At 64.9% G+C, this 113,322-nt stretch carries 105 protein-coding genes, 1 tRNA gene and 1 pseudogene (1 of these 107 cut by a window edge); 54 read left to right on the forward strand and 53 right to left on the reverse strand.

The features are described from left to right. Positions 1–222, forward strand: the end of a protein-coding gene (locus D8670_RS18340) for an ABC transporter ATP-binding protein (protein ID WP_121819558.1). 927 nt of this gene lie to the left of the window's left edge; 222 of the gene's 1,149 nt are visible here — the last part of the coding sequence; its start codon lies beyond the left edge, outside the window; the stop codon is at positions 220–222. 22 nt (positions 223–244) lie between these two features. Here D8670_RS18340 and D8670_RS18345 read toward each other — a convergent pair whose 3' ends face one another. Both D8670_RS18345 and D8670_RS18350 read right to left on the reverse strand, forming a co-directional pair. Beyond that, positions 245–1,300: an Ldh family oxidoreductase gene (locus tag D8670_RS18345; protein ID WP_121819559.1), complete on the reverse strand. Its 1,056-nt coding sequence runs from the start codon at positions 1,298–1,300 to the stop codon at positions 245–247. Between the two features lie 83 nt (positions 1,301–1,383). Next, positions 1,384–2,403 (reverse strand): 2-hydroxyacid dehydrogenase, encoded by a 1,020-nt coding sequence (locus D8670_RS18350; RefSeq protein WP_121819560.1) that lies wholly within the window; start codon positions 2,401–2,403, stop codon positions 1,384–1,386. Between the two features lie 104 nt (positions 2,404–2,507). Between D8670_RS18350 and D8670_RS18355 the strand changes: the two genes are divergently transcribed. Both D8670_RS18355 and D8670_RS18360 read left to right on the forward strand, forming a co-directional pair. After that, positions 2,508–3,221, forward strand: coding sequence for a metal-dependent hydrolase (locus D8670_RS18355; protein WP_121819561.1), 714 nt, complete (start codon positions 2,508–2,510; stop codon positions 3,219–3,221). A gap of 59 nt (positions 3,222–3,280) precedes the next feature. Then, positions 3,281–4,378 carry a zinc-binding dehydrogenase gene (locus tag D8670_RS18360; RefSeq protein ID WP_121819562.1) on the forward strand — a complete coding sequence of 366 codons (1,098 nt, stop codon included), beginning with the start codon at positions 3,281–3,283 and terminating at the stop codon, positions 4,376–4,378. An 11-nt stretch (positions 4,379–4,389) separates the two neighbouring features. On the opposite strand, the gene D8670_RS18365 is transcribed toward D8670_RS18360, so the two are convergent. Both D8670_RS18365 and D8670_RS18370 read right to left on the reverse strand, forming a co-directional pair. Next, entirely contained in the window at positions 4,390–5,388 is a 999-nt protein-coding gene (locus D8670_RS18365) for an LLM class flavin-dependent oxidoreductase (RefSeq protein ID WP_162994362.1), read from the reverse strand. A 103-nt stretch (positions 5,389–5,491) separates the two neighbouring features. Beyond that, positions 5,492–6,229, reverse strand: coding sequence for a 4-carboxy-4-hydroxy-2-oxoadipate aldolase/oxaloacetate decarboxylase (locus tag D8670_RS18370; protein ID WP_205254115.1), 738 nt, complete (start codon positions 6,227–6,229; stop codon positions 5,492–5,494). A 182-nt stretch (positions 6,230–6,411) separates the two neighbouring features. Between D8670_RS18370 and D8670_RS18375 the strand changes: the two genes are divergently transcribed. From D8670_RS18375 to D8670_RS18385, 4 genes are all read left to right on the forward strand, one after another. Then, complete coding sequence (locus D8670_RS18375) at positions 6,412–7,113, forward strand: IclR family transcriptional regulator (protein WP_121819565.1); 702 nt, start codon at positions 6,412–6,414, stop codon at positions 7,111–7,113. 786 nt (positions 7,114–7,899) lie between these two features. Beyond that, the gene (locus tag D8670_RS21175; RefSeq protein WP_162994363.1) at positions 7,900–8,475 is read left to right on the forward strand and encodes a hypothetical protein; all 576 of its coding nucleotides are present in this window, start codon (positions 7,900–7,902) and stop codon (positions 8,473–8,475) included. A gap of 493 nt (positions 8,476–8,968) precedes the next feature. Next, positions 8,969–10,405, forward strand: a complete 1,437-nt coding sequence (locus tag D8670_RS18380; protein ID WP_121819566.1) for a dihydrolipoyl dehydrogenase — start codon at positions 8,969–8,971, stop codon at positions 10,403–10,405. A 124-nt stretch (positions 10,406–10,529) separates the two neighbouring features. Then, a complete protein-coding gene (locus D8670_RS18385) occupies positions 10,530–10,886 on the forward strand; it encodes a DsrE family protein (RefSeq protein ID WP_121819567.1) in 357 nt (118 codons plus the stop codon). Between the two features lie 321 nt (positions 10,887–11,207). Here the strand turns inward: D8670_RS18385 and D8670_RS21585 are convergent, their stop codons facing one another. The 3 genes from D8670_RS21585 to D8670_RS18400 form a co-directional block, all read right to left on the reverse strand. Then, positions 11,208–12,623, reverse strand: a complete 1,416-nt coding sequence (locus D8670_RS21585) for a cupredoxin domain-containing protein (protein ID WP_121819568.1) — start codon at positions 12,621–12,623, stop codon at positions 11,208–11,210. A 335-nt stretch (positions 12,624–12,958) separates the two neighbouring features. Next, positions 12,959–13,147, reverse strand: a complete 189-nt coding sequence (locus D8670_RS18395) for a hypothetical protein (protein ID WP_121819569.1) — start codon at positions 13,145–13,147, stop codon at positions 12,959–12,961. Between the two features lie 63 nt (positions 13,148–13,210). After that, on the reverse strand, positions 13,211–13,945 hold the full coding sequence (locus D8670_RS18400) for a helix-turn-helix domain-containing protein (protein WP_121819570.1): 735 nt from the start codon (positions 13,943–13,945) through the stop codon (positions 13,211–13,213). An 89-nt stretch (positions 13,946–14,034) separates the two neighbouring features. On the opposite strand from D8670_RS18400, the gene D8670_RS18405 reads away from it, so the two are divergent. The 4 genes and pseudogenes from D8670_RS18405 (at position 14,035) to D8670_RS21590 (ending at position 18,130) form a co-directional block, all read left to right on the forward strand. Next, positions 14,035–15,147, forward strand: a complete 1,113-nt coding sequence (locus D8670_RS18405; RefSeq protein ID WP_121819571.1) for an MBL fold metallo-hydrolase — start codon at positions 14,035–14,037, stop codon at positions 15,145–15,147. A gap of 4 nt (positions 15,148–15,151) precedes the next feature. Continuing rightward, positions 15,152–16,441 carry an MFS transporter gene (locus tag D8670_RS18410; protein WP_121819572.1) on the forward strand — a complete coding sequence of 430 codons (1,290 nt, stop codon included), beginning with the start codon at positions 15,152–15,154 and terminating at the stop codon, positions 16,439–16,441. A gap of 246 nt (positions 16,442–16,687) precedes the next feature. After that, a pseudogene (gene nirK / locus D8670_RS18415) lies at positions 16,688–17,752 on the forward strand (copper-containing nitrite reductase); the annotation flags it as partial. Further along, positions 17,741–18,130: a halocyanin domain-containing protein gene (locus tag D8670_RS21590; RefSeq protein ID WP_233752281.1), complete on the forward strand. Its 390-nt coding sequence runs from the start codon at positions 17,741–17,743 to the stop codon at positions 18,128–18,130. The pseudogene nirK and the gene D8670_RS21590, both read left to right, overlap by 12 nt. Before the next feature lie 144 nt (positions 18,131–18,274). Here D8670_RS21590 and D8670_RS21180 read toward each other — a convergent pair whose 3' ends face one another. From D8670_RS21180 to D8670_RS18430, 4 genes are all read right to left on the reverse strand, one after another. Further along, positions 18,275–18,412 (reverse strand): hypothetical protein, encoded by a 138-nt coding sequence (locus D8670_RS21180; RefSeq protein ID WP_162994365.1) that lies wholly within the window; start codon positions 18,410–18,412, stop codon positions 18,275–18,277. Between the two features lie 131 nt (positions 18,413–18,543). Next, complete coding sequence (locus D8670_RS18420) at positions 18,544–19,404, reverse strand: hypothetical protein (protein WP_121819573.1); 861 nt, start codon at positions 19,402–19,404, stop codon at positions 18,544–18,546. Then, positions 19,401–19,988, reverse strand: coding sequence for a flavodoxin domain-containing protein (locus tag D8670_RS18425; RefSeq protein WP_121819574.1), 588 nt, complete (start codon positions 19,986–19,988; stop codon positions 19,401–19,403). Before D8670_RS18425 ends, D8670_RS18420 begins: the two co-directional genes overlap by 4 nt. 58 nt (positions 19,989–20,046) lie before the next feature. Further along, on the reverse strand, positions 20,047–20,427 hold the full coding sequence (locus D8670_RS18430) for a DUF8147 domain-containing protein (RefSeq protein WP_162994366.1): 381 nt from the start codon (positions 20,425–20,427) through the stop codon (positions 20,047–20,049). A gap of 400 nt (positions 20,428–20,827) precedes the next feature. On the opposite strand from D8670_RS18430, the gene D8670_RS18435 reads away from it, so the two are divergent. Both D8670_RS18435 and D8670_RS18440 read left to right on the forward strand, forming a co-directional pair. Beyond that, on the forward strand, positions 20,828–21,118 hold the full coding sequence (locus D8670_RS18435; protein WP_121819576.1) for a DUF211 domain-containing protein: 291 nt from the start codon (positions 20,828–20,830) through the stop codon (positions 21,116–21,118). Between the two features lie 6 nt (positions 21,119–21,124). Continuing rightward, on the forward strand, positions 21,125–21,706 hold the full coding sequence (locus tag D8670_RS18440; RefSeq protein WP_121819577.1) for a VIT1/CCC1 transporter family protein: 582 nt from the start codon (positions 21,125–21,127) through the stop codon (positions 21,704–21,706). A 33-nt stretch (positions 21,707–21,739) separates the two neighbouring features. On the opposite strand, the gene D8670_RS18445 is transcribed toward D8670_RS18440, so the two are convergent. The 3 genes from D8670_RS18445 to D8670_RS18455 all read right to left on the reverse strand — a co-directional run bounded on the left by D8670_RS18445 (position 21,740) and on the right by D8670_RS18455 (position 26,993). Next, a complete protein-coding gene (locus D8670_RS18445; protein WP_121819578.1) occupies positions 21,740–24,430 on the reverse strand; it encodes a cation-translocating P-type ATPase in 2,691 nt (896 codons plus the stop codon). Between the two features lie 980 nt (positions 24,431–25,410). Beyond that, positions 25,411–26,241 (reverse strand): ABC transporter permease, encoded by an 831-nt coding sequence (locus tag D8670_RS18450; RefSeq protein ID WP_121819579.1) that lies wholly within the window; start codon positions 26,239–26,241, stop codon positions 25,411–25,413. Positions 26,242–26,243: 2 nt separating this feature from the next. Beyond that, a complete protein-coding gene (locus tag D8670_RS18455) occupies positions 26,244–26,993 on the reverse strand; it encodes an ABC transporter ATP-binding protein (protein WP_121819580.1) in 750 nt (249 codons plus the stop codon). Positions 26,994–27,098: 105 nt separating this feature from the next. Here D8670_RS18455 and D8670_RS18460 point away from each other — a divergent pair, with 105 nt between their 5' ends. From D8670_RS18460 to D8670_RS18475, 4 genes are all read left to right on the forward strand, one after another. Beyond that, entirely contained in the window at positions 27,099–29,045 is a 1,947-nt protein-coding gene (locus tag D8670_RS18460; RefSeq protein WP_121819581.1) for a nitrous oxide reductase accessory protein NosL, read from the forward strand. Between the two features lie 164 nt (positions 29,046–29,209). Further along, positions 29,210–30,460, forward strand: coding sequence for an RNA-guided endonuclease InsQ/TnpB family protein (locus tag D8670_RS18465; protein WP_121819582.1), 1,251 nt, complete (start codon positions 29,210–29,212; stop codon positions 30,458–30,460). 176 nt (positions 30,461–30,636) lie between these two features. Further along, positions 30,637–30,933: a hypothetical protein gene (locus tag D8670_RS18470; protein WP_121819583.1), complete on the forward strand. Its 297-nt coding sequence runs from the start codon at positions 30,637–30,639 to the stop codon at positions 30,931–30,933. Positions 30,934–31,163: 230 nt separating this feature from the next. Then, entirely contained in the window at positions 31,164–32,216 is a 1,053-nt protein-coding gene (locus D8670_RS18475) for a zinc-binding dehydrogenase (RefSeq protein WP_121819584.1), read from the forward strand. A 324-nt stretch (positions 32,217–32,540) separates the two neighbouring features. Here D8670_RS18475 and D8670_RS18480 read toward each other — a convergent pair whose 3' ends face one another. Next, complete coding sequence (locus tag D8670_RS18480) at positions 32,541–33,029, reverse strand: pyridoxamine 5'-phosphate oxidase family protein (RefSeq protein WP_121819585.1); 489 nt, start codon at positions 33,027–33,029, stop codon at positions 32,541–32,543. 292 nt (positions 33,030–33,321) lie between these two features. Between D8670_RS18480 and D8670_RS18485 the strand changes: the two genes are divergently transcribed. After that, on the forward strand, positions 33,322–33,813 hold the full coding sequence (locus D8670_RS18485) for a universal stress protein (protein ID WP_121819586.1): 492 nt from the start codon (positions 33,322–33,324) through the stop codon (positions 33,811–33,813). A gap of 138 nt (positions 33,814–33,951) precedes the next feature. On the opposite strand, the gene D8670_RS18490 is transcribed toward D8670_RS18485, so the two are convergent. The 3 genes from D8670_RS18490 to D8670_RS18500 all read right to left on the reverse strand — a co-directional run bounded on the left by D8670_RS18490 (position 33,952) and on the right by D8670_RS18500 (position 36,330). Continuing rightward, positions 33,952–34,131, reverse strand: coding sequence for a hypothetical protein (locus D8670_RS18490; protein WP_121819587.1), 180 nt, complete (start codon positions 34,129–34,131; stop codon positions 33,952–33,954). Beyond that, on the reverse strand, positions 34,131–34,595 hold the full coding sequence (locus D8670_RS18495) for a DUF2243 domain-containing protein (protein WP_375137286.1): 465 nt from the start codon (positions 34,593–34,595) through the stop codon (positions 34,131–34,133). The genes D8670_RS18490 and D8670_RS18495 overlap by 1 nt, the downstream gene beginning before the upstream one ends. Before the next feature lie 325 nt (positions 34,596–34,920). Continuing rightward, positions 34,921–36,330, reverse strand: a complete 1,410-nt coding sequence (locus tag D8670_RS18500; protein WP_121819589.1) for an FAD-dependent oxidoreductase — start codon at positions 36,328–36,330, stop codon at positions 34,921–34,923. Positions 36,331–36,895: 565 nt separating this feature from the next. Here D8670_RS18500 and D8670_RS18505 point away from each other — a divergent pair. The 3 genes from D8670_RS18505 to D8670_RS18515 all read left to right on the forward strand — a co-directional run bounded on the left by D8670_RS18505 (position 36,896) and on the right by D8670_RS18515 (position 39,182). Continuing rightward, on the forward strand, positions 36,896–37,489 hold the full coding sequence (locus D8670_RS18505) for a class I SAM-dependent methyltransferase (protein ID WP_121819590.1): 594 nt from the start codon (positions 36,896–36,898) through the stop codon (positions 37,487–37,489). A gap of 225 nt (positions 37,490–37,714) precedes the next feature. Further along, entirely contained in the window at positions 37,715–38,119 is a 405-nt protein-coding gene (locus D8670_RS18510) for a helix-turn-helix domain-containing protein (RefSeq protein ID WP_121819591.1), read from the forward strand. Positions 38,120–38,411: 292 nt separating this feature from the next. Continuing rightward, positions 38,412–39,182 (forward strand): pirin family protein, encoded by a 771-nt coding sequence (locus tag D8670_RS18515; protein WP_121819592.1) that lies wholly within the window; start codon positions 38,412–38,414, stop codon positions 39,180–39,182. Between the two features lie 207 nt (positions 39,183–39,389). Here the strand turns inward: D8670_RS18515 and D8670_RS18520 are convergent, their stop codons facing one another. Next, positions 39,390–40,445, reverse strand: a complete 1,056-nt coding sequence (locus D8670_RS18520; RefSeq protein ID WP_121819719.1) for a CNNM domain-containing protein — start codon at positions 40,443–40,445, stop codon at positions 39,390–39,392. A gap of 267 nt (positions 40,446–40,712) precedes the next feature. Between D8670_RS18520 and D8670_RS18525 the strand changes: the two genes are divergently transcribed. Beyond that, complete coding sequence (locus D8670_RS18525; protein ID WP_121819593.1) at positions 40,713–41,297, forward strand: thymidine kinase; 585 nt, start codon at positions 40,713–40,715, stop codon at positions 41,295–41,297. Positions 41,298–41,510: 213 nt separating this feature from the next. Here the strand turns inward: D8670_RS18525 and D8670_RS18530 are convergent, their stop codons facing one another. Further along, positions 41,511–42,035, reverse strand: coding sequence for a macro domain-containing protein (locus D8670_RS18530; RefSeq protein ID WP_121819594.1), 525 nt, complete (start codon positions 42,033–42,035; stop codon positions 41,511–41,513). A 119-nt stretch (positions 42,036–42,154) separates the two neighbouring features. Here D8670_RS18530 and D8670_RS18535 point away from each other — a divergent pair. Beyond that, positions 42,155–42,229 (forward strand) — tRNA-Met (locus tag D8670_RS18535). Positions 42,230–42,290: 61 nt separating this feature from the next. Here the strand turns inward: D8670_RS18535 and D8670_RS18540 are convergent. Then, positions 42,291–43,631, reverse strand: coding sequence for an RNase J family beta-CASP ribonuclease (locus D8670_RS18540; RefSeq protein ID WP_121819595.1), 1,341 nt, complete (start codon positions 43,629–43,631; stop codon positions 42,291–42,293). 247 nt (positions 43,632–43,878) lie between these two features. On the opposite strand from D8670_RS18540, the gene D8670_RS18545 reads away from it, so the two are divergent. Beyond that, positions 43,879–44,388 carry a macro domain-containing protein gene (locus tag D8670_RS18545; protein WP_121819596.1) on the forward strand — a complete coding sequence of 170 codons (510 nt, stop codon included), beginning with the start codon at positions 43,879–43,881 and terminating at the stop codon, positions 44,386–44,388. Between the two features lie 38 nt (positions 44,389–44,426). Here the strand turns inward: D8670_RS18545 and D8670_RS18550 are convergent, their stop codons facing one another. Both D8670_RS18550 and D8670_RS18555 read right to left on the reverse strand, forming a co-directional pair. Then, positions 44,427–45,095, reverse strand: a complete 669-nt coding sequence (locus D8670_RS18550) for a DUF7504 family protein (protein ID WP_121819597.1) — start codon at positions 45,093–45,095, stop codon at positions 44,427–44,429. 470 nt (positions 45,096–45,565) lie between these two features. Continuing rightward, positions 45,566–46,540, reverse strand: a complete 975-nt coding sequence (locus tag D8670_RS18555) for a DMT family transporter (RefSeq protein WP_121819598.1) — start codon at positions 46,538–46,540, stop codon at positions 45,566–45,568. Between the two features lie 157 nt (positions 46,541–46,697). Here D8670_RS18555 and D8670_RS18560 point away from each other — a divergent pair, with 157 nt between their 5' ends. Then, entirely contained in the window at positions 46,698–47,183 is a 486-nt protein-coding gene (locus D8670_RS18560; protein WP_121819599.1) for an Lrp/AsnC family transcriptional regulator, read from the forward strand. Between the two features lie 3 nt (positions 47,184–47,186). Here D8670_RS18560 and D8670_RS18565 read toward each other — a convergent pair whose 3' ends face one another. Further along, positions 47,187–48,299 carry a M24 family metallopeptidase gene (locus D8670_RS18565; RefSeq protein ID WP_121819600.1) on the reverse strand — a complete coding sequence of 371 codons (1,113 nt, stop codon included), beginning with the start codon at positions 48,297–48,299 and terminating at the stop codon, positions 47,187–47,189. A 156-nt stretch (positions 48,300–48,455) separates the two neighbouring features. Here D8670_RS18565 and D8670_RS18570 point away from each other — a divergent pair, with 156 nt between their 5' ends. Beyond that, entirely contained in the window at positions 48,456–48,899 is a 444-nt protein-coding gene (locus tag D8670_RS18570; RefSeq protein ID WP_121819601.1) for a DUF7992 family protein, read from the forward strand. On the opposite strand, the gene D8670_RS18575 is transcribed toward D8670_RS18570, so the two are convergent. Beyond that, positions 48,884–50,293, reverse strand: a complete 1,410-nt coding sequence (locus tag D8670_RS18575) for an alkaline phosphatase family protein (protein WP_121819602.1) — start codon at positions 50,291–50,293, stop codon at positions 48,884–48,886. The genes D8670_RS18570 and D8670_RS18575 overlap by 16 nt on opposite strands. A gap of 148 nt (positions 50,294–50,441) precedes the next feature. Here D8670_RS18575 and D8670_RS18580 point away from each other — a divergent pair, with 148 nt between their 5' ends. From D8670_RS18580 to D8670_RS18590, 3 genes are read left to right on the forward strand one after another with little or no spacing between them, the layout of a single operon-like run. Continuing rightward, positions 50,442–51,242, forward strand: a complete 801-nt coding sequence (locus tag D8670_RS18580) for a TatD family hydrolase (protein WP_121819603.1) — start codon at positions 50,442–50,444, stop codon at positions 51,240–51,242. After that, positions 51,239–52,069, forward strand: a complete 831-nt coding sequence (locus tag D8670_RS18585; RefSeq protein WP_121819604.1) for a sugar phosphate isomerase/epimerase family protein — start codon at positions 51,239–51,241, stop codon at positions 52,067–52,069. The genes D8670_RS18580 and D8670_RS18585 overlap by 4 nt, the downstream gene beginning before the upstream one ends. Continuing rightward, on the forward strand, positions 52,070–52,987 hold the full coding sequence (locus D8670_RS18590; RefSeq protein ID WP_121819605.1) for a UbiA family prenyltransferase: 918 nt from the start codon (positions 52,070–52,072) through the stop codon (positions 52,985–52,987). A 255-nt stretch (positions 52,988–53,242) separates the two neighbouring features. On the opposite strand, the gene D8670_RS18595 is transcribed toward D8670_RS18590, so the two are convergent. Beyond that, positions 53,243–54,490: a magnesium transporter gene (locus D8670_RS18595; protein WP_121819606.1), complete on the reverse strand. Its 1,248-nt coding sequence runs from the start codon at positions 54,488–54,490 to the stop codon at positions 53,243–53,245. Positions 54,491–54,710: 220 nt separating this feature from the next. Between D8670_RS18595 and D8670_RS18600 the strand changes: the two genes are divergently transcribed. Next, the gene (locus tag D8670_RS18600; RefSeq protein ID WP_121819607.1) at positions 54,711–55,568 is read left to right on the forward strand and encodes a sugar phosphate isomerase/epimerase family protein; all 858 of its coding nucleotides are present in this window, start codon (positions 54,711–54,713) and stop codon (positions 55,566–55,568) included. Continuing rightward, a complete protein-coding gene (locus tag D8670_RS18605) occupies positions 55,565–55,702 on the forward strand; it encodes a TRASH domain-containing protein (RefSeq protein ID WP_121819608.1) in 138 nt (45 codons plus the stop codon). The genes D8670_RS18600 and D8670_RS18605 overlap by 4 nt, the downstream gene beginning before the upstream one ends. Positions 55,703–56,247: 545 nt before the next feature. On the opposite strand, the gene D8670_RS18610 is transcribed toward D8670_RS18605, so the two are convergent. Next, entirely contained in the window at positions 56,248–57,345 is a 1,098-nt protein-coding gene (locus tag D8670_RS18610; RefSeq protein ID WP_121819609.1) for a Gfo/Idh/MocA family protein, read from the reverse strand. Positions 57,346–57,586: 241 nt separating this feature from the next. Between D8670_RS18610 and D8670_RS18615 the strand changes: the two genes are divergently transcribed. From D8670_RS18615 to D8670_RS18625, 3 genes are all read left to right on the forward strand, one after another. Continuing rightward, entirely contained in the window at positions 57,587–58,318 is a 732-nt protein-coding gene (locus tag D8670_RS18615; protein WP_121819610.1) for a fumarylacetoacetate hydrolase family protein, read from the forward strand. 101 nt (positions 58,319–58,419) lie between these two features. Continuing rightward, on the forward strand, positions 58,420–59,103 hold the full coding sequence (locus D8670_RS18620; protein WP_121819611.1) for an AzlC family ABC transporter permease: 684 nt from the start codon (positions 58,420–58,422) through the stop codon (positions 59,101–59,103). Next, positions 59,100–59,432 (forward strand): AzlD domain-containing protein, encoded by a 333-nt coding sequence (locus D8670_RS18625; protein WP_121819612.1) that lies wholly within the window; start codon positions 59,100–59,102, stop codon positions 59,430–59,432. The genes D8670_RS18620 and D8670_RS18625 overlap by 4 nt, the downstream gene beginning before the upstream one ends. Before the next feature lie 403 nt (positions 59,433–59,835). On the opposite strand, the gene D8670_RS18630 is transcribed toward D8670_RS18625, so the two are convergent. The 12 genes from D8670_RS18630 to D8670_RS18685 form a co-directional block, all read right to left on the reverse strand. After that, on the reverse strand, positions 59,836–60,936 hold the full coding sequence (locus D8670_RS18630) for a mandelate racemase/muconate lactonizing enzyme family protein (protein ID WP_121819613.1): 1,101 nt from the start codon (positions 60,934–60,936) through the stop codon (positions 59,836–59,838). A 72-nt stretch (positions 60,937–61,008) separates the two neighbouring features. Next, positions 61,009–63,222 carry an LUD domain-containing protein gene (locus tag D8670_RS18635; protein WP_121819614.1) on the reverse strand — a complete coding sequence of 738 codons (2,214 nt, stop codon included), beginning with the start codon at positions 63,220–63,222 and terminating at the stop codon, positions 61,009–61,011. Then, positions 63,215–63,727 (reverse strand): LUD domain-containing protein, encoded by a 513-nt coding sequence (locus D8670_RS18640; protein ID WP_121819615.1) that lies wholly within the window; start codon positions 63,725–63,727, stop codon positions 63,215–63,217. The genes D8670_RS18635 and D8670_RS18640 overlap by 8 nt, the downstream gene beginning before the upstream one ends. A gap of 95 nt (positions 63,728–63,822) precedes the next feature. Beyond that, a complete protein-coding gene (locus D8670_RS18645; protein ID WP_121819616.1) occupies positions 63,823–64,251 on the reverse strand; it encodes a universal stress protein in 429 nt (142 codons plus the stop codon). Positions 64,252–64,326: 75 nt separating this feature from the next. Then, positions 64,327–65,352: an NAD(P)-dependent alcohol dehydrogenase gene (locus D8670_RS18650; protein ID WP_121819617.1), complete on the reverse strand. Its 1,026-nt coding sequence runs from the start codon at positions 65,350–65,352 to the stop codon at positions 64,327–64,329. A 169-nt stretch (positions 65,353–65,521) separates the two neighbouring features. After that, on the reverse strand, positions 65,522–66,661 hold the full coding sequence (locus D8670_RS18655) for a UxaA family hydrolase (RefSeq protein ID WP_121819618.1): 1,140 nt from the start codon (positions 66,659–66,661) through the stop codon (positions 65,522–65,524). Continuing rightward, the gene (locus tag D8670_RS18660; protein WP_121819619.1) at positions 66,661–66,975 is read right to left on the reverse strand and encodes a UxaA family hydrolase; all 315 of its coding nucleotides are present in this window, start codon (positions 66,973–66,975) and stop codon (positions 66,661–66,663) included. Before D8670_RS18660 ends, D8670_RS18655 begins: the two co-directional genes overlap by 1 nt. Next, positions 66,972–68,159, reverse strand: a complete 1,188-nt coding sequence (locus D8670_RS18665; protein ID WP_121819620.1) for a UxaA family hydrolase — start codon at positions 68,157–68,159, stop codon at positions 66,972–66,974. Before D8670_RS18665 ends, D8670_RS18660 begins: the two co-directional genes overlap by 4 nt. Before the next feature lie 198 nt (positions 68,160–68,357). Further along, positions 68,358–69,662: a TRAP transporter large permease gene (locus D8670_RS18670; protein ID WP_121819621.1), complete on the reverse strand. Its 1,305-nt coding sequence runs from the start codon at positions 69,660–69,662 to the stop codon at positions 68,358–68,360. Next, positions 69,655–70,221, reverse strand: a complete 567-nt coding sequence (locus D8670_RS18675) for a TRAP transporter small permease (protein WP_121819622.1) — start codon at positions 70,219–70,221, stop codon at positions 69,655–69,657. Before D8670_RS18675 ends, D8670_RS18670 begins: the two co-directional genes overlap by 8 nt. Before the next feature lie 52 nt (positions 70,222–70,273). Further along, a complete protein-coding gene (locus D8670_RS18680) occupies positions 70,274–71,170 on the reverse strand; it encodes a TRAP transporter substrate-binding protein (protein WP_121819720.1) in 897 nt (298 codons plus the stop codon). A gap of 232 nt (positions 71,171–71,402) precedes the next feature. Further along, positions 71,403–72,191, reverse strand: coding sequence for an SDR family NAD(P)-dependent oxidoreductase (locus D8670_RS18685; protein WP_121819623.1), 789 nt, complete (start codon positions 72,189–72,191; stop codon positions 71,403–71,405). 232 nt (positions 72,192–72,423) lie between these two features. On the opposite strand from D8670_RS18685, the gene D8670_RS18690 reads away from it, so the two are divergent. Both D8670_RS18690 and D8670_RS18695 read left to right on the forward strand, forming a co-directional pair. Continuing rightward, positions 72,424–73,323, forward strand: a complete 900-nt coding sequence (locus D8670_RS18690; RefSeq protein WP_375137287.1) for a mannonate dehydratase — start codon at positions 72,424–72,426, stop codon at positions 73,321–73,323. A 179-nt stretch (positions 73,324–73,502) separates the two neighbouring features. Continuing rightward, positions 73,503–74,276: an IclR family transcriptional regulator gene (locus D8670_RS18695; protein WP_121819625.1), complete on the forward strand. Its 774-nt coding sequence runs from the start codon at positions 73,503–73,505 to the stop codon at positions 74,274–74,276. Positions 74,277–74,310: 34 nt separating this feature from the next. Here D8670_RS18695 and D8670_RS18700 read toward each other — a convergent pair whose 3' ends face one another. Beyond that, a complete protein-coding gene (locus D8670_RS18700) occupies positions 74,311–75,054 on the reverse strand; it encodes an SDR family NAD(P)-dependent oxidoreductase (protein WP_121819626.1) in 744 nt (247 codons plus the stop codon). A gap of 275 nt (positions 75,055–75,329) precedes the next feature. On the opposite strand from D8670_RS18700, the gene D8670_RS18705 reads away from it, so the two are divergent. Beyond that, positions 75,330–76,301, forward strand: a complete 972-nt coding sequence (locus D8670_RS18705) for a D-2-hydroxyacid dehydrogenase (protein ID WP_121819627.1) — start codon at positions 75,330–75,332, stop codon at positions 76,299–76,301. Positions 76,302–76,393: 92 nt separating this feature from the next. Here the strand turns inward: D8670_RS18705 and D8670_RS18710 are convergent, their stop codons facing one another. Further along, positions 76,394–77,626: a mandelate racemase/muconate lactonizing enzyme family protein gene (locus D8670_RS18710; protein WP_121819628.1), complete on the reverse strand. Its 1,233-nt coding sequence runs from the start codon at positions 77,624–77,626 to the stop codon at positions 76,394–76,396. A gap of 75 nt (positions 77,627–77,701) precedes the next feature. Then, positions 77,702–78,745, reverse strand: coding sequence for a zinc-dependent alcohol dehydrogenase (locus D8670_RS18715; protein ID WP_121819629.1), 1,044 nt, complete (start codon positions 78,743–78,745; stop codon positions 77,702–77,704). 141 nt (positions 78,746–78,886) lie between these two features. Between D8670_RS18715 and D8670_RS18720 the strand changes: the two genes are divergently transcribed. Next, on the forward strand, positions 78,887–79,660 hold the full coding sequence (locus tag D8670_RS18720) for an SDR family NAD(P)-dependent oxidoreductase (RefSeq protein WP_121819630.1): 774 nt from the start codon (positions 78,887–78,889) through the stop codon (positions 79,658–79,660). Between the two features lie 66 nt (positions 79,661–79,726). On the opposite strand, the gene D8670_RS18725 is transcribed toward D8670_RS18720, so the two are convergent. Together D8670_RS18725 and D8670_RS18730 are read right to left on the reverse strand one after the other, a co-directional pair. Continuing rightward, positions 79,727–80,491 carry an IclR family transcriptional regulator gene (locus tag D8670_RS18725; protein WP_121819631.1) on the reverse strand — a complete coding sequence of 255 codons (765 nt, stop codon included), beginning with the start codon at positions 80,489–80,491 and terminating at the stop codon, positions 79,727–79,729. A 284-nt stretch (positions 80,492–80,775) separates the two neighbouring features. Beyond that, positions 80,776–82,095 carry a beta-propeller fold lactonase family protein gene (locus D8670_RS18730; protein ID WP_121819632.1) on the reverse strand — a complete coding sequence of 440 codons (1,320 nt, stop codon included), beginning with the start codon at positions 82,093–82,095 and terminating at the stop codon, positions 80,776–80,778. Between the two features lie 110 nt (positions 82,096–82,205). Between D8670_RS18730 and D8670_RS18735 the strand changes: the two genes are divergently transcribed. Beyond that, a complete protein-coding gene (locus D8670_RS18735; RefSeq protein WP_121819633.1) occupies positions 82,206–83,114 on the forward strand; it encodes an AEC family transporter in 909 nt (302 codons plus the stop codon). A gap of 336 nt (positions 83,115–83,450) precedes the next feature. Continuing rightward, positions 83,451–83,615 (forward strand): hypothetical protein, encoded by a 165-nt coding sequence (locus tag D8670_RS21185; RefSeq protein WP_162994367.1) that lies wholly within the window; start codon positions 83,451–83,453, stop codon positions 83,613–83,615. Positions 83,616–83,918: 303 nt separating this feature from the next. On the opposite strand, the gene D8670_RS18740 is transcribed toward D8670_RS21185, so the two are convergent. Then, a complete protein-coding gene (locus tag D8670_RS18740) occupies positions 83,919–85,253 on the reverse strand; it encodes a nickel pincer cofactor-dependent isomerase, group 22 (RefSeq protein WP_121819634.1) in 1,335 nt (444 codons plus the stop codon). A gap of 126 nt (positions 85,254–85,379) precedes the next feature. Here D8670_RS18740 and D8670_RS18745 point away from each other — a divergent pair, with 126 nt between their 5' ends. The 3 genes from D8670_RS18745 to D8670_RS18755 all read left to right on the forward strand — a co-directional run bounded on the left by D8670_RS18745 (position 85,380) and on the right by D8670_RS18755 (position 89,211). Further along, positions 85,380–86,708: a glycerate kinase type-2 family protein gene (locus D8670_RS18745; RefSeq protein ID WP_121819635.1), complete on the forward strand. Its 1,329-nt coding sequence runs from the start codon at positions 85,380–85,382 to the stop codon at positions 86,706–86,708. A gap of 139 nt (positions 86,709–86,847) precedes the next feature. After that, positions 86,848–87,879: a zinc-dependent alcohol dehydrogenase gene (locus D8670_RS18750; protein ID WP_121819636.1), complete on the forward strand. Its 1,032-nt coding sequence runs from the start codon at positions 86,848–86,850 to the stop codon at positions 87,877–87,879. Positions 87,880–88,170: 291 nt separating this feature from the next. Further along, entirely contained in the window at positions 88,171–89,211 is a 1,041-nt protein-coding gene (locus tag D8670_RS18755; RefSeq protein WP_162994368.1) for a lactonase family protein, read from the forward strand. 8 nt (positions 89,212–89,219) lie between these two features. Here the strand turns inward: D8670_RS18755 and D8670_RS18760 are convergent, their stop codons facing one another. Continuing rightward, positions 89,220–90,101 (reverse strand): NAD-dependent epimerase/dehydratase family protein, encoded by an 882-nt coding sequence (locus tag D8670_RS18760; RefSeq protein WP_121819638.1) that lies wholly within the window; start codon positions 90,099–90,101, stop codon positions 89,220–89,222. Between the two features lie 795 nt (positions 90,102–90,896). Between D8670_RS18760 and D8670_RS18765 the strand changes: the two genes are divergently transcribed. From D8670_RS18765 to D8670_RS18775, 3 genes are all read left to right on the forward strand, one after another. Then, positions 90,897–92,210, forward strand: coding sequence for a site-specific integrase (locus D8670_RS18765; protein WP_121819639.1), 1,314 nt, complete (start codon positions 90,897–90,899; stop codon positions 92,208–92,210). A gap of 156 nt (positions 92,211–92,366) precedes the next feature. After that, positions 92,367–92,552: a hypothetical protein gene (locus D8670_RS18770; RefSeq protein ID WP_121819640.1), complete on the forward strand. Its 186-nt coding sequence runs from the start codon at positions 92,367–92,369 to the stop codon at positions 92,550–92,552. A gap of 202 nt (positions 92,553–92,754) precedes the next feature. Continuing rightward, a complete protein-coding gene (locus D8670_RS18775; protein ID WP_193569439.1) occupies positions 92,755–93,357 on the forward strand; it encodes a hypothetical protein in 603 nt (200 codons plus the stop codon). Between the two features lie 116 nt (positions 93,358–93,473). On the opposite strand, the gene D8670_RS18780 is transcribed toward D8670_RS18775, so the two are convergent. Continuing rightward, positions 93,474–93,686: a hypothetical protein gene (locus D8670_RS18780; protein ID WP_121819641.1), complete on the reverse strand. Its 213-nt coding sequence runs from the start codon at positions 93,684–93,686 to the stop codon at positions 93,474–93,476. A 250-nt stretch (positions 93,687–93,936) separates the two neighbouring features. Between D8670_RS18780 and D8670_RS18785 the strand changes: the two genes are divergently transcribed. Further along, complete coding sequence (locus D8670_RS18785) at positions 93,937–94,698, forward strand: IclR family transcriptional regulator (protein WP_121819642.1); 762 nt, start codon at positions 93,937–93,939, stop codon at positions 94,696–94,698. On the opposite strand, the gene D8670_RS18790 is transcribed toward D8670_RS18785, so the two are convergent. Both D8670_RS18790 and D8670_RS18795 read right to left on the reverse strand, forming a co-directional pair. Next, a complete protein-coding gene (locus tag D8670_RS18790; protein ID WP_121819643.1) occupies positions 94,699–95,937 on the reverse strand; it encodes a CaiB/BaiF CoA transferase family protein in 1,239 nt (412 codons plus the stop codon). A gap of 217 nt (positions 95,938–96,154) precedes the next feature. Then, positions 96,155–97,792 carry a thiamine pyrophosphate-binding protein gene (locus tag D8670_RS18795; protein WP_121819644.1) on the reverse strand — a complete coding sequence of 546 codons (1,638 nt, stop codon included), beginning with the start codon at positions 97,790–97,792 and terminating at the stop codon, positions 96,155–96,157. Between the two features lie 606 nt (positions 97,793–98,398). Between D8670_RS18795 and D8670_RS18800 the strand changes: the two genes are divergently transcribed. After that, positions 98,399–99,622, forward strand: coding sequence for an iron-containing alcohol dehydrogenase family protein (locus tag D8670_RS18800; RefSeq protein ID WP_121819645.1), 1,224 nt, complete (start codon positions 98,399–98,401; stop codon positions 99,620–99,622). A gap of 1 nt (position 99,623) precedes the next feature. Here D8670_RS18800 and D8670_RS18805 read toward each other — a convergent pair whose 3' ends face one another. Beyond that, positions 99,624–100,754 carry an ABC transporter substrate-binding protein gene (locus tag D8670_RS18805; RefSeq protein WP_121819646.1) on the reverse strand — a complete coding sequence of 377 codons (1,131 nt, stop codon included), beginning with the start codon at positions 100,752–100,754 and terminating at the stop codon, positions 99,624–99,626. A 155-nt stretch (positions 100,755–100,909) separates the two neighbouring features. Next, a complete protein-coding gene (gene arcD / locus D8670_RS18810; protein ID WP_121819647.1) occupies positions 100,910–102,355 on the reverse strand; it encodes an arginine/ornithine antiporter ArcD in 1,446 nt (481 codons plus the stop codon). Positions 102,356–102,566: 211 nt separating this feature from the next. On the opposite strand from arcD, the gene D8670_RS18815 reads away from it, so the two are divergent. Next, on the forward strand, positions 102,567–103,337 hold the full coding sequence (locus D8670_RS18815) for a creatininase family protein (RefSeq protein WP_121819648.1): 771 nt from the start codon (positions 102,567–102,569) through the stop codon (positions 103,335–103,337). Positions 103,338–103,741: 404 nt separating this feature from the next. Here D8670_RS18815 and D8670_RS18820 read toward each other — a convergent pair whose 3' ends face one another. Further along, a complete protein-coding gene (locus D8670_RS18820) occupies positions 103,742–105,685 on the reverse strand; it encodes an archaea-specific SMC-related protein (protein ID WP_121819649.1) in 1,944 nt (647 codons plus the stop codon). A 557-nt stretch (positions 105,686–106,242) separates the two neighbouring features. Then, positions 106,243–107,106: a fumarylacetoacetate hydrolase family protein gene (locus D8670_RS18825; protein WP_121819650.1), complete on the reverse strand. Its 864-nt coding sequence runs from the start codon at positions 107,104–107,106 to the stop codon at positions 106,243–106,245. A gap of 129 nt (positions 107,107–107,235) precedes the next feature. Here D8670_RS18825 and xacF point away from each other — a divergent pair, with 129 nt between their 5' ends. From xacF to gfo6 (D8670_RS18850), 5 genes are all read left to right on the forward strand, one after another. Then, positions 107,236–108,675 (forward strand): 2,5-dioxovalerate dehydrogenase, encoded by a 1,440-nt coding sequence (xacF, locus tag D8670_RS18830; RefSeq protein WP_121819651.1) that lies wholly within the window; start codon positions 107,236–107,238, stop codon positions 108,673–108,675. A 65-nt stretch (positions 108,676–108,740) separates the two neighbouring features. Next, positions 108,741–109,823 (forward strand): D-xylose 1-dehydrogenase Gfo6, encoded by a 1,083-nt coding sequence (gfo6, locus tag D8670_RS18835; protein ID WP_121819652.1) that lies wholly within the window; start codon positions 108,741–108,743, stop codon positions 109,821–109,823. 140 nt (positions 109,824–109,963) lie between these two features. Continuing rightward, entirely contained in the window at positions 109,964–110,830 is an 867-nt protein-coding gene (locus tag D8670_RS18840; RefSeq protein ID WP_121819653.1) for an MBL fold metallo-hydrolase, read from the forward strand. Between the two features lie 109 nt (positions 110,831–110,939). Continuing rightward, complete coding sequence (locus D8670_RS18845; protein WP_121819654.1) at positions 110,940–112,115, forward strand: mandelate racemase family protein; 1,176 nt, start codon at positions 110,940–110,942, stop codon at positions 112,113–112,115. Positions 112,116–112,202: 87 nt separating this feature from the next. Next, positions 112,203–113,273: a D-xylose 1-dehydrogenase Gfo6 gene (gene gfo6, locus D8670_RS18850; protein WP_121819655.1), complete on the forward strand. Its 1,071-nt coding sequence runs from the start codon at positions 112,203–112,205 to the stop codon at positions 113,271–113,273. Positions 113,274–113,322: the final 49 nt, after the last annotated feature.

Here is a 113,322-nt window from a genome sequence, read left to right on the forward strand (position 1 = left end):
GCCAAGACAGTCCTCAACGAGCCTATCGGAGACGAAGTCATCCAGTATCTCGAGGGCCCCCAAGGCGAACTCCGGGCAGTAATTCCACGTAACGAGATAATCGACGAAGACGAGGAGACTCTCGTCCAAGTACAGACATCGGGCACGTTCCTCTTCGACCGCGAATCCGGTGAGCGAGTCATTCGAGGTCGCGAGGAGACGCAGCCGGTTCTTATATCGTAGCCGTTTCTGGATATTTTCTGTACTACTTCGGGAACATAACGTCGTATTGGCGTCCTAAGTCTTCTAACGTCCCCACCACGCCAGGGCCGAGCGGAATCCCGCTTCGTTCTCGTTCTTTACGGGTTTCTGCCTCAATCTCCCCAGGTAGCTTGACCTCTTTGATGCCCTCTTGTGTTCGGGTCGCCTTCAGTTCCTCTACTAAACGGTCGATATCAGCCTTGAATGCGTCAATATCTCGGAAAGCACTAGGATCGATCGCACCGACGAAGTGTCCGACCCTCTGGGGCCGTGAGTAATCGTCGTAGAGTGAATCAACCTCGGGGCTTGTCCCCATCGACGAGAGAACGCCTGAACAGACATCAACGAGGAGTCCGAGTCCGTAGCCCTTTGGACCACCCGCTGGGCGGAGTGCGTGGACTTCTTCAGGAGCAGTTGTGGGTTGGCCTTCTTCATCGATCGCCCAGTCATCCGGTATCATTTCTCCTTCTTCTTCGGCAACATGTATTTTGCCTTTTGCGACGACGCTGGTAGCCATATCCAGGGTAATTGGGAATGAGAGATTCGTTGGAATAGAGTAGCCTAGCGGATTCGTCCCGAAGAACGGATCTATTCCGCCGAAGGGTGCGACGTTCGGCCCGACGTTAGTCATCGCGAGACCAATACAATCCACGGAAGCAGCCTGCTGAGTGTAATAGGCTGCTGTGCCGAAATGGTTGCTGTTCTGGACGATTGCGAACGCGGTGCCGGTTTCCGCTGCAGCTTCTACGACGGTATCCATCGCTTTCGCAGTAGCAACCTGACCGAGGCCGTCGTCGGCATCCACAATGACGGCCGAGGGAGAAGGACGTTTCACTGTCATCTCGGGATCGGCATTGAAGCCGCCTCCTTCGATGTTTTTCACATACGGCTCTAGTCTCACGACTCCGTGTGAGTCGACTCCGCGAAGGTTCGCGGTGACGAGTGCGTCGCTGACGATTCGTGCGTGCTCGCTATTGAGTCCTGCTTCTTCGAAGACCTCTCGGGCGAATTGCTCGAGAGACTCTGCAGAGAGGCGGACGTGTTCCTCTGGCTCAGACATGATTGTGACTCAGTGCTGGCGCACTGTAGCAATCGGACTCAGCATTACCGAACTAATAAAGTCCGGGGTTACGGCAGAGATAACTACGTTCGGATGTCGTACCCGGCGTCAGCGAGCGCCGAGTTAGGAAGTTCTTCCCCGTGAAGCCCTGCTACGATGTTCTCTGCAGCCATACGAGCCATCTTATCTCGGGTTCCGACACTCGCGCTGCCAAGATGCGGTAAAACGACAACTCGTTCCGGCGCGAGGTTGAGTAGAGGATGGTCCCCTGGCAGGGGTTCGGGATCAGTGACATCCAGACCTGCCCGTTTGATTTCGCCGGAATCGAGTGCTTGGATCAGAGCATCTGTATCGACGACCTCTCCCCGGCTCGTATTGATGAGAACGGCGTCTTCCTTCATCCGTTCGAACTCCACAGTACTGACGAGCCCCTCGGTTTCCTTCGTTAGCGGGACGTGAAGCGAGATGAAGTCAGAGCACTCGAACACGACATCGCGATCAACATATTCAATGTCAACCCCGTGGTTTTCCAATTCAGCCTCCGTCTCCGGTTTGCGCGATCGGCTGGAGTAGATTACGTCCATACCGAAGCCCGCACCCCGCCGAGCGACAGCTGTGCCGATGTTGCCTAGACCGACGATACCGAGCGTCGTATCGTGAACGTCCTGACCGGTAAGCAATGTTGGCTGCCATGTTTCCCACCGCCCCTCCCGGACGTAGTGGTGACCTTCGATGGTCCGACGAGCACATGTCATCATGAGCGACCAAGCGAGGTCTGCCGTCGTTTCAGTAAGTACGCCAGGTGTGTGACCGACATCGATCCCCCGCTCTGCCGCAGCATCTAGATCGATGTGGTCGTAGCCGACAGAACATGTGCTGACGACTTCCAGGGAATCAGATGCGTCGAGGACCTCTGCATCGATGTTATCGGTGAGCAGACAGAGGAGCGCATCTGCTTCGAGTTCCTGTAGGCTGGTGATAATACGTTCCTTCGATGGAGGGAGTTTTTTCTCCCACGTATGTACCTCGTAATCTGCTTCGAGCATATCGAGGCCTGCTTCAGGGATCTCACGAGTTACGTAGACGGCTGGGCGTGAAACCATACACCTCGGACTGGATCTGACTTGGAGAATAATCTGGAGAAAGAGGACTTTCTTGCCAATAAAGGAGGTACATTTACATCTTCAGGGTCGGTGGTTCGTTACGTATGTCGGAAGAGTTGACCATCGAGTACGAGGGCCTCTCAGCATTCAGCATTGAAAGCAGCAATACAAGCTTGATCGTAGATCCGTGGCTCGAACCAGCTTGGATAGACGCTACCGTCGATGACTTCGAACACGTCGATTACGTCTTCGTCACTCATGGAGCACATGACCACCTCGGATCTACATACGAGATTGCAGATCGTTCAGGTGCCACCGTCATTACGGAGCCGGCTGTCGCAGACCATCTTACCAGCCTTGGTTTATCCGACGATCAGGTGCAGTCCATGGTGTGGGGTAACCGTCTTGAACTATCAGAGTTGGGTGTCCGTGCACTGGAAACGAGTCACATCTCCTACTTCGAGTCGCAGGGTGAACACGTGACAGGAACAGCACTTGGATTCCTCTTTGAATTCGAGTCCCGGACCATTTACTACCTTGGTGACACTGCCTTGTTCTCAGACTTGGAAATGTTCGGAGAGCGATATGATCCGGATGTAGCGCTTCTTCCGGTCGGTGCAGCACCAGGCGCTCTTGCCCCTCTCCCTCCAGACGAAGCAGCGACAGCTGCCGATTGGCTGGATATCACGACAGCGATCCCTGTTCATTATGTTCCAGATGATGGTACACCCGAAGTATTCGAAGCTGAACTTGGCGACCTTGACTCTGACGTTAACTCGTTCATTCTCGAACCGGGTGAATCACTGACACTCTCATAACGGAGTTCTCTGCCAAAACCCAAGCACTTTTCCGGTTCACAAACTACTTCAGAATCGTTATGGCAAACCAAGCCAAGGCTGCAGTCCTGCGAGAGATACGCAAACCGTCAACCGAACCTCTCTCCGTGGAGGAGTTCGATATTCCAGATGTAGGTGATGAGGATATCCTACTGAAGATGGATATGGCAGGAGTTTGTGGAACTGATGTCCATATCCTCCACGACAAAGTTCCGGGCGTGGTAACACCATCTATACTTGGCCATGAGAACGTTGGCACGATAGAAGAACTGGGAGAGAATGTAGAGACAGACGCACGTGGCGAACCACTCTCCGTCGATGACCGTATCGTAGTACTGCCTGCATCCTGCCGAGAGTGCTACAACTGTGTTATCCTCAATGACGAGTCGAAATGCGAGAACCGAACAAGTGTCGGAGGATGGCTGGATGCCGATGAACACCCACATTTTGTCGGAGGGTTCGGTGAGTACATCTTCCTCACGGACAACTACGAGGTCGTAAAGATCCCGGATGATATCTCCGATGAAGCTGTTGTGATGGGTGATGCCATCCGAATTGCTGTTCACGGGTTCGATATTATCGATGGGATCGATTATGGCGCCGACGTGTTGGTCCAAGGTCCCGGTCCAGTCGGACTAGCAGCAATCGCGATGGCTGAGGATAGCGGCGCAGGCCAGATTATCGTCACTGGAGCACCGGATGAACGCTTGGAACTTGCAAAGAAATTCGGTGCCGACCATACTATCAGCATCGACAACGTCGAGGAGGAGGACCGAATCGACCAGGTGTTGGACCTAACTGATGGCCGGGGTGTCGATACGACGCTTGAGGCAACTGGCTTCCCACCGGCGGTCCGAGAGGGATTAGAAATGACCGGCATTAACGGCCAGTACCTCATTATGGGTCACTACGGCGACGCAGGAACCGTCGAACTCAACCCACACGAGATCAATCGGAAGCAGATCTCAGTTGATGGTGCGTGGTCTGCAGCGACGAAGCACTTCGTCCAAGCACTACCACTGCTCCGTCGCTTCCCGTGGGAGGAGGCAGTGACTGATTATTACTCACTGGATGAGGTGAACGAAGCCATCCAAGCTATGGAAGGGATGGAGACCGTCAAAGCTGTTATCGAGCCGTAACGTTTCGTTGGCTACTCCTTTACTTCTGGAAGAACCTCATCACCTAACCGTTCGATAGCTGTGAGCGGTTCGGGGCTTTTATTCGAATAAACGAGTGAATCGAACTCGTCGGCATAGTCGAGTGACGTTTCGATGATCGGTTCCGTTTCCGTTGTGATAAAGAAAGTATCCTCAAGGACTTCCTCGCGGAGCATACGACCATGTTTCTCGATGACGCGAGGATCAGCAATACCCTGATCGAAGAAGATATCCATTGCGTTTCCGCCCCATCGACGGCATTCTTCGATCAGTGCATCATGGTCATCACCGAGCGCGAAGGGAAGTTCAAGTACGAGTTCAATATCATCTGGGTCACGATTGGCGCGTTCGGCACCCTTCCGCAGGCCGCGTTTTAGAGCATCAATGCGGTCCTGATCAGGTTGTCCGATAGTCCACAACGCATCAGCGTATTGACCAGCGACAGCAGCTGATTGTGGACCGAATGCAGACATATAAATCGGAGGTGATGGGTCAGGGTTCGTGTAGAGTTTCGCCTCCTCAAGCGACCAGAATTCGCCGTCATAGGTATTGAACCCATCTTCATCCCAGAGCATTCGAAGGACCTTCAGGCCTTCCCGCGTGCGTTCACGGCGCTCTGGGTACTCTGGCCAGTCGTAGCCAAGGGGGATCGTGTTCATTGCCTCTCCAGTACCAACACCTAGTCGAGAACGACCCGGATACATCGCCTGTAGTGTAGCGAACGCTTGTGCAACTATACCGGGGTGATACCGTTTCAGAATGGGTGTCACAGCTGTTCCAAGAGTAACTTCGTCGGTTACTTGACCAGCTGCTGCAAGCCACATCCATGCAAATCCACAGTGGGCATCCGTATCGAACCAAGGATGGAAGTGGTCGCTGGTCCAAATGGAATCAAAACCTACATCTTCTATCAACTGGGCCTGTGTGATCAACTCGTTCGGATGATACGACTCCTGCAGGGTCTGGAATCCGATCTCTTGGAAGCCAGGCATCATCCTTACGGAGGATGACTACCCCTGTAAAACTACGTTTCCGAGCAGGCATTTCGTTTGCCGGCGACAGCGCACCCATTCAATCAGACGAAGAACTACTCGATTAGATTTCCTTGATATCGTGTTTGTTATACCGCTCTTGGAAGTTATTTATATCATATATATACTCTCCCTCTTTTATTCGTTCTAGCATTTCTTCTTCAGCATCTAATTTCTCCTGAGCGGCGGCAAGTACTTGCTCCGCATTTTCTGGTTTGACAATGGCGACGCCTTCATCATCTCCAACGACGATATCACCAGGCTCCACGGTCAGGCCACCACAGGAGACAGCCACATTGATTGAACCAGGATGTGACTTGTAGGACCCTTTTGGACTCACAGCACGCGCGTAGACGGGATAATCGAGCTCTTCGATCTCTTCGATATCCCGTACAGCGCCATCCAGAACGGTCCCTTTGAGTCCATGTGTTTTACAGGAGGTAGATGCGAGTTCGCCCCACAGACCGGCCTCAGTGTACTCATTTGCGTCGATAACTAAGATATCGCCAGGTTCTGCCATTGTGATGGCCTTATGTGCCATCAAATTATCTCCTGGGTATGTTTTCACGGTGAGAGCAGTGCCGGCCATTCTGGCATCATCATACACGGGCTTGATGGAGTGTGACATTGTATTCTCGTATTTCGATGTCACATCTGAAAGCACTGCTGTGGGAATCTCTTTGAACTTCTCAACAAGATCTTTCGGTGGTCGGTCTATATCTGAGATTACCTTGTGCATCGGTACACGGAATCCTGTGCGGACAGCGACTTTAATCCCTGGCTTTTCTGTGCTAATTGCCACCATGAGTCTTCCCACGATACGGGATAAAGTCTAGAAATATCATTTTCTATGAAGGCAGTAGAACCCTTCTATCGTGCATTTCTTTATTTCTTACTTAATACTCCTAAATATATCCTGAAAGCCTAAAACTCATTCCGTATTATGGGACAAGGTTTTTGTTACCGTCTGTTCACACTTCTTGTATGGTAAACGCGATACGGAAGTCAGTGCGGATAATTGAGGCACTTGCTGAACATCAAATGACAACAATCTCTACATTAGAGAAAGAGCTTGAGATTCCCAAGAGTACTCTCCACCGTCACCTACAAACAATGGAACAGGAGGGACTTGTCGTCAATGAAGCCGGTCAGTATCGGCTAGCACTTCGATTTCTCAATTTTGGCGAGCAAGCTCGCCGACAAAATAGTCTCTTGACCATTGCAGAAGTCGAATTAGACGATATTACGGAAGAGACTGGCCATGAATCCTATCTTGTGGTTGCAGAACACGGCCACGCAGTGTACATCTATGGATCAAACCAATCCCAGTCCGTTAAGGGAGAGATCTTCCCCGGGAAGTATACTCCCTTACCAGCTACTGCTGCCGGACGCGTACTTTTGGCTGGGATGTCCTTATCTACCAATGACGAACTGTTGGAGAGTGATTCGTCTGAACTTCCCCTTCAATCAATTCGAAACCAGAACTATGCTCTAAAAACCGGAGATGAAGAGACAAGCCGTTGGGAGATTGCTGTACCAATTTGTAATCAAGATGGTCACATCCAAGCAGCAGTAAGTGTCTCTGGTGATATGGCCGACCTGGGTCGTGAAACCATCAGTGATAGACTCATCGAGCGTGCTCAACAGGCGGCACACCGAATTGAAATAAAGTCTGGATATACGTAATTCCTTTACTATACTATTTATGTAATCCCGAATTCTGTCTATTGGTCAAAATGCATCTTACGATCATATAGCTGTAAAGGAATGGTTCAAGATGTATCCCTGGAGACATCGACATCACCGGCAATTTCGAACTCGGATGTAACGCAACGGATTTTCGCTACTCTTTTCTCTGCTGTATAGTTCAGAATATATGACGTACTGAGTGCATCTCATCCTGCGAGCAGGATTTAACATCAGCCGAAGATCTGGCTCGCATGCAGATTGAAAAAGGACAGTAACTGACACGGCAGTTATAAACCTCTGTATAGTTTCCTTCTTTATAGACTGCTACCGTGCTTTTAGACCATATTATATAGAATGGGATTTCACATATTTCTTTAATCCTTCTATAAAATTATATATTAAAATATATTTCTAATATTTTCTATTGCAAGATAGGTTCTTTGCTGATCAATTTTAAAGTAGATCCCCTCGATAATAGGAATTTTTATATATAGTTATAAACTCTATTGGTGTTTCTACTATGCTGAATATGAGTTGTGATTGATGATTTAGGCCTCACACACATTTTGTCCAGAAAACACTAGTACATTCTAGTGGGCCGACGCTGTCGGGTAACCGGAGAAGTTAGAACTTAGCCAGAACGACGCTATTCCCGGGGTCAGCGGCCAGAAAACCCTTCTTGCCGCGCCCTTCGATGACTTCCTCGACGACAAGGCGACCGCGCTTCACGAAGATGGATCACGCTCCGGTTCCTATGCTGCCCAGCTCGAACGTATCCTCCCGATGTGGATCGAATGGATGGAGGATCGGGGCGTCGCCTATCTGGAGGAGGTCGACGAACGAAGCCTCGCTCGCTGGACGAAGTACCTCTCCCGGTGCGTCAAGGCCGACGAGGGCGACTCCGACGGCGGTATCACCCGGGCGACCGCGTGGACGTACTACAACGCCGTCCGCGCGTACCTCGGCTGGTGCGTGACGTGGCGAGATCTCGACGCCAACCCGGCCGACGACCCGAAGCCACTCGACGCGATGCCCAACCGGCCGTCGCGGTCATCGGGGGACCAGCAGTTCTGGAGTCCGGAGCAGCGCCAGACGCACCTTCGCCACCTCGACGAACGTGCTCACGAGGTGATCGACGAGGACGGGTTCGCGCCCGTCTGTGACCGGGCACGGACGACCTTGACCTGGAGGCCGGCACGATCGACGTGCTCGGCAAGAGCCAGAACGAGGAACAGGCGCCGCTCACCGACCAGCCCGTCCCGGCGCTGTCGACCGTTGGCACGATGTCCTCGACCCAGCGGACGACTGGCCGTTGTTCCCAACGTTCCATCAACCGTCGCTGTGGGGTGCCGTTCGTGACGAGCTCCGCGATCGTGGCCACAATGAGGACGCCGTCGACGGGATGTTGGAGGCGTATGACGACCCGCTTGACGCGATCCGCGAGAACGATTCGACGCCCCCAGCACTGTCAACGTCGGGCGGCAGGCGGCTGTTCAGGCGACTGAGCGATGCCGCAGATGTGGACACCAGCGACGACTCGAAAGACTACCTCACGCTGCACGGCGGTCGCCGCGGCGCTGGCGAGATGTACTACCGCGAAGCCGGCCACCCCGCTGCGCAGCGGGCGCTCCGCCACGCTGACCCCTCGACGACGTCTTCTCAGTGCCGTCGCGGGTGTCCTCGTTGGCGGCCGTCAGCGCTACCCCGCCGAAAGCATCGCTGGTCCCGGCCAGGTGATCATCTCGTCGTCGAGCGTGGCGATCACCACCGATGGGAACTCCGCAGAGTATTCATTGCCCGCTTCGTCGAAACTGAGACGAGCGTTCACTGTGGCGTGTGCCGAATGAGTACTATGGAAGAGTACGACTTCCTCGCCATCGGAACCGGATCAGGACTTGATGTCGCGAACGCGGCGGCGAATCAGGGGCAGTCAGTAGCGGTCGTGGAGAAGGGTCGTCTGGGTGGCACCTGTCTCAACCGCGGCTGCATCCCGTCGAAGATGCTGCTGTACCACGCCGAAGTGATGGAGACTATCGAGCGCGCGGACGAGTTCAAGATTGACGCCAGCGTAAACGACGTGGAGTTCGGTGAGATCGTCCGCGAAGTCAACGAGGACGTTCACGGCGACTCGGACTCGATACGGGAGGGCCTCCGGTCGTCGAACCGCATCGACCTCTACGAGGGCGAAGGTCGGTTCGTCGGCGATCGCACCGTCGAGGTGAACGGCGGCACGGACGACGGCGCCGAACTGTACGCGGACACCGTCCTCGTCGCTGCGGGGACGCGCCCGTCGATCCCACCGATCGACGGCATCGACGACGTCGACTACCTCACCAGCAAGCAGGCGCTTCAGTTGGAAACGCCGCCGGACCACCTGGTGATCGTCGGCGGCGGCTACATCGCCGCCGAGCTGGGGCAGTTCTTCGGGACGTTCGGCAGCGATATCTCCATCATCGGGCGTCGGCCGACCCTGCTTCCGGACGCCGACGAGGAGGTCGCCGCCGAGTTCACCGAGCGGTACGCCGACCGCTTCGACCTCTACACCGGCTACGAAGCGACCGCCGTTTCCCAGACCGACGGAGGGATCACCGTCGAAGCGGAACCGTTCGCCGCGGCCGACGGCGGCGCGGCGACCAGTGACGCTGTGTCGGTCAGCGGCGACGAACTGCTGGTCGCGGCCGGGCGGGTTCCTAACACTGACACGCTCGACCCCGAGGCGGCGGGCATCGGAACGGACGAGTTCGGCTTCGTCGAGACCGACGAGTACCTCCGGACGATCGCGGAGGGAGTGTGGGCGCTGGGCGACATCGTCGGCGAGTACCTGCTGAAGCACAACGCCAATCACGAGGCACGGGCAGTCGTCAGCAACCTGTTTAGCGACGAACTGACGCCCGTCGACTACTCGGCGATGCCGTTCGCCGTCTTCGCCTCGCCGGAGGTCGCAGGCGTCGGCTTGACCGAGCAGGAACTCCGTGCCGAGGGTCGCGACTACGCGAAGCGCACCTACCGCTACGAGGAGACGGCACGCGGAAGCGCGATGAAGGCCGAGGGGCTCGTGAAGCCGCTCATCGACCTCGACGGCGAGATCCTCGGCTGTCACATCGTCGGCCCGGAGGCGTCGAACCTGATCGAGGAGGTCGTCGTCGCGATGACGGCGGGGTCAGGGTCCGTGCAGGACATCCGCCAATCGGTCCACATCCACCCCGCGCTCTCCGAGGTCGTCCAGCGCGCGTTCTCCGGGCAGTTCCGGCAAGGCGGCCAGAGCCACGAACACGACCACGATCACTGAATCTCCCTCTCGACAGGGGCTCCGTTCGATATATTCCCGACCGTGCTATCGTGCGACCGCCTTGACGAACGCTGTACACGCCCGCCGTCCCCTTTTGTAACTACCGGGCCACCACGCTACTGTAATGGCGAAAGCAGCTATCGTGATTCTGGCAGGCACTGAGTCGCATACCGACACCGGCCGTCTCGTGAACGGGCTCGAAGCGGCGCGGGAGTTCGCCGAGAACCCGGACGACGAACTGGAGCTCATCTTCGACGGCGCCGGGACGCAGTGGATCCCGGAACTGGAAGACGAGGACCACGAGTACCACGACCTCTACCAGCCGCTGAGCGACGAGGCGGCTGCCTGTGACTACTGCGCCGGCGCGTTCGGCGTCGACGACGCCATCGCGGACGCCGGCGTCGTCACCGTCGACGATAACGAGGGCCACCCCAGCATCCGCTCGCTCGTCGACGACGACTACGAGATCATCACGTTCTGAACGACAGGCCCGTTCGGGATCGCGCGGACCGGGACTTTGACCGTCGGGACCGACGACCTCGTTTTCGCGGCTATCACGACGATTCACCCCTCCCCGGACACTCCGAAGGAGGTTTCCCCTGCGTCCAGTCTCGCGACGCCGTCGCGGCAATCCTGACCACTCACACCGTGTCCGACCGGTCGAACGGATCCACGTCGGTTTCCCGGCGAGCTCGCGACGTCGCACTGGCACCGGACGGGACGCTAGCGACGTTGCCGGTACCGAACGCGAAGGCCGATCTCGGATCGGGATCCGGACGCGGACGCGCTCAGACCCCGACCATCACGCGAGCTCGATCGTTCCGCGCATCGAGTTCGGATGGACCTGACAGTAGTACTCGGCCATCTCTTCGCTGGCGGTGAACGTGACTGTCTGGGTCGCCCCTTCCTGCTGAACGAACTCGGACGACAGCAGGTCCTCGCCGTTCGCGTCTTCGATCGCGAAGTTATGTTGGATCCCGTCGGCGTTCTCCCAGACGAGCGTGTACTCACTGCCGGCCTCCAGTTCGAGCGTCGGGTTAGTCGATCCCTCGATGGATCCGGGCGCCTGACCGATCCAGCCACCGGCCTCGCCGGCGAGTCGGAAGTCCGCTCCTTCGTCCGCGGCACCGTCGCCCGAGTCGTCAGCCGCCTCGTCGGTCTGTGGCTCCCAATCGGCGAAGGGCGCCTCCACGAGCGTCTCTTGCTCCCACATCGCGTGGATGAACGGCTGCGTCTCCCCGTTGGGGAGTTCGAACGCCGTCTGGACGGGTTCGAAAACGGGGCCGTCGGGCCCCGCGGTGATCGGCAGGACCACGCCGTGAGTGTGATGTACCTGTCCGGCGATCGTGTTCTCGGGCGCGAGCGGCATCTCCTCGTCGAGCGCGATCCGGTACTGCTGATCGCGGACGGTCTGGGTCGTCATGATGTGCATCACCTTGTTCTCGTCGACGACCTCGCCGTCGACGAGGACGTTCCCCACGCCCCAGCAGGCACCGTAGGTGTACACCTGCGGCATCAGCGGTGACCCGGTCCCGGTCTTCCCGTGGTGCCAGGCGTTGGTTATCACGCCGCCGCCGGTTTCGTACCCCGGGATCGGCGGCTGGACGACGTGGTCGAAGTCGAGTTCGTACTCGTTGCCCGCGGGATCGGTGAAGCGAGTGTCGAGGTCGACGGTGTCCGCCGTCTCGCCGGGCGGCCCGCGGCGGTCGTACGGCTGGTTGTCGTGATACGTGACCGAGAACTCCCCGTCCGTTACCTCCGCGCGGTCGCTGTACAACGTGGGTTCGACGAACTTCTCCCGAGCGATCTCGTCGTCGATCGGTTCACGAGCCTGTTCGGGCGCGGCGACCAGAACCGGCAGGTCCTGAAGCAGCTGCGGGACCGCGTTCCCGAGCGGTTCGGGGAGCCCCTTGGCCTGCTCGATCCGCGATTCCAGGAGGTCGTTCCCGTGGCGCGGGGCGTCGGGCGTTCCGAACACGTGTGGACTCAACCGCCGTTCTCCCGGGAGCACCCAGTAGAACGTCTCGCCCGCTTCCTGTTCGACGGTGACGCGAAGTCCGCTTTCCTGCTCGTTGTCCTCTCCGTCCTCATCGACTTGAGTCGTCGTTTCGGTTTCGTTCTGCGCCGGTGCTGCCGTGTTGGCCTGGCTGCACCCCGCGAGCGCTCCGACCGTCCCGATAGCGCCCAATTTCAGAACTCTCCGTCTCGTGTGCTCCATGGGGATACCCAATTATCGATAGTGATAAACTCCTGCTGGTGTCGTGTGACTGGCAGGCCAGAGCCCGGTAACTATAAGTTCGGGCTAACGAACGGTACTAGGCTAGGGTTCGGAGACCGCGACAGAAGACCATCGGCGCGCCGTCCGCGTTCTTCCAGACGACCTCGTGCATCTGCCCTACCGTCAGCGTCAACGTCGGGTTGGACTCTCCCTCGATATCGGCGGGCCGTCTGCCGACCCAGCCGGTCGCCTCCCCGTCGAGTTCGATCCTCTCCGCTTCAGCGCCGTCGGTGGAACCGGGGACGCCGACGAGGAACCGCTGTATCGAGCTGTCCTTACTCGTCTGCAGAGAATCTCCTTTCGAGGGTTCCGGATCCGTCTAGTTCCCAAAGAGCTCGATCGAGTAACTCCCAGAGGATGTATTGCTCGTAGTGTTGGGTCGCACAGTACTCACAGGGCTGTATCTCCTGCGCTACCGCTTCGATCTCGTCTCCGTATTCCTCCCACAACGATTCGATCAGCATAGATAGACCGTCCGTAGTGCTTTACCAAGGCTTTCGCTTTCTCCGACCGCGTACGCTGGCAGCTTAGTCGGCAGTCTGTTCGTCCTGCGGCGTCTTTTCTACTTGCAGCGGATCGGTCGTCGAGGTCGCTGTGACCAGCCGCAAGTACTGTCCTGCATTTGTGAGGAGTTTGTTCTCCGCCTTCCGGAGGTGCTCTTCGTACGTCGAGCGAGCGACGGCGGTCTGATCGGCCAGTTCCCGCAGCGAGGTCTTCCGTGGTTGCTCGTAGTACCCTCTTTCCAGCGCTAACTGGAGCGCTGCCAACTGCCGGTCAGTGATGTCCTCGAACAACTGGTCGACCGGGGCCAGCATACTATGGGGGATCTGCTTCTCCGAAATCGAGGTTTTCGAGAGCAGTTCGATCTCTCGGTCAGATCGCAGATCACCGAGCAGTTCCTGAATGTTCTCACCGTCGAATGCGATTACCGTGTAGTGCTCCCAGCCATGACGGTAGATCGTCGGCGACTGATACAGACAGTCGTGTTCCTCGAAGCGATCGATGATGGACTCCTCGAGTGAACAGAGACAAGACTGTGTGACGACGTGATACCCATCGTCGTCCTCCGATTCGTGAAGAATAGTTCCAATCTGACTGATATGGTCGAGCAATTCGTCAGTCGGTGTCGTCTCTGAGGTGATTTCGAGCACTTGGCAGTCGCTCAGCGGCCATTCGCGTATGGTCAAATCCGGATACTGCTCCGAGATCTCCCGATACGGACACTCGTGCTTGACGCGAATCGAGGCCTCGTACAGACTCATACGAACGACTTCGGTCTGAAGAGAATTAACAGTGCCGGTCATGTCCGGCAGCACCCATATGCAAATATACCCCCTATTCTGGGATACTCATGCAGACGATAACGCCGGAGGAACTCAGCGAACGGTTACGAAACGACGACGATGAGCCGCTCGTCCTCGATATTCGCCACCAAGAGGACTTCGAGGAGTGGCATATCCCGGGCAGTCTCAACGTCGATGTCTACGACGCCCTGATCGAAGATCCTGAACGGGCCAAGGAGGACCTATCCGATCTCCCCGATAAAGAACGAGTCGTCACTGTCTGTGCAGCGGGTGTCGTCTCACAGACTGCGACGGAAGTGCTTCGGGAGATGAACTACGACGCAGTGACGCTCACGGACGGGATGAACGGCTGGAGCCGTGTCCACCGGCACGCGAGAGTTCCGGCCGACCTCGATGGCACGCTCGTTCAGGTCGCTCGTCCTGGGAAGGGCTGCCTCTCGCACGTCCTCGTCTCCGAGGATGAAGCCGTCGTGTTCGACCCGTCGCAGCACCTTGACGAGTACGAGGAGGTTCTGGATGCGTACGATGCCGACCTCGTCGGCGTCTTCGACACGCACGCCCACGCCGACCACGTCTCGGGTGCTGCGGAACTCTCCGACCGGCACGGCGTCCCCTACTACCTCCATCCGAACGATGCGCTCGCCATCGACGCGACGCCCCTCGAAGATGGGCAGACAGTGACTGTCGGCCATCTCGACGTCGAGGTTATCCATACGCCCGGGCACAGCGAAGGGAGCGTGTCGTTCGTCGTGGGTGATGCAGCGCTGATAACGGGCGATACGCTCTTCCACGAGAGCGTGGGGCGCGTCGAACTCGGCGTCGAAGCCGGCATCGAGGACTCTGACGTCGAACGGAACGCCGCGACGCTCTACGAGAGCCTCCAGCGTTTGCTCGACCGGCCGGACGATGCTGTGGTTCTACCAGCACACGATCCTGGCTCGCCCGAACCGCCCGTGGCCGTGACCCTTGGCGAGGTCAGAGAACAGAACGAGGACCTCGGACGCGACCGGGAGGAGTTCGTCGAGGAACTGGCTTCGGATATCCCGGACCATCCGCCGAATTTCGAGCGCGTCAAGCGAACGAACGTGGGAAAGGAATCAGTCCCCGACGACGAACTTGCCGAACTGGAACTGGGGCCGAACAACTGCGCCGCCGAGTAAATCCATGAGTACGGGAACTGAACTCAAACAGGGAATCCGCGAACACCTCGGGCAGTTCTCACTGCACGTTCTGTTAGTGTTCGCCACCGGGTTGACCATCGGGTCGGAACGTACCGTCGTCCCCGTTCTGGGAAAGGACATTCTCGGCGTCGAGTCGTTCCTCGTTATCGGCTCGTTCGTCGTTTCGTTCGGGTTCGTCAAGGCACTACTTAACCTGTACGCTGGCAAGTGGGGCGAAGAGTACGGACGCAAGCCAGTCCTCATCCTCGGATGGGCAACGGCTCTTCCCCTCCCGATCATCCTTATTTTCGCCCCCAGCTGGGGCTGGATCACCGTCGGGAACATTCTGCTGGGTATCAATCAGGCGTTGACCTGGAGCATGGCGATCAACGCCAAGATCGACCTCGCAGGCCCCGAACAGCGCGGGCTGGCGGTCGGTATCGATGAGGCGTTCGGTTACACGGGCGTCGCCGTCGGTGCTTGGATAACGGGCGTTATCGCTGGGCAGTGGAACCTCCGGCCTGAACCGTTTTTCTTCCTCGCCGCCGTCGTGGGGTTGGCGTTCCTCATCTCGATTTTCCTGATCAAGGAGACTGTCCAGTACGCGCAGGCAGAGGCTGACGACGATCATCACGATGCAAATCTTCCGTTCAACGATGTCCTGAAGCGAGCGACCTACGGTGACAAGACGCTGTTCGCTGCCGCACAGGCTGGCCACATCGAGAACTTCGTCGATACGTTGTTCTGGATCGCCGTCCCGCTCTACCTTACGACTCAGGGACTGGGCATCGCCGCAGTCGGCGTCGTCGTCGGCGTCCACAGTGCGATGTACTTCCTTCAGATTGCGACCGGTGGACTTGCAGACCGTATCGGTCGCCGGCCGCCTGTCATCTGGGGGATGTTCCTCGCAGGTGCCGGCGTCCTCGGAATGGTACTCGTCGAGGGCTACCTTCCCTGGGCCGTCTTAGCTGCCATCTCCGGACTGGGCATGGCGTTACTGTATCCCAACCTGATGACCGTACCCGGCGATGCAGCCCACCCGACGTGGCGGTCGGCAGGCATGGGCGTCTACCGGATGTGGCGTGACTCCGGATACGGCGTCGGCGCGATCCTGATCGGGCTCTCGATGGAATTCGTGAACGCGGAAGCCGCGTTCTACATGACTGCGGTTCTGATGTTCATTTCGGGCGCAGTCGTGTACGTATGGATGGAGGAAACACATCCCGACTTCGGTACGCACGAACCACCGGCTCCGGCCCCGGAGTCACCGACGGACGCGGTATACGAGGACTGAAATACGAACACTCACCGATGGTGACGGTTGGAAACACGCTCAGGATGCCCCAGAAAGAAACCGGGCGCGGATAGCAGACCGGCCAGTCCGGTTGAACACAATGTACAGAGCACGGTAGTGACAGTACCAAAAATAGTGCCCGGTGAATCAAGGGTGGAGAGGCTATAAATCGAGCCTTCTCGCTTCCTGAGAAACTGTATACCCCGTTATGTCCTCTCCATTCTTTTATAACATTGTGAACCACCCATGAGTTCCGTTCCAACTACCACCCGACGACGCGTCCTGCAGAGTCTCGGCATAGCCGGCGCGGCAGCCGTCGCAGGCTGCGTTTCAGCACCGAGCGCCGACCTCGAAACCGCTCCACAGTCACCGAACATGAATTCCACACGATCACTCGAAACCGACCGCGTTGCAGCGAACCCGACCGCGATCCCGCCGCCGATCGACCGCAACAGCCCCGAGACCGTCAGCGTCGAGCTGACGACGCTGGAGCAGGTGGCCGAGATCGAACCCGGTGTCACCTACACGTACATGAGCTTCGACGGCCGGATCCCCGGTCCGATGATCCGGGCTCGCGTCGGCGACCACGTCGAAATGACCGTCACGAACGACGAGGCCAACTCGATGCCCCACAACGTCGACCTGCACGCCGTCCGCGGCCCGGGCGGCGGCGCGGAGGCGTCGATGGTGGCTCCCGGCGAGACGAAGACGTTCACGTTCAAGGCAACCTATCCCGGGTTGTTCGTCTACCACTGCGCCGTCCCGAACATGGACTACCACATCTCCAGCGGGATGTTCGGCGCGATCCTCGTCGAGCCCGAAGAGGGACTGCCGGCGGTCGACCACGAGTTCTACCTCGGGCAGCACGAACTCTACACGACGGGCGACGCCGGCGAGGAGGGACACCACGACTTCGACTTCGAGGCCATGGCGGCCGAGGACCCCACCTACGTGCTGGTAAACGGGGAGAAGTACGCCATCGGCCCCGACGGCTACAACGAGATGCGGATGCGGACGGGCGAAACTGCCCGCGTCTACTTCGTCAGTGGCGGTCCGAACCTCCTCAGTTCGCTCCACCCGATCGGTTCGGTTTGGGACGAGGTCTACCCGCAGGGCGGCATCGGTGGCGACGTCCACCGGAACGTCCAGACGACGCCGGTCCTGCCGGGATCGACCACCATCGCGACGCTGCAGGCACCCGTCCCCGGTCCGATCAAGCTCGTCGACCACGCCCTCTCGCGGGTGGCCCGAAAGGGGGCTCTCGCTGTCATCGACGTCCAGGGGTCGCCGAACAGAGACGTGTTCGACCCCGGAACGGAGGCCAGCGTTACCTCGCGCGGGTCCGACGGCCTCGATGGCTGGTTCGACGACGTAGACAACTACGACGGCATCGTCGACCGGACCGGTGAGGACGAGGTCTCCGTACAGGTCGGGTCGCAAGCCAACGGCGGTGGGTTCGGATTCGGTCCCGCCGCCGTCAGCGTGTCACCCGGGACGACCGTGGTCTGGGAGTGGACCGGCGAGGGCGGGAGCCACGACGTTCAGGCCGACAACGGCTCCTTCGCCAGCCAGATGACCGACGAGGCCGGCCACTCGTTCGCCCACACCTTCGACGGAACCGGGACGACGAAGTACTACTGCATGCCCCACAAAGCGATGGGTATGAAAGGCGCCGTCGTCGTGGAGTGAGTGTTCGCTCACTGCCCGGCGATTCCGACGCCCAGCGTGACTTTTCCTTCGACCTGTCCGGTCAGTCCCCTGTGAATCGCCGGTAAAGCGTCGCGACCGACAGTCGCGGCGCGCCAGAGCCTGCGTAGAAAGAAATGTACCGTTTCAGCGGATCAGTTCGTCGATGAATAGCTCGACGTACTCGGTGAATGCGACGGTCGGCGTCCCGGGCAGATACACCGGAACGTCGGACTCCTGGATCGGTACGTTAGTGATCGAATCTCTGGGTTCGGTTGCGTCCATGAGTCACTTTATCGCCAGAGTGCTTTATGCATTCCTAAACAATGTTGTGGTATTTGAAACCAATAATCATAGAAGACCAATTCCATGTGGCCTGGCGGGGGCTTCTACAACCGAGTACCGTTTCTGAACTCCTAACCGTCGCTTGCCGTCTCCGCCGTCGTCGACGTGCTAGTCGTACGGCTCGCATCGATAGCGCGGAGAAACCGTCCCATCAAGAGCAGGCTCATAGCAGTTAGCACCCCGAAGATGAGTATTTGCGGCAGCGGGACCGGTTGCCCGTCCCGAACCATAAACCAGGCCATGGCCAGGACCGCACCACCCAGCGTCGCTACCTTCACGAGGAGTACCGCCGTAAAGGCGTAGCCCCACGCACGTCGCTTCCAGTGTAGATACGCGGTGAGCGCGAACGCGGGGAGGATGATCCCGAGATCGAACGAGTAGATGACGGACGTCGGGAGTCCCGCCTCGGTGATACTGGCGGGCGTCGTTCCCGCGAGCGTCGCCGGGAGGATCTCAGAGAGCCAGAGGGACCCGATCAGAACGACGAGCAGCACCTGGAACGCTACGTACGACCGTACCGACGAGTCGCCGACGGCGCGTTTGAGCGCGTCGGCATCGAGGCGAGCCATCCCGCCGACGAAGGTGAACAGCGTCAGCCACAGCAGCGTCGTGTACACCAGGTATAGTTCGTTGAACGCGGTCATGAACGAGTACGACGCGTAGGTGTACAGCAGGTAGCCGGTCACGCCGAGCCACGTGACGTACCCCCGCAGTGAACCGCGGGTCGCGTAGAACAGCGAGACGGCGAAGGCGGGCACGGCCACGGCGAGCGTCAACAGGTCCTGGCCGTAGACCTGCGGGAGGAGCACGGGGGCGTCGCGGTAAAACCCGGGCACGAACAGTCCGACGCCCGTCGCAACGACTGTCAGGATGAGTATCGCGACCGAGGCGGCGACGTACGCCCGAGGAAGCGGTGAGTTTCGGACCGTCATTCGGCGTTCCCGACTCCCGCGTTAGCGGCCGGTACGGGGACGCCCAGGCGCCCCTCGACGAACGCGGCGACGTCGTTCGCGAAGTCCTCGACAGCCTGCCAGTCGGTGAACTCGGCGTCCTTCGACGTGTCGAGACCCGGCATCTCCCGCTTCACGACCTGTTTGACCACGAACCGCTTGAGGAAGCCGAACCCAGAGAATCGCAACGCGCCGCCGAACTGTGCGATCCGATCCGGGTGCCACTCGGTCTCGTCCAAGAACGCCTCGACGTAGCCAGCCGCCTGCTCCTTTCCCTCCTCGGTCGCCGCCGACATCGACACCTGGAAGAACGCCGTCGGGCGACCCGAGAGCGCGTCTCGGTTTGCAGTCACGAAGTCTGTGACGGCCTGCTGGTGTTTCCCGCCGTGAATGGACGCGCCGACCAGTACCGAGTCGTACTCCTCGACGGTGAGGTCAGCGGGCTTCTCAACAGCGTTCACGCCGGTCGCGTCGTGTCCGCGATCGGTGAGCACACCGACGATACGGTCGGCGATAGTTGCGGTCTGTCCTACCCCAGTTCCGTAGTATACGAGGAACGAAACCATAGAGAGCGATTGGGCTGCAAACACGATAAGGATAGCTAGGCGGGATCTGACGACGGTGTCACCGCCGATGGTTCCCGCGTCGACTCGACCGCCCCAACCAAACGTACGTAAGAACGGCAGTGGCCATACCGGCGCCGACGGCGAGCACGAGCGACGAGACGACGCTGCGCTGGACCGCGACCGTCGCGAGGATCAGGACGGCGAGGAAGACGACCCCGAACCCGGTAGTCGCGACGGCGATTCGCCGGTGCTGCCCACGGGCATCCTCACTGAGGCCCACGTAGACCGCTGCGGCCACGCTGACGCCTGCGACTAGCCCCACGGGAAGGCCGAGGAACAGGGAGAATTCGATCCACGGGAGAGCGAGTTCGGTCACCGCGACGCCGACGACGACGAACGCGGCGAATCCGGCGGCGAGGGCCATCGCGAGGGGTTTCATCTGCATGGTCGTCGTACGTCGTGTCCGTTTGAATAACTATCTGTTACCGGAGCGATGCTGCGGCCTCGACCAGCATCGGGGGAGATGTGCCCTTTGATCCCGTCTCTGTTCGCTGTCTGCAGGGAGCAGTGTCGGGCAAGCCGTCCGCCCGAAACGGGTGAAAGAGTGTCTGCTCAACTCCTGGCCTCGATCCGTTCGACCGCGAACAGGCCGTCGTCGGTGAGAACGGAGCGAACGCGACCGTGCCACGCTTTTGTGAACGTCGCGCGCTCCTCGCCGGTCGCCGACCCGTCCCTGCAGACTAACGGACAGCGATCACTCACAAACCGCTTCCAAGGTCCCGCGGACTCGCTCGCTGGGAGCGGTAAGTTCATGCGGGTCACCGTACATAGAACTGACAATGGGAAACCTTCGACGCGTAGTACTCGACATCTTGAAACCACACGACCCACCGCTTTTGGAGTTCACGGAACAGCTCTCGGCCATCGATAGCGTTACAGGGATATCGTCCTCGCTTATCGAACTAGACCAGAAAGTCCAGAATGTTAAGCTCACGATCGAGGGAGAGGACTTGGACTACTCCGCCATTGAGGAGGAGGTCAGTGAACTGGGTGGAACTGTCCACTCGATCGATCAAGTGGCTTACGGGGAGTACGTCGTCGAAGAGCGACGCACCCTGCAGGATGGTTAACCGATCGTGTCTAAGAAAAGACAACTTTTGCGGTCACTCCTCGGTCGAGAAGATGTCGTCTCGATCTCCCGACGATATTTCGTCTCGAACGGGTTTGACGGAACGTTGACGAGTGTGGGGGTCATCGTCGGCGCAGTCCTGTCGGGTGTGCCCGATGGGATCACAGTCATCAAGATAGGCCTCGGCGCTGCGGTTGGGCTAGGGACGTCTGCGGTCTGGAGCGTGTGGGAAATCGAACGCGCCGAGACGAAAGCAGAGATCCTGCGCATGGAAGAGGCGATGTTAACCGACCTTGGAGATACCCGCGTTCAGCGCGAACAGCGAGGTGCACGTGTGATCCATGCGACGGCGAGCGGTCTCGGTCCGCTGATCGGTGTTCTTATTCCGCTTGTCCCGTTTCTCTTCGAGGGATCCGTGTTCTCGATGGCGGAGGCGGGCGTCGTCGGGGTCATACTTGGGATCGCCGTCCTCGCCATCTTCGGCGCGTACATGGGCTCCATCTCCGGCCAGCGGTGGTACGTGTCGGCTATCCGGATGGGACTTGCCGGCCTGGTCGTCGCCGTGATCAACCTCTTCTTGCCCGGGTAGTAGTCGCAGTCCCCGTGCTTTCCCACGTCCGCTTCAATCGGCGCGCGTTCTCTGTGGATCGTCGCCATCGGCAGAACGCGTTGTCGCGTGATCGCTACCGGCGTACCGCCTGACGAGCCACCCGACCAGTACGAGTGCCGGCGTACCCAAGAGGAGTACGAGTCCCAGTAGCGCCCAGTCCGCTATGCCGAGTGGGACAGTCCCGAAGTACTCGTTCAGCGGCGTGTAGAGAACGGCCAGTTGGAGGCCCAGTGACGCCGCAACGGCGGCGGCGAGCCAGACGTTTGACAATGCGGGTGTCCTTCTCGTCCACCGGACGACGTACAGCTTGACGAACTCGAAGACGACGAGCCCGGTGAACACCATCGTCATCGCGTAGGGCGTGACCGCTGGCGCGCCGTCGATCACATAGAACATCAGGCCGAGCAGCAAGACTGTCGCGATCAATCCGGCCCCGCCGATGAACCCCACCATCTGACCGTCGATGATCCCAGCGTCTCGTTCCCGGGGGTCCCGCTCCATCACGTCCCCACCCGGGTCAGTACCGAGTGCCAGCGCCGGCAGACCGTCGGTGAGGAGATTGATCCAGAGCAACTGAACGGCCGGCAGGATGAGGTACCCGAACAGCGATGCCAGAAATACGATCGCTACCTCAGCTACGTTGGCGCTGAGCAGATAGGCGACAAACTTCCAGATGTTGTCGAAGATGGTGCGTCCGCGTCTGATCGCGGCACGGATCGACGCGTAGTTGTCGTCCAGTAAGACGATGTCACTTGCCTGTTTGGCGACGTCCGTCCCTCGGACACCCATTGCGATGCCGACATCGGCGTTTTTCAGCGCCGGCGCGTCGTTGACGCCATCGCCGGTCATTGCCACGGTGGAGCCGTTCGCCTGGAGCGCCTCCAAGATCCGGACCTTGTGAGTCGGCTCAGCCCGGGCGAACACGTCGATTGCCTCGACGCACTCGCGAAGCGCCGCATCGTCGAGCGCCTCGATCTCCGCCCCGGTCATCACGTCGGACTCGATACCTACCCGGGACGCGATCGCGCGTGCCGTCGCGGGGTTGTCCCCCGTTATCATCTTCACGTCGATGCCCGCTCGGTTCGTGTCGGCGATCGCGTCGCGGACCTCTTCGCGTGGCGGGTCGAGCAACCCCTGCAGGCCGACGAAGACGAGGTTCTCTTCGGGCCCGCCCGCGTCGTCCCGGTCCTTGTACGCGAGCCCGAGTACTCGAAGCGCGCCCTCGGCGAACTCGTCGATCCGGGCTTCGATGTCGACTGTCGTCGACTCGTCAAGTTCAGCGGGTCCTGCCTGCGTGAGCACTCGTGTCGACCGCTCGAGCACGACTTCCGGGGCGCCCTTCACGTAGACGACTTCGTCATGGATCGTGGCCATGCGCTTGCGCTCCGAGGAGAACGGCACCTCGTCGCGCCGCGGGCGGTCCTCGCGCCGACGGTCGACGTCGATGCCGCGCTCCGCCGCCGCTGCGACGAGCGCCCGTTCGGTCGGATCGCCCGAATCCTTCGTCGCGTCGTTGCAGACGGCGCCGATCTCGAACAACCGATCCAGTCGCTCTGCCAGTCCGTCCGCGGTATCGGCGGTGGTCGTATCGCCGTGTTCGGTTTCGGTAGGAGCGTCCGCGCGCACTTCGGCCGTGGCCTCGTCAGCTCCGTTTCCGCCGACCTCGATCACGGTGTCGTGGACCCAGGCTGCCCGGACCTGCATTTCCCCCTCGGTCAGTGTTCCAGTCTTGTCTGTACAGACGACGTCGACGGCGCCGAGGGCTTCTACGGCCGGCAGCGTTCGGACGAGTGCGTTCTCGTCGGCCATCCCGCGGACGCCAAGCGCTAGCGTCAGCGTGACGACTGCCGGGAGCCCTTCGGGGACGGCGGCCACCGCAAGCGACACAGCGGTCAGTCCGGCCTGAACGAGTCCCCGGCCGTCGGCGAGGAGTAGAGCGACGACGAGGGTCGACAGCAGTATGACGCCGATCCCGAGACGGCGTCCCAACCGGTCCAGATCGCGCTGAAGCGGAGTGCGAGAGTCCTCGGCGTCGACCAGCGCCGTCGCGATCTCGCCGACCTCCGTTTGCATTCCCGTTTCGACGACGACGGCGACCCCCCGTCCGCGAGTAACGTTTGTTCCTTTGTAGGCCATGTTCTCCCGCTCGGCGAGCGGTGTCCCGGTATCGACCGTTCCCGTCGTCTTCTCGACGGGGACGCTCTCGCCGGTTAGCGGCGCTTCATCTACTTCCATGTTCGCTGCCTCGACGAGTCGCGCATCGGCTGGGACGACGTCACCCTGCTGGAGAACGACGACGTCGCCAGGGACGAGCGCCGTCGAGTCGACGGACCGTTCGTCCCCGTCACGGCGGACGGTGATTTCCGGAGTCGCCATGTCGCGGAGAGCTTCGAGGCTCTGTTCCGCACGGTATTCTTGCACGAACCCAAACACGCCGTTCAGCAGCAGGATGCCCCCGATGAGGACGGCGTCGACGACGTGACCGATGGCAAATGAGAGGGCGGCCGCGACGAGCAACACCCAGATGAGTGCGCTTGCGAACTGCGCGAGAAAGATCGCAAGCGCTCCCCGTCCCTCCTCTCCCGTTATCTCGTTCGGCCCCGATCGCTCGCGTCGCTTGCCGGCCGTCGTCGCGTCCAGCCCCGCCGGCGTCGTGTCCAGTTCATCGTAGATCTCGTCGAGGGAACGTGCGTGCCAGTTCATGTGGGATCAGTCGGCCCTACCGATTGGAACACACAGCCGTTTTACCGGGCTGTCTCCACCCGTTCGATCGTGTTACCCATCGCGACACCGTTACGGTAATTTCGGTACAGTATCCGTGCCTATTAGATTTCGGTGGCAAAGGTGGACGCGAGCAGGGTCTGACAGACCTCCGTCCGGGGGGTTCTTCGAAGATCGCTGGCGGTGGAATTTGAGAACTAACATCCGCGAGACACGCACCTGGAACTCCGCCCCCGAAACGGTCGTGCTAATCGCGATGAGTCATGCGTTTTGGATGGTGGCGATCGCTCCCTCCACTCCTGCGTCCACCCCCGAGTTGGCTTGCTCCGGTTGTCTTCGGATCCGGACTCGTCGGCGGCCTGCTCCCGGACCATGACGCGTGGGTACCGACTCGATTCTACCTCCGGCGAACACTCAACACGGGGTGGTACGACGTACCAGATTCACGAAGCCGATATCCGAGCGGGCCAACACCGACGAAACGATAGTGGTCGGAAAAATCTTGTACTTCTGCTAACCTTCGCTACTACATCTATGAAAATCATTTATAATGTACATCCGATAGAAGCCCCTCGCTGAGCTGTCGCGAGAAAGGTGTACGATTCGAAAGAATACCCAACAGAGTGGGTGAAGAACAGGTTCGGGGAAATATATTTACAGGATTAGTATCGTAATTCCTGTCCGTCGGGCTCCACTACTGTCTGTAGTTGCCATTACCCACTTTGTATTTTTCAAACGCATATCCGGATTTAATTAGAATTCCACGATCTCCGCCCCAGCCGTTCCTATTGTTCGCGAGATTTCTCTACGACTCGGGAGGGGGTCCAGCGACGATAAACTCGACAGGCCCGGAATCGGCCTTTCGTTCCGGACCAGCGTTGACGGGTAATCCGGATCGCCTCGGGTGTGGAACCAATATCTGACGATCAAGAAGGACGGCGTTCCCGTCTCGGCCGACGAACTCAAGCGCTTTCCGCGAGATGTGAGGAGCTAGTCCAGGCGGTGATCGCGGCGGCCAGCAGTGACGTGACGGCCCAGAGACAGAGGGACAGGACGCTCACGAGGGGCGCCGCCGGTCTGACGACCGTCGTCGCGACGGGCGCGGCGACGTACGTCATCACCAGACCGCGGTACGCACTGACCGGGCTCAACGCCAGGTACCACGGCAGGATGCTTTCGCCGATGATCCCGCCGGTCAGTCCGAAGAGGATGGCGAGGTCGAGTCCGATAGCGACCGCCACGGTGAGCGTCAGCGCCGTGACGAGCCCGCGCCGCGCGGACCTGGCCAGCGTCGACAGGAGGACCATCAGCGCGAGAAACACGGCGGCGAACGCGGTCGTCAGAACGACGAACCGGAGGTAGTAGACGGGCGAGTCAAGCCCGGAATACTCCGCCAGCACCGCCGCGGGTGGACTCGCAAACGACACCGTCGCGCCGGCGACGAGAAGCGACCCCGCCACGACGAAGAGCGTCCACGCCAACCGGCCGCAGTAAATACCCATGACGTACGAGCCGGCGTCGAGTGGGTACGTCTGCAGGACGCTCGTTTCTCCGCGCTCGCGGTCCGCGAGCACCGCACGATAGCCGACGGCCGCTGTCAGCGCCGGGACCAGAAGCTCGACGGGCATGAGCAGCGTCAACGTCAGCGGCACGTAGCCGCTGGTCTCGCTGATGGCTCCGATACCGACGATGATCGCGAAGAAAGCGGCGGCGAGCAGCCATATCGTCCGACTCCGCCGTAGCGTCGTCACCTCGCGTTCGAGGACGGTCGCAAAGTGCTCTGCATCCGCCATCGTCACTTCTCCTCCGTTCCGGTCTGTACTGCCGGGGTGGGCCCGACGGTGGCGAGGAACGCCTCCGACAACGAGTCGGTGTTCGTTCGCTCGAGAAGCTCCGCGGGCGTCCCGTAACTGACTGCGGATCCGTTGTCGAGGACGACGATTCGATCGGCGTCCGCGGCGTAGCTCAGGTCGTGTGTCGTCAGGAAGATGGCCGTCCCCTCGTCTGTCTGCGCCGCGGCGACGTCGAAGATCTGTTTCGTCATCCGCGGGTCGAGACCGCTCGTCGGCTCGTCCAGGATGACCAGCGACGGGTCACCGAGAAAACTCTGTGCGAGACCGAGCAGCCGCCGCATCCCGCCGGAAAGCGCATCGACGCGTCGGTCACGTACGTCCCCGAGGCCAACCCGGTCGAGCACGGTACCGACGTCGACAGGAGTTGCTAGCAAGTCGGCGTAGAACCGGAGCGTCTCCTCGACCGAGAACGCGGGGCGAAACCGGGGGGTCTGCGGAAGGTACCCCACCTGTCGTTCGCCCCGGGCGTCGAGCGAGATCTCCCCGCTGTCGGCGCGGCGCAGCCCGGCGACGATTTCCGCGAGCGTCGTCTTTCCGGAGCCGTTCGGCCCGACCACGGCGGTTATCGACCGCCGCGGGACCTCGAACGAGACCCCGTCGAGCACCGACACGGCGCCGAAAGAGTAGTCCACGTCGTCGACCGTCAGGAGCGGGGCGGACTGCGCGGTCGTCTCCCGACTCGTTTCGCTCATCTAGTCGGCAGTGACGCCCCGCCCGGTCCTAAGGCTGGCGCTCCCCCGCGGACGGGCTGATCCCGGCGATGCGTATATAGCGACCGCCGGCCTAAGTTTCGCGTAATGCACTCGCGTCACCTCGCTGTGGCGTTCTCTGTTCTCGTCGTTCTCGGGGCGCTCCCGTTCGCGATCACGCCTGATACCGAAACGGGGTCAGTCCCGTTCGAGCAGACCAAACAAACGGGGCTGCCGGACAACGTCGTCCGCGAGGCCGAATCTTCCGATCTCGTGATCCCGAAAGCGGAGGTGTACTACTCGCAGTATCGCTACGTGATGGGCTACTACGGCGTCACGTCGCTCGTCGCCGCGCTGCGTACCCAGGAGCCCGAGGCGTTCGGTTCGCCGACGCGGATCTACGTCTCCGATTACGCCGGGATCGACCTCTCGCTGACCGACGACGGCCACCTTCGGGCGCCGCCCACTGCGCCGACGAAGTGGGTCCGCGCGGACGAGGCGTACTTCGTCGTCGGGAGTAACGCCACGATCCCCACGCGCGACGCCGCCATCGTTCCGTTTTCCACCCGGACGGACGCCGCCTCCTTCGCTGACCGGTACGGCGGCGAAGTGCGACGGTGGGACGCAACGCAGCGGGCTTCGACCGGTCGTCTGGGGCGATCGTCGGCGGACTGGCGCGAGGTCGTCGACCAGCGACGGGATCGAGCGAACGCGACGGTAGCGAGGGCGGAAGCGTTGCGCGACCGTCCGGTTTCCGTCGTGGTCGGCCGCGACGCGGCGACCGTGGCCGACGCCGTCGAACAGGCGCCGCCGAACACGACCGTTCGCGTGCCCTCCGGAACGCACCGGGTCGACGACCTTCGGGTCGAGAAGCCTCTCACGATTCGCGGTTCGGGCGCGAACGAGACCCGCCTCGTCGGCGACGGGAACGGTAGCGTGATCACGGCCGAGGCCCCGCGAACGGCCGTCGCGGACCTGGCGATAACGGGGGTCGGCGACAACAGAAGCGGGCGCGACCGGTCCGTCGACGTCCCCGTCAACGAGAGCGCCTGGAACTACGACATCTGGAAGGTCCACGGCTACGGTGACGCGGCCGTCGTGTTCGACACCGCCGGGGGGTCGCTCGTCTCGTCCGTCCGGATGAACACGACGTCGAACGGCGTCGTCTCGCGCAACAGCCCCGGAACCGCGGTGACGAACCTCTCCCTGTACGGGACCAAGCGGTGGGAAGACGGGTTCATCGGCGTGGTCACGCTCGGGGGCCGGGCGGTCGTTCAGGACTCCGAGTTCTACGGCGGGAAGGTCGGCGTCTACGCCCACGAGTCCGACGGCGCCGTCGTCCGAAACGCGTCGATGGAAGGGATGATGGTCGGCGTCTTCGATTTCTACGGCATTCGGACGACGGTGCTCGATTCGAGCGTCGAGGACACGTGGAACGCCGTCTACGTCGAGCATCGCTCGTACGGCGCGGTCGTCGCCGGGAACGACCTCCGGAACAGTCGCAACGGCGTCCTCGTCACCGGGCAGGCGAACTACGTCGCGGACAACGTGGCCGTCCACAATCGGAACGGGATCAGCGTCCACGGGCAGTTCTCGACGTACGAACGGAACGTCTTGGCGAACAACGTCCGGGGGGTTCGCGTTCTCTCGTTCTACCCGACGAACACGGTGACCGAGAACGACGTTCTGGCGAACGAACGACCGGCCGAGATCGCCGGGTTCAACATTCAACACGTCTGGCGAGGGAACTACTGGGAGGGTGCGCCCGGCATCGACGGCGACGGCGACGGGCGGCTGTCGCGGTCCTACCGCGCGACCGGCGCGGTCGACGGCCGCATCGGAAGCGTCGATGGGACGCCCACTCTCGCCCGGTCGCCCGCGGTGACGTTCCTCCGGGAGTTACAGCAGGTCCTCCCGGGTCTCCGGTCCGGCGATATCGTCGACGCGCGCCCCCGCGCCTCTCCGACGCGTCCGGAGACCGTCCGGTGGGTCGAATCGACGTACGACGGCGTGGGGCGGCACTCGGACGACGACCCGTGGGACTTCAGGATGTGACGGTGGTGATCTAATCGCCGACGACTATCTTTCTGCGAGGAGAGAATCCCGCCGTTTACGGCGGGAGTGAATCCGACAACGCGGATGCCAACCACCGTCGATGGCAGGTTGGATATTCAATGCCAATCCACACTATTAAGTCGGTTTGTCTACATAGGCTATACATGGCGGTTGAGGACACTCGCACCTACGTTGGTTCTATCCAGAACCAGCGACAGGTCAGCGATGACCTCGATTCGCTCGGAGATTCCGCCTCAAAAATCTGGAACGTCGCACGCTGGACAGTCGACCGCATCTGGGACGCAACCGGCGAAATCCCAGATGAAGGCACGCTGAAAGCGTATATGAAGAACCAGTCATGCTGGAAAGATTTGAACGCACAATCCAGTCAGAAAGTCATCGAAGAACTTTCTGACGCTTTCCAGTCGTGGTTCGACCTGCGACAGAACGACCCAGAGGCAAACCCGCCCGGCTACCGCAAACACGGCGACACTCGACCGCATAGCACGGTCACGTTCAAAGCAGACGGGTTCAAACACGATCCCGAGAACAACCGCGTCCGACTCTCAAAAGGCTCGAACCTCAAAGAATCGTGGTCGGACTTCATCCTCTGTGAGTACCAGACTCGCCCGGACGTTGACCTTTCGGAGGTCAACAGGGTACAGAACGTTCGTGCCGTCTGGAACGGTGACGAGTGGGAACTGCACTTCGTCTGCAAAGTCGAACTCGAAACCACCGACTCCGTAGGCGACGAAGTGGCAGGTATCGACCTTGGCATCAAGAACATTGCCACGGTCGTATTCCCCAACGGATACGTGCTGTACCCCGGCAACACGCTCAAAGAAGACAAGCACTACTTCACTCGAGCAGAGTACGATACTGAGGGGGAGAACGGGCCCTCGGAGAAGTCGATGTGGGCACGTCGGAGACTCGCGGACCGTGAAACGCACTTCTACCACGCGCTTACGGATACCATCATTACGGAGTGTGTTGAACGCGGTGTTGGCACGCTCGCGGTGAGCTGGCCCGAAGACGTGCGAGAATCTGACTGGGGCAAGACTGGCAACAAGAAGTTGCACTCGTGGGCGTTCGACCGCATCTACCAGTACCTCGAATACAAAGGAGAGATTCGTGGCGTTGAGGTGCTGAAGGAAAACGAGTGGGACACCAGTAAGACCTGTTCACGGTGTGGTGACGACACGAAGTCGAACCGTGTCGAACGCGGCCTGTACGTTTGCTCGTCGTGCGAGTTGGTAGCCAACGCGGATTGCAACAGTGCGGAGAACATGCGACAGAAGATAACTCCGAGTCCTCACGGTGTGGATAGGAGTAACGGCTGTGTGGCACAGCCATCGATATGCCTGTTCGACCGCGAGAGCGGGACGTTTCGGACGAGAGAGCAGGCCGTGTCGTAGACCGGCAAATATCCCAACGTGCGGTACGGGAAGCCTCGCCGTAAACGGCGAGGAGGATGTCACTTCGGCATCCGCGGTGAAGAACTCTCGCCTCGCTCACCGGCCGCCGAGGTCGTTCCGGTGGGAACTACTAAGCAACCACGCGGCGAATCCCGGAACGGGAGGGTTCGATACACATGAGCGATTCCGAGGGCGACCGGGACGATCCGACGACGGTTCACTTCACCGATGGAACGGCGGAGGCGTACTCCGTGGTCGTGCGGCCGTACGACTCGAACTGGCTCTACGCGTTACGCCCGGACACGGCGGCGAACCACTGCGTACTCAACGCCGAGAACGTCACCCGTATCGAGGCCCAGACCGTCGCCCAACTCGAGGAGGGGGTCGGATACTGCGACTTCGACCGGCGCGACGGGATCGAGACCTTCGTCAGGCAGGAGAGCTGGATTGCGGTAGAGAACCACCGTGATTGATGGCTGCCGCTCGCGGCTGCGATACTACCGCCGCTGAACGCGCTCGACGGCGGCTCGCACTCGATGCCCAGTACCTCTTAATCGCCGTGCCCCGGTAATCATCGGCGATTCACTCGCGTACTGTCACCGTTCAGGGGCCGCTGCCGAAGTCCCGCCCCGGTCACTATGCCATCTGTATTATACAGGCCAAACTATAGGCTACCGGCGAGTAAACGAAAGGACGGGACGATATGAAATCATTCGTCATGAGGGAGATCGGGGAGACGGGCATCGTGGAGAAGGAGCGGCCCGACCCGGGTCCGGCGGACGCCGTCATCGAACCGACGGTCGGGTTGATCTGTACGTCGGACTGCCACACGGTTCACGGGGCGATCGGCGAACGCGAGGACCTCACGCTCGGGCACGAAGTCGTCGGCGTCGTCGACGAGGTCGGGAGCACCGTGGACGACTTCGAACCCGGCGACCGGGTGGCCGTCGGGGCGATCACCCCCGACTGGAACTCGGAGGCAGCCCAGGACGGGCACCCGTCGCAGTCGAACGGTCCGCTGGGGGGATGGAAGTTCGCCAACGTCAAGGACGGGACCTTCGCGGAGTACGTCCACGTCAACGACGCCGACGGGAACCTCGCGCACATTCCAGAGGACGTGACCGATCACGAGGCGGTCTACACGGCCGACATGTTGAGCACCGGCTTCGCGGCGGCGGAGAACGCCGACGTTCCGGTCGGGGGGACGGTCGCCGTGTTCGCCCAGGGGCCGGTCGGGCTGATGGCGACGAAAGGCGCTGCCTTGCAGGGCGCGGGGGAGATCATCGCCGTCGAGACCGTCGAACAGCGAAAGGAACTCGCCAGAGCGTACGGCGCCGACCACGTCGTGGACTTCGGCGAGGTCGATACGGTCGAAGAGATCACGGCACTGACCGACGGGCGGGGCGTCGATGCCGCTATCGAAGCGCTCGGTGCCGACGGGACGCTGCAGGACTGCATCAAAGTCACCAAACCGGGCGGGACCGTCTCCAACGTCGGCTATCACGGGGACGGCGAGTTCCGACACATTCCCCGCGAGGAGTGGGGCGTCGGCATGGCCGAGATCGACATCGTGACCGACCTCTGTCCCGGCGGGCGGCTCCGTATTCGGCGGCTGCTGCGAATGCTGGAGAACGACCGGGTCGACCCGACCGAGATGACGACCCACGAGTTCGCGTTCGACGAGATCGAAGAGGCGTTCCGGATGATGGACGAAAAGGAAGACGACGTCATCAAACCGCTCATCCGCTTCGAGTAGGCCCGTCGAACGTCCGTTCGGGCCGTTTTCGCACCGGCGTGCGATATCGGGGGGTCGTCCCCTCTGCAAACTCTGCTCTGTCTCCCCGCAGTTCACCTCTTATCGGCCGTGGGCCGCTTGGTCGCCCAGCGAAAAGACCGAGAAGACCGCTGGCCAGGGACTCACGTCGCGGCGGCGAACAGGACGAGACCCGTCATCGATACCGGGTGGAACCGAGCAAGATCAGCGGTACTTGGAGGCAATGCCGAACGTGACGGGCGAGAGTCGTCGCGGCCGGGAGACTTCGAAGACCTACGGCTTCGTCCCCGACTGTCCGAATCCGCCCTACTGGTCGCTGCTCGATTGTTGGTGGAACGGATACGAAGGCGATTGCATATCGTGCTTGATGCCGGTTGATTCCTCGATCCGAAACCTGTAAAACTCGTTTCCTTCCCTCTCGTTTGCCGTTTCGATCACCCCCGGCCGCCAGATGGGCATTTGAGCATCTGTGAGCTCCGATCGCTCCTCTTCGGAGAGTATCTCTATCGTCCCGGTTACGGAGACGCTCCGCCAGTGAAACATTTCGGCGTTGTACACGAGGAAGCTGGCGGGCTGGGACCGCGCGGAGAGGGCCGCCTTTCGACTCTCCTCCCCGACTACGTAAAAGAAATACAGGTGCGATCCCCCGTCGTATCCGTACGACATCGGGACCAGATATGGCGCGTCCTCCGTGGAAAGCCCGAGGACCCCCTGGCTCTGATTCCTGAGGAACCTCTCGATCTCTTCGTCCCCCATCTCTCGTAGCCCGTACTCGCTGAGATGCTCGATCGTCATCCCTACTCCGAGATTCCGGGGCGAGCTATATAATTTGTATCGGGTATTCTCTTATCATTTGCATCAGTGGATACGGACTCGCTTGGGCTCGTAAGTCCTCCTGGCACACCGCCGGGACAGGAGACGCGCGGTACCGCGAGTCAGTGTCCGCGTTCTCGGAGCGCGTTCATCGCGGTTTCCGCCCCAGTTCGTGATGCGCGAGTTGCGACGGTAGCCGCCAGCGCGGCCGGTGGTGACTTCCGCCGATCTCGGCGCGGCATATATTGATAGTTCCGGGCGGGATACTACAGGTATGACGTTCGTCGTCCCTTTCGACGGATCGGAGATCTCAGCCGCGGCTCTCGGCAGAGCCGTCGAGTACGGAAGCGTCCTTGACGAGGATACCGTGGCGGTGAGTATCGTCCCCGAGCGGAAACGGTACGCGAGGGAGAAAGGCTGGATCCGGGAGGGCGAGACGTACGACGTCGACGCCGTCATCGAGCAACTCAGAGAGCAGGTGAGCCGTCTCGCTCCGGACGCCACCTTCGAGCACGAGCGGATCCGGGAGTACCCTCCCTCGGAGGAGATCGCGGACCACATCAGGCGGATCGCCGCTCGACACGATCCGACTGTCATGTTCCTCGGCAGCGAAAACGTGGGCAGCGTCATCACTCCTCTGACGAGCGTCGCCGCCAACGTTGCCGCCGAGAAGACGTACGACGTCTACATCGTGCGCCATCGCTCGCCCCCGGAGATCGAGGAGTTGGCGGCTCGTTCGGAGCGCTCCGGACAGTCCGATTCGTAGCGGACCATTGCCGTCACGGCGGACCAGACGATCGATTCACCGTTCACACGGGGGCACGCAGCGACGGCTGCTTCCCGGGCGAGAAACGAGGTGACCGACGAGCCGCGACCGTACACGAACGGCGTCGACGCCGACGTTTCAGATACCGTATCGCTCCAACAGCCGGTCGGCGATGAACACCGCGCCACCGATGACGACCCAGAGTAACGGAACGACGGCGAGTAGTACCACCCAGTGTGGGGCCGGCGTCGTTGCGGTGGTATGTAGCTGGCCGACCACCGACGGCTCTGCGGTCACGAGCAAGTGACCATATCCCATCACGCGCGTTCCTCCGCCTCGCGGTCCCGGTTTCGCATCCCCGTACTGTAGACGTAGTACCCTGCGCCCACGAACAAGAGGCTAACCGCGATCCAGTGAGGGTTGTACTGTCCGCCGAGCGAGAGGGGTTCACCCCCCTGTCCGACGGGCTGGTGAAGGCCCAGAAGGGCGTGATCGACCACGGCGTCGAAGACGTCGAACACGCCGAGTCCGATCATTGCGGTACCGCCCAGCGGTCGCACGGCCAGCGGGACAGCGGTCCGGCGTTCCGCCTGCCAGAGAAGCCCCGCCCCCGTTCCCGCAATGATCACCATCCCGATCGAGAACACCCCGTCGGCGAAGACGTTGACTCGAAGGCCGTCCAGCGTGTCCATCGGGTAGATCCCTGACAGTAAGTGGTGCCACTGGAGGACGTGGTGAAGGACGAGCACGTCGATCAGTCCACTGAACCCGAATCCGAACACTCCCGCCGCGAAGAGCGCTCGTCGCGTCACTGCGGTTCGTGCGTGACCTCGTTCAGCGTTCGATCGTTCGGTCATTGCGTTCGTCGTTCGCTGTCCGCACGGAAAGTTCGGCAGGTCCGGGCTGCGATCGCGTTGACAAATCGACGCCGCCCTCTCCTTCATGTTGGCTCGTAGCGGAGGAGGCTTCGCGTCGGCGGGAAGCGTACTCGATGGCGCACCGCTTCGTCTGCTCGACGGCTCGTTCCGACGCTTCGCCGCGGGTCCAGATCGCCTCGGTGGTGACGGAATCCGCCCTGGTGGGGCTAACCCCCGTTTGCGGGTCGGGTTAGAGACGGCCGCCGAGCACCTTTGCCGCCGTAAGGATAGGGTCCCACGTCGTGTTGAACGGGGGCGCGTAAGCGAGGTCGTAGTCGGAGAGCTCGTCGACGGTCACCCGTTCGGTCACCGCCGCGACGAGGGAGTGGCTCCGGTGGACCGCCCCTTCCCCGTACTCTGAGACGAGACACCCACCGAGAACGCGACCGGACGCGCGGTCCGCAGTAAGTGTCACCTGTACTGTTCCGCCCTCGGGATAGTAGCCCGCGCGGGACTTCGCCTCGATAGTCTCGGTGACGGGCTCGAAGCCGGCGTCGGACGCTTCCTCGGGGTGAACGATGCCGGTTCGAGCCGCCTCGACGTCGAAGGCTTTGACGGCGGCGGTTCCCGCGACGCCGCCGCCGGAGGACGGGTCGCCGGCGACCGTTTGACCGACCGCTCGACCGTGTCGGTTCGCGGTCAGAGCCAATGGACTGAAAACCGGTTCGTCGGTCACGACGTGGGTGGCCTCGGCGCAGTCGCCCGCCGCGTACACGCGTGAGAGATTGGTTTGCCGATATCGATCGGTCGCGATGGCACCCGTCGGGCCGAGTTCGATCCCGGCGTCTTCGGCCAGCTCCGTCCGCGGCCGGACACCCGTTCCGAGGAGGACCATATCCACCGGAACTCGGGTGTCTCCCGTCACGACTGCCTCTACTGTTTCGTCACCGTCGAGTCCTTCGACCGCCGCATCCAGGTAGACTGCGACGCCCTGCTCTCGGAGATGCTCGGCGATGGCGTCGCTCGTCGGCTGACTGAACGTCTTGAGGATGCGGTCGCCGCGCTGGAAGAGGTGGACTTCGAAGTCGTTCGCCACAAGCGCTTCAGCCATCTCGATCCCGATATAACCGCCACCGACGATGCCGACCGGCCCGTTGCAGTTTTCGAGGTACTGACAGGCGGGCCCCCTATCGGGTTGGTGGAAATCCTCCTCGGACCGGGCCCGTGCGACGTATTCGCGCAGTTCCTTCCCGTCGGTCATCGACCCGAGCGTGTAGACGCCGTCGCGATCGACCCCGTCGATTGGCGGCACGACGGCATCGGCACCGACCGCGATGAGGAGGTCGTCGTACTCCTGAACGACCTCGCCGTCGGCACTGCGCGCGGTGACGACGCGTTCGTCGGGATCGATATCGACGACCTCGTGACCGACCCGGAGATCGATATTCCGGTTCTCGCGGAATTCCTCGGGCGTTACAGAGACGAGATCGTCGAGCGACTGGATCTCGCCTTTGATGTAGTAGGGCAAGCCACAGGCCCCGTACGAGACCCACGCCCCCTTCTCGAAGACGACCACGTCGAGGTCCGGGTCGTCCCGTTTCGCCTTGCTCGCGGCCGACATCCCGGCGGCGTCGCCGCCGACGACCACAAACGTACGCATACGGGAACTCCGACTGCGGTATTGAAAAGCCTGGGGCAAGGTCGGGGGACTCTGAGCGGATCTGAGGGGCATGGCGGTCGGAACTCCGTCTGTACAGCCCAGAATCATTTCTTCACTGTTTTCAGCGGAGCGGTGACGCCGGGAGAGACGACGAGCGTCTCCGAAATGACGGCGTACCCGCGGTGGAGTTCGCGGTTGGACCGATTCGGTCACACTGCCGCAGAGTGTACGACCGTCGACGCCCTCGTCGACGACAGAGAGCTTACGTCCGCCTGTCGGTGGTTCTGGCCTCCGAAACCCTGGTCAGTGTCCCACGCTGATCGACATCGCTGGATCCCCCACACCACCGGTACTACGTCGGAAGCACTCCGCCGAGCGGAGGAATACTTAAGAAAGGGAACCACGTAGTGTTGGGCGTGAATCCCAATATCGATGACAGAGATCGAGACGCACGACTCGTGACGGGCGGACTGCTGTCCGGTGACGGTCTCGCAAGCACCGCGGCGGCGCAGACAAGTCCTCCGTATGGGGTCATGGGCGTCGATACGGACGTCGCTCGGTAACGATGGAACGGTTTCAGAACACGGGGCAACCCGACTGGGACTGGTGGGGACGACTCTGGCCGACCCCCGGAGAGACACTGCGTCGCTTGGGTGTCAGGCCCCGAGACGCGCTCGCCGAGATCGGGGCCGGGAACGGCTATTTCACACTACCTGCGGCCCGGATAACCAGTCCGGCACCGGTGTACGCGCTCGACCTCGACGAGTCGCTTCTCGAGGAACTCGACCGTCTCGCCGACCGGCAGGACGTCGAGAACGTCGTCGCCATCCACGGCGACGCCAGAGATCTGGACAGCAACCTCCCGCGTGACGTGGATACGGTCCTCCTCGCGAACACGTTCCACGGGATCTCGGACCCCGAACCCCTCGTTCGCGCAGTCGCGGAGTTGCTCTCGCCCGGCGGGAGGTTTATCGTCATAAATTGGCACGACCGGCCGAGAGAGGAGACGACTGTGTTGGATGCGCCTCGGGGGCCTCCCACCGAGCTCAGAGTATCTCCCGCGGAGACGCGGCGCCTCGTCGAGGACGCCGCCTCGTTCGAACGAGTCCGTCAGGTAGAGCTGCCTCCCTATCACTACGCCCTCTGCTTCGAGCGGTAGGACTACCGAGGTCGTCGTTCGGGACTACGTCTGTCCCCGTACGGATTCGTGACGGCGCCATTGTGTTGCGAAATTATGTGAATAGACCACAATACTAATGCGCCCGATCCCGTCTGCGTATCTGTTTGGGCGACCGCGTTGCTGGCTATGGGCGAACGAGCGCAGGATTGTATAATCCTCACACAAGTCTTTTAACCGCATAGCGCCTAGGTGAGCGTGATAATAATGCCAGATTCGATGTCCGAACAACTCCAGCAAGACATGGAGTGCGAGGGGCTTCTCGAGTGTTTCCACGGGCTCAAGCAACTCGACAAGGAGTGCTTCCAGGCGCTCGTCAGCACCGAGGACCCGCTTACCGTCGACGAGATCGCCGACGCCGTCGACCGCGAACGGTCGACCGCGTACCGCGCCGTCCAGCGACTGCTGCAGGCCGGCTTCATCCAGAAAGAGCAGGTCAACTACGATCAGGGCGGCTACTATCACGTCTACAAGCCGACGGACCCCTCGAAGATCTCCGACGACATGCAGCGGATGCTCAACGACTGGTACGCGAAGATGGGCCAACTCATCCAGGAGTTCGAGACCAAATACGAGCAGCAAGACGCGACGACGCCCTCCGTCGAAGGCTGAACCGCCGTCCCGGTTGCGATCGTCTCTCCTTACGAGCCTGCTACGGCGTTCCTGCGGAAATCTCGACACGGAAGATACGCGATGCTGTGTCTCGCTGATCGCTCCCCCACATCTCGCGGAAGTTGACGAGGGGGTGCGGCAGCGCCCTCGTGGACTCGACTTGCGTTCTGGAGAAATCCTCGGTCGCTCTTAACGGAGCGGCTATCGACGGCTGACGGGTTCGCGGACACCTATTCGGCCTGAACTCAGAAGCTCAGAACGCATTTAGCGCCTGCCGCCCTACGTTTCTTCGATGGACGACTCAGCGCCGTCACGAACGCAGCCACCGATACATACGGCCCCGCGAACGTCGATCTCACAGAACCAGGGCAAGTTCAGGATCCACTTCAATTTCCCGGGGCGTACGCTCCCGGGTCACGACGACCACGGGTACGGCCCGCTGGCGACGGTCGTCGAGTCGTTCATGGACCCGGGGACGCTGATCCGGATGCACCAGCACCGCAACGAGGAAATCGTCTCGTGGGTGCCCGACGGCGTCATGCGCCACGACGACCGCCGGGGCAACGAACTCGTCACGGATCCGGACCACTTGATGGTGATGAACGCCGGCAGCGGCTTCTGGCACGCCGAGGAGACGTACGAGGACGACCCGCCGCTCCGGATGCTACAGATCTTCGTCCGCCCGCACAGTCTCGGCCTCGATCCCGCCATCCAGCACGAGCCGATTCCCGACGCGGTCCCCAACGAGTGGCGGCACCTGTTCGGCCCCGAGGACGGGGACGCGCCGCTGTACGTCCGGAACGCCGTCGACTTTTACGACTGCCGTCTCGACGCCGGCGCAACGGTTACGCTGCCCTCTCGACCCGGACGGGACATCTATCTCTACGTGTTCGACGGTGCGGTGAAGGCTGGCGACGGCGCGGCCGAGATCGGCTACACCGAAAGCGCGCTCGTGACGGCCGAGGACGACGTGGCCGTGACGGCCACCGAGCAGTCGACCGTCGTCGCGTTCAGTATCGATCCGGACGCCCCTATCACCCGACAGGGAACGATCGGTCGCTGAGCAGGGATTACGGTCACTACCGACATCCTCACTACCGACGCCGCTCGTGAGGGAGGACGACTACTTCGATCGAACGTTCCACTTCCGTCAGTGGTCACTAGGATCTCCCTGTCGACGGTTTGGCGTTGTAACACCTCAGACAACCAGCGCAGGCAGAGAGAGGCGTCATACGGGGTGCGATTTCCGGTCGGCACTTCTCGCCGACAGCTACGCTTGGTCGAGGGGGTCCTCGACGTCACCCATGATGGACTCGAACGCGTCGGTCACGGTCGCCAGACCGACGACGGCTCCGTCCTCGATGACGAGCGCGAGTTCCTGATTCTCCGCCTGGAACTGGTCGATCGCATCGCTCACGTCGGTGTCCGGGGACAGCGTCATCGGTGGGGCCGCCAACTCGGCGAAGTCGATGTCCCCCGACGCGAGGTCTTCGCGGTGTCTCGCGAACACGGGGAAGTAGACGATCCCCCGAAAGTCCGTTAGGTCCTCGCCGACCAACGGGTACCGCGTATGTGGTGTTTCCTCCATCCGGCGGAAGTTCTCCTCGGGGTCGGCGTCCGTCGACAGGGCGACGATCTCGTCGTCGGGAATCATGATGTCTCGGACCGGCCGCTCGCCGATCTGTAGCGCGTTCATCACCTCTTCGTAGCGTTCGTCCGTCAGATCACCCTGTTCGAGGACGCTCCCGAGGCGGTTCCGGAGGTCCGCCCGCGACTCGATGACTTCCTCTTCCGTTTCGAGCCACGCGCCGGTCATCTCGACGCCGAAGAGTCTGAGCGTCCCTTTCGCGATCCAATCGCCCAGCGTGATGACCGGCGAGATGAGCCGGTTGAACCAGTACAGGGGGGTCGCGCCGTATCGACACACCAGCCGGGACCGTTCGACGCCGAGATAGGTCGGCGTCTGTTCACCGTGGGTGAGATGGAGGAGGTTGATGATCAGGAACGCGATGATCCCCCCCGTTCCGATCGCGGCGAGAGCCGTGTTCTCGAACAGCGGCTCGAACAACGCCGCCAACGCCGGTTCGGCGACGATACCGACCGCGATACTCGACGCGGTGATTCCCACTTGACAACTCGTCAGGTAGATCTCGAGGTTATGAGTCATCTCCCACGCCCGCTCCAGCGATAGGTTGTCTCCGACGAACTCCTCTTCCGAGTACTGCCGAGCACGGGTCAGCGCGAACTCGATCGCGACGAAAAAGCCGTTCGTGAGAATCAGTAAGACCCCGGCGATCAGCCGTCCCGTGATCTCGAGCGTATTCATCGCCATGGTGTCCGGATGAGTTTATCCCGGAGTGACGCGTTTAGATGTGTTGCTTCCGTAGCCCTGAGTACTCTCTTCCGGCTGGAGCTCTCGTTGACCGGTTCGAACCATCCGCCAAGAGTCGTCCTCGCGTGCGGAGAAACAGCGAACTTCGAATCCGTCTGTATCTGCGCCGTACGTAGTCGCCTGCGGGATACGTACCTCGATAGGTCAGCCCGTGGACTAAACCGACACCCATTTCCTGCCCGACTTGAATCCATCAGTGGGATGCACAAAATCACGAACAGCGGGTGGGTCGAGGTGATCACCGGGTGTATGTTCTCCGGGAAGACCGAGGAGCTCCTCCGCCGGCTCCGCCGGGCCGAGATCGCCGGTCAGGACGTCGCGGCGTTCAAGCCCGCGCTGGACGACCGCTACGGCGAGGGGACCGTCGGAACGCACAACGGTCGCCAGTGGGACGCCACCGTGGTCGACCCCGAGGAGGAGATCTGGGAGATCCCCGACCATCTCAACGGCGAAGAGGTCGTCGCTATCGACGAGGCAAACTTCTTCGGCGAGGGGCTGATCGAGGTCTGCGAGCGGCTGGCGGCCGACGACCGGCGAGTCATCGTGTCGGGCACCGACCAGACCTTCCGCGCCGAGCCCTTCGAACCGCTGCCGCGGCTCATCACGCTCGCCGAGTACGTGGACAAGTATCAGGCCATCTGCGCCCAGTGCGGGGAGCCGGCGACCCGCAACCAGCGACTCATCGGCGGCGAACCCGCTCACGTCGACGACCCGACCATCATGGTCGGCGCCGACGAGTCCTACGAGGCGCGATGCCGGAACTGCCACACGCTCCGGACCGACTAGGTCGGGCGCGAGTGCGCCGCGACGGGGCGGATCGAGATCGCCCAGACCGGCCGTGAGCCACGAGATTCGCGGCTATCACGCTTCGCGCTCGGAGGTCTGAACTCTTCTATCTCCCTGTGACCGCCGTCGCGATCCGCACCGACGAGAGCGCTGACGGCGATACCGTTCACCGGTTCGGCCGATGCGGAACCCCGCCGTGACACCTCCGTCCCCTCACGGCGAGGGAGTACTGTCGGGACGGAGGGCGGCGATCACCTCTCGGAGGCAGGCGTACTCGGAGTCGGTGTACGCGAGGACTTCGACGTCCGTCAGCGTCGACGGATCGTGGCTCCGGACCGCTTCGCACACTATCCGCGCACCTTCGGCGAACTCGTACCCCTCAGTTCCGGTCCCGAGTACCGGGAGCACCAGCGACTCACAGCCCGCTGCCTCTGCTTTCCGTAAGGCGTTCCGAGTCGCGGCGCGAATGCTCTCCGCGGAGGCTTGTTCGCTCCCGTAACTTGGCGTGGCAGCGGCGTGAAGGACGTAGTCGGCGTCGAGGTCGTACGCGTCGGTGACGGCCACTTCGCCCAGATGGAGCGGGGTCTCGGCCCTCGCTTCCTCGGCGATCGGCCCGTCGGCCGCGCGACGGAGCGCGCTCGCGACGCCGTCCTCCATCCGCAGGTTCGTCTCCGCGGCGCTCACAAGGGCGTCCGCCTCCCGATCGGCTATATCTCCACGTGCGGCGGAAAATTCCATACCGCCGACACGCGCTCGGAACGGGTATACATTACTACCACGCCAGAATTGACCATCTCTCTCCCCCCTGACAATCCACTTTATGAAGACTTTTCAATCTGAGCTCGAAAGGGACGGACAGCGGGATGGGATAGCCCGGATATTCCGTCAGACTCATGATCTGAAGAGCGGTGGTTCAAATCCACCTCCCGCTATCTACCTGTGGTCGATACCGCGGAACGGCAGCCAGAGTCCATCGAACGGCACGGGACGAGGTTAGACCAGCTGGATGGTGTTCCCGTTACTCGTCACGTGCAGGTCGCGGCCTAGTTCGTACCCTTCCTGTCCGGCGAGGTCGACGTAGCCGGAGAAGCCACTCATGTCCTGGTGGGCGGGGATGACGTGCTGGGGCTGGAGCGCGTCGAGCATCTCGTAGTGGCCCTCCTGACGGAGGTGACCGGAGACGTGGACGTCGTCGTAGATTCGCGCTCCCTGCATCTTCAGCAGGCGCTCGGACTGGTAGCGCTGGCCGACGTTGGTCGGTTCCGGGATGACCCGGGCCGAGAAGATCACCTTGTCGCCGTTATCGATCTGGTAGGGCGTCTCGCCGCGGCCCATCCGGGTGAGCATCGCGCGCGGTTCGCCCTGGTGGCCCGTCACCACGGGCAGGAAGTTCTCCTTGCCCTCCTTCATGATCCGCTTGAACGCCCGATCGACGGACTGACGGTGGCCGAACATCCCGACGTCGTCGGGGAACGGGGTGCCCAGCTTGTCGGCGGTACCGGAGTACTGCTCCATCGAGCGGCCCAGAAGCACCGGCTCGCGACCGATCTCCTTCGCGAACTCGACGATGCTCATCACGCGCGCGATGTGGCTGGAGAACGTCGTCGCGACGATGCCGCCGTCGTAGTCCTCGAGGCTCCGCATCACGTCTCGGAGTTGTTCTCGAGCGACTGCCTCGCTGGGCGTTCGGCCCTTCTTGTTCGCGTTGGTGCAGTCCTCGATGTAGCAGAGGACCCCGTTGTCCTCGCGGCCGATCTCCCGGAACCGCTTCATGTCGATGGGGTCGCCCAGCACCGGCGTATGGTCCATCCGCTTGTCGAGACCGTACACGACTGCTCCCTCCGGCGTGTGCAGGACGGGGTTGATCGCGTCGATGATGGAGTGAGTGACGTTGACGAACTCGAGTTCGCAGCGCTCGCCGATGCTCATCGTCTCGCCCGCCTCCATCGCGACGAGCTCGTTTTCCATCTCGAACTTGCTCTCGTCCTGTATCTCCTCCTTGACGAGTTCGAGTGTGAACGGCGACGCGACGATTGGCGCGTCGTAGCGGTGGCCCAGTTTCGTGATCGCCCCGATGTGGTCGAGGTGGCCGTGGGTCGGTACGATCGCTTTCACCTCGCCTTCGAGGTCGGACATGATGCGGTCGTCGGGGATCGCGCCCATGTCGATCAGGTCGAGGCTGTGCATCTGCTCGGTTCGAACGTTGTCGTGAATCAGTACCTGGGAGAGGTTGAGTCCCATGTCGAAGATGACGATGTCCTCGCCCGCACGGACGGCAGTCATCTGGCGGCCGACTTCCTCGTAGCCGCCGATAGTTGCGATTTCGATTTCCATGATTTGGGTCCGATCAGGGCGGTCCCAGGATCCGTTACGGGTCCCATCCGGTCAGGGAGAGCGGGCCGGAAAACGAGTTCACGGCTCGACGCCGTCGAATACGCGGACCCGCTCGGGGACAGCACGTCTTTCGGCTACGTGAACCGTGGGCCTCACGGTATAAATACCCAGTGACCCATAGGGCTCGCGATTCGGCAGCGCTGCCCTCGGCGATCGGTTTTAGACGGACTATCGCGTACGATCGCGCATGGAGTTCACGGTCGTCCGAGGCGATATCGCGAACGAGAGCGCCGACGCGCTCGTGAACGCTGCCGGCACGAGCCTCCGGATGGGAAGCGGGGTCGCCGGCGCGCTCCGGCGCGGTGCCGGCGGACCGATCAACGAGGAAGCCGTCTCGAAGGGACCGGTGGACCTCGGCGAGGTCGCCGTCACCGACGCGTACGACCTCGACGCCGACTACGTCCTCCACGCCGCCGCGATGCCTCACTACGGCGACGGGCGCGCGACGACAGAGAGCATCCGCGACGCGACGGTCAACGCGCTGGAGAAGGCCGACGAACTGGACTGCGAGTCGGTCGTCCTCCCGGTACTGGGGACGGGCGCGGCGGGGCACTCGTTCGAGGAGGGGGCCAGGATCGTCTGCGAAGCCGTACGGGGCTACGACTCGTCGACCCTCGACGACGTTCGGGTGATCGCGTACTCCGAGAGCGAGTACGGGACGCTCGAACGCGTCGCCGACGAAGTCCGCGCCGAGTGATCGAACCGGGGAGGTCGCTCCCCCCACAGTTCGTCCTCTCAACGCGGCGATGTCGGACGGTGACGACCGCTCGTCGGTTGGAACTCGAACTCGAGGTGGCCTTCGGCCGTTCGGGTGACCCAGAGGACGCCGTCGACCAGTTCCGTCAGCGCCGCCATCGTCGCCTCGTCGTGGGCGGTGTAATCGACGCCGAGTATCGTGAGCCCGCTCCCGGTCCGGAGACCGATAACCCGCTCAATGACGGAGCGGACGCGGCTCATCGGGGCGTTTTCGAGCATCGGCGTCAGCGAGCGGACGACGAGGTGACGCGTTCCGCTCGACGGGAGTCGGTTGCCGTCGAGATCCGAGATCGCCAGCACCAACCGTTCGAGATCGCCTGGCGACGGCACGAACACCACCGGGGTCTCGTCGTACAGCGCGTTCAGGTACTGCCGTTCCGAGGCCGCGTCCACGATCCCGATCGACTGCGGACCGGAGTCCGTTCGGACGGCGTCGTAGGCGGCCAGCGTCCGATCCGCGCTCTCTGTCGTCGTCACGATCATCGCGGCGTCGTCGGGGCCGCCGAGTCGGTGTAGCGCGCGGAGGCCGAGCGCATACGTCGATGGTTCTACCGTCCCCGCGATCAGCACGGTACCCGGAGCGACATCACTCGGGAACGCGTCGGCTCCCACCGTATCTCGGTCGAGCGCTTCGGTGGTTTCGTCCACCGTTAGCCGTCTCCCAGCGGTCGAGCGCCGTTCGGCGTCCCGGACAGTCGTGCGACAGTTTCCTCCGGGTAATAGCGGGCCTCGCAGGCCGGGCACTCGACGACGGTGACCTCGCCCACCCAGTCGGTCGCGACGGAAAGCTCCCGCGCGTACACCGTTCGATCGACGAGTTCTGTCCCACAGTCCGAACACGGAATATCTGTTTCCTGAATCATGGTCGTGGCGGTACGTGTTCTGGCCCGTCGCGGTTCCCACCGCTGTCCGTGGAACGGGCAGCCGGCACGGCGCATCTCAGAGCAGTGCCATCGGGGACGAACCCGCCGTCGGGACAGACCGATGGGCGAACGAAGAAAGACGGGACCGAATCCCTATACGTTAGTCCTTTCTTCGATGAGCGTAAGTATGTTTTGCCGCTTCCGCCGCGCCGCACGGTCGACTGGTCTCGGTCGCGCGGCGACCTCACCGCCCCGTCAGTCGCCGCGGTCGGGCGGTTCGAGGTCCGCGTTCGAGCCCGGCGCACGGATCTCGGCGATAGCTCGCCGCATGGTGTCGCGACTGACGATCGTGAACCCCGCGGCGACCGCGAGGAACCCGACGACCGTCGCGGCCTCGATCGATCGACCGAAGACGAGCACCGAGACGAACGTCGCCGAGACGGGTTCGAGATACGCCACGAGCGTCGTCTCCGTCGCGCCGACGCACCGGACCAGCCGGAAGTACAGGAGGTAGCCCCCGGCGCCGGCGACCAGCGTGATGTACAGGAGCGCCCCGAGGCCGACCGGCGTCATGGACCGGATGGGGGGCACTGATTCCCCGCGGAGGACGGCCCCGCCGAACAGCAGGGCCGCGCCGACGAGCATTGCCCATCCCTGCAGCGCTTCCGACGGCAGGTCCCCGTCGAAGAGCTGAACGGAGACCGAGCCGACGGCGAACAGCGCCGTTCCGAGGAACACGAGCCCGACGCCGATGGCTCTCGACGGGAGGGCCGCGGCCCCGAGCGACGGCTGCGAGATGACGACGACGCCGGCGAGCCCCAGACAGAACCCGCAGACGTCGGACAGGCCCCGCGATTCGCCGAGGACGGGAACGGCGACGAGCGCGGCCACGACCGGCGACATCGTCGTCACGACCGCGGCGACCGCTCCCGAGACGTACTGCGTGCCGACGTAGAGCCCGCCCTGATACCCGCCGAACACGAAGCCGCCGACGACGGCGACGCCGAGGACTTCGCGTCGCGCTCGCGGCAGCAGCCGGTCGGTCGTGGCGGCCGCGTAGGCGAGCACGATACCGCCGGACACGGCGTATCGGATCCCCGCCGCGCCGAGCGGCGGCAACTGCGACACGACGACGTCGATAGCCGGGAAGCCGGCCCCCCAGAGGAGCCCGAGTCCGACGATGGCGAGGCCGGCCGGGACGCGGAGCCGCGTCCGGTGTTGCGCTATCATGTTCTGGTAGCGCTCGATACTCCCCGAATCGCTAATAATGGCGCTAAGGCGGCAGTCTCTCGGCGGGATCCCGGAAAATCCGGAACGAATTCGATTCCACGCCGACCTGAGGGGTGATACTCGAAACCATTACGAAACCGGGGATGTCACACCGCACATGGACGAGAAAGACGTTCGAATACTGAAGGCGATGGAAGACCTCGAAACGACGAGCACGGACGCGGTGAGCGACGCGACCGGGATCCCGGTCTCGACGATCCACTATCGACTCAACAACCTCCGGGAAGCGGGCGTCGTCCGGAACGACCGCCTGGACGTCGACCTCGACGAACTCGGGCTGGGCGTCACGATCCTCGTCGAGGTCTTTACCAAGGACGACCGGTCTCACACCGAAAGCGGCGAGGCGATCGCCGACATCGAGGGCGTGACCAAGGTGTTCTTCACAATGGGCGGCACGGACTTCATCGCGCTCGCGAGACTTCCCGACAGCGACGCCGTCGAGCGGCTCGTCTCGGACTTCGAGGACCTCGACGAGGTGGCGCGGACGAACTCCACCTTCGTCATCGAGCGCGAACTCGACAGCCACTATCCGCTGCAAAACTACTCTGCGGGGACGCTGGTCGACGAACTCGTCGACGAGTAGTCCTCAGAGCGGTTCCCACCCGCGGGGGGAGTGGTTCAGGCGGTCGCACCCGTCGTCCGTGACGACGATCAGATCCTCGATGCGGACGCCGAACTCGCCGGGGAGGTACACCCCGGGCTCGACGCTGAACACCATCCCCGGTCGCAGTTCCGTCTCGTTCCCGTCGGTGATAAACGGCGCCTCGTGGACGTCCAACCCGACGCCGTGACCGGTGCGGTGAGTGAAGCGCTCGCCGTAGCCGCCCTCCTCGATCACTGACCGAGCGGCGGCGTCGATAGACTCCGCGGTGACTCCGGGTTCGACAGCGTCGACGCCAGCCTCCAGCGCGTCGTGTACGGTCTCGTGAACGTCCTCGAACTCGGCCGGCGGCGAACCGTCGAACACCACAGTTCGGGTCTGGTCGGCGGGATAGCCGTCGACGCTGCCGCCGAAGTCGAGCACGACGGGGTCCCCGGGCTCGATGACGCGGTCGCTCCGCCTGTGGTGGGGGTGAGCGCCGTTGGGGCCCGACCCGACTATCGTCTCGAACGCCGGCCCCGAGGCACCGGCTTCCCGGAGTCGCCGGTCGATCTCGTCGGCGAGTTCGCGTTCGGTCATCCCCACGGCGTCCGCCCCCATCGTTCGGATCGCCTCGCTGACCTCGTCGGTCAGCGCGCCCGCCTCGCGCATCGCGGACAGTTCGCGGTCGTCCTTCTCCATCCGGAGCGGGTCGAGCACGTCGCTGGCGAGGCCGAACGTCGCGTCGGGCAGCAGCGACCGGAGATCGAGGACGAACGTCGCCCACATCGCGTCGTCGAGGAGGACTGTCCCGTCGTCGAACGGGAGGTCCCGGAGCACCGATTCGAGAATCGGTCGCGGACCCGTCGAGTCGTCCCACGTCCGCACGTCCGAGACCCAGCTCTCCCCTTCGATCTGTTCCCGGTACATGGTCGGCGCGACGAAGACCGGGTCGCCGTCGCGCGGGAGTAACAGGAGCAGGTGGCGCTCGCTCGGTTCGTCGGAGAAGCCGGAGAGGTACAGCATGTTCGACCCCGCCGCGAGGACCACCCCGACGACGTCGTTCGCCTCCATCTCCGCCTGACACCTGCGCGTACGTCGTTCCAGCGCGTTCTCCATGGTTGTCGTCTCCGCGGACCGCGTAATGAATCTGTGTGTCTCGCGCGGGCCGATCGCGGTCGGCGGTGGCGGTCGACTGTCGCGACCCGGCGCGTCACCCTCGTCGGCCGACACACGGTGCAAAGCCCCATACTCCTGGGCGTCCCACGATGAACTATGACACTCGACGTCGAGACGCCAGATCCGCCGTCGCTCAGCGGTGCACAGGACCCGGGGGACTACGACGCCGTCGACGAACCGGTGGACACCGGCGACGACTACCGTCGCGAGGCGCTGGCGGAGTTCCTGGAGAGCGGCGCCTGGGACGACGCCTTCGACGACTGGGCGGACCGCACGTACCTGACCGAGGCCGAGTTCCGGGCAGTCCTCGACGCGGACCTGATCGACGAACTGGACTTCTACTGGAACCCGTCTGCCGAGGACGTGGGCTACCGAGCGCCGAGCGTGCCCGTCGATCTGCCGGCGACGCCCGACCTCGACAGGAGCGACGTCCGCGGCATCGAGGAGGAACTGGACGACCTCGCCCGCACCGTGAGCGAGGTGCTCGAAAACGACTACATCCACCGCAGCAGCGAGGAGTTCGGCTACGACTGGGAGTGAGGCAGGGCCGCCGGGAGGACGGACTCCCGTTCGAACCCTCCGCCGACGTCGTCTCCGATCCCGAGCAGGTCCGCGACGGTCGGGGCGACCGACCGCACGTCGACTGTCTCGGGGAGCGACGCGTCGGGCGCGGCCGGTCCGCCCAGGCCGAACAGCGGGAGGGTATCCTTGTCGACGCGACCGTGGGACCCGCCGACCTTCGACGGGTCCAGCGACGCCAGTCCCGACTCCCCGACGAACAGCTCGCACGGATCGAACCCGGGTTTCGCGTGGATGTCCATGTCGGTCGCGTACGGCGGTCGCTCTCCGCCGTCGGGCCACCAGTAGTACTGGAACCAGGCGTCGCGCTCGGCGATCAGGACGAGGTCGCCAGCGTCCTCGTGGTCGACCGCCCGCGCTTGCTTGCCGTCGTCGTCGAGGATCTCGGCGATACCGGAGAGCGGTTCGAGGACGTCGCGGACCGCCGGCAGGACGCCGTCGTCGGCGTAGACGTGCGCGACCTGGTGGTCGACCATGGCGAACGCCGCGGACTCCGCCAGGTCCACGTCGCCGTCGTCGGCCGTCGCGAGCAGGCCGGCCGCTCTGAGCGCTCGGTTCGGGAAGACGGGTGTGTCGACGTCGTGGAACCCGTACTCGCTGCAGACGGCGACCGCCGTCTCGTCCCAGCGGCCGTCCGTCCGGAGCGCGTCGAGGAACTCCTCGAACATGCCGTCGACGGTTTCGAGGGCCGCTTGCAGGACGTCCGATCCGGCCCCGTCGCGCAGGCCGGCGTAGTCGAGGTGGGGGACGTACACCCACAACATGTCGGGGTCGTACCGCCGAACGCTCTCTCGGGCGGCGTCAAGGATCCACTCGGTGCTCTCCTCGTTCGCGCCCGGCCCCCAGTAGCGGTGCAGCGGGAAGTGGCCGAGCTCCTCCCGGAGGTCGTCGTAGAACCCGTCCGGGTTCGTCCAGCAGTTCATCTCGACCAGGTCGTTGTTCTCGTCCTCTATCGGCGACGGCGTCACGGCGACGTCGGCCGAGGTCCCGATCAGGTGCTGGAAGAAGAACGCACCGGTGGTCAGGTCCGTCTTCTCGGTCGCCGCCTCCCAGAGCCGGGTCCGCCCGTCGCGGTCACGCTCCCAGAAGGCCGCCTCGTCGGTCTCCCTGTCGTACTCGCCGCTCGCCACGTCGCCGTGGGTCCGCGGCGACCGGCCCGTCGCGATGGTCGTCTGCGCCGGGACCGTCAGCGCGGGGAACCGCGGGCGCAGGTCCGCGGCGGTCCCGTCGAGCAACTCGGCGAGGTTCGGCATCGATTCGAGGTGGTCCGCTCGCAGCCCCACGACGTCGAGGACCACGACGCGTTCCGCCTCGGCCGTTCCGTCGTCCGGGCCGCGATTCGATGGGGGAGTCACGGTACCGTCTCGTCGTCCGCGTCGGATGTTTGTTATCCGACGTATACCCGCCCGGAGCGGCACGGTATGCGGTTCCTTACGAGGATATCACATGTGATAACTGATTATATTGGCTATAACAAAGGTCGGTCTCGTCGCCCCGTCGTCCATGCGGATAATCGACCCCCACATGCACATGGTGTCGCGCTCCGCGGACGACTACGAGCGCGCCCGGCGGGCCGGCATCGAGTGCTGCATCGAACCGGCGTTCTGGAGCGGGACGGACAAGCGCCACGCGGAGTCGTTCTTCGACTACTTCGAGCACATCATCGACTTCGAGACCGACCGCGCGGAGCGGACGGCCGGCGTCGACCACTACGCCACCATCGGACTGGAACCGAAGGAGGCGAACTACCCCGAGATGGCCGAGCGGGTCCTCGAACGCCTCCCGGAGTACCTCGACCGCGAGAACGTCGTCGGCGTCGGCGAGATCGGCCTCGACCAGGGGACCGAGGCCGAGGAGTGGGCGTTCCGCGAGCAGCTGCGGATGGCCGAGGAGCGGGAACTACCCGTCATCGTCCACACGCCGCACACCGACAAGCCCGAAGGCACCGAGCGTCTCGTCGAGATGATCCAGGAAGAGGACGTGACCGAGGAGCGGATCCTCATCGACCACAACACGGAGAACACGATCGACATCTCGCTCCGGACGGACTGCTGGATCGGCTTCACCCTGTACCCCGGCAAGATTCCCGCCGAGACAGCGATCGACCTGCTGGAGGAGTACGGCACGGACAAGATGATCTTCAACAGCGCCGCCGACTGGGACCCCTCGGACCCGCTCGCGGTGCCGAAGGCGCGGGACCGGATGCTGGACAGGGGGTGGGACCGCGAGGAGGTGCGGAAGGTCGTCTTCGAGAACCCGTACCGGTTCTTCGACCGCTCTCCGAACTTCGACTACGAGCCATGAAGTTCGGCTTCTCCACCAACGCCTTCCGGGAGTACGACCTCGACGAGACGATCGAGGTCCTCGCCGACGCGGGGTACGACGGCGTCGAACTCCTGCTCGACGAACCGCACCTCTACGCCTCCGAGGCCGACGAGGAGTCGATCGGGGCGGTCGAAGACGCGCTCGATCGGCACGGCCTCGCCGTCAGCAACTGCAACGCGTTCATGCTGACTGCGATCGAGAGCATCCACCGGCCCTCGTTTATCGAGCCCGGAACGTCGTACCGACGCCGCCGGATCGAGTATACGCTCGACGCGCTCGACGTCGCAGCCGCGCTCGACGTGCCGCACGTCTCCATCGAGCCCGGCGGACCGATCCCGGAGGACAAGTCCCGCGAGTGGGCGATGGAGACGTTCCTCGACGGCCTCCGCGAGGTCGCCGCGAAGGCTGAGTCCGTCGGCGTCGACGTGCTGGTCGAACCCGAACCGGACCTGCTGATAGAGACGCCCGAGCAGTTCCTCGACCTCGTCGAGCGCGTCGACTCGCCGCGGGTCAAGTGCAACTTCGACGCCGGGCACTTCTTCTGCGTCGGCGAGGACCCCGCGGAGCTGGTCGAGATGCTCGGTGAGTACTCCCCCCACTACCACATCGAGGACATCCCCGCCGACCGGACGCACGAGCACACGCAGCTCGGCGACGGCGCGATGGACGTCGACGGCTTCCTGACCGCGCTCGACGACAGCGGCTACGACGGGTTCGTCACCGTGGAACTGTACCCCTACCAGGAGACCGCCGCGGAGACGGCGCGCGGGGCGATGCGGTTCCTCGAAGAGCGCGGGTGGGCGTAGATGGGCGGGGCGGCGACCGCGAGGCGGCGACCGTCGCTGTCCGCGGTCGCCGCGCTCGTCCGGGTACCGAACCTCTTCACCGCGCCGCCAGACGTGATCCTCGGCGCGGCGCTCGCGGCGGGAGCGGGATCCGGGGTGGCGCCGCGGACCGTCGCGGGGCTCGCGCTCGCATCAGTGTTCCTCTACGCTGGCGGCACGGCGCTGAACGACGCGTTCGACGCCCTGCGGGACGCCGACGAACGACCCGAGCGACCGATCCCGTCTGGAGAGATCTCCCGTCGGACGGGTTTCGAACTCGGCGCGCTGTTTCTGGTTCTCGGCGTCGCGACGGCCGGCGCGTCGGCGGGCCTCGCGGGCGGGACGATCGCGGCGGCGACCGCCGCAGGGATCCTCCTCTACGACGGCGCACTGAACGGCGGGACGTTCGGCTTTCTCGCCATGGGCGCCGTTCGCGGTCTGAACGTCGTTCTCGGGACCGCGGCCGGCGAGGGGCTGCTCCCGCCTCGGTGGTACCTCCCCGTTGTTGCAATCGCGGTGTATATCGCAGCCGTGACCTTCATGGCCGCGGACGAGGCCCGCGACGGGAACCGTTCGGCGGTCGCGGTCGCCGCGGTGGCCACCATCGCTGCCGCGCTCACCGCTGGCGTTCATCTCGGTCTCGCGCGCGCCGGTCCAGCGGCGGCCGCCGTCGGACTCGGTCTCGCCGGCTGGTTCCTGATCAGGACCGGCGCTGCCCTCCGCGCCGCTTACGCCGACCCGTCTCCGTCGACCGTCGGACCCGCCGTGGGGACGTGCGTCCTCGGCCTCGTTGCGGTAGACGCCGCCTACGCCGCCGCGTCGGGCCTCGTGTGGGCCGGGGCGGCGGTCGCCTTTCTGGTCCCAGCCGTCTGGCTCGCACGCCTGTTCGACGTGTCATAGTGCGCCGCGTTCGACGACGTGTCGGGACGGTCGGCCCGTCATCGAAACGCCACTGTTTAAGTCACTTCACGACCGAATGTCTCTCGGTGCTCTGACGCCGTGCTAGGATCGCACGGCTTCGACGGGCACCGTCTTACAGTGATACCGCATCGCCCGTGAGCCGGTCGCTTCGCGCTCTTCTCGTGTCGAAACCGGCGTCGAGACGGCGAACTACCACTCTGCCAGACCCGCGCGTCCCGTGAAACGCCGCCGCGATCAGAGGACTGACTGCGCCAGTCCGAGGAAGATGAAGAATCCGAGAACGTCCGTTGCGGTCGTGATGAAGATCGTCGCCGAGGTAGCCGGGTCCTTCCCGATCTTGTCCAGGATGAGGGGGATGGCCGTTCCGAAGAAGCCGGCGATGATGAGGCTCAACACCATCGACACCCCGAGAACGAGCCCCAGAAGCGGACTCCGGTTGAACACCGAGGCGATGATCGCGACGAGCACGCCGGTGATGGCCCCGTTGGCGGCGCCGGCGATCACCTCGTTTATCACGGCGCGGCCGCCGGTCGACAGTGATATTTGGCCGAACGCCAGCCCGCGAACCGTGACGGCCATCGACTGGGTGCCCGCGTTCCCGCCCATCCCGGCGACAACCGGCATGTACACCGCGAGCAGCGTGAACGCCGCGATGGTGTCCTCGAAGAAACCGACCGCCCCCGCGGCGAGAAACGCCGTCCCGAGATTGATGATGAGCCACTTGTACCGGTTTCGAACCTTCGAGAGCGGCCCGTCGAGGACGCTCTCTTCCTCCTGCACGCCCGTGAACTCGTACAGCGTCTCGCCGGCTTCCTCCTCGATGACCCGGAGGAGGTCCTCGGCGTAGATGACGCCGAGGATGCTGCCGTCGCCGTCCAGCACCGCGACGGAGCTCTCCGGGTTCTCCCGGAACACGTCGACGACGTCCGTGTCGGCGCTGTCGTACGCGACCGTCGGGGTCTCGTGGACGTGTTCGCGGAGGTCGATCTGCCCCTCGTCAGTCAGCGCCAGCGTCTGTCCGGGCAGTTCGCCCAGGAGGTCGTCTCCCTCGGTGACGAAGATGGTCGGAAACCTGTCGGTCCGGTCCTCGTGACGCTGCACGCGCCGCGCGACCTCCTCCACGCTCCGGTCGACGCCGACGGTGACGTAGTCCAAGTGCATCAGCCCGGCCGCGCTCTCGGGACTGAACTGGAGGAGAAACTCCACTTTCTCCTGGCGGTCCTCGTCGAGCCGCTGTAACACCTCGTCCCGCGTGGTCTCGTCCGCCAGCACGAGCGCGTCGGCTACCTCGTCCGGGTCGAGCCGACGAACGAAGTTCAGGAGCTCCTCCCGATCCATGTCCGCGACGAGCGACTCCCGAACCGATTCGGGTAACTGAAAGAAGACCTCTCGTTGCCGCCCTCGCGAGAGCTCGACGAACTCCGCAGCCGGCGTCGGCGACGTGGCGATATCTCGCTGCGCGTCGGCCAACTGGTCGGCCATACTCCTTGCCCATCTGCCACTGACTAAATACTTGCGTCGGGTCCGGTCGCCGCACCTGCGCTCGGCCCGGCGAGGCTGAGTAGAGAACGCCTACGTCATCCTGTACCTCTCTCACGGGGTGTTTGCGGGGGTCGTAGTCGGTCCGCTTCTGAACGGCTCCTTCGAACCGTAGGCGGCGTATATTTTACCCCTGTCGGGTCGCAGACCCGTCCGGTTAATTATGTCTTCGAGCGTAGATCTGGCGTTCTCGACGAACGCCTACACCGAGTACGACCTCGACGAGGCGGTCAGACGGGTCGCTGCGTACGGGTACGACGGCGTCGAACTGCTCTGCGACGCGCCCCACGCCTACTTTCCCTCGTTCGAGACGGAGGACCGACGTGCCCTCGTCGACGCGCTCGACGAGACGGGGATCGCCGTGTCCAACGTCAACGCCAACACGGCGATGGGGTACTACGACGACGCGCCGCCCTCGGCCTTCTTCGACCCGAGCATCGTCACGGCCGACGAGGAGGACCGACGGTGGCGCGTCGAGTACACGAAACGCGCGATCGACCTCGCCGAGCGCGTCGACTCGCCGGCCGTCAGCGTCGCGACCGGTCGCCCCCTTCCCGGGACCCCGCCGGCGGAGGCGCACGAGTACCTCCGCGAGTCGCTCCGCGAGATCCTCGACTACGCCGAACCGAGGGGCGTCGACGTGGGGATCGAGTTCGAACCGGGGTTGCTCGTCGGCTGTACCGACGAGGCGCTCGACCTGATCGACGACCTCGGGCGCTCCTCGCTGGGGATCAACCTGGACCTGGGACACGCCGCAGTCGATGGGGAGAACCTCGCCGAGACGATCCGCCGCTCCGCCCGGCACATCACCGGCCTCCACGTCGAGGACATTCCCGGCGGCCGCGGGGGCAAGCACTACCACCTCGTCCCGGGCGACGGGGACCTCGACTTCCCCGCCGTCTTCGACGCGCTCGCCGCGGTCGGGTACGACGGTTTCGCCACCGTGGAACTGTACACCTACCCCGACGAACCGGACGCCGCCGCGAGACGCGCTCACGAAACGCTCTCGGAGTACGCATGACTGGGTGCGCCGTCTGCGGCGGTTCCGTCCACCCCGCCGAACGGATCGACTCTGAGCACCACGGTGTCCGGTACGAGTTCTGTTCGGACGAGCACCGCACCGAGTTCGAGGCGCTGCCCGGCGAGTTCGTCTGAGTCCAGTTCGTCTCCCGTTGGGGCTGGTCGGGATTGAACGTTGTAGCAGTCCCCAGTTGTTAATCTGTTATAACCAGCCAGTGTTACTGCCCAGTGTAACCCTAATGCTGGCGACGCTGTTCTCCGAAGCGCGAAATTCTAGTAGAAATCCTGGTAGCTATGACTAAGTACTATAAATTTTAGACATAGCTGCCGCGGGAGGTAGCGCCCCGCATTGTCAACGACGTTAACAGAAATTGTTGCGAGTAACGGCTCTGCAAGACACTCTAGAACGGTATCGGGTGTTACTAGAAAGAATTATAGAATATAACCCACCCCGCCCCAAAATAGCACACAACCACCCTCACTGGGCTCTATCCGGTTTATTTGAAAACGAAGATGAATTCGGGGGGCTCGTGTAGTTCTATATATTTATAACCGAAATATAATACTAAATTATATTATGTTTTGGGTTAGCCAAACCGCGGTCCCGACAAGCGAAATTCGGCAAAGGGGTCTTCCCGAGTCCGACATCAACCGAAACCCTCGCGATAGACCTGTTCGGGTCACCAAGAGGTGATCGTAACGTCGCGTAGCGGGCGATCGAGCGGTATCGACACGTCGCCGCCCGTGTAGTGCGAGACGTAGAAGCCGACGATGATCTCCAGGGAGCGCGCCGCCGCACGTCCGGGCGAGTGGTTCGTCGCGTCGCCGTTCAGGAGGTCGACGACGTGGCTCGCCGCGTTCGCGAACGACCCCTCGTAGTCGTCTTCCCACATCCACGCGTCCTCGATGCCGGGGATCGGCTGCTCGACGTGCTCGCCGTCCTCCAGCGACCAGTAGCGCCACTCGCCGTCGTCGTTGTTCATGTACAGTTTCCCCTCGCTGCCGACGAACGAGAGCGACATCGACGACGACGCCCGCGGTATCGTGCAGTCGATCGTCGCGAACGTCCCGTCGTCCATCAGCACGTACCCGCCGCCCGCCGAGTCGTCGACCTCGTCGGCGGCGTCCAGCGAGTCGACCGCCTCGTTCTCGCCCGAGACGTAGCCGGAGACGCGGTCAGCGCGCGCGTCGAGGAGGTAGACCAGCGTGTCGAGGAGGTGCGTCGAGTTCCGGAGCAGTTCCATTCGGAACTGCGTCGACACGGAGTGAACCTCGCCGAGCAGGTCGTCGTCGCGGACCAGTTCGTGGAGGCGCCGTAGCTTGTCCGTGAACCTGAACGAGTGGTTGACGACGAGTTCCGCGCCGGCGTCGTCGCACGCCTCGATCATCTCCTCGGCGTCGGAGACCGAAGAGGCGATCGGCTTCTCGCACCAGATGACGTCGGGGTCGGCGGCGGAGCGCGCCGCGTCGACGACGTGGTCGCGGTGGAGGTACGAGGGCGTGCAGACGGAGACGACGTCGAGGTCCTCCTCGGCCAGCATCGCCTCGTGCCCGACGTAGCGCCGGTCGGACGGTATCTCCCAGGCCTCGCCGAACTTCCGGAGGTTCTCCCGGTCGACGTCGGCGACGGCGACGAGTTCGACATCTGTCGCGTCGTCGTAGCCGCCCGCGTGGCTTGCCCGGATCTTCTCCTCGCCGATCGCTTCCTCGTCGTGCATTCCGAGGATCCCCATACCGGCGATCCCGCCGGTACCGACGATCCCAGCTCGGTAGCTCATTGTGAACGTCTACCTCTCTTGCGGCGCGCATTATAACGGTTGTGTCTCCGCCGATCCGCCACCGATTAGAGGTCGTCGCGGTCCCGAAACGTCGGTCGGCACTACCCAACGTCGCCCGGTCGATGGATACGGGAACTGCTCGAGGAGGGATGCCGTTTCGGTGTTCGACTCGCGCGCCCCGCGACCCGGGGAAGTCGCCACCATCCGAATACTTTTGACGGTCGGTCGGGATCGGACACGTATGCGACGAGTTAGATTCCGCGATGCAGCAGGTAGCGTTCGGAACGGTGTCTGGTCCGACGACGGCATCGAGTTCGGCGAGCGAACGTACGACCCCGAGTCGGTCGACGTGCTCCCACCGACGGAGCCGAGCAAGATCGTCTGTGTCGGCCTCAACTACGCCGACCACGCGGAGGAGGAGGGGATGGAACTCCCCGACCGCCCGATGCTGTTCCTGAAGCCGCCGAACGCGGTGTCCGGCCATCGGGACGAGATCCCCCTGCCGGCCGGGAAGGAGACGGTCGAGTACGAGGCCGAACTCGGCGTCGTCATCGGGCAACAGTGCCGAAACGTGTCCGAGGACGAGGCGATGTCGGTCGTCGACGGGTTCACCTGTCTCAACGACGTCTCCAACCGCGACGACCAGCGGGTGGAGCAGAACTGGGTCCGGGGGAAAGCGTTCGACAACGCCGCGCCGACCGGCCCAGTTGTCGCGACGCCGGACGAGGTGCCCGACGACGCCAGCGTCGAACTGCGCGTCAACGGCGAACTCCGTCAGGAGTCAAGCCGGGAGGAGTTCATCTTCTCGGTCGAGGAACTGATCGCCGAGATCACTTCGTACATGACGCTCGAACCGGGCGACGTCATCTCGACGGGAACTCCCGCCGGCGTCGGTCCCCTGTCCGACGGCGACACGGTAGAGGTGGAGGTCGAGGGCGTCGGCGTTCTGCGAAACGAGTTCACGGCCCCGTAGGCCGTCGCGGTCTGGGTCTTTTCTCGCCCGGCCGGTCTTCGCGGTCCGCCGGTGACGCGCTACTCCAGTAAGCATTTAACCCGAACCGACGGATCGGAGGCATGGAACGGGAACGCCGACGCTCCTTCGTAGCGGGCGCTGCGGACGTCGGGCCGATACTGCTCGGGATCCTGCCGTTCGCGCTGATAGCCGGGGTCGCCGCGGTCGAAGCCGGGATGACCGGGATCCAGGCCGTCGCGATGTCCGTGTTCGTCTTCGCCGGGGCGTCGCAGCTCGCCGCGATCGAACTGATCGAACAGAACGCCCACGCTCTGGTGATCGTCGGTACCGTCGCGGCGATCAACCTCCGCTTGGTGATGTACAGCGCCTCTATCGCGCCGTATTTACGATCCGTATCAGGACGAGAACGGCTGACCCTCGCGTACTTCCTCACCGACCAGGTGTACGCGGTGTCCGTCACGCGCTTCGAGGGCGAGGAGGGGACCAGCCGCGTCTGGTACTTCCTCGGCGCAGGTCTCCCCCTCTGGGTCGTGTGGGTAGCTGGAACGTGGATCGGCGTCGTCCTGGGAGCGGGGATCCCGGACGGCCTCTCCCTGGACTTCGCGGTTCCGCTGACGTTCATCGCCCTGCTCGTCCCGAACCTGTCGGATCGGCCGTCGGTGATCGCCGCCGCTGCTGCGTCGATCGCCGCCGTGGCGGGCGCCGGACTGCCGTACAATCTGGGACTGATCGTCGGTGCCGTCGCCGGCGTCGCGACCGGCGTCGTCGCGGGGGCGGTAGAGTGACCGACATCGCCCCCGTCACGCTGTGGGCCGTCCTCGTCGCCGCCGGTCTCTGCACGTACCTCCTCCGCCTATCGTTTCTGGCCGTGTTCGGGCGGATCGACGAGTTACCCGAGCGCGCCTCGGCCGCGCTGGGGTACGTTCCCCCGGCGGTGCTTGCGGCCTTGGTCGCACCATCGCTGGCGTACGCCGACGGGGCGGTCGCGCTGACGCCGGGGAACGAGCGACTGATCGCCGGCGGCGTCGCGATCGCCGTCGCATGGAAGGTCGAAAGCGTTCTGGCGACGATCGCCGGCGGGCTCGTTACCCTCTGGATCCTCCAGTCGCTGTAGCCTCGGATACGCCGCGCTCTTCGTTCTCGCCACCTCTCGCGGACGAGCGTTCGCTCCGTCGCTCGCGACGCGGTCCGACGAACGAAAACCGTTATTCCAGTCGTCCACCTATTTTGAACGTTGCTTCTCCCAGATGCGGCCTGGATTGTGATTCGATCTCGCGCATCAATCACTATCTTTTCAGTGAGATGGCGACACCGCCATCGTATTACAGAAATATGGATGTAAAGACAGGGGCCGAAACATAGCTTCTGTTCCTTCTTCGGCCGTCCAATGATACTGAACCGAATTTCGAGGTGGTACCGCGAAACGATCGCCGGATCACTGAGTACGGGCCTCTCGGTTACCCGCTAGTTCCTGAGCCGTTTGTGCCCACGCACGAAGAAGAAACGAACCGACGGCCTCACTCGACCCTGTACTCGTCCGCGTCGGCGAAGGAGACGCCGTGTCCCGGACGGTCGGGCGGCACGATCTCTCCGTCGTCCACTCCGACCGGATCTTGGAGGAGTTCGTCCAGCACCGTCGAGTGGTGCTCGATGTAGGGGACGGCGTCGGACGCGCAGGCGAGGTGGGCGTGGATCGGCTCGATGTAGTGGGGTGACACGGCGAGACCGGCCGCGGACGCCTGCTCCGCGACGGTCATCCACGGGGTTATCCCGCCGACGCGACAGACGTCGGGCTGGAGGTAGTCGACGGCGTTCCCGTCGATCACCTGCCCGAACTGCGTCTCGTTGTAGAAGTTCTCGCCCGTGGCGATGGGTACGTCGACGCGCTGTCGAAGGTCGGCGTACGACGCGTAGTCGCCCTTGAGCAGAGGCTCTTCGAGCCACGTGATGGGAACGTCGTCGATGCGGTTGGCGAACGCCCGGGCTTCGGGCACCGTGTACGAGCAGTTGGCGTCGAGCATCAGGTCCAGATCCGCCGGGAGCGCGTCGCGAACGGCGCGGACGCGCTCGGCGTCGCGCTCGATGGACGAGCCGACCTTCATCTTCATGCCGGCGAACCCCTCGTCGGCGATCGACTCCGCGTTCTCGACCAGCTGGTCGGCGTCGTACTGGAGCCATCCGCCGTCGGTCTCGTACATCGTCACCGGCTCCCTCGTCCCACCGAGCAGCTCGCACAGCGGCAGACCGGCGCGCTTGCCGAGCAGGTCCCACATCGCGATGTCGACCGCCGCGACTGCGAACTCGCTTATCCCTTCCCGGCCGATGAACGTCGTCTCCCCGCGCAGGGTCGACCGGACAGACCGCGGCGCGACCGGCAGTCCGTCCAGCAACGGAACGATCTCGTCGTCGAGAAACCGCTTGACCGCCGCTCCGCCGCGGCCGATGGTGTACGTGAACCCGAGCCCCCGGTGACCGTCGTCGGACTCCGCGACGACGGCGACGATTTCGAGGGTGTCGAACGACTGAGTAGCGTCCTCCAGAGCCTGCTCGTTGGGTACTCGGTAGAGTTCGGTGTCGACGGACCGGACGGTCCCGGCGCTCGTTGCTGTGTCGCTCATCTCTCGTTCGGGGATCGGACCCCGGGTATAAATCAGTTTACCCGTGATACCCGGCCGCGAGAGGGGTGGCCGTCACCGCCTCACGGGGTCGAGGAGTTCGACCGGGTGGCGCGTTCCGGGGGCCAGCAGCGAGTCGAGCTGCTCCATGCACGACGTGCCGCTGGCGACGACTGTCCGCTCGTCGGCGGCTGGCTCGAACTGGTCGACGAGCGACTGCCCGACGTCCACGCTCAGGTCGTAGTACTCGCTCTTGTAGCCGAAGCTCCCGGCCATCCCGCAGCACTCGACGTCCGAGGTGAGCACGTCGTACCCTAGCCGCTCGAGGACTATCTTCGTATACTCCTCCAGCCCGAGCGTGCGCTGCTGGCAGTGGCTGTGGTAGGCGACGCCGTCCCCTTCGCCGCCCGGCAGGGCATCAAGCTCAGCACCGTTCTCCAACAGCCCGTAGACGAACTCCATGACCTCGTAACTCCCCTCGGCGATCCGTTCGTGGGTCTCCGCGGGGAGCAGCTTCTCGTACTCCCGCTGGAACATCGCGAGGTCGCTGGGCTCGACGACGACCACGTCGTATCCCGCGTCGAGGTACGGCAGGAGCGACTCCGCCACACCTTCCGCTTTCTCCTCGGCCGTCGCGATCATCCCCTGCGACAGCGGCGCGCGGCCCGACCCGCCGGCGTCGGGGACGACGACCTCGCAACCGAGCGCCTCCAGCACGCGGACGGCGGCTTTCCCCCGCTCTGTCTGCACGTAGTTCGTGTACAGGTCCGGGTACAGCGCGACGCGTCGCATCGGGTCCTCGACGGCAGTGTCGCGGGCCTGCGCCCAGTCGCGCAGCGTGGTCCGCTCGAACTCGGGCAGGTCCCGCCGGGCGTCGATCCCGAGGACCGACTCCATCGCCGTCCTCGCCGCGCCGGTGCCGGCCACCGCGTTCGAGACGGGGGCCGTCGCGCTGCCCAGCTTCGCGACGGTTTCGAAGTTCCCGAAGAACCGCTTGCGCAGCGGCGTCCCGCTCTCCTCCTCGTCTGGGACCAGCCCGTCGACGAGGAGGTCGTCGAACCCGGGGTCCTTCCCGCGGTTGATGCGGTCCCGGACGACCGTGTTGATCCACGGGATGTCGATCTTCACCGGACAGGCGTTGACGCACCGCGAGCAGCCGGTACAGAGGTCGTTGAACTCCTCTGCCACGTCGAGGCCCTCGATCCCGGCCTCCCAGCCGGTGGCGATGCCGCCGGTGTACGTTTCGCCGCCGAAGGCGTGGCCGCCGACCGACTGGAAGTTCGCACAGGAGTTCGCGCAGGCGCCACACCGGATGCAGTACAGCGTCTCGCGGAGCTCGTCGTCCTGCCGCATCGCCCGCCGTCCGTTGTCGATGAGTACGAGGTGGAAGTCCCGTTCGGCGTCGCCACCCCCAAAGGCCGGCTCGTCTTCCCGGTCGAAGTCGATCGTCGGCGTGTCGACTGGCGGCGTGAGCAGCGACAGGTACTGCGGGATGTCCTGTCCGGTCGCCGACCGCGAGATGAGCTCCGCGAACGGCTCCAGCTCGGCGACAGAGGGGATTATCTTCTCGATGCCGGCGACCGCGACGTGGGTGTCGGGGATCGACGCGCACTTGCGCGCGTTGCCCTCGTTGGTCACCAGCGCGATGGAGCCGCTCTCGGCCATGACGAAGTTCGCGCCCGTGATGCCGACGTCGGCGTCGTCGATCCGCTCGCCGAGGTACTCCCTCGCGAACGCGGTCAGCTTCTGCGCGGAGTCGAGCGACTCGTCCGGGTCGAACTCCCGCTCGAACAGCTCCGTTATCTCCTCGCGGGACTTGTGGAGCGAGGGACCGACGATGTGCGACGGCGCCTCCTCCGCGACCTGGATGACGAACTCCCCGAGGTCGGTCTCCCAGACGTCGACGTCGTTGGCCTCCAGCGCCTCGTTCAGGTCGATCTCCTCGGTCGTCATCGACTTCGACTTCACCACGCTGTCGGCGCCCTCGTCGTCGAGCACCTCCGAGACGTACCGGTTCGCGTCGGCGGCGTCGTCCGCGACGTACACCGTCCCGCCGTTGGCCTCGACGGCTGATCGGGTCTGATGAATGAGCTCCGGAAGCCGTTCGATCGCGTCCTCCTTGATCTCCCGCGCCCGGTCGCGGTACCCCTCGTGGGCCTCCGCCCCGACGGCCTCGACCGCGTCGTACCGTTCGGCGTTGAACAGGCGCGTGTTCTCCTTTATCTCGGCACTCTCCGTCTCGAGCAGCGTGCGGATGCGGTCGGCATCCAGTTTCGTTGATTCACTCATTGTCTCTGACGATAACGATGTGGACGTGTTCCGGGCCGTGGACCCCCTGCACGAGCGCGCCCATGTCGCCCGTCGAACTCGGGCCCGTCGCGAGGATGAACGACTGCCGGCCCGCCTCGAACTCGTTCCGGAGCCAGCCGAAGGCGTCCGAGAGGTCCGCTTCGAGGTCGCGCTCCCTGACGACGGCGACGTGGCGCTCCGGGTAGAGCGCGACGAACTCGTCGCCCTCCTCCCTCGACTCGACGGCGACCGTCCCCAGCGAGGTGATCCCCATCCGGGACCCCGTCACGCCCGTCGTCGCCCCGCGGAGTTGCGCGGGCGACGGGTCGAGCGTCACCGGTGTCTCCGACAGCGAGAGGTCGTCGAACGGGAGCTCCGCCCCGACCGCCGGCGTCTCGATCACGTCGGCGATCCCCGCCTCGAACTCATCCGCGGAGACGACGGTCGACGCCGTGTCCAAACTCGAAAGCGACTGCTGGAATTCCTGTATCGTGCCCGTTTCCATACGACGTTTCATGAAGCGTGGCAAGATAAGTCTTGCAGTGTTTTCGCTCCGGTGAGGAGGCTGTCGCGCGGCATCGTGTCCTCCGGTGTGGGACGCTACTCCGGCGACGTGACCGTGACGACTGGCCGCTCGGCGTTCAGGAGGATCGACTGGGTGACGCTCCCGAACAGCGCCTTCCCGACGGGGGAGCGCGCCCGACCCCCGACGACGAGGTATCGGGCATCGACCTCGTTCACGTACTCCACGACCTTCTTACCGGGATTCCCTACCCTCCCAACGACCGAGTAGTCGCTCGTAATGACCTCGTCGAGCCCGTCCGCCGCGGCGGCGGCGGCGTTGTCCTCTACCGACCCCGTGTCGGTCTCCCGCGTGCTGGACTGTTTCTCGACGAGTCGCGTGTACTCGGACTCCTCGATGACGTGGACGAGGTGGAGTTCGTCGTCGAACGCCTGCGCCAGCTCGTCTCCTCGCGCGGCGACGTCGCTCGTTCCCTCGGAGCCGCTAATCGCTGCAACGATGACCATGTCGTAAGGCGGTACTCGTTCGGATATAAATGTTCCCCCGGCGCACTCCCCTGCCCCGAACGCCCGATTACGGGGTCACCCCATCGCGATCACGCCTTTGATCACGCCCGGCTCCCGGGCGCGCTCGAACGCCTCCGCGATGCGGTCGAGCGGCATCTCGAAGTCGATCGTCCCCTCAGCGTCGACGGTGTCAGCGGCGAGCATGGAGAGGGCCGCCGGGTACGTGTTCGCGAACCGGTAGCTCCCGCGCACGTCGACCTGCCGGCGGACGATCTCGAACGTATCCACGGGGACCGTCTCGTCGGGAGCGAGCCCGACGAGGACCGCGGTGCCGCCCGGTCGCGGCGCGTCGAGCGTCGCCTCGATGGCCGGAGGCACGCCGGTCGCCTCGATCGCCGCGTCGACCCCGTGCCCGAACTCGTCGCGGACCGACGCCGCGATATCTTCCTCGCCGGTGTCTATGGTCAGATCCGCCCCGCGGTCGGCGGCCCGCTCGAGCTTCGAGTCCACGACGTCCGCGACGGCCAGGTTCGCGGCGCCCGCCGCCCTCGCGACGTCCATCGCGAGCGTTCCGATCGGTCCGGCGCCCGTGACGAGTACGGTGTCGCCCGCGTCGATGTCGGCCCGCCGCACTGCCTGTATGCCGACGCTGATCGGCTCGCACAGCGCCCCCTCGCGCGTCGAGACGGACGGCGGGAGCGCGTGCACGAAGTCCGCCGGCCACGCAACGTACTCCCGGAACGCGCCGTCGGTGCCCGGCGTCGCCATGAACGACACCTCGGGACACAGGTTGTACGCGCCGCGCCGGCAGTGCTCGCACCGGCCGCAGGGGACGCCGGGTTCGACTGCCACGCGGTCGCCGACGGCCACGTCTTCGACGTCGCCTCCCGCGTCGACGACCCGGCCCGCGCTCTCGTGCCCGAGAACGAGCGGCTCGTCGACTACCCGGTCGCCCATCCGCCCGTGCTGGTACCAGTGCACGTCCGACCCGCAGATCCCCACGTCGCTCACCTCGACGAGTACTTCCGACGGCCCGGGGGTGGGTCGCTCCCGGGTCCGCGTCTCGAACGTCTGCGCCTCGACGAGTTCGGCCGCCTTCATGCCGCCGCCTCCGTCGAGGACGGTCGGATAGTCGGTGCGTCGGGCCGGCCCGGTCGAGTCGCGCTATGTGGGCCGGTCTGTCGGCTATCGGCTCGGTAGGGCGTCATCGGGAGTCGGTACGGCCATGGCGGTCTTTATTCTTTCTTCCGGGCCGCCCGCCCGAGGACCGTCACAGCGACGGCCCGACCCGGCTTATCGCGAACTTCGTCAGGCCGTGCTCCTCCGCGGCGGTCCGGCCGCCGTCCGCGACCCGGACGAGGTCGTCGAGAACGTCGGCTGGACTCGCCTCCCGGGCGTCGACGTCGACGTCAGCGGCGAGCGCCTCGGCCGTCGTCCCGTCGCCGGTAACCTTGAGGACCGGAACGACCGGATGACCGGTCGGGATCCCGTCCGCCGTGACGTGGACGACGACGGACGCGCCGGCCGCCGCGAGCGCCGTGGCGGCCTCCTCGAAGCGCGACGGGGCGTCGACGAGCGCCAGTCCGCGGTCGATGGTCGCGCGGCCGCCGTAGGGGACGAACTCGTCGACGGGGGCGCTGCCCCACGTCCCGACGACGGACTCGAACTCCGCGTTCGCTGCCTCGCGGACGACCCGTCGCGCGTTCCCGGGGCGGCCGGCGTCGCGCTCGCAGGCCTCGCCGATCGCCTCGGCGACGCCGTCCGTCGCGGCGCGGTCCGCGGCCGCCGCCGAGTGCGGGGCGAGCCGCTCGGTCCCGGCGACGACGACGCGGGCGCCCGCGTCGAGCAGGGCGTCGACCGTCTCCCCTACGAGCGGGTCCGCCACGTCGCGGGTCGACCGGTCGAGGTCGGAGCTCACGACCCCGACGGTGAGATCACCGAGCGCCGCCTCCGTCCGGTCAGTGGTCGCGGCGGTTCTCGCCAGCTCCGCGGCAGCGGCGGACCCCTCCTCGACGCAGGCCTCCGTCCCGCCGGCGTCCTGGATCGCGGTCTCGCGGACGGGGACGCCGTCAGCGGCGATCCGCTCGGCGAACGGCTCGCTCTGGAGGTGCTCGCAGCCGAGCCCGACGACGGTCGCCCCGGCGACGTTGGGGTTGCGCGCGAGGTTCCGCAGGGTGCGTTCGGTCTGCTCGTGGTCGGCCCCGATCTGGCCGCAGCCGTGGTCGTGGGGGACGCAGACGGCGCGATCGTCCGCCTCGGCGATCCGCTCGGCGACGATGTGCGAGCAGATGACCGACGGGGCGACCAGAACGCGGTTCCGGACGCCGAGCCGGTCGTCGTCCCGCCGGAAGCCCGCGAACGATCCCCGGCCGGCCCGGACCGCGTCGACGTCGGCGGTCGGCGTCGACATCAGGCCACCTCCCCCGCGTCGGCGTCGCGGTCGCCCCGGCCGCGCGTGCTCTCGCAGTTGTGCGTGTGCACCCATTCGCCGGGCCGGATCGGCTCGACCGCCTCCCCGATCGTCTCCCCGTACTTCACGACCTCGTCGCCCGGCTCGATCGGCTCCAGGGCGACCTTGTGACCGAAGGGGACCGGCTCGTCGAGTTCGACCGTCCCGTCGTCCCAGGGGATCTTCGCGCCGGCGTCCAGGTCGTCGATGGCCGTGACGACGTTGTCCGCCGCCGCCATGTGCAGACCGGCTTCGCCGAGGACTTCCCCCTTCATGCTCCCCCTCGCAGTTCGGCCAATTCGTTCGGCTGGAGCTCGTTGATCGCGAACTCCTCCAGGCGCCGCCGTTCCGCGGCCGTCCGCTCCCCGCTCGCGACGGACAGCAGCCGCTCGTAGATACGGTCGCCGACCGAGTCGATCGGCTCGCCGTCGATGACGGTGCTCGCGTCCACGTCCATGTTCGACGCCAGCCGGTCCGCGGTCTTCGGGTTCCCGGTCACCTTGATCACCGGCGCGAGCGGGTTCCCGGTCGTCGACCCGCGCCCGGTGGTGAACGCGACGACCTGCGCTCCGCCCGCGACCTTCCCCACGACGCTCTCGATGTCGTAGCCCGGGGTGTCCATCAGCACCAACCCGCTGCCGGTCGGCAGGGATTCGGCGTAGTTCACGATACCGCGGATCGGGGTCGTCCCGCCCTTCGAGATGGCGCCGAGGCTCTTCTCCTCGATGGTCGTCAATCCGCCCTCCTGGTTCCCGGGGCTCGGCTGCGCGCCGCGGAGGTCGACCCCCATCAGCCGGGCGGTCGACTCCCGGCGCTCGACGCGGTCGAGGAGCCGCTCGCGCACCTCGCCGTCGGCGCACCGGTCGGCGAGGATGTGCTCCGCGCCGATGAACTCGGGCGTCTCGGAGAAGGTCGCGGTGCCGCCGTCCCGGACGAGCCGGTCGCAGGCCGCCCCGACCGCCGGGTTCGCCGCGATCCCGCTCGTCGCGTCCGACCCGCCGCACTCGACGCCGAAGACGAGTTCGCTCGCGTCCCGCTCCTCCCGGGTCGCGTCCGCGATCCCGCTCCAGAGATCCTGAGCGAGTTCGACTCCCGCCTCGACCGCCGCGGCCGTGCCGCCGGCCTCGCGGATCGAGAGCACTTCGACGTCGCGGCCGGCGTCCGCTATCTCGTCAGCGACGTCGTCGGCCGCGATACGTTCGGGGCCGAGACCGACGACGAGCGCCGCCCCCACGTTGGGGTTCCGACCGACACCCGAGAGCGTTCGTTCGATCTGGTCGCGGGCCGCGTCGGGCGGATCGATCCCCATCTGGTGGGGCGTCGATCGGACGTTCTCCGCCGAGCGGTCGGCCACGGCCTCCGCGACGGCCGACGCCGCGACCGACGTCGGTACCACGGCGACGTAGTTGCGGACGCCGGCCGGTCCGGAGTCCCGCGGATACCCTTCGAAAGTCTCCATACTCGGTGCTCAGCTTCCACCGAAAAAACGCTTTCGTCCGCCCTGACCCCGCCGATTCGTTCGGTCACCGGGCCTGCGCGGATCGACCGGACTGGCCGACTTTCGGATACGGATCCATTCTCGCCGTGGACGGGCGAGCGATGCCGGCGACTGATGCCTGCGGTCGAAACGGCGAAAAAAACGGAGTCGGCGGCCGCGTCAGATCCCGATCAGTTCGGTCGCCGGGTAGGTGACGATCTCCGGGATGAAGATCGTGAGCAGCAGCACCAGGAGGATCGGGACGTAGTACGGCAACACCGCCTTCATCGCCTCCTCTAAGCTCGCGTCGGTCACCTTCTCGAGGACGAACAGGATGACGCCGAACGGCGGCGTGAGAAGGCCGAGCATCAGCGTCAGGATCATCACGATGCCGAAGTGGAGCGGGTCGATCCCCGTGATGTCCAGAATCGGCATGAAGATCGGGACGAGGATGGTGATCGCCGCGATCGTCTCCATGAACGTCCCGACGACGAGCAGGATCCCGACCAGGAGCAGGATGACGACGGTCGGGTCGCCGGAGAAGTTCGTGATCGACTCGGCCATCAGGATGGGGAGCCGCAGCTGGAGCGCGACGAGACCGTACAGCGACGCGACGCCGACGATGAACGTCAGCGAGAACGTCTCGACCATCCCGTACTGCAGCTCCTCGAACAGCCCCCTGAGGGTTAGCTCGTTGTACACGAACATCCCCAGGAGGATAGTGTAGACGACGGCTATCGCGCCGGCCTCGGTCGCGGTGAACGTCCCCGTCAGGATCCCGCCGATGATGAGGATCGGCGCGAAGAGCGGGAACACCGCCTCCTTCAAGCTCTTCCAGAAGTTCGCGAGGTCGAAGTGGTCGTCGGTCTCGTACCCCCGCCGGTAGACGAAGAAGAACACGAGCGCCATCAGGAACAGCCCGATGAGGACCCCGGGGAGGATGCCCCCGAGGAACAGCTGCCCGATCGACTCCTCGGCCAGCACGGCGTAGATGATGATCGGGACGCTCGGCGGGATGATCGGCCCGATGATGGCCGACGACCCCGTGACACCGAGCGAAATGTCCTTCTCGTACCCCTGGTCGCGCATCGCGGTGTACTCGACGCGGCCGAGACCCGCCGCGTCCGCGACGGCCAGTCCCGACATGCCGGAGAAGATCATGCTCGCCACGATGTTGACGTGGGCGATCCCCCCGCGGAACTGCCCGACCATGGAGTTGGCGAGGCTGAAGATCCGCTGGGTCATCCCGATCCTGTTCATCAACCGCCCGAGGAGGAGGTAGAACGGGATCGCAAGCAGCGTGAAGCTGTTCAGTCCGTAGAGCAGCTGCTGCGCGATGACGCCGATGTTGAGCCCCCTGCCGAACGGCGACACCATCACGATGACGCAGGTCGCGCCCATCGCCATCCCGACCGGGACGCCGACGGCGTACAGGACCAGCAGCGTCCCGAGGAAGAGAGTGCCGATGAGGAGCAGCTCACTCATCCGGGATCCCCTCCTCGAAGCCGCCCTCGGTGGTGTCGCTCGTTCCGGCCGTCACGTGTCCTCGGACCAGTTCGACGATGTCGACGACGGCGTAAAGCAACATTAGCCCGACGCCGACGGCGATGCCGAGATAAAGATGCCCGGAGGTGACGATATCGATCCCTCCTATCGACGTCGTCCAGTCGTCGATCGCTCTGAGGGTAGTTCCCCAGAAGGCGATCGCCAGGAACCCGATGGCGACGACCTTGCCCAGAAGCTGGACGGTCACACCGACTCGCGGCTTCCACCGGGTGAGGCGCTCTAACAGGAACTGGATCGCGATGTGTTCGTTGTTCCGAACGGCGACGGCGGCGCCGACGTACGTCGCGACGATGAGGACGAAACGGGCCGCTGGTTCGGTCCAGTGAAGGAAGCCGAACGTCGGCAGGTCCAACCAGCGGATGAAGACCTGAAGCGTCGTCAGGACGATCGTCAACCCGAACAGCGCCGTTGCACCGTACAGTACGAGCTTGTCGAAAACGTGATCGCGCTTCAGGTCGAGTGATTGGTCGATTTCCATTGTCAATGAAACGGTGGTGGTTTGAGATACTTTACTGTACGCCCGTCTCCGCTCACATGTTCCGGACGGTTTCCCAGTCGAAGGCCCACGTCTCCTCGAACAGCTGCTCCACGGCGGGGGCGGCCTGTTCCTGGAACGCTTCGGTGTCGACGTCCTCGACGATCTCCATGCCCTGCTCGCCTAGTTCGTTGATGAGCTCCTCCTCGCGGCTCTGCGACGTTTCAGAGGCGGACTGGGTCGCTTCCTGTCCGGCCTCCATGATCAGGTCCTGGTGGGTCTCGTCGAGGCTCTGGTAGAACGACTCGTTGATGTAGATGTTGCCGTTCGCGATCAGGTGGCCCGTGAGGCTCAGGTGGCTCTGGACCTCGTGGAGGTTGAAGGAGCTGATCTGCTCCGCGCCACCCTCGGAGGCGTCGGCGGTTCCCTGTTCGAGCGCGCTGTACAGCTCGTCCAGCGCGACCGGCGTCGGCGACGCGCCGACCGACTCCCAGATCTGGACCCACGGGTCGAGCTCCGGGAGGCGCAGGTTGAGCCCCTCCACGTCGGCGGGGGACTGCACCGGGGAGTTAGAGGTGAAGTGACGAGCCCCGCGGTAGATCTGCTGGCCGATCGGGCGCTGGTTCCCGTTCTCGGCGAGCGTGTCGTGTGCCTCCTGCATCTCGTCGCTTTCGAGCACCGACAGGAGCTGGTCGTAGCCCGAGAGGACGAACGGACAGCCGAAGAACCAGTACTCCGACGCGAACTGGAAGTACGGGAAGCTCCCCGCGGAGTGGGCCTCGACGCCGCCCTGACTGACCAGCTCGCCGATCTCGTCCTCCGAACCGTAGGAGCCGCCGGGACTGATCTCGACCGAGATGTCGCCGTCGGACTCCGATTCGACCTGTTCCTTGAAGTTCTCGGCAGCCTGGACGAGGATGTGTCCCGGCTCGAAGGTGCTCGCGATCGTCATGTCGACGCCGTCGCCGCCCCCGCCGCCGCCGGTCAGGTCCGAACAACCCGCGGTTGCCGCGACCGCGCCTGCGCCGATACCTTTGATAAGCGACCGTCTACTGACTGCCAGCCCTCTATCTGACATGGTTCATCACAGTGATTCGCGCTTAGTTATAAAAATGTTTTCGTTGGGGTAATTCTCCCCACCGAGACCGGTCAGTTCGCGCCCCCTGAATGCCGACCCTCGCCGACTACGCGCGACCCTCGTGGTACCGCCACGCGTCGGACGTCCAGCCGCCGTCGGCACGGAGCACCTCACCGGTGACGAACGTGTCGCCACGCGCCAGGAAGGAGACGCAGTTGGCCATCTCCTCGACCGTCCCGTATCTGGCCATCGGCGTCCGTCGCCGGATGTCGTCGTCGGTGTACCCGGCGGCGTCCTGCGTCTGGTCCGTGATGTCGGTCTGGATGAACCCCGGCGCGAGTGCGTTCACCCGGACGTCGTCCTCGGCCCACTCGACGGCGAGCGTCTTCGTGAGGTTGATGACGCCCGACTTCGCCGCGCAGTACGGTGCCCGACGGTGATATCCCATCGTCCCCATCATCGACGCGACGTTCACGATGGCTCCGCCGTCGGCCTGCTCCCGCATCCGGCGGCCCGCGATCTGACTGCCGATGAACACGCCCGTGAGATCGACGTCGATCACCCGCCGCCAGTCCTCGACGTCGAGCTCCGCGGCCGGGCCGATCTTCGTCATGCCGGCGTTGTTCACGAGGACGTCCAGCGAGCCGAACCGATCGACGGTCGCGTCCACCATTGCCTCGACGTCCGCGTAGTCGCTCACGTCGGCCTGCACGGCGACGGCGGTTCCGCCGTCGTCCTCGATCTCGTCGACCACCGCCTCGGCTTTCTCCTCCGAGGACCGATAGTTGACCACGACCGACGCCCCGTGGTCGGCCAGTTTGGTCGCGATCCCGCTTCCGATACCTCTCGACGCTCCGGTGACGATAGCCGTATCGCCTTCGAACAGGTCGCTCATTCGAGATACACCGGAGTTCGTTTCCGCCGGTATTTCTGTCTTGTCCCGGCGTGGACGCCGAAATCACGAGTATCCCCCCGTCGCGCCGCGCTGATGTCGCGTCCGACTCCCGCGATGAGGGATTACCCGAAGAGAAAGTTATTTGAGTGTCGTAGGAATTCGTTCGGCCATGGTCGAATTCGCGCTAGTCCTACCGCCGCAGCCGGACGAGAGGTGGCAGCTCGCCAAACAGATGGGCGTAACGAACGCCGTCGTCCACCCGCTCGAGATAGGCGACGGGAAGTCCTCGTGGACCTACCACGACCTGTTACACCTGAAGAACTGGTACGAGGACGCCGGCCTCGAGTTCAGCGTCCTCGAGGGGAGCGTCCCCCTGACCGACCGCGTCAGACTGGGACTGGAGGGCCGCGACGAGGACATCGAGACGTTCAAGGAGTTCCTCCGGAACTGCGGTCGCCTCGACATCCCGGTCGTCTGCTACGACTGGATGGTCGGCATCCGCTGGGCGCGGACGGAGTCCCACGTCGAGTCCCGCGGCGGGTCGCTGGTCACGGCGTACTCCGACGCGAAGATGCACCGCGGCGACGCGCCACAGGTGGTCGATGCGTCCCGCGAGCAGATATGGGACGCCCTGGAGTACTTCCTGCAAGAGGTCGGGCCCGTCGCGGAGGAAGCCGGCGTCAAACTCGGCCTCCACCCGGACGACCCCCCGAGGGAGTCTCTCGCCGGCGTGCCCCGGATCATCAACAGCCCGGAGGCGTACCAGCGCGTGCTCGACGCCTACGACAGCGAGTACAACGGGGTCACCTTCTGTCAGGGGAACTTCGCAGCGATGGGCGTCGACGTCCCCGAGACGATCCGTCGGTTCGGCGACCGGATCAACTTCGTCCACTTCCGCGACGTGGAGGGAGACGCCGACGACTTCGTCGAGACCTGGCACGACGAGGGGCCGACCGACATGCTCGCCGCGATGCGGGCCTACGACGAGGCCGTCGACGACGACGTGCCCATGCGCCCGGACCACGTTCCGACGATGGCCGGCGAGGACAACTCCAACCCGGGGTATCACACGAAGGGTCGACTCTTCGCGATCGGATACATGCGGGGCCTGCTCGAACAGGCCGAGCAGTAGCGCTTCGCTCCCTACACCGTCACTTCCGCCTTTTCTCGAGCCTCGATCGTCGCAGAGGGTGCTGCGGACCTATCTCCCACGAATGATGATCAACAACGTTGCTGAATGCGGCGATGGCCTTCCACTAATATTGGACGCGATCAGAAACTGATAATGCGAAGCACCGAGTTGTTACGCGCATGACCGGGGACGCGTCGAACGAACCGAATCGGATCCAGGCGGTCGAGAACGCCTTCGACATCGTCGAGGAGGTGGGCGAGCTCGACGGCTGCGGCGTCAGGGAGCTCGCCGACCACATGGACCTCCCGAAGAGCACCGCCCACGTCTACCTGAAGTCCCTCGAGGACGCCGGGTACGTGATCAACCGGAACGGCGAGTACCGGCTCGGCCTGCGGTTCCTGAACGTCGGCGGTCGAGTCCGGCACAACAAGCGCCTCTATCAGGTCGGGCGCAGCGAGGTCGACGAGCTGGCGCAGACGACCGGCGAGGTGGCGACCATCGGACGCGAGGAGGACGGGTACCGCGTCATCCTGTACCGGACGGAACCCACCGGCGCCATCTTCAACAACGCGCCGACGGGCGAGTACACGCGGATGCACTGGACCGCGCTCGGCAAAGCGATGCTCTCGCAGAAGACCGACGAGGAGATCGAGGACATCGTTTCCCGCCGCGGACTCCCGCGTGCGACCGAGTACACTATCGTCGACCGGGACGAGCTGTTGACGGAGATCGAGACGATCCGCTCTCAGGGGTACGCCGTCGAGGACGAGGAGCGCGTCAAGGGCGTCAAGTCTGTCGCGGTCCCGATCGAGAGTGACGGCGAATCGCCCCCCGCGGCCATCTCTGTGGCCGGTCCGAAACACGACCTCGACGCGGACCGCATCGAGAACGACCTCGTGCCGGCGCTACAGAACACCGCGAACGTCATCGAACTCAAGACGAAGCACTACTGAAGCCCGCGTGCCCCGGCGTTCGGCCGGGCTGTGATCACGCCGTCGAGCCGCCGTCGAGGTGGATGACCTCCCCGGTCAGGTACTCCGATTGGTCGCGCGCGAGAAACGCCGCGAGGTCGCTGACGTCCTCCGGTTTCCCGAGTCGGCCGTACGGGATCTCCTCCGCTCGTTCGCTCACCCACGAGGGGTCGCGCTCCCTGACCGCCTCGTTCATCGACGTCTTCGTCGTCCCCGGCGCTATCGCGGTCACCGAGACGCCGTCGGAACCGTAGTCGACGGCCAACTGTCTGACCAGAGCGTCGAGGCCCCCTTTGCTGGCGCAGTACGCTGGAAGATCCGGGACGCCGACGGACCCCGCTTCAGACGACACGTGGATGAGGCTGCCTTCCGTCTCCATCAGCGACGGCAGGGCGTGTTTGCTGACCCGAAGCGCGCCGAGGAGGTTCACGTCCAGGACGAACGCCAGGTCCTCGTCGTCGGCCTCGTGGAGGCGCCCCCGGCTGATCGTCCCGGCGCTGTTGACGACGACGTCCACGGCCCCGAGCGCGTCGGTCGCGGTCGCCACGGCGCGCTCGACGGACTCCCCGTCGCGGAGGTCGCACTCGACCGGAACGCACTCGGTCGGCACCGACGCGGCGAGGTCCTCCAGTTCGCTCACCGATCGGGCCGCGACCGCGAGGTCCGCCCCTCGGTCGGCGTACTCCTCCGCGATGGCGCGCCCGATCCCGCGGCTCGCTCCGGCGACGAACGCGCTCTTTCCGCTCAAGCTATCGGCCATATTCCCGGGTCCGTCACCCGGCGCAATTAATTTTCGGGGTAGCGGACGTCGCCAACGGGATCACTGACGCTCAGGGACATCCATTATAGTTGGACGACGTGCGTTACCACATCGATTACGAAAGTCGCCCGCTGGGCTGGCGTCACCGCGGTCGTCGTCCGCTCAACCGCAACTGACTGGGGGACGGACGTTGGACGGCGAACGCGGCGGACACCGCCGGATCGCGACGACGGAAAGGAATTTGTGCGTCCGCGTTCACCACCGATTCACGACGCATGAGCGCCATCGACGTCCTGATACTGCGCGGCGGAACGCACGGGATGCCGGCCGCCGATTACGCGGCCGAGCTGCGGGACCGACTCCCGGACCACGAGATCGAGGTGGCACGAACGCCTCGAGAGGAGCGAGCCCTCGCCGACGACGCGAGGGTGATCACTTCGACCGACCTCGACCCGGACCTGTTAGACGGCGCGTCGAACCTCGAACTGTTCGCCGGTGTCGCGGCAGGGTACGACCACCTGCCGCTCGACGCGCTGTCGGAGCGCGGCGTCGCCGTCACGAACGCGTCGGGGATCCACGCCCCCAACATCGCGGAGCAGGTGCTCGGCTACGCGTTGCAGCACGCTCGGCGCCTCGACGAGGCCAGACGGCGGCAGAAGCGCCGCGAGTGGCGGCACTTCCAGGCGGGCGAACTGCACGGAAGCACCGTCACCATCGTCGGTCTCGGCGCGATCGGCAAAGCCGTCGCGGAGCGCGTCTCGGCGTTCGGCGTGGACACCGTCGGCGTCCGCTACACGCCGGAGAAGGGCGGGCCGACCGACGAAGTCGTCGGGTTCGACGAGGACGAGATCCACGACGCGCTGGCCGATACCGACTTCCTCGTCGTCGCGTCGCCGCTGTCGGAGACGACGCGGGGCCTCATCGGGGCCGAGGAGTTCGAGACGCTCCCGCCGAACGCGTACCTCATCAATGTTGGACGGGGACCGATCGTGGACACCGACGCGCTCCTCGAGGCGCTCCGGAAAAACGCCATCGCCGGCGCGGGGCTCGACGTCACGGACCCCGAACCGCTCCCGCACGACCACCCGCTGTGGCGGTTCGAGAACGTGAACATCACCCCGCACAACGCCGGGCACAGCCCGGAGCACTGGGCCCGCCTCGCCGACATCGTCGCCGGGAACGTGCGGCGGTTGGACGCCGGAGACGACCTCTCTGAACTGGAGAACCTAGTCCGCGCGCCCAACTGAAGGGGTCGGCGGGCGGGCCTACGGGGCGGTCCGGTGCGAGATGGCCGTCCCGGTGCGCGAGTCGAATCGGAGATTCGCCGGCTCGATCCGGCTCACGCCGGATCGAACAGCTCCTCGCCCTCGGCCATGTGCTCCTCGACGGCGTCGAGGTCGAGCGTCAGGCCGAGTCCCGGCTCCTCCGGGATCTCCATGTAGCCGTCCTGTATGAGTTCGTCTTCCTCGACTAAGTCCTCCCACCAGCCGAGCTCGTAGGAGTGGTACTCGACGGCGAGGGAGTTCGGGATCGCGGCCCCGACGTGTGCGGAGGCCATCGTGCCGATCGGCGAGGAGACGTTGTGCATCGCGACGGGGACGTAGAACATGTCCGCGAGCGTCGCGATCTTCGCCGACTCCCGCATCCCGCCGACCTTGGGCACGTCGGGGGCGACGATGTCGACCGCCTGCTCCGTGATGAGCCGGCGCTGGCCGTGGGTCCGGTAGACGTTCTCGCCGACCGCGATGGGCGTCCCGGTCGACTGCGTGACCTCGCGCTGGACGTCGTGGTTCTCCGGCGGGACGGGGTCTTCGAGCCACCACACGTCGTACTGTTCGAGTTCCCGGGCCAGGCGCTTCGCGCTCCCCGCGCTGAACGCCCAGTGGCAGTCGAACGCGGCGTCTGCGTCGTCGCCGACGCGCTCGGTGACCTTCTCCACGATCTCGGCCTTGTGGTCGATCTCCGGGCCGCGGAGGTGGCGGTTGGCGCGGTCCTTCTCGTGGCCGCTCGGAACGTCGAGGTCGAACTTCAGCGCGTCGAAGCCGAGTTCGTCGACGACGCGCTCGGCCTCGTCAGCGCAGGCGTCGGGGTCTGCCTCGTCTTCGGTGTGGCAGTCGCAGTAGACGCGCACCTCGTCGCGGTACTTGCCGCCGAGCAGTTGATAGGCGGGCACGTCCAGGATCTTGCCGGCGGCGTCGTGGAGCGCGAGTTCGATGCCGGAGATGGCGGCGATGTCCTTGCCGGCGATCGAGCCCTCCCCGGACATCTTCTGGACCATGTGCTCGTAGAGGCGGTCGATGTCGAGCGGGTTCTCCCCGACGACGAACGGCGTGAGCCGTTCGATGATCTCGGAGAGCGCGCCGCCCCAGTACGCTTCCCCGTTGCCGACGACGCCGGCATCGGTGTAGACGCGCACCAGCGTCCAGGGGTAGTTGCCGTCGACGATCGTCGTCTGTACGTCCGTGATCTCCACGTCGCGGTCGCCGCGGGACTTGGTCACGCCCATCGTCTCCGCGGACAGATCGCGCATAGTGTACTCCGCGTTCGGATCAGAGAGATGTCTGTAGTCCATCAGCGTCCGTAGATCACGGGCGGTGCTCCTAAAACTTCCGCAGCAGGGTCGGGGTGATCCCCCGATGCGGTCGACTCAGTCGCGCAGGACCGAGGCATCGAACACAGGCTTGCAGGTGCCACCCCGCAGGAACGTCTCGAACGCCTCGTCCGCGTCCAGCAGGCTGAACCGGTCGTCGAGGAACGTCTCGTGGTCGACGTCGCCGGCTTCGATCATTCGGAGCGACCGCTCGAAGTCGTCGTACATCGAGGCGTACGAGCACTGGAGGTCGATCTCCGAGCGGACGAGCGGGGAGTACTCCATCGTCGTCTCGCCGGTCTGGCCGACGAGGACGATCTGGCCGCCCTTTCGCACCTCGTCGACGGCCATCGTCAGCCCGGACGGATGGCCGGTCGTGTCGAAGACGACGTCGTAGCCGACGCCGTCGGTCAGTTCGTCCCGATAGGCGTCCAGGTCGTCGGCCTCCACGTTGACCGTCTCGAAGCCGAGGTCCTCCGCGAGGGGGAGGCGGTAATCGGCGTCTCGCCCGACGCCGGCGACGACCACCTCGCCGCCCTGCGCGTCCGCGATCTGGGCCGTCAGCTGGCCGATCGGCCCGGGGCCGGCGACCATGACGCGGTCGCCGGGGCTCACCCGCGAGTTCTCGATGACGGCGCGAGCGCCGATGCTCGTCGGTTCGACCAGCGCGGCGTGGCGCGGGTCGACACCGTCCGGGACCGCGTGGAGAGCCGTCTCCGGGACGGCGATGTACCCCGCGTACGCGCCGTCGTGATCGACGCCCGTGATCACGGCGTTCTGACAGACGTTCTCCTCCCCGACCTCGCACTGATAGCAGTCGCCGCAGCCGCGGATCGGTCGCTCGACCACGCGGTCGCCGACCGAGAACTTCGCGACGGCGTCGCCGACTTCGACGACGCGCCCGGTGTACTCGTGCCCGATGACGTTGGGAAGGTCCATCCGCTCGAACGCAGACTCGAACTCGTAGATGCCCGCGTCGCTCCCGCAGAGCCCGGCGTAGTCGACCTCGATAAGCGCCTCGTCGGCCGCCGGCTTCGGTCGGTCGCGGTCGACGAGTTCCACGGCTCCGCTGCTGCGACCCGTTTTGGCAAGTGCGCGCATATCCACTGGTTCTCCGCACTGGCGGTAGAAGGTTACGGAGTCCGCCGCTCGGACCGCACTGGTCGGTCGACGGTACCGTCGTGCCGCCGATCCGGTTCCCCACCAGCAAGAGTAAAGGAGCGCGACCGAGTCGTCGCGACCATGACGGAGTACGAACACAGCCCGGTAACGGTCGAGGGGAAGCGGGCGGTCGTCGTCGGCGGGACGAGCGGCATCGGACAGGCCATCGCGCTCGGGTTCGCGAGCGAGGGCGCGGACGTCGTCGCGACCAGTCGCGACGAGGGGAGAGTCGCGGAGACGGCGGCGATGATCGAGGACCGCGGCGCGGAGACCGCGCGGGTGACCTGCGACGTGACCGACCCCGACTCGCTGGAGCGGGTCCGCGATCGGGCGGAGGACGAACTCGGCGGTATCGACGTCGTCGTCGCGTCTCAGGGGGCGATCTCCCGGGAGTCGGTCGCGGACATCTCCGACGAGGACTGGGACTTCGTCACGGACGTGGCGCTCGACGGCGTCCGCCGCGTCACGCAGGCGTTCGCGCCGGCGATGGCAGACGGCGGCAGCATCGTCAACGTCTCCTCGCTCGCCGCCAGGCTCTCGATGGCGAACTTGCCCGCCTACTCTGCGGCGAAAGGCGGCGTCGAAGCGTTCACCCGAGCGGCGGCCAAGGAACTCGCGCCCGAACTGAGGGTCAACGCCGTCGCCCCCGGGTTCGTCATCACTCCGCAGAACGAGGACACGTACGCCGAAGGGACCGAGAAGCGCGAGCGAATCGACGAGCGGACGCCCATGGGCCGGGTTGCGGACCGAGGGGAGATCGTCGGCGCGGCGGTGTACCTCGCCAGCGACGCCGCCTCCTACGTCACCGGTGAGGTCGTCACGGTCGACGGTGGGTTCGCCGACAGCGCGTTCTGAGCGGTCGTCGGTGTTCGTTATTGATGAATACTCGTTCGCGAAAATTCGGCCATTCACCCTCCGGCCTCAGGCGTAGGTGAGGTTCAGTTCGATGACGTTCGCCGCGCTCTTCAGCATCTGCGGCAGTTCGGTCTCGAAGCGCTCGCCCTGCATGCGGCTCGTCGGCCCCGCGACGCTGATCGCGCCGACCGGCCGGTCGTCGAGGTCCAGAATCGGGACGGCGACGCAGCAGAGCCCGCCGATCCGTTCCTCGCGGTCGAACGCGACGCCACGTTCGCGGACCGCGGCCAGCTCGGAGGCGAGTTCGTCGCGGTCGGTGATGGTTCGCTCGGTCTCCGCCGACATCCCGTGCCCGTCGAGGATGGCGTCGACGCGTTCTTCCGGCATGTGCGAAAGGATCGCCTTTCCGAGGGCGGTGTTGTGCAGCGACACGCGGTGGCCCGTGCTCGCCGCGACGTTGACGGCCTGGTCGCCCCGCACCCGACAGACGTACACGCCCTGCCCGTGCTCCTCGACGAGCAGGTTGACGAGCTCGCCCGTCTCGTCGGCGATCGACTCCAGTTCGGGGCGCGCCGTCTCGTAGAGGTCGTTGCGCTGGCGCGCGTACCGCCCCAGGTCGAGAAACCGGAGCCCGACGTAGTACTCCGACCCCTCCTTGACGACGTACTCCTCCTGTTCGAGCGTGCTGAGGTAGTTGTACGCGCTGCTTTTCGGCAGGTCGAGCTCGTCCGCGAGCTCGGTCACGCCGGCCCCGTCGAGCCGTCGCAGCGTCTGCAGGACCTCGAACGTCGTCACGACGGATTTCACCGGGTTGTTCGCTTCCGATCCCATGCTCTTCCGTTATCGGCGTTTCCCATAAATAGCTACGTGTTCTTCTCTCACGAACGGTTGCGTGCGAACGTCGGTCAAACGGTCGAACGCCGTTGCGTCTCGTTACGTCTCAGGAGAACAGTCCTCAGAAGTGCGTTCACCTATAGTGAACATTTTCCTGAATAGTGGTGCGATCACCTCTGTTCTTACAGCCCTATTTCTGTAAAGGGTGTGCAGAGAGCGGATCGCGAAGAGGCCCGAGAGACAGCGGAGAGCCGGATCGCCGCGACCGAGCGCAGAGAGAATCACCAGTCGTGTCCGCACGCGCACTCTCCGATACAGTACGACGTGCCCGAGTCCGAGTCGACCGCGAGGGTCGCTAATCGCTTCAATCGGTTGCCGGACCCGCTACCGGCTGGTCGGATTCCGGCCGCCGTGGCGCCGTAGGGGTCCGGTCCGACCTCGATCCTCTCGGTGACCTCCCGTGCCTCGTGGTCGACGACGGCGACCTCGTCGCTCGTCTGGACAGGGACGTACAGTTTCTCGTGGGCCGGCCCCCACGTCCCGACGAAGGCCTGCCCCCCGAGGTCGAGACGCTTCGCCACCGCTTCGCCCTCCACGTCGATCACGCTGACGTCCTCGGTGTCGGGTGTGAACACGTAGCCGATGTCGCCGTCCGGGCCGATCTCGCTGGTGAGCGGCAGGTGGCCGAGGCCGTCGTCGCTCGTCAGGCGAGCCACCTCCCGCGGCGTCTCCGGATCGCTCACGTCCCAGATGCTCTCCGTTCCGGTCTCCCCCTCGTTGTTCTCGATGAGCAGCGTCTCGCCGTCCATCGCGGCAGTACCCATCCACGGCGCCGGGGGAGTCCCCTCCTCGACGGGGTCGACCGCGACCTGCGTCGCTATCTCGAACGACTCGACGTCGAGGACAGTGAGCGTGTCGCCGTAGAGGTCCGGCACGTAGGCGTACTCCCCGTCCGGATGGATCGTGACGTCGCACGGCCCCGGCCCCGGCCCCTCTCTGTCGCCGCGACCGCCCTCGTCCGCGCGGTCGATCCGCGCCGTCACCTCGCCGAAGGTGTCCGACGCTGGATCCGCGTCGATCCGGTACTGCTCGTGGCTGGGCTCCCGAGCGCTCACGACGAGGTGCTTCCCGTCGGGCGTCAGTTCCTGCCAGTTCGCCCCGGACCCGGTGTCCACCGAGGCGACCTCGGAGAGCGACCCGACCTCGACGGCGCGGACCCCCTCGTCCACGTTGAGCCAGAGCGGATCGCTCGGCTCCTCCGTGATACCCGGCGCGTACTGGTTCGAGGGGAACGAGGCGGTCAGTGACAGCTGACGGGTCGCGACCACCGCGTCGTCAGTCGCGTCGACGACGCTCACCGTCCTGTCGCCCGTGTTGAACACGAACACCGAGTCCGCCTCGGTGACGCCGTCGTCGCCGGAACTCCCGCCGCTGTCGTCCGATCCCCCGGAGTCCCCTTCACTGGACCCACTGTTCGCGCAGCCGGCGGCCGCCGCGCCTGCGGCCGCCGAACCGGCAAGCATCGTCCGTCGCGAAACGCCCGCGGAGCGGTTTTCCCCGTCCCCGTTCGGGAAGAGCACGTCGTCCGATCGTTCGTCCATATGCGTGATACGGTACCGAGAGACAAAACAGTGGTCCCCGCTGGCGCAGCGGTCGCCCGACCGCAGGTTGGATCGAACGACAGAAAAGGGCGAGCGTACTCCGGCCCGGTATGGAAGTGCTGGGACGGCTGCTCGCGCTGCTCGCGTTGCTGCTGACGGGGACCGGTCTGCGCGCGGCGGGCGTCCTGAACGAGGCGCGGACCGACTGGCTGAACGCGGTGGCCTACTACGTCGCTCTCCCGGCGCTGATCTTCGTCGCCACGTACGACCGATCGGTCGCCGACCTGCTCACTCCGGCGCTGCTCGTCGGCCTCCTGGTCGTCCTGTTCGGGACGGCGGCGCTGGCGTGGGTAGTCCACCGAAACCTCCCCTCGCGGCCCCGGCGGAGCGTGGCGGTCATCCAGTCGTACCACTCGAACCTGGGCTATCTGGGCCTCCCGCTCGTCGCGGCGACCTTCGACGGCGACGTGACCGCCGTGGCGAGCGTGGTCCTCGGCGTCGTGTCGCTCGTCCAGGTCCCGCTGACGGTGTTCGTCCTCGTCGGCGTCAACGACGCGGACGCCGCCTTCGGTCACGAGCTCCGCCGCCTAGCGACGAACCCCGTCCTCGCCGCGCTGGTCGGCGGGCTCGCCGTCGGCTCTGCCGGACTCGCGGTCCCCTCGCCTGTCGCCGCGGGGCTCGACGCTCTGGGTACGCTCTCCCTGCCGCTGGCGCTGCTTTGCGTCGGCGCCTCTCTCGACCTCGACCTCCCGTCGGTTGATTACGGCACCACCGCCGCCGTCATCGCGGTCAAGATGGGCTGGATGCCGCTGCTCGCGTGGGCCGTCTTCTCCGTGCTCGGCGTCGATACCGCGACGTTCACCGCGAGCGTCGTGATGCTCGGCACGCCGACCGCAGTGTCGACGTACGTCTTCGCGAACGAACTCGGCGGCGACGAGGAGTTCGCGTCGCTGAACGTGTTCGTCACGACGCTCGCTTCCGTCGGGACGCTGTTTCTCCTCATCGAACTCGTCGGCTGAACGGGCGGTACTGTCTGAGCGGGCAGCCACGGGGGCCAGCCGGCAAGTACCGCGGTCGCCGCTGGAGACACACCTCTATCGATTTGTTCCGTCGCCGGGGATCTGGACCGTACGCCGCGCTCTACGGCGTCGACTCGTGCCGCGGTCGTCTCCACGAAACCCGCAGATTGCGAGACCTTCGAACTAATCGATAGAGGTGCGTCGGCGGGACTACGACTAGGTCTCGCTGGCCACCCGATCTCCCGAGGGGTTCGAACAGTGTCCGTCGCGGATCCGGAACTGGCTATTTAGTGATACATCCGAACGACCATGTAGCATCGCATAGTTGCGTCACGCATGACCGCCACAACGTACGACTGCACCTGCGGCGCGACCCTCCGATTCAAGCAGGACCTCGCGAAGGAGCAGGGCGTTCCCTACCCGACGTGGAAGTGCCGGCAGTGCGGCACGCCAGTCCCGGGGACGGTCGCCGAGAAGTTGCGGCATCAGCATCCGTCGTAACTGCCCGGCCCCTCCAGCACTATCTCTGTCGACGGTTTCGTGGGCGCCGAACCGACGTTCTCCCACGGAAATAGATGTCCAGATGGGTTGAACGGCCCCGTCGCGATCGTCCGCTCGTCGGAGGCTGTTCCTTACAAAAATAGTATCGTAATACGATGAAAGCGGAGTCGCGTAACCGAAGGCGGAGTTCGCTCAAGACGTCGCCGGGGTGTCGGGGTTTGGGGCTCGGACAGACTGGACAGCGTTCAATACGGTTGAACACTACGTATCGTGACGATCCACATCCATCCGGACGCCGACGAGTCAGGTCTCGTGGGGCGGGGGCGCGGCGAACGCGCCGTCGTCGAACTCGATCGGTGCCGGCTCCCGCACCACGCGGAGGTCCTCGCGTTTCCGCGCTGCGTCGACGAGCGCCGGCGAGGCGTAGAGGCGGTTCAGATGCATCGTGTCGGCGGCGCGGAGGACGCGCACCTCGTCGGGGTCGACGACGCCGATGGTCGACAGTGCGGCGGCGAGTCCGGCCCGGTCGGTCTCGACGACCGGCGGCAGGCGGACGCCCCGGATCGTGCTCGCGGTGATGGCGTTGATAAGCGTCGTGGGCGCGTCGAGTTCGGCAGCGACGTCCTCGTGGACGAGGTCGGCCGACCCCATCCCCATCGCGTTGCCGTGGGTGGTCTGCGTGAGGCCGCGGACGTAGATCCGTTTGACGTGGGGGAGCTCCGGCTCCGGCTCGTTGATCGCGAACGGCCGCCTGCCGATGACGTTCGTGTCCAGGCCCTGCCCGCTGATGTCCTTCCCCTGGCGGTCGAGGACGAGGGCGTCGACCTCGTCGAACGGGACCTTCGGCATGATCTCGTAGGCGGTTTCGAGTAGTTCGGCCTCGCGGTCGAGGAAGCCCTCGGGCCGGATCCCCTCCACGATGGTGGTGTCGTCGTGCTGGTCCTCGACGATCGCGACCCCGCCGACGACCGGGAGCTCCGCCAGCAGTCGCTCGGTGATCTCGGGGATCATGTTGCGGAAGCTCCAGTCGACCGCCCACTCGTGGGCGATCTTCGCGCCGCGTTGCTTCCCCATGCCGATGACGAGCATCTTCGAGAGCCCGCTCTCGACGGTCCCGTCGAAGTCGGTGTGGGGCTTGACCCGGTTGACGGGCAGGACGGCGTCCGCTGTGACGGCGTTGGCGTCCGCGACCACGGGCACGCCCCTGTCGGGGGTCTCGCCGACCTGCACGACGTCCATGCTCGATCTGATCTCGCAGCCGACGCGCTCCTCCGTGACGCCCAGCTCCTCGATCATCTCGCGCTGGCCCTCGCCCGTCGCGCCGCCGTGACTCCCCATCGCGGGGAAGATGAAGGGGCGGTAGCCGCGGTCGTCGAGCCCCTGAACGACGCCCCGGACCAGTTCCGGGAGGTTGGCGATCCCGCGACTGCCGACGCCGACGGCCACCTCGCCGCCCACCGGAACGTCGTCGAGCGCGAGGGCCCCCACCGCCGCGGCGGCCCGGTCCGCGATCTCGTTTTCGGGGATCGGGTCGGTGTCCCACACCTGCTCGATCAGGCCGAACTCGGGGATGACGGTGTCGCCGCACGCCTCCAGTACGGTCTCCTCCGGTACCGATAGGTCCTCTACGGTGTCCATACCGGAGACGCGTGCCTGAAACGCATAAAGATACTGTCCGCGACGGGTCGATCTCTTGCGGCGGTCGAAGGCTTGCAGTCGTTGCGCTCCGGGACAACTATGTGGCTACCGATACGTGGTGGAGGTATGATCGAGAACAGAGACAGGATCGGGAAGAGCGCGGACCACGCCCTGGCGCTCGACTGCGTCGTGGCCGGGATCGAGGCCGCCGATCCGGCGCGGGTCGTCACGGATCGGATCGACCGAGACGGATCGACGCTCGACATCGACGGCGATCGGTACGACCTCGACGAGTACCGACGGGTGGTCGCGGCCGGCGGCGGCAACGCGGCGGCGACGATGGCTCGAGCGCTGGAGGGGCTTCTCGGCGACCGGCTCGACGGCGGCGTCGTCGTCACGGACAACCCCGTCGAGACGAACCGCGTGACCGTCCGTCTGGGCGACCATCCCGTTCCGAGCGATCGCGGGGCGGAGAGCACGCGCGAACTCCTCGCCGTCGCGGACGACGCGGGGGAGGACGACCTCCTGATCGCCGTGGTCACAGGCGGCGGAAGCGCCCTCATGCCCGCGCCGGCCGGCGACCTCGCGGTCGACGACCTCCGGCGGACGACGGAGGCGCTCCTCGCGTCCGGCGCGACGATCCACGAGATAAACGCCGTCCGCAAGCACCTCTCCGAACTGAAGGGCGGCCGCCTCGCGCGTCGGGCAGCGCCGGCGACCGTGGTCGGACTCGTGGTGAGCGACGTCGTGGGTAACGACCTCGACGTCATCGCGAGCGGCCCGCTGACGCCGGACGAGTCGACGTACGGTGACGCCCGCTCCGTGCTGGACCGGTACGACGTCGACGTTCCTGCGGCGGTCCGGCGCCACCTCGACCGCGGTGCCGAGGGTGACGTTCCGGAAACCCCGTCGGCGGCGGACCCAGCGTTCGACCGCGTCCGCCAGCACGTCCTCGCGGATGGCAACACTGCGCTGGAGGGGGCAGCGGCGATCGCCCGAGAGCGCGGCTACGAACCCCTGATACTCAGTTCCCGGATCCGGGGCGAGGCGAAGGAGGCTGCGAAGTCGCTGGTCGGCATCGCGGAGGAGTGCGCGGCGACCGGAACGCCGGTCGAACCTCCGGCCGTGCTGCTCTCCGGCGGCGAGACGACCGTGAAGATCCGCGGTGACGGTCGGGGCGGCCCGAACCAGGAGTTCGCCCTGAGCGCTGCGCTCGAACTGGACGACGCGTCGATCACGGTCGCCAGCGTCGACACCGACGGGATCGACGGCAACTCCGACGCCGCGGGCGGAATCGCCGACGCCGGAACGGCGACGCCGCGGGCGGCCGCGCAGCGGGCGCTCGACGAGAACGACGCCGGCGGGTTCCTCGACGACCGCGACGGTGTCATCCGAACGGGGCCGACGAACACCAACGTCAACGACCTCCGCGTGTTCGTGGTGTCGTCAGAATAGCAGCCATCGGTCGCCGTTCGTCGGCAACCGAAGGTCGTTCAGCACTGCACCGATAGACTAGTTACTCTCCTCGGCCACGACCGTCCTGATCCAAAGCTATTAGAGGTAGCCGCCGGGATCGACACGTGCTCGTTCATCCATGAAGACGATAGTACAGACGGACCCCCAGTCCGTCGAGATGCAGGAGCGCGATGCACCTTCGCCGGACGCCGGGGAGGTACTCGTGAAGGTTCACTCGGCCGGGCTCTGCGGGAGCGACGCCCACGCCTACAAGTACGAGGGCGGCTACGAGTGGATCCCGATCCCCCGGATCATGGGCCACGAGTACTCCGGCGAGGTCGTCGAGGTCGGCGCCGACGTGACAGACTACGAAGCGGGCGACAAAGTGGTCGAGGAACCGATTCACGACTGCGGCCGCTGCTTCCAGTGCAATAACGGCCAGCCGAACGTCTGTCAGAACTTCTCCATCACCGGGATGCACCGGGACGGGGCATATGCGGAGTACGTCACAGTCGAGTCGCGGCACCTCCATCCGGTCCCCGACGATGTTCCGCTCCGCCATGCGGCGATCACGGAGCCGACCAGCATCGCTACGCGCGCGGTGTTCGACCAGTCGGAGACGACGCCGGGCGATACCGTCCTCGTCGAGGGGCCGGGCCCGATCGGCGTCCTCACGGCCGCCGTGGCGGACTCGCTCGGCGCGAACGTCCTCGTCTCCGGGCTCTCGCAGGACACGAAGTACCGGTTGCCCCTGCTCGACGACCTCGGGATCGAGACGGTCAACGCCGAAGAGGCGGACGTCGAGGAGCGCGCGGCGGCGTTCACCGACGGTCTCGGCTTCGACGTCGTGTTCGACACGACGGGCCACAGGAGCGGCGTCGAGATGGCCGCCGACCGCGTCCGGAAGGGCGGCCAGATCGTCGTCGTCGGCCTCCCGGGCGAGGACAGCGAGCTGTTCATGACGCCGCTGGTCAGGGGCGAGGTCGACCTGAACACGTCGTACGGTTCCACGTGGCGGAACTTCGAGCAGGCGCTCCGGCTCATGGAGCGCGGCGAGATCGCCGTCGACGAGATCGTCGACGATTCGTTCGACGTCGCCGACCCGGACGCGGCGTTCGAGGCGTTTCTCGCCTCGGAAACCTGCAAACCCGTGTTCAGCTTCGACCGCTGATATGACACCTCATGTTGGGGACCTCTACCGCAGTGATAACGGTCCCGCCGAGCCCCCGGTTCCGGGGATCCACTGCGCCGAGATCCACGAGGGCGCAGGCTTTCGCACGATCGACGGCCGCGAGTACTGGACCGGTACGCCACATATCGAAGACGACCGACAAGGGGGTGATACGGACGGCACGTCAACCACCGATTGAGACCCGCTGCCTCTGTGACTTTCGAGCCGACGTTTTCCTCGTTTTCGACGCCGTTCGGTACACCGAAGTTCCCGGTCGACGTTCCGGTCAGTATGAGCGACATCGGGCTGATGGGATCGTACACGCCGTCGGGCGGCACCGGACTCTACAGCTACCGCGTCGACCGCGACGGAACGTTCGAACGGCTTGATGAAGCCTCCGAGCGCGACCCGTCCTTTCTGGCGGTCCACCCGTCGGGCGAGTTCCTCGTCGCGGTCAACGAGGTCGACGACGGCGCGCTGACGACGTACGCGGTCGACCGGGAGTCTGACGCGCTCTCCCATCGCGACCGGGCGGGAACGGGCGAAGCGGGACCGTGCCACGTCGCCGTCGACGCGACTGGGTCGTACGCGGTCGCCGCGCACTACGTCGGCGGTGCGGTGACGGTACATCCCCTCGGCGAGGACGGGTACGTCGGCGAGCCCGCGGACGTCGTTCGCCACGATGGGTCGAGCGCACACCCGGAGCGACAGACCGAACCCCATCCGCACTCGGCGGTGTTCGGTCCCGAGAACGAGTACGTCTACGTCCCCGACCTCGGCACCGACCGCGTGTACGCCTACGCGTTCGACGCCGCCGACGGGACGCTCCGCCCGGCGTCGACGCCGCACGTCGACCTCCACGACGGGGCCGGACCGCGACACGCAGCCGTTCACCCTGACCGCGAGGTCCTGTACGTGCTCAACGAGCTCGACGCGACGCTCGCTGCGTTCGATCTGGGAGACGAGGGGCGGCTCACACGGTCCGCGACTGTCGAATCGATCCCGGGCGGAGCGCCCGAGGGGACCATTGCAGCCGACGTGAACGTACACCCCTCTGGCGACTGGGCGTACGCATCGAACCGCGGCCACGACTCGATAACGTGGTTCGGCCTCCGCGACGACCCCCGTCGCCCCAATCGCGCAGGGTCGACGCCGACGGGCGGCGAGTGGCCCAGGAACTTCGCGCTCTCGCCAGCGGGGGACCGGCTGTTGGCCCTCAACCAGCGGTCGGACTCGGTCGTGCCGTTCCGGGTCGGCGAATCGGACGGGACGTTGCGGAGAACCGGAGACCCCGTCGCCGTCGACAGGCCGTCCTGCCTCCGCTTTCTCTAGGCACCCGGTTAGAGGTCCCGCCAGCTGACCTCGGGTTCCCAGCCGAGCAGGTCGCGGGCTTTGTCGACGCTGATGAGCGACTCCGTCCCGTCGAGGTTCTGGCGGACTTCGGCGTCGGGAAAGTACTTCTCGGCGAGCGCGTCGGAGGCGGCGTCGGCCGACGTGTCGGCGGCCACCGCCCAGAACGCCTCGTGGCCGTCGAACTCCGTCTCGACGGCGCGGCGCGCGATCCGGGCTGCGTCGTCGATGTGGACGTACGAGAACACCACGTCTCGGGTGGTGTGGTGCCACCGGTCGTCGAGCGCCGCGAGCGGGCGATTCTTCTCCACGAACTCCTCGCGCAGTTCGTCGCTCGTCGCGACCCAGGGGTAGCGCAGCGAGGCGATCGACGGGGAATCGGGGAGCCGGCCCACCCCGTCGGCGGTCACCTCCATCGCGTGCTTGCTGACGGCGTAGGGGTCCCGCGGCGTGAGGGGGTGCTCCTCGTCGACGGGGAGGTACTCCACTTCCGTGGGCTCCTCCTGGTACGCGGCGCCCATGACGTTGATGCTCGACGGGAGGATCACCGAGTCGAGGCCGAGCTCGCGAGCGGCCTCCAGTACGTGGTAGGCGGATTCCACGTTACTCTCGTATGTCCGGAAGCCCGGATGGTTCGTGGGTCCCGGAATGGTCCCCATGTGGACCACCGCGTCGGCGTCGATACGCGCGAGCGACCCGTACACCTCGCCCGCGTCGAGCATGTCGGTCGTTCGGTACTCGTCGGAGACATCTTCGTCGCGCTTCCCGCGAGAGAGGTTCGCGGTCCGGTAGCCGGTGTCGTTTAGTTCCGCCAGGATCGCCTCGCCGATCTTGCCGTTCCCCCCGGTGACAGCGACGCAGTCTATCGCCATACGTCACGTTCGAAGGGTACCCTGTTATATATTTCCGACCTCGCGCCGGGCTGCGGGCGGGGGCGACGAACCATCCGCACACACAGTGCAGAGCAAATATCGGTCTGCGACCGCCGCCAGCGAGGCCACGAAGGTTGGCCAGGTCCTAACGTGTCGGACCACAAAGCGAGGAACGTTTAGTGCTACCTCACATCTCCCACGAGCGGTGGACCTCGCGGCAAGTCGGTGTCACAGGCGCGCTCGTCCACTCTAGGACTGGTCACCGTTCGCCATGGCAGTCCCCCTCGCTTAACTGTCCGTCGTTGGAGCACGTAGATATACCTTACTCGGTTAGGTGTGTCTTATCGTCAACTTCTGACCGGACCGCGCGCGGTGCCGCCGTGTACACCGACGGAACTCTCAGCCCGAATCCGGGGCAGTAACCACTCCGTGATCCCCGCAGAGAGCGCCGAATTCCCCCGAATTGCTCCGTAGAAGAGCGAACGAGAACGAGGTAGCGTCTGCTGTTACCTCGCCGAATTCTATATATCGTAATAGAATTTAAAATTCGCCGAATCGGCCCAGACGGCCGCCAGGGCCAATCAGAGTCGGAATCTCTGATTCGGACTGCCGTTCTATGTTACGCACGCTTAGTTGAGAAAGCGTGCGTAAGATATTCAACGTCCCCCTACGTCCCCCCATGCTGACGAGAACCGCGATACATGCGCCACCGCCGCTCCCCCGCCGAAACGCGGGCACGAACCGACAGAAACGCCGCCTCAGGTACCCAATGTCCAGTACAGCGGGTGATCCGGAGTGCGTAACGAGCGGTCGTCGGAGACGCCCATCGCCAGCACGTTCCCGAAGTTCCTCACGGACAAGGGGAAAGGCCAGCGCGGCGACGACGGGAACTACCGACGCGACGCCGAACGCGAGCTCGACCGGTTCCTACGCTGGTGCCGGGGCGACGCCGCCGACCCGGCGAACGCCGAACCGCCGGCAGAATGGGACGGCCTCCGTCCGCCGTCCGAGCGCGACCGGGACGTGACGTTCGCCGACCTGGACGCGACCGCGTTCGGGGATTACGCCCGTTACCTTCGGGCCTCGGGGCTCTCGAACGGCACGGTCAGGACGTACTACGCCCACGTCGCTTCGTGGTGCGGCTGGGCCCACGGGCAGGGGTACGTGCCCCGACACTACGCGAGAGAATCGGACGCGGAGGATCCGCTGCCGAACGACGACGGGCGCCGCCCCGGTGACCAGCAGGCCTGGACGCCCGACCACCGAGACCGCATCACCCGATTCGTCGACGAGCGGGCCGAGGCGGCGATAGACCGGTTCGCGGACCTCGACGTACCGCCGTGCGAACGCGATGACCCCGAGAGCACGGCCCGTAGAGAGAAGGAGAGCGCCCGGTTCGAGGCGGTGAAGCGATGCCGGGAGCGCGCACTGGCGTACGTCCTCGCCTACACGGGACTGCGGGCCGCCGAGTTCCTGAACGACCCGGACGACGACCGCGCGGGTCGAAACGGACTCCGGTGGGCCGACGTCTCGTTCGCGGACAAGAACGCGACGGTGTTCAGGAAGAAGCAAGCGTGGGACGAGGCCTCCCTTCCGGACCCGCTTCTCGGCCCGCTACGTCGGTATCGGCGCCTCCTCGATCCGCCGTCGGAGTGGCCCGTCTTCCCCACGCTGCACCGTCCTACCCTCGCGCGACACGTCACGAGCGAGCTGGCGGAGAACGGTCACGACGAGGGCGAGATCGTCCGAATACGCGAGGGGACATCCGACCTCCTCGTCGCCGCGGAACACGACCTTTCCCCGCCGCCGGCGCTGAAGCCGAACGGCGCTCGACGGGTCATGAAGCGCCTGTGCGACGACGCCGGGATCGACCTCGACGGCGACCGACACGGCTATCTGGCCCCGCACGGCGGCCGCCGCGGAATGGGCGAGGTGTTCGTCCGCGAGTTCGGCTACGCCGCCGCCGCGCGGTACCTCGACAACTCAGAGGAGCAGGTGCGAGACGCCTACCAACACATCGAGGCAGCCGAACAGGCCGACATGGCCGCGCAAGCGCTCGCCAGAACCGACGGGCGGGTTCGCGGCCCGTCGGACGCCGAACGCGACTGACGCTTCCGTGGACGACGCGGATCGGTCGATTAGAGAGACCAGCCGGCAACTGATCTCCTCGGCCAAACCGTCCGCGGGATTTAGTAAGATCACCTATAGATCATCCCAACGTGTTTTGGTCGAGGAACCTTGCTTTTAGAGCCGGTAAATATGGGTATGCACGGAAAACTGGCGTTCTTCAAAGACAGACTTCTCGGATCCGGTGATGGAACCGAGACCCCGGGTGAGCAGGACAGCTCAGATTGCGTCCTCTTCGAGTGTCCGGCATGCGGCTCCGTCCTCATCGAATCCTCCAACGACCAGTGCCCACAGTGCGACTCGGCGGAGCTCGTCGAGGTTTGAGAGGCCAGCGATACTATAAACCTCATACCGCTATACTGAATTTCACCCCTGAGGCGCGTAATGACGGATCAACCGGAAGCGGTGTCTCTGGGGAATCGCGGGAGTCGATACAGCACTACGGGGAGTGACAGTGGCGTAGGCGACTTTCGACGCCCGTGCCAGAACCGCCTTACCGAGCGGCGTGATTCTTTCCCAGTGGACCATGACCGAAAGATCGCCGAGGGCGAACGACAGTTCGACTCCTGAAAGCACGAACCGTCGGCGGTTCCTCAGAGGAACCGCCGCCGTCGCGACGACGGGCGCTGGCATCTCCGCATTCGGGGGCGTCGTGGCGGCGCACTTCCCGGCAGAACTCGACGTCGACGTACAGCCGGGCAACGAGGACAACTTCGTCGACCTCGACGAGCACGAGTCCGTCACCGTCGCGGTGTTTCGCAGCGAGTTCCTCGACGGCGACGGCGAGGCGGCGGTGTTCGACCCCACGGACGAACCCGTCCGGTATCGGTTCGGATCCCGGAGCGAACTGGACGACGGGGACGGTGCTCGGCCGACCGACGGCGGAACCGTGGAGACGTTCGACGCTCACAGCGAGGAGGGAGAGAGTCGCGCGGCGCTCGTGCTCGACTTCCCGGTCGCGGAGACGGGGTTCGACGGCGGCGAGGAGACGGCGTGGCTGTACTGGGAGCGCGACGACTCGGGCGAGCACGGCTACGCCGGGTACGATACCCTCACGGTGTATGAGAACGAGGTCTCGAACCACGAAATCGTCGACCTTCTCAGGGCATCGATGAACTCGACGTCGTAACGGGCGATCTTCGGGGCCACCTTCGAACGGTCCGACGCGGTCGATGATCCGGCGTTCTCGGGTTCTGGACTCGGAGAGCGTCTCCGCTGGTAAACTGGATCGCTTCTTCGAGTCGTCTACTGCTCATCCTCCGGAACGTCGATTGCCAGCGTGATCGAGACCGGATCGACCTGCTGGGACAGCATCACGTTCTCTACGGTCTCCTCGTCGACGTTGCGTACCGTTCCTTCGACGGAAAAGTCGATCGTCTGACCGTCGTCGCGTCGCGATAGTTCGAGGTCGCTGACGTCGGTCTGGCCGAGGTTTATCGAGACTTCTTTCGTGGGCATCAGGTTAGGTGATTCGACGGGAACACGCATAAAGACCGGGTGAGATTTGCGTCATAGAACCCGCGTAACAACCGATATCGACGGAATCTTCCCGTCCATCGAATGCGCAGATCGGGAGACTGCGAGTTCCCGCGGCGACCGACGACCGCCGCGCAACGCCTTACCGCGTCAGTCGGCGCAGAGCGCCTCACGGGACCGTAAGTAAGCCTCGACGGGTAGGTTTATCAGTTCAGTCGCCGAACTCGGGGCGATGACAGACGCCTCGCGGACGATCGGCGCGGTCGAGACGGCCTGCACCGTCATCGACGTGCTGGAGGACCGCCTCGAGGTCGGCGTCTCCGAACTCGCCGACGAACTGGGAGTGACGAAAGGGACCGCGCACAGCTATCTCGCGTCCCTGGAAAAACGCGGGTTCGTCGTCGCGGAAGACGGCCGTTACAGCCTCAGCCTCCGGTATCTCGGGCTGGGCGAGACGGTGCGGAACCGGATCGAGGCCGTCGACGTGGTCGAGGCGGAGCTCGCAGGGCTCGCGAGCGAGTTCGGCGAACGTGCCCAGTTCGGGATGCCGGAGGGCGGCAGAGCCGTCTACGTCCACCGCGAGACGGGATCCGAGGCGGTGAACTCGACGTTTCGCGTCGGCGACTACGAGTACCTCCACGCCGTCGCGCTCGGAAAGGCGATGCTCGCGCACCTCCCCGACGAGCGGGTCGACGCCGCGGTGGACGAGCACGGGCTTCCGGCGTACACGGAAAACACCGTCGCGACGCGAGCGGAGCTTGACGAGCACCTGGAGCGGATCCGGGAGCGAGGGTACGCGGTCGACGACGAGGAGCGGGTCCGTGGCGTCCGATGTCTCGCCGTGCCGGTGCTTCGCGACGGCGGCGACGTCGTCGGCGCGATGAGCGTCTCCGGGCCGAAGCGACGGATGACCGACGAGCGGCTGGAAGGGGAAATTCTGGACGGCCTCCGACGTGCCGTCAACGTGGTCGAGGTGAACGCCCAGCTGTCGTAACTACTCCGGCGGCGCGACCACGTCCTCGTCGACGAGCCGGTCGACGGTCGCGTCGTCGTACCCCGCCGCGGTCAGGATCTCCCGCGTGTGTTCGCCGAGCAGCGGCGGATACCGTCGGATCGACGTCGGCGTTCGGGAGAAGTGCATCGGCGACCCCGGCATCTCCACCTCGCCGGCGGTCGGGTGCTCGACGGACCGGCGCATGCCGCGGGCCTTCACCTGCGGGTCGTCGAACACGTCCGCCATGTCGCGGACGTCGCTGGCGGGAACGCCGTGTTCGTCCATGACGTCGAGGAACGCGTCCGTCGAATACGTGGCAATCTCCTCGGCGAGGAGGGCGTCGAGGTCGTCGCGGTTGTCCACGCGGTCGGCGTTGGTCGCGAAGCGGTCGTCGTCCGCCAGTTCCTCGCGACCGATCGCCTCGCAGAACCGCGGCCAGATGTTCTCGGACGCGACGGCGACGACGACGTACCCGTCGCACGTCTCGAACGCTTGATACGGGGCGATCGTGGGGTGCTTGCTCCCCATCCGTCCCGGCGGATCGCCGGTCGCGAAGTAGTTCGAGGCCATGTACGTCATCCACGCCACCTGCCCGTCGAGGAGGCTGACGTCGATCTTCTGGCCGCCCCCGCCACCGATCTCTCGCTCAAGCAGCGCCGCCAGAACGGCCTGCGTCGCGTACATCCCCGCGCCGATGTCGGCGATGGCGACGCCCACCCGGACCGGTATGCTGTCCTCCGCGCCGGTGATGCTCATGAGCCCGCCCTCCGCCTGCATGATGATGTCGTACGCCGGGCGGTCCCGGTCCGGCCCCCACTCGCCGTAGCCCGACAGCGAGCAGTAGATCAGTTCGGGGTTTCGCTCCCGCAGGTCCTCGTAGCCGAGACCCCACTCGTCCATCTTCCCGACGCGGAAGTTCTCGACGACGACGTCGGCGTCGGCCGCGAGGTCCCGGAACACGTCCCGACCCTCCTCGCTGGCCAGGTTCAGCGCTATCGAGCGCTTGTTCCGGTTGACGCTCAGGTAGTACGCCGCCTCGTCGCTCTCGCCGTACGTCGGCGGGTGCCAGCCGCGGGTCTGGTCGCCGACGCCGGGTCGCTCGACCTTGATCACGTCCGCGCCGAGGTCGCCCAGCTGCATCGTGCAGAACGGGCCGACGAGGACGCGGGACGCGTCGAGGACGGTCAGGCCGTCGAGCGGTCCCGCGTCGCCGTCCGGGTCTCTCGCTTCGCCGGTCATGATCGCTGACTGCGCGGGCCCCACAGATGTTTCTCCCGGTTTCCGATCCTGGTTGCCGACGCGCGAGAAGGAACGTACAGTTCGTTAACACTTGGTTAATTAGGGGACGGCTCCGCGTAGCAACGGCGACCCTATCCCACGGCGTCGGCCGAAGCACACGAGTGGGGACGCTCGCGGACGGACTACTTGCGTCGCCAGGTACGGAACGGGTGACGCGTCAGTCCCGCATCCATTCGCTCGCCTGCGGTTCTGCAGGGTCCGTCCGGACCTCGACGAGTTCCGGGTCGTCGGAGGCCAGGGCCTCGTCGAGCGCCGCGCGGATCTCGGCGGGCGTGTCGGCCCGCGTCGCGTTCACGTTCATCCCCTCGGCGACGGCGACGAAGTCGAGGGGAGCGTCGCCCCAGCCGTACTCCTGCGGCGCGAGGTCGTAGCTCCGGCCGGCCTCCTCGCTGATGATGGCGTAGTCGTCGTTGTTGAAGACGACCACGACGACGGGGAGGTCTTCGGCGGCCGCCGTGTGGAGTTCGTGGACGCACATCATCAGCCCGCCGTCGCCGGTCAGCGCGACCGACGGGCGGTCCGGATCCGCCGCTGCGGCCCCGATCGCGGACGGGAGCGCGGTCCCCATCGTCGCCCACGATCCGGGGTTGACGTAGCGCCGCGGTCCGTACGCCTCGAAGACGTTCAGGCCCCAGACGCGGAAGCCGCCGGCGTCGGCGGTCACGACGGCGTCCCGCGGCAGGGCCTCGCGGACTTCTCGGAGCGCCCGGACGGAGGTGAGCGGCTCGTCGTCGAGCAGCGATTCGATCCGTTCCTCGGTCGCGGCGCGGACCGATCGAGCGCGGTCGGCTCCGCCCGATGCGCGGATCTCGCGGTCGGCGAGCGCGTCGTCGAGCGCCGCCAGCGCGTCGGCGGCGTCAGCGACGATGCCGACGGTCGGGTCGTAGGCGGTGCCTACGTCGTCGGGGTCGAGCGTGACGTGGACGAACTCCGACGGGAGTTCGACGGAGAAGTTCCGGGTGCCGACCGCGTCGAGGTCGGTGCCGACGCCCAGCAGCGTCTCGGCCGAGGCCAGTTCGTCCAGCAGTTCCGGCGGCGCGCTGCCGCTCAGACACCCCGCGGCGAGTTCGTGGTCGTCCGGGATCGTCCCCTTCCCCTTGTACGTGGTCACGACGGGCGCGTCGAGGCGTTCGGCGACGCTCAGGAGTTCCGGCGTCGCCTCCGCGGCCCGAACGCCGCCGCCGGCAACGACGATAGGTGACGGGGAGTCCGCGAGCAGGTTCGCGGCCGTCGCGACGGCGTCCGCCGGGACGTCCGCGGCCTGCGGCGATCGATCGACGCTCGCCGCCGCGAGTGGGACGTCCATCCGCAGGAAGTTCTTCGGGACGCCGACGCGGACCGGCCCCTTCGGCGGCGTCCGGGCCGTCTCGACGGCGCGTTCGAGAACGGCGGTGGTCGACTCCGGGTTCTTCACGACGACGTTCTCCTTCACGACGTTGTCGTACGTGTCCGGCGGCGTCTCGTGGATCGCGTCGCCGCCGCGGAGCTCGGGCTCCGTCTCTATCGCGACGTGCAGCAGCGGCGTGCAGTCGTTCAGCGCGTTTTTCAGCCCGTTCATCGCGTTCATGTCGCCAGGCCCGGGGATGACGACGGTGGCAGCCATCTCGCCGCTCGACTCGGCAAACCCCCAGGCCTGATGGGACACAGCGGTCTCGTGGCGTGCGACGACGAACTCGATATCGTCGCGGCCGCCGATTCCCTCGTTCAGCGGCAGCGACTGCTTCCCGGGGATGCCGAACACCGTGTCGATCCCGAGCGATACCAGCTTCTCCACGACCGCGTCGCTGACGTCCATACTCCGCCCTCTTTCGCCGGCGGTAATTAAGGTCCCTTCTTCGCCGCCCAACCAGTCGTTCGTCGATATCAAACAGTGTGCCGGGCTAAGGATTGGGGAAGATCGACAGTCTGCGACACAAGTGGTCGATAATGGCTATTTAGGGCGAGGAAACCCACTGACCCAGAACCCCCAGTGCGTTCGAAAGTATCAAACAAATATCGAGGCGCACTGTTCGGGACCAGGATCAGCGGCGCGTAATGCCTCGGTTCAGGCTCGATCGATGGAACTGACTGGCGGAAGAGCGCGCTGGTGCAGCAGCGCCCGGGGTCGAAGCAATCGAACCCCGAAAAGGATTTGAAATTATCAAACAAATTCGTCCGGCTGTCGTATCGAGGATGTCGTGTCAAACCGATCGCCCGACGAGAAGAAGCGTCTGATCCGTCGTGCTCGGATTACATACTTACGGTTGTAAACACGTCGCAATGTAAAGTGAGCAGTAAGCTTACAATCGGAGCGGATGTTGACAGATATACAATTATTTACATTAGCGAGTAACACCAGCCGAGCGCGCCGAGACGATCCGCTTCAGATGATTACTTTGCCACAGACCTACTTGGCCCGCCCATGAGCGATCCTGACGACGCGACCGTCACGGAACGGTTCGAGTACGACCCGGGCGTGATACGGGTGGGGCGAGGAAGCGTCAGCCGACTGGACGAGGAACTCGACTCTCAGGGGATCGACCGCGCGCTCGTCGTCTGCGGGACGACCGTCGGTTCGACGCCGCCGGTGATCGATCCGGTGAAGGCCGGACTGGGCGAAACGCTCGCAGGAGTCTTCGACGAGACGACGCCCGCGAAGCAGCTGTCGACGGCCTTCGACGCCGCGAAGGCGTTCCGCGCGGCTGACGCGGACGCTATTGTGAGCCTCGGCGGCGGCAGTAGCCTCGACACGGCGAAGGTGGCGAGCGTCATCGCCGCCGCGGACCGGTCGCGGGAGGCAATCGGCCGGGAATTCGCGGAGCGGGGGACGATCACCGTCCCCGAGGGCGACCTCCCGCCGGTCGCGGCGGTACCGACGACGCTCGCGGGCGCGGACCTCTCGCAGCTGGCCGGGATCACGGCGTCCCCGGAAAACGGCCTCGTCGACGAGTCGGTCGGCGGGGGCGTCGGCGACCCGAAGCTCATGCCGGCCGCGGTGGTGTACGACCCCGACCTGTTCGAAACGACGCCGTACGAGGTTCTGGCAGGCTCCGCGATGAACGGGTTCGACAAAGGTATCGAGACGCTGTACGCGCGCAACGCCACCCCCATCACGGACGCGACGGCCGCTCGGGGGCTCTCGCTGCTGCGTTCTGGACTGCCCGCACTCCGCGAGGACGAGGACAGCGAGGTGATGGAACGGGTGGTCGAAGGGATCCTCCTCGTCCAGTACGGGATCTCTCGACCGGGCGAAACGACGCTCTCGCTGATCCACGCGTTCGGCCACGGCCTGACGGCTCACTCGGACGTGCAGCAGGGGCGGGCACACGCCATCGTCGCACCGCACGCGCTCCGCTACCTGTTCGACGAGGTCGACGGTCGCCGGGACCTGCTGGCCGACGCGCTCGGCGTGCCGACCGAGGGGCGGAGCGACGAGGCGGTCGCGAAGGGCGTCGTCGCCGTCGTGGAAGACGTCCGCGACGCGCTGGACATGCCGTCGCGTCTCCGATCCATCGGCGATCTTGACCGAGCCGATCTCGACGCCGTCGCCCAGACGACGGCGGACGACGGGCTACTTTCGAACGCGCCCGCCGGCCTCGACCCGACGCCGGCGGAACTGGAGCGAGTCCTCGACGCGGCCTGGTAGCCTACACGTCGCCCGCGACGATGTCGGCCACGGCCTGCCGGTCGAACAGTTCCTCCTCGACGCCGTACACCTGCCGCGCCGCGCGCTCGGTGAGAACGAGGTTCGTGATCGGCCCCTGATAGAGGGGTCCGCCGCGGTACACGTCGCCGTTCTGGACGGCGGTCATTTCGCTAGCCACGTTGTGGTCCTCCATGAACGCCCGCACGGTGTTCGCGAACTCGTCGGCCGTCTTGTTCTCCTGTCCGCGGAGGAGCAAGACGTCGGGATCGACGTCGAGCAGCGTCTCGTAGTCGATCTCGCCGCGGTTGCTGTGGAAGTCCTTCACGTCAGTGTCCGCGAGCGCGTCGTTCACCTGCAGGTCGCGCCACTGCTTGAAGCTCGTCCCCTCGTCGATGATGTACGGGCTGAAACTCTCGGGTTCGTCGCCGCTCGCCCAGAGGACGGCGACAGAGGGCCGCTCCTCCGCCGGCGGGACAACGTCCGAGAGCGTCGACTGGAACTCCTCGTGCAGCGAGACGAACGCCTCGTACCGGTCCGTCCGCTGGAACACCTCGGCGAGCTTTCCGAACGCCTCGTAGAGGGAGTAGTACTTGTAGTCGTCGTGCCAGGTGTACCCCCGCGAGAAGATGCTGTTCCCGAAAAACGGTCCGATCTGACTCTCCACTTCGTCGATGTCCTCCTGTTCCCAGTCGTCGGCGCGGTTCAGCAGGAAGTTGGGGTCCATCACGTGGACGTCAGCGTCCACCTCGTAGTACAGCTCCTTGTCGACCCCTTGGTCGAAGAAGCTGATCATGTCGCCCTTGTCCACGGAGACTCCGTCGATCGCGTCGTAGTACTGTGTGCGATAGCGGCGGGCGAGCCAGAGGCCCTCGGGCGGTTCGAGGCCGAGCGCGATACCCATGTCCGCCCAGCTACCGTTGTTCGCCACCCACGTCTCCGGGACGGCGTCGAACGTCACGTCGCCGACGGGTTCCATCGATACCGTGTACGAGTCCCCCGAGTTATCCGCGTCGCCGCCGCTGTCGCCGGAGACCGAGTCGAGACAGCCCGAGAGGAGGCCGGTCGCCGCAAGCGCTCCACCGGTTGCGAGTACCTGCCGCCGCGTCGACTGCGTGTCGTCGGATCGTGCCATCACTCTTTAGGGCTGCCTAAACCTACGTAAGTGCTTCGATGTTTAGGCACTCCTAAACCCTGGGAGGCTGCAAACGAGGCCGGATCGGGCGTCAGCGACCGGCGGCGAAAACCGGAAAACCGCTCCGAACGCCGGTCGAAGATCGCGAGAGCGCTTTAGTCGTCCGAGGGCACCGTTTCGGGGTCCGGCGCGGGCGCACCCGCAGTCAAGCCCTTGCCGGTCACCGCCATCGCGACGAGGACCAGCGGTGAGAGGAACGCGAAGAAGTAGTAGGGAGCGTACTCCAGCGTCGGCACTTCGAGGACGGTCGCCATGAAGACGCCGCCGGCGTGCCACGGGATGAGGGCGCCGGTCGGCGTCCCGACGGACTCGATGGACTTCGACAGCAGCGTCCTGTCGAGTCCGTACTCGTCGTAGAGGTCTCGAAGCGTCATCCCCGGCACTACGATGCTCATGTACTGCTGGGCGGAGAACAGGTTCACCGCGAACGCGGACGCGCCCGTCCCGACGACCAGCGACGCGCGGCCCCGGACCGCCTGAGCGAGGCGGTGCGCGAGCACGGCGATGACGCCCGTCTCTTCCAGAAGACCGCCGAGCGACAGCGCCGCGACGACGACGCTGATCGTCCACGCGGACCCGGAGAGGCCGTCGCTGGCCAGCAGTTCGTTCACGAGGTCGGCGCCCGTCTCCGGGCTCGTCCCGTAGAGGAACACGTCCCACGCGGCCGTGAACGCGACGCCCTGCAGGAGGATCGTCGTGCCGACACCGGCGAACACGCCGGCGACGAGGGTCGGGAGCGCGGGATACCCGTAGAGGGCGAGGCCGAACGTGACGACCAGCGGCAGGAACACGAGCGCGGAGAGTTCGTACGAGCCCGCGAGGGCGGTCTGGATGGTCTCGACGCGACCGGCGGGGATCGCGCCGCCGGCGCGGATCCCGAGGATCGCGTAGAGGACGACGGAGAGACCGAGCGCGACGGCCGTCCCGAGCCGCATCCCGCGGATGTGGTCGTAGAGGTTCGTGTTCGTCACCGCGGCCGCTAGGTTCGTCGTGTCCGACAGCGGCGACTGCTTGTCGCCGGCGTACGCACCGGTGAGGATCGCACCGGCCGTCATCGGCTCGGGGACGCCCAGCCCCGAACCGATGCCGATGAACGCGACGCCGAGCGTCCCCGCGGTGGTCCACGATGACCCGATCGAGAAGGCCACCACGGCCGCGAGCAGCGCGGTCACCGGGAGGAACACCTGCGGCGTGAGCAGCGACAGGCCGTAGTACATCAGGCCGGGGATGGTGCCGGCGCTGACCCAGGTGGCGATGAGCGCGTAGATCACGAACAGGATGAGGATCGCCTCGAGCCCCATCAGGAGGCTCCGGGCGATGCCGTCGTACAGGTCGTCCCACGAGAGGTCGAACCAGTACCGGCCGACGACGCCTGTCAGAACGATGCTCCAGAGCAGCGGCCCGTGCGGGTCGAGTTTGAGATACCCGGACCCGACGCCGAGGAAGACGATGACGCCGAGAATCGGCACCAGCGCCTGTCCCAGCGACGAGTGCCGGTCCGCGTCGAACGCCTCGAACGACGGGGAGTCGGTGGATGCCATGTGTAGCGCTGCTAATTACCTGAGGGCATTAAGAGCTACGGTTTAATTCATGATATGCATTACCAAACCGTGGGATAGAGCCGGAAAACCGCATCCAGACGGGATGGTCCGGCCCCGATCGATTCAGACGCGGAACGGCGGCTCACGGCCGACGTTCCCCCTGTTCGTCGGCCCCATCGTTCAAGCGTCGCGAGCGCATTTGTCCGACAGGATGTACCTCGGCGACAACGCCTGGCCGGACCTGGGGTCGTACTTCGAAAACGAATCGCTCGCGCTCGTGCCGCTGGGTTCGACGGAGCAGCACGGGCCACACCTGCCGGAGGCGACGGACCACCTGATCGCCGAGGCGTTCGCCCGCGAGGCGGCGGACCGCGCCGGCGTCCTCTGCACTCCGACGGTGAACGTCGGCGTCAGCTCCCACCACCGCCAGTTCCACGGCACCATGTGGGTCAGCCCGACGGCGTTCCGCGAGTACGTCGAGTCACTCACGCGTAATCTCACCTACCACGGGATCGACCGCGTCGTCTACGTGAACGCCCACGGTGGCAACGTTCCCCACCTCCGGGAGGTAGGGCGTCGCCTCCGCGAGGATCACGAAGCCTACGCCGTCGAGTGGATGTGGAACGAGAGCGTCCCGGAGCTGGTCGACGACCTGTTCGCCCAGAACGGCCCCCACGCCGGGCCGAAGGAGACCGCCCTGATCCAGCATCTCGCGCCCGAACTCGTCCACGACGACCGCTTAGAGGACGCGCGCGATGGGGGCATCGCCAGCGTCGCGGAGGCGGGGACGGTGGTCCACGGCGCGCGGACGTTCTACGACGCCGCAGACAACACCGACAACGGCGCGCTCGGCGACCAGACCGACGCCACCGCCGAGAAGGGAGAGGAACTGTTCGAGGCCGCGTGCGAGCAACTCGTCGCGCTCTGCGACTGGCTGAACGACCGGGAGTTCGAGGCCCTGCTCCCCCGCGAGCACGTCTGACGCGACGGCGAAGGGCGGCCGATCATCCAAGGGTAACCCGCGAGTTTTTCAAACATAAAGTTGGGTATAGGACAGAGTAGTTATAATATATATTATATAATCGGGCCTATTCATCAGTATCGATGCAGGTGAATTGGATTGAGAGGCGAAAGACGCATCTGTAATGTCTTGTCGCGGGATCTGCTCATTGAGGGACTGTAACGAGGTAAGCGTCGTTCATAGTCGAGTATAGGCCCTTTTACGGCAATCACTGCTTTATATCCCGTGGAACGTCTTCGAACACTGGGACTACTCTCTGCAACTTGTATCAGAAATATTCTATAGACACATCCGAGATAGATAGACCATCAGTCGAACGATTGGAGTCGATCGTTGCCGCCGAGAAACGGACTTCGAAAACGGAATTACGCGCCGATGTCTGCCACGGTGTGGTGGTCGACCTCCAGCGCTTCGGCGTCCTCCTGGAGGAGAGCGACCACGAGGTAGTCGACGTAGGATTCGAAGTACTCGACGAGTGCGGCGATGCGGTCGGAGTCGATCGGTTCGAGGGCGTCCATGATCATACACGGGACCTGCTCGTGGAGATCGTGGACCAGATAGCCCGCGAGCGCGAACACCAGTCCGGTGACCTCGCGCTCGCTCTCGCTGAGGTGGTCGACGGTGTCCTCGTAGGCGACGCCGCCGTCGCTGCTGCGGACTACGTGCAGTTCGAACGCGTTCTGCTGGACCTTCCGGCGGCCCTCGCGGACCTCCTTCTCGACGATCTCGATCCAGATGCGCTCGATGTTCTCGTAGTCGAGGATCGTCAGCACCTCGTCCATGTGCTCGTTGAACTCCTCGACGGCGTTCTCCTCGATGCGGTCGATCTTCGTCCGGAGGTCGACGAGTTCATCCTGTATCTCCTCGCGCCGGTCCTCGATCTCGTCCTCGCGCTCGATCTCCGCCTCGATCTCCTCGATCTCCTCGACGACGTCGTCGCGCTCGCTTTCGAGCTTCCCGAGCTCGTACTCGAGTTCGTTCGCGTTCCGGTGGAGGTCGAGCACCTCCTCGTAGGTCTCCGACTCCAGCTCCTCGACCTCGGCCTCCAGTCGCTCGACCTCGTCCATCAGCTCGCCCTTGCGGTCTGTGAGTCGGTCGAGCGCCGACTCGGTGGACTCGATCTCGGTCTCGGTCCGGGCGATCCGCTGGCGGACCTGTTCGACGTTCTGGCGTCGGCGCTCGTAGTCGCGCTTGCGCTCCTTGTACTCGTCTAGCTCCGACTCGAGGTCGTCCTTGTCGTCGAGCTTCTGGCGGCGCAGGTCGCGGAGGTTCTGGAGCGTGTCCTCGATGCGGTCGATGTCGACCTCGGAGCCGCAGGTCCAGCAGACCGTCTCCTGGTTCTCTTCCAGCAGTCGGTCGGTGAGCGCCCCCTCCTCGCCGCCGTCGGGCGCGGTCTGGATCGCGGGGTGGGTCCCCTCGCGCGCGTCGTCGATCATCTTCTCGTTGAAGCGGATCGTGTTCTGGAGCTCGCTTATCTCCGCGTCGAGCGACTGCTTCTGGCGGCGCAGGTCGTCGATGTGGTCCTCCAAGGTCTCCAGCTCTGCCTCGGGAACGGCGTCGAGGTCCTCCTCGCGCTCTTCGAGTTCGCGGCGCTCCTCCTGGAGCGAGTCACGGCTCTCCCGCTTCGTCTCGATGTCGTAGCGGACGTCTTCCAGTTCGGACCGCACCTCGCTGAGCTCCGACAGCTTCTCCTCCAGTTCGTCCTTCTCCTCGCGGCGGTCCTCGACCGACGCGTCGACGTCGTCGAGTTCCTCCTCCGCCGCTTCGAGCTCTTCCCGCGTCGACTCGATGTCGTCCTCGATGGACTGCTTTCGCTGTTCCAGGTCCGGGAGCCGCTGTTTCAGCGACTGCACCTCGGACAACTCGTCGTCGAGCCGCGACTTCTCCTCCTGCAGCCGTTCGATCTCGCTCTGGATGGCGTCGGTGTCGACCGGTCGCATGATGAGTTCGCGGAGGTCCGCCCCCGCCTCGACGGCGCGGCGGGCCTCGTTCGACTTCAGCAGAAACGCGAACAGGTCGGCGAGTTCGGGGTCGTCGAGGTAGCGGTCCCCGGAGACGGAGACGCCCGATCCCGTTCGCGTGAACGTGCGCTCGTACGTCTCCCCGTGGAGGTCGAGTTCGACGCGACCCTCGTCCGCGTCGGCTTTCAGCGATATCTGGTCGCTCCCGAGCCCGGCCATGACGGCCTGGAGGAACGACGTCTTGTTAGAGGCGTTCGGGCCGGCGAGGACCGTCACCCCCGGCGGCAGCTCCGCTTCCGCGGATTCGATACCGCCGATGTTCTCTACAGTAAGTCTAGCCGGTTCCATGATAGAACCAAGGGATGAGGTTCACAAATAGATTCGGGTTTCGTCAGCGCCGAACGGGCGCCGCGAACGCTCCGGGTTCGCCGGCGGGCCAGCGGGATCGGTTTCTCACTGAAACCTCTTTACACCCCTAATTTTGTAATCCCCACCGGTGGGTCCGACGCCCTCGCGCTCGGGGATGCCGCGCGTCCGGCCCTTCCGCGTTTCCCTATAGTGAACCCCGAATCGGCGTCTCGGACCGGCGCAGGGGAATATTTCCGTCCCCTCGGTCAGGGATCGTTCGCTAGGACGTTCGCATCTGGCTAACAGGCGTTCTATGTGTGTTAACGCGGGCACCGTCGGTGCTACCTGAGGTTCGTCAATATCGTAACCTCGTTTTCTATTACCGAACAACTAGGTGTCGATAGTAGCGACACTTTAGAACAATTCGGAGACAGTCTCGTCATGGGCATGTATGACGCGGTTCAGGGGGGCAGTATCGTCGGAGTCGCGTCGACGGCACGCCGGATCGGTTCGTCTCACTCGGACTATCTTTTGCCAATGACGAACGCCGGCCGTCGCTACACGTCGACGACGGGATTCGCGAGTTCGCCGATGTCCTCGATGCGGATGCTGACCTCGTCGTCCGCTCGGAGGGTGAACCCCTCCTCCGGAACGAGCGAGGTACCGGTGAGTAGGACGCCGAGTTCGGGAACGGTGTCGTGGGCGCGCCACCAGTCGACGAGTTCCTCGCACGTCCGGGCCATCTCGCCGGTCGAGGTTTCGTCCTCGTAGACGACGTCCCCGTCGCGGCGGATCTCCATCGACATCGTCAGGTCGTGCGGGTCGACGCTCTCCGCGGCGGTGACGCAGGGCCCGATCGAACAGCACCTGTCGTACACCTTCGCCTGCGGGAGGTAGAGGGGGTTCGCGCCCTCGATCTCGCGGCTGCTCACGTCGTTCCCGACCGTGTACCCGACGATCCGGCCGTCGTAGAGGACGATCCCCAGTTCGGGCTCCGGTACGTCCCACGACGAGTCCTCACGGACGCCGACGGCCTCGCCCGGGCCGACCGTCCGGCTCGGGGTCGCCTTGAAGAAGATCTCGGGGCGTTCGGCCTCGTACACGTCCAGGTACATCTCGGGCATGCCGCTTTCCTCCTCGCGGGCGGCCTCGCTTATCTCGTAGGTGACGCCCGCGGCCCACACCTCTTCGGGGACGACGGGACGGACCGCCTCGTCGAGCGACGCCCGGTCGACGGTCGGGGCGGCGTCGATCAGGTCATCGGCCAGGTCGTTCACGCCGGTCCCCGCGACGTCCGCCGCCGCCGCGAGATCGCCGAAGCCGTCGAGTCGCGGCTTCGCGGCCGTGAGGTCGTACGCTGCGTCGCCGTCGTCCGCGACGAGACGGGAGCCGTCGCCGTCGGGAAGGCGAAAGTATCGCATGGTGCCACCGACGGTCTAGGTCTTCATAAATCTCCCGTCGGCGCGGGACCGCGGCACCGACCCGCGAAGGCGGCGACAAATGATCGCGATCGCAAAGGGTTTTGCCCCCACGGAACGACTAGGTCACGTATGCCCGACGAGCGCCTGAACTACGTGAACGGCGAATGGCGAGAAGCGAACACCGGAGAGACGTTCGAGACGTACGACCCGGCGAACCCCTCCGAGGCCGTCGCGACCTACCCGCAGTCCGACGCCGACGACGCCGCGGAGGCCATCGAGGCCGCCGCCGCGGCGAGCGAGGAGTGGGGCACCACTCCCGGCCCCGAGCGCGGTCGTATCCTCTCGCGCACCGGCGCCCTGCTCGCGGAGCGAAAGGAGGAACTCACCGAACTCCTCGTCAAAGAGGAGGGGAAGACCCGCAGCGAGGCCGGCGGCGAGGTCCAACGCGCGATCGACATCTTCGACTACTACGGCGCGAAGGCCAGCGACCTCGGCGGCACGGTCAAGGGGTCCAGCTCACGGAACACGAACCTCTACACGAAGAACGAGCCGGTGGGCGTCGCCGGCCTGATCACGCCGTGGAACTACCCCATCGCCATCCCGGCCTGGAAGATCGCGCCCGCGCTGGCGGCCGGCAACGCCGCAGTCATCAAGCCCGCGTCGCTCGCCCCCGGCGTCGTCCACGAGATGGCCGAGGCCCTGGACGAGGCCGGCCTCCCGGACGGAGCCCTCAACGTCGTCACCGGCCCCGGCAGCGAGGTCGGCGACACCATCGCCAGCCACCCCGACGTCGACGCCGTCTCCTTCACCGGCAGCACGAAGGTCGGCAACCAGGTGTACGACACCGCGACCGACGACGGCAAGCGCGTTCAGCTCGAGATGGGCGGGAAGAACCCGACCGTCGTCTCCGACAGCGCGGACGTCGAGGAGGCCGCGGACATCGTCGCGTCCGGGGCGTTCGGCGTCACCGGCCAGGCCTGTACCGCCTGCTCCCGCGCGATCGTCTACGAGGAGGTGTACGACGAGTTCGTCGACGCCGTCGTCGAGCGCGCCGAGGCGATCGAACCGGGCCACGGCCTCGACGACCCGGACATGGGCCCGCACGTCAGCGAGTCCGAACTGGAGAGCACGGTCGACTACGTCGAGGTCGGCGAGCGCGAGGGCGCGACCCTCGAAACCGGCGGCGCGGCGATCGACGGCGACGGCTACTTCGTCGAGCCCGCCGTCTTCTCCGACGTCGACCCCGACTACCGCATCGCGCAGGAGGAGATCTTCGGTCCGGTGCTGTCGGTCATCCCCGTAAGCGGCTACGAGGAAGCCCTCGAAGTCGCTAACGGCGTCGAGTACGGGCTCTCGGCCAGCATCGTCACCGACGACCACACCGAGGCCAACCGCTTCGTCAACGAGGCCGAGTCCGGCGTCGTGAAGATCAACGAGAAGACGACCGGGCTGGAACTGCACGTCCCGTTCGGCGGGATGAAGGCGTCCTCCAGCGAGACGTACCGCGAACAGGGCGACGCCGGGCTCGACTTCTACACCATCAGCAAGACGGTGTACGACAACTACTGAACGGGTCGGGCTTCCCCCGTTTTACCGACGCAACGCCTATTACGGCCGGCCGAGAGGGTACCCGCATGGAGCTAGAAGCGCTCGCCGACGACTTCGAGCGACGGGACTGGCAGGAGATCACCGAGACGGACGACCCGGTCCGCTTCGCCATGATCGGCGTCGGGTGGTGGACCCGCGAACAGGCGATGCCGGCCGTGGCGAACGGCGACCTCTGCGAGACGACGGTACTGGTCAGCGGGGACCGCGAGAAGGCCGAGGAGGTCGCCGAGGGCTCGCCCACCGTCGAGCGCGCGATCACGTACGAGGAGTTCCACGACGGCGCTGCGAGCGACGCGTACGACGCTGTCTACGTGGTCACGCCGAACGCGCTCCATCTCCCCTTCGTCGAGACGGCCGCGGAACTGGGCAAGGCGATACTCTGCGAGAAGCCGATGGAGGCGACGATCGAGCGCGCGGAGCGGATGGTCGAGGTCTGCGAGGAGCACGACGCGACGCTGATGATCGCCTACCGGATGCACACCGAGCCGGCGGTCCGGCGCGCGAAAGACCTCATCGACGAGGGGGTGATCGGCGACCCGGTCTTCGTCAACGGCAACATGACCGAGCCGATCCTCGATCTCGTTCCCGACCCTGACCAGTGGCGGCTCGACGGCGAGCTATCGGGCGGGTGTGCGGTCATGGACATCGGACTGTACCCGCTGAACACCAGCCGGTTCCTGCTCGGCGAGGACCCGGTCCGGGTGCGCGGCACGGTCGCGTCCGTGCAGGAGGAGTTCGAGGACGTGCCGGACGAGCACGGCGCGTTCCAGCTCGACTTCCCGGGCCACGTGTACGCGGTCTGTACCGCCAGCCAGAACGCCTACATGGCGAGCCACATCTCGGTCATCGGGACCGAGGGGCGTGTCCGCGTCGAACCGGCCTTCTACCCGTGGGACGACCGCGGGCTCACCGTCTCGCGCGGTGGGACGACGTTCGACGTGGACTTCGAGGGCATAGACCAGATGGAGGAGGAGTTCGAGTACTTCTCGCACTGCCTGCTCGCCGGCGAGGAGCCGTATCCGGACGGGGAGCACGGGCTGGTCGACATCGAGGCGATCAAGGCGGTGTACGAGGCCGCCGAGACGGAGTCGACTGTCGAACTGGACTGAGAGCGACCCGTCGCCGCACCCCCTCGAACACCGCGGCCTCGAACACCTCAGGAGAGACCGAGCCCGCGCTCGTGCGCGTGCCCCAGGACGAACATGCACGGCACCAATATTTTTGCACCGTCCCGCCGAAGCTCCGCGACATGATACGTTCGACATGGGGCGACTGGTTCGTCCGCGACGAGATCGAAGCGGCCGACCCCGGCGACGGGGTGATAGTCTGGTACCTCGGCTGTAACGGCTTCGTCATCCGGTCGCGGTCGACGACGCTGTACGTCGACCCGTACTTCGGGGCGGGCGACCCGCCGAACATCGTCCGCATGATCCCGGTGCCGATGGACCCGGCCGACGCGACCGACTGCGACGGCGTGCTCGTCACCCACGAGCACATCGACCACATGCACCCACCGTCGTACGGCCCGCTGGTGAACGACCTCGGCGCGGACCTGTACGCGCCGGCCGCGTCCTACGAGTCGCCGGACTACGAGGACGACCTCCGAGCGCCCGACGACCAAAGCAACGAGATCGCCGCTGGCGACGACTTCGAGGTCGGCGACTTCACCGTCCACGTACGGGGCGCGAACGACCCGGACGCGATCGAACCGGTGAGCTACGTCGTCGAGCACGACGCCGGCACGTTCTTCCACGGCGGCGACAGCCGCCCGGCCGAGGCGTTCGAAGCGGTCGCCGGGGAGTTCGACGTGGACGTGGGCGCGCTCGCGTTCGGCTCCGTCGGAGAGATCTACAAGCCGGAACTGGGCCGCGGCGAGCGGACGCGCTGGTACATGGACGAGAACCAGGTGATCGAGGCGGCCAACCAGCTAGAACTGATGCGGCTGGTCCCCTCACACCACGACATGTGGCAGGGCGTCGGTGCCGATCCGAAGGTGCTCCACGAGCACGCGGCGTCCCACGAGTACCCTCGGGTCATCGAACCGCCGCACGTCGGCTGTTCGTTCAGGCTGTCCGAGCCCGGGATCCGCCGGATCGGCGCGCTCGACGGGGACTGAGCTGCCGGACGCAGCCGGGCGGACACCACCCATCGCGGCCGGTCGATTCGCCGCGACCCCGACGCGCGCGACGATGCTTTTAATACCACCACTGCGGAATCGTGGCGGTATGGCACCGACGATAACGAAGATCGAGAGCACGGAGTTCCAGTACCCGCTGGAGGACGTGGGTACGGACGAACACGGCTTCAACCTCGTGTACGAGCCCGGGGAGACGACGATGCGGAAGCTGTTCGGTATCAAGATCCACACCGACGAGGGGATCACCGGCGAGTACGTCGGCGGGAACTCGCCCGCCGCCGCGCAGTACAACATCATCGCGCAGTACCTCGTGGGGAAGAACCCGCTCAAGCGCGAGAAGCACTGGTCCGAGATCAAACGCGCCCTCCGGAAGTACGACCGGATGGGGATCGGCCCGATCGACATCGCGCTGTGGGACTTCGCCGGCAAGTACTACGACGCGCCGATCCACGAACTCCTCGGCACCTACCGCGAGCGTATCCCCGCGTACGCCTCGACGTACCACGGCGACGACGCCGGCGGACTCGACTCGCCCGAGGCGTTCGCGGAGTTCGCCGAGGACTGCCGCGACCGCGGCTTCGGCGGCTTCAAGATCCACGGTTGGGGCGGCGGCGACCAGCTCCGCAACCTCGACCGCGAGATCGAGGCCGTCCGGGCGGTCGGCGAGGCCGTGGGCGACGACATGGACCTGATGCACGACCCGGCCTGCGAGCTGGAGACGTTCGCCGACGCGCTCGAACTCGGGCGCGCGCTCGACGAACAGGACTTCTTCTGGTACGAGGACCCCTACCGCGACGGCGGCATCTCCCAGCACGCCCACCGGAAGCTCGCCCAGAAGCTCGACACGCCGATCCTCCAGACCGAGCACGTCCGCGGGCTCGAACTCAAGTCCGACTTCGCCAAGCACGACGGCACGGACTTCCTGCGCGCAGACCCGGAGTACGACGCGGGCATCACCGGCGCGATGAAGGTGGCACACATGGCCGAGGCGTACGGCCTGGACGTGGAGTTCCACGCGCCCGGCCCCGCCCAGCGCCACTGCATCGCCGCCTGCCGGAACTCCAACTACTACGAGATGGCGCTGGTCCACCCGCACTGCCAGAACACCCAGCCGCCGGTGTACGAGGGCGGCTACTCCGACATGATGGACGCCGTCGACGACGACGGCACCGTGACGGTGCCGGACGGTCCCGGCCTCGGCGTCGACTACGACTGGGACTACATCGAGTCGAACAGCACGGGCAGCACCCACGTCTACGAGTAGCGGCGGCCGATCCCCGCTCGTCCCCTTTTTCGCCGCGGCGATCGGAAGACGCGGAGGTTTTTGGTTCGACCGCGAGTACGTCTATCCATGAAAGAGTGGATCGACGGTTTCGACGAGCGGACCTGGCAGACCGCGGACGACGGCACCGTCCGGTACGCGCTGCTCGGACTGGGCTGGTGGACGGTCGACGTCGCCATCCCGGCCATCGAGTCCTCGGACCTGAGCGAGGTAACGGTGCTGGTGAGCAGTTCGACGGAGAAGGCCGAGCGCGTCGCCGACGAGAACGGCGTCGGCCGCGGCATCAGCTACGACGAGTTCCACGACGGCGAGGCGACCGACGAGTACGACGCGGTGTACGTCGGCACGCCGAACGCCTACCACCTAGAGTACGTCGAGACGGCCGCGGACCTGGGAAAACCGGTGCTCTGCGAGAAGCCGATGGAGGCGAGCGTCGAACGGGCGGAGGAGATGGTCGAAGTCTGTGCGGACGCCGACGTGCCGCTGATGATCGCGTACCGAATGCACACCGACCCGACCGTCCAGCGCGCACGCGAACTGATCGAGGACGGCTTCCTCGGGGAGCCCGTCTCCGTGTACGGCAACAACAGCCAGCCGCTGCTGGAGATGATCCCGGACCCAGACCAGTGGCGGCTCGACCCCGACGTGTCGGGGTACGGATCCTCGGTGATGGACCTGGGGCTGTACTCCATCAACACGACGCGGTTCCTCCTCCGCAGGGAGCCCACGACCGTCCAGTCCCGGATGGCCTCGCTCCACGAGGCGTTCGAGGACGTGCCGGACGAGCGCGCCGCATCGCTGTTCGTCTTCGAGGACGACGTGCAGATGGTCTCGACGTCGAGCCAGCACGCCGCCGAGGACACCCAGCTCAAGATCGTCGGCACGGAGGGGACGATCGAACTGGACCCGGCGTTCCACGGCGAACCGACGCTCCGCCTCTCGCGGGACGGCGTCTCGGTCACGGTCGAACACGAGGGGACCGACGCCGAGCGCGAGATGCTGGAGGAGTTCGACTACTTCGCCGACCGCGTGCTGACAGGCGCGGACGTGTACCCCGACGGCCGCCACGGTCTTCAGGACATGCGGATCATCGAGGCGCTCCACGAGTCCGCCGAGAGAGAGGAACCGGTGGATCTCTAGGCGGTCGCAGTACGTCACTCGCGCGTACTGATCCGCGAATTAACTATCA

Origin of the sequence: Halostella limicola, assembly GCF_003675875.1 — an archaeon.
GTDB lineage: Archaea > Halobacteriota > Halobacteria > Halobacteriales > Natronoarchaeaceae > Halostella > Halostella limicola.

Coding starts and splice junctions, on each gene's coding strand:
- D8670_RS18345 (WP_121819559.1), bottom strand. CDS start 1,300: ATGTCTGAGCCAGAGGAACACGTCCGCCTCTCTGCAGAGTCTCTCGAG.
- D8670_RS18350 (WP_121819560.1), bottom strand. CDS start 2,403: ATGGTTTCACGCCCAGCCGTCTACGTAACTCGTGAGATCCCTGAAGCA.
- D8670_RS18355 (WP_121819561.1), top strand. CDS start 2,508: ATGTCGGAAGAGTTGACCATCGAGTACGAGGGCCTCTCAGCATTCAGC.
- D8670_RS18360 (WP_121819562.1), top strand. CDS start 3,281: ATGGCAAACCAAGCCAAGGCTGCAGTCCTGCGAGAGATACGCAAACCG.
- D8670_RS18365 (WP_162994362.1), bottom strand. CDS start 5,388: ATGCCTGGCTTCCAAGAGATCGGATTCCAGACCCTGCAGGAGTCGTAT.
- D8670_RS18375 (WP_121819565.1), top strand. CDS start 6,412: ATGGTAAACGCGATACGGAAGTCAGTGCGGATAATTGAGGCACTTGCT.
- D8670_RS21175 (WP_162994363.1), top strand. CDS start 7,900: ATGTGGATCGAATGGATGGAGGATCGGGGCGTCGCCTATCTGGAGGAG.
- D8670_RS18380 (WP_121819566.1), top strand. CDS start 8,969: ATGGAAGAGTACGACTTCCTCGCCATCGGAACCGGATCAGGACTTGAT.
- D8670_RS18385 (WP_121819567.1), top strand. CDS start 10,530: ATGGCGAAAGCAGCTATCGTGATTCTGGCAGGCACTGAGTCGCATACC.
- D8670_RS21585 (WP_121819568.1), bottom strand. CDS start 12,623: ATGGAGCACACGAGACGGAGAGTTCTGAAATTGGGCGCTATCGGGACG.
- D8670_RS18395 (WP_121819569.1), bottom strand. CDS start 13,147: ATGCTGATCGAATCGTTGTGGGAGGAATACGGAGACGAGATCGAAGCG.
- D8670_RS18400 (WP_121819570.1), bottom strand. CDS start 13,945: ATGAGTCTGTACGAGGCCTCGATTCGCGTCAAGCACGAGTGTCCGTAT.
- D8670_RS18405 (WP_121819571.1), top strand. CDS start 14,035: ATGCAGACGATAACGCCGGAGGAACTCAGCGAACGGTTACGAAACGAC.
- D8670_RS18410 (WP_121819572.1), top strand. CDS start 15,152: ATGAGTACGGGAACTGAACTCAAACAGGGAATCCGCGAACACCTCGGG.
- D8670_RS21180 (WP_162994365.1), bottom strand. CDS start 18,412: ATGGACGCAACCGAACCCAGAGATTCGATCACTAACGTACCGATCCAG.
- D8670_RS18420 (WP_121819573.1), bottom strand. CDS start 19,404: ATGACGGTCCGAAACTCACCGCTTCCTCGGGCGTACGTCGCCGCCTCG.
- D8670_RS18425 (WP_121819574.1), bottom strand. CDS start 19,988: ATGGTTTCGTTCCTCGTATACTACGGAACTGGGGTAGGACAGACCGCA.
- D8670_RS18430 (WP_162994366.1), bottom strand. CDS start 20,427: ATGAAACCCCTCGCGATGGCCCTCGCCGCCGGATTCGCCGCGTTCGTC.
- D8670_RS18435 (WP_121819576.1), top strand. CDS start 20,828: ATGGGAAACCTTCGACGCGTAGTACTCGACATCTTGAAACCACACGAC.
- D8670_RS18445 (WP_121819578.1), bottom strand. CDS start 24,430: ATGAACTGGCACGCACGTTCCCTCGACGAGATCTACGATGAACTGGAC.
- D8670_RS18450 (WP_121819579.1), bottom strand. CDS start 26,241: ATGGCGGATGCAGAGCACTTTGCGACCGTCCTCGAACGCGAGGTGACG.
- D8670_RS18455 (WP_121819580.1), bottom strand. CDS start 26,993: ATGAGCGAAACGAGTCGGGAGACGACCGCGCAGTCCGCCCCGCTCCTG.
- D8670_RS18460 (WP_121819581.1), top strand. CDS start 27,099: ATGCACTCGCGTCACCTCGCTGTGGCGTTCTCTGTTCTCGTCGTTCTC.
- D8670_RS18465 (WP_121819582.1), top strand. CDS start 29,210: ATGGCGGTTGAGGACACTCGCACCTACGTTGGTTCTATCCAGAACCAG.
- D8670_RS18470 (WP_121819583.1), top strand. CDS start 30,637: ATGAGCGATTCCGAGGGCGACCGGGACGATCCGACGACGGTTCACTTC.
- D8670_RS18475 (WP_121819584.1), top strand. CDS start 31,164: ATGAAATCATTCGTCATGAGGGAGATCGGGGAGACGGGCATCGTGGAG.
- D8670_RS18480 (WP_121819585.1), bottom strand. CDS start 33,029: ATGACGATCGAGCATCTCAGCGAGTACGGGCTACGAGAGATGGGGGAC.
- D8670_RS18485 (WP_121819586.1), top strand. CDS start 33,322: ATGACGTTCGTCGTCCCTTTCGACGGATCGGAGATCTCAGCCGCGGCT.
- D8670_RS18490 (WP_121819587.1), bottom strand. CDS start 34,131: ATGGGATATGGTCACTTGCTCGTGACCGCAGAGCCGTCGGTGGTCGGC.
- D8670_RS18500 (WP_121819589.1), bottom strand. CDS start 36,330: ATGCGTACGTTTGTGGTCGTCGGCGGCGACGCCGCCGGGATGTCGGCC.
- D8670_RS18505 (WP_121819590.1), top strand. CDS start 36,896: ATGGAACGGTTTCAGAACACGGGGCAACCCGACTGGGACTGGTGGGGA.
- D8670_RS18510 (WP_121819591.1), top strand. CDS start 37,715: ATGCCAGATTCGATGTCCGAACAACTCCAGCAAGACATGGAGTGCGAG.
- D8670_RS18515 (WP_121819592.1), top strand. CDS start 38,412: ATGGACGACTCAGCGCCGTCACGAACGCAGCCACCGATACATACGGCC.
- D8670_RS18520 (WP_121819719.1), bottom strand. CDS start 40,445: ATGAATACGCTCGAGATCACGGGACGGCTGATCGCCGGGGTCTTACTG.
- D8670_RS18525 (WP_121819593.1), top strand. CDS start 40,713: ATGCACAAAATCACGAACAGCGGGTGGGTCGAGGTGATCACCGGGTGT.
- D8670_RS18530 (WP_121819594.1), bottom strand. CDS start 42,035: ATGGAATTTTCCGCCGCACGTGGAGATATAGCCGATCGGGAGGCGGAC.
- D8670_RS18540 (WP_121819595.1), bottom strand. CDS start 43,631: ATGGAAATCGAAATCGCAACTATCGGCGGCTACGAGGAAGTCGGCCGC.
- D8670_RS18545 (WP_121819596.1), top strand. CDS start 43,879: ATGGAGTTCACGGTCGTCCGAGGCGATATCGCGAACGAGAGCGCCGAC.
- D8670_RS18555 (WP_121819598.1), bottom strand. CDS start 46,540: ATGATAGCGCAACACCGGACGCGGCTCCGCGTCCCGGCCGGCCTCGCC.
- D8670_RS18560 (WP_121819599.1), top strand. CDS start 46,698: ATGGACGAGAAAGACGTTCGAATACTGAAGGCGATGGAAGACCTCGAA.
- D8670_RS18565 (WP_121819600.1), bottom strand. CDS start 48,299: ATGGAGAACGCGCTGGAACGACGTACGCGCAGGTGTCAGGCGGAGATG.
- D8670_RS18570 (WP_121819601.1), top strand. CDS start 48,456: ATGACACTCGACGTCGAGACGCCAGATCCGCCGTCGCTCAGCGGTGCA.
- D8670_RS18580 (WP_121819603.1), top strand. CDS start 50,442: ATGCGGATAATCGACCCCCACATGCACATGGTGTCGCGCTCCGCGGAC.
- D8670_RS18585 (WP_121819604.1), top strand. CDS start 51,239: ATGAAGTTCGGCTTCTCCACCAACGCCTTCCGGGAGTACGACCTCGAC.
- D8670_RS18590 (WP_121819605.1), top strand. CDS start 52,070: ATGGGCGGGGCGGCGACCGCGAGGCGGCGACCGTCGCTGTCCGCGGTC.
- D8670_RS18595 (WP_121819606.1), bottom strand. CDS start 54,490: ATGGCCGACCAGTTGGCCGACGCGCAGCGAGATATCGCCACGTCGCCG.
- D8670_RS18600 (WP_121819607.1), top strand. CDS start 54,711: ATGTCTTCGAGCGTAGATCTGGCGTTCTCGACGAACGCCTACACCGAG.
- D8670_RS18605 (WP_121819608.1), top strand. CDS start 55,565: ATGACTGGGTGCGCCGTCTGCGGCGGTTCCGTCCACCCCGCCGAACGG.
- D8670_RS18610 (WP_121819609.1), bottom strand. CDS start 57,345: ATGAGCTACCGAGCTGGGATCGTCGGTACCGGCGGGATCGCCGGTATG.
- D8670_RS18615 (WP_121819610.1), top strand. CDS start 57,587: ATGCGACGAGTTAGATTCCGCGATGCAGCAGGTAGCGTTCGGAACGGT.
- D8670_RS18620 (WP_121819611.1), top strand. CDS start 58,420: ATGGAACGGGAACGCCGACGCTCCTTCGTAGCGGGCGCTGCGGACGTC.
- D8670_RS18630 (WP_121819613.1), bottom strand. CDS start 60,936: ATGAGCGACACAGCAACGAGCGCCGGGACCGTCCGGTCCGTCGACACC.
- D8670_RS18635 (WP_121819614.1), bottom strand. CDS start 63,222: ATGAGTGAATCAACGAAACTGGATGCCGACCGCATCCGCACGCTGCTC.
- D8670_RS18640 (WP_121819615.1), bottom strand. CDS start 63,727: ATGGAAACGGGCACGATACAGGAATTCCAGCAGTCGCTTTCGAGTTTG.
- D8670_RS18645 (WP_121819616.1), bottom strand. CDS start 64,251: ATGGTCATCGTTGCAGCGATTAGCGGCTCCGAGGGAACGAGCGACGTC.
- D8670_RS18650 (WP_121819617.1), bottom strand. CDS start 65,352: ATGAAGGCGGCCGAACTCGTCGAGGCGCAGACGTTCGAGACGCGGACC.
- D8670_RS18655 (WP_121819618.1), bottom strand. CDS start 66,661: ATGTCGACGCCGACCGCCGACGTCGACGCGGTCCGGGCCGGCCGGGGA.
- D8670_RS18660 (WP_121819619.1), bottom strand. CDS start 66,975: ATGAAGGGGGAAGTCCTCGGCGAAGCCGGTCTGCACATGGCGGCGGCG.
- D8670_RS18665 (WP_121819620.1), bottom strand. CDS start 68,159: ATGGAGACTTTCGAAGGGTATCCGCGGGACTCCGGACCGGCCGGCGTC.
- D8670_RS18670 (WP_121819621.1), bottom strand. CDS start 69,662: ATGAGTGAGCTGCTCCTCATCGGCACTCTCTTCCTCGGGACGCTGCTG.
- D8670_RS18675 (WP_121819622.1), bottom strand. CDS start 70,221: ATGGAAATCGACCAATCACTCGACCTGAAGCGCGATCACGTTTTCGAC.
- D8670_RS18680 (WP_121819720.1), bottom strand. CDS start 71,170: ATGACGATCGCGAGCACCTTCGAGCCGGGACACATCCTCGTCCAGGCT.
- D8670_RS18685 (WP_121819623.1), bottom strand. CDS start 72,191: ATGAGCGACCTGTTCGAAGGCGATACGGCTATCGTCACCGGAGCGTCG.
- D8670_RS18690 (WP_375137287.1), top strand. CDS start 72,424: ATGGGCGTAACGAACGCCGTCGTCCACCCGCTCGAGATAGGCGACGGG.
- D8670_RS18695 (WP_121819625.1), top strand. CDS start 73,503: ATGACCGGGGACGCGTCGAACGAACCGAATCGGATCCAGGCGGTCGAG.
- D8670_RS18700 (WP_121819626.1), bottom strand. CDS start 75,054: ATGGCCGATAGCTTGAGCGGAAAGAGCGCGTTCGTCGCCGGAGCGAGC.
- D8670_RS18705 (WP_121819627.1), top strand. CDS start 75,330: ATGAGCGCCATCGACGTCCTGATACTGCGCGGCGGAACGCACGGGATG.
- D8670_RS18710 (WP_121819628.1), bottom strand. CDS start 77,626: ATGGACTACAGACATCTCTCTGATCCGAACGCGGAGTACACTATGCGC.
- D8670_RS18715 (WP_121819629.1), bottom strand. CDS start 78,745: ATGCGCGCACTTGCCAAAACGGGTCGCAGCAGCGGAGCCGTGGAACTC.
- D8670_RS18720 (WP_121819630.1), top strand. CDS start 78,887: ATGACGGAGTACGAACACAGCCCGGTAACGGTCGAGGGGAAGCGGGCG.
- D8670_RS18725 (WP_121819631.1), bottom strand. CDS start 80,491: ATGGGATCGGAAGCGAACAACCCGGTGAAATCCGTCGTGACGACGTTC.
- D8670_RS18730 (WP_121819632.1), bottom strand. CDS start 82,095: ATGGACGAACGATCGGACGACGTGCTCTTCCCGAACGGGGACGGGGAA.
- D8670_RS18735 (WP_121819633.1), top strand. CDS start 82,206: ATGGAAGTGCTGGGACGGCTGCTCGCGCTGCTCGCGTTGCTGCTGACG.
- D8670_RS21185 (WP_162994367.1), top strand. CDS start 83,451: ATGACCGCCACAACGTACGACTGCACCTGCGGCGCGACCCTCCGATTC.
- D8670_RS18740 (WP_121819634.1), bottom strand. CDS start 85,253: ATGGACACCGTAGAGGACCTATCGGTACCGGAGGAGACCGTACTGGAG.
- D8670_RS18745 (WP_121819635.1), top strand. CDS start 85,380: ATGATCGAGAACAGAGACAGGATCGGGAAGAGCGCGGACCACGCCCTG.
- D8670_RS18750 (WP_121819636.1), top strand. CDS start 86,848: ATGAAGACGATAGTACAGACGGACCCCCAGTCCGTCGAGATGCAGGAG.
- D8670_RS18755 (WP_162994368.1), top strand. CDS start 88,171: ATGAGCGACATCGGGCTGATGGGATCGTACACGCCGTCGGGCGGCACC.
- D8670_RS18760 (WP_121819638.1), bottom strand. CDS start 90,101: ATGGCGATAGACTGCGTCGCTGTCACCGGGGGGAACGGCAAGATCGGC.
- D8670_RS18770 (WP_121819640.1), top strand. CDS start 92,367: ATGCACGGAAAACTGGCGTTCTTCAAAGACAGACTTCTCGGATCCGGT.
- D8670_RS18775 (WP_193569439.1), top strand. CDS start 92,755: ATGACCGAAAGATCGCCGAGGGCGAACGACAGTTCGACTCCTGAAAGC.
- D8670_RS18780 (WP_121819641.1), bottom strand. CDS start 93,686: ATGCCCACGAAAGAAGTCTCGATAAACCTCGGCCAGACCGACGTCAGC.
- D8670_RS18785 (WP_121819642.1), top strand. CDS start 93,937: ATGACAGACGCCTCGCGGACGATCGGCGCGGTCGAGACGGCCTGCACC.
- D8670_RS18790 (WP_121819643.1), bottom strand. CDS start 95,937: ATGACCGGCGAAGCGAGAGACCCGGACGGCGACGCGGGACCGCTCGAC.
- D8670_RS18795 (WP_121819644.1), bottom strand. CDS start 97,792: ATGGACGTCAGCGACGCGGTCGTGGAGAAGCTGGTATCGCTCGGGATC.
- D8670_RS18800 (WP_121819645.1), top strand. CDS start 98,399: ATGAGCGATCCTGACGACGCGACCGTCACGGAACGGTTCGAGTACGAC.
- D8670_RS18805 (WP_121819646.1), bottom strand. CDS start 100,754: ATGGCACGATCCGACGACACGCAGTCGACGCGGCGGCAGGTACTCGCA.
- arcD (WP_121819647.1), bottom strand. CDS start 102,355: ATGGCATCCACCGACTCCCCGTCGTTCGAGGCGTTCGACGCGGACCGG.
- D8670_RS18815 (WP_121819648.1), top strand. CDS start 102,567: ATGTACCTCGGCGACAACGCCTGGCCGGACCTGGGGTCGTACTTCGAA.
- D8670_RS18820 (WP_121819649.1), bottom strand. CDS start 105,685: ATGGAACCGGCTAGACTTACTGTAGAGAACATCGGCGGTATCGAATCC.
- D8670_RS18825 (WP_121819650.1), bottom strand. CDS start 107,106: ATGCGATACTTTCGCCTTCCCGACGGCGACGGCTCCCGTCTCGTCGCG.
- xacF (WP_121819651.1), top strand. CDS start 107,236: ATGCCCGACGAGCGCCTGAACTACGTGAACGGCGAATGGCGAGAAGCG.
- gfo6 (WP_121819652.1), top strand. CDS start 108,741: ATGGAGCTAGAAGCGCTCGCCGACGACTTCGAGCGACGGGACTGGCAG.
- D8670_RS18840 (WP_121819653.1), top strand. CDS start 109,964: ATGATACGTTCGACATGGGGCGACTGGTTCGTCCGCGACGAGATCGAA.
- D8670_RS18845 (WP_121819654.1), top strand. CDS start 110,940: ATGGCACCGACGATAACGAAGATCGAGAGCACGGAGTTCCAGTACCCG.
- gfo6 (WP_121819655.1), top strand. CDS start 112,203: ATGAAAGAGTGGATCGACGGTTTCGACGAGCGGACCTGGCAGACCGCG.